The 115,343-nt window shown below is 68.2% G+C and carries 94 protein-coding genes, 5 tRNA genes, 1 other RNA gene and 1 pseudogene (2 of these 101 cut by a window edge); 48 read left to right on the plus strand and 53 right to left on the minus strand.

Going from position 1 to position 115,343, the window contains the following annotated elements; all coding sequences use genetic code 11:
- The 4 genes from NF4_RS01805 to NF4_RS01820 form a co-directional block, all read left to right on the plus strand.
- Nucleotides 1–1,247: the 3' portion of a hydroxysqualene dehydroxylase gene (locus tag NF4_RS01805; protein ID WP_084532777.1), read on the plus strand. It extends 565 nt beyond the left edge of the window; 1,247 of the gene's 1,812 nt are visible here — the last part of the coding sequence; its start codon lies off the left edge, out of view; it ends in the stop codon at nucleotides 1,245–1,247.
- A 105-nt stretch (nucleotides 1,248–1,352) separates the two neighbouring features.
- On the plus strand, nucleotides 1,353–2,591 hold the full coding sequence (locus NF4_RS01810) for a Mur ligase family protein (protein ID WP_232330270.1): 1,239 nt from the start codon (nucleotides 1,353–1,355) through the stop codon (nucleotides 2,589–2,591).
- The gene (locus NF4_RS01815) at nucleotides 2,588–3,298 is read left to right on the plus strand and encodes a type 1 glutamine amidotransferase (protein WP_063125549.1); all 711 of its coding nucleotides are present in this window, start codon (nucleotides 2,588–2,590) and stop codon (nucleotides 3,296–3,298) included. Before NF4_RS01810 ends, NF4_RS01815 begins: the two co-directional genes overlap by 4 nt.
- Before the next feature lie 64 nt (nucleotides 3,299–3,362).
- A complete protein-coding gene (locus NF4_RS01820; RefSeq protein ID WP_063125550.1) occupies nucleotides 3,363–4,007 on the plus strand; it encodes a hypothetical protein in 645 nt (214 codons plus the stop codon).
- 27 nt (nucleotides 4,008–4,034) lie between these two features.
- Here NF4_RS01820 and recR read toward each other — a convergent pair whose 3' ends face one another.
- Nucleotides 4,035–4,643, minus strand: a complete 609-nt coding sequence (gene recR, locus NF4_RS01825) for a recombination mediator RecR (RefSeq protein ID WP_039821641.1) — start codon at nucleotides 4,641–4,643, stop codon at nucleotides 4,035–4,037.
- An 18-nt stretch (nucleotides 4,644–4,661) separates the two neighbouring features.
- On the minus strand, nucleotides 4,662–4,991 hold the full coding sequence (locus NF4_RS01830) for a YbaB/EbfC family nucleoid-associated protein (RefSeq protein WP_063125551.1): 330 nt from the start codon (nucleotides 4,989–4,991) through the stop codon (nucleotides 4,662–4,664).
- Between the two features lie 141 nt (nucleotides 4,992–5,132).
- Here NF4_RS01830 and NF4_RS01835 point away from each other — a divergent pair, with 141 nt between their 5' ends.
- A complete protein-coding gene (locus NF4_RS01835; RefSeq protein ID WP_232330271.1) occupies nucleotides 5,133–5,681 on the plus strand; it encodes a hypothetical protein in 549 nt (182 codons plus the stop codon).
- Between the two features lie 130 nt (nucleotides 5,682–5,811).
- On the opposite strand, the gene NF4_RS01840 is transcribed toward NF4_RS01835, so the two are convergent.
- On the minus strand, nucleotides 5,812–6,246 hold the full coding sequence (locus NF4_RS01840) for an SRPBCC family protein (RefSeq protein ID WP_063125552.1): 435 nt from the start codon (nucleotides 6,244–6,246) through the stop codon (nucleotides 5,812–5,814).
- Between the two features lie 435 nt (nucleotides 6,247–6,681).
- Here NF4_RS01840 and NF4_RS01845 point away from each other — a divergent pair, with 435 nt between their 5' ends.
- Both NF4_RS01845 and NF4_RS01850 read left to right on the plus strand, forming a co-directional pair.
- Nucleotides 6,682–8,118, plus strand: coding sequence for an FAD-binding oxidoreductase (locus tag NF4_RS01845; protein WP_063125553.1), 1,437 nt, complete (start codon nucleotides 6,682–6,684; stop codon nucleotides 8,116–8,118).
- Entirely contained in the window at nucleotides 8,115–9,431 is a 1,317-nt protein-coding gene (locus tag NF4_RS01850) for a class I SAM-dependent methyltransferase (RefSeq protein WP_063125554.1), read from the plus strand. Before NF4_RS01845 ends, NF4_RS01850 begins: the two co-directional genes overlap by 4 nt.
- Nucleotides 9,432–9,439: 8 nt before the next feature.
- Here NF4_RS01850 and NF4_RS01855 read toward each other — a convergent pair whose 3' ends face one another.
- The 4 genes from NF4_RS01855 to NF4_RS01870 form a co-directional block, all read right to left on the minus strand.
- A complete protein-coding gene (locus tag NF4_RS01855; RefSeq protein ID WP_063125728.1) occupies nucleotides 9,440–13,105 on the minus strand; it encodes a serine/threonine-protein kinase in 3,666 nt (1,221 codons plus the stop codon).
- A 652-nt stretch (nucleotides 13,106–13,757) separates the two neighbouring features.
- Nucleotides 13,758–15,908 carry a 3-hydroxyacyl-CoA dehydrogenase NAD-binding domain-containing protein gene (locus tag NF4_RS01860; RefSeq protein WP_063125555.1) on the minus strand — a complete coding sequence of 717 codons (2,151 nt, stop codon included), beginning with the start codon at nucleotides 15,906–15,908 and terminating at the stop codon, nucleotides 13,758–13,760.
- A 45-nt stretch (nucleotides 15,909–15,953) separates the two neighbouring features.
- The gene (locus NF4_RS01865; protein WP_063125556.1) at nucleotides 15,954–17,165 is read right to left on the minus strand and encodes an acetyl-CoA C-acetyltransferase; all 1,212 of its coding nucleotides are present in this window, start codon (nucleotides 17,163–17,165) and stop codon (nucleotides 15,954–15,956) included.
- A 297-nt stretch (nucleotides 17,166–17,462) separates the two neighbouring features.
- Nucleotides 17,463–20,030: a DNA polymerase III subunit gamma and tau gene (locus NF4_RS01870; protein WP_063125557.1), complete on the minus strand. Its 2,568-nt coding sequence runs from the start codon at nucleotides 20,028–20,030 to the stop codon at nucleotides 17,463–17,465.
- A 140-nt stretch (nucleotides 20,031–20,170) separates the two neighbouring features.
- On the opposite strand from NF4_RS01870, the gene NF4_RS01875 reads away from it, so the two are divergent.
- Nucleotides 20,171–22,450 carry an MMPL family transporter gene (locus NF4_RS01875; protein WP_063125558.1) on the plus strand — a complete coding sequence of 760 codons (2,280 nt, stop codon included), beginning with the start codon at nucleotides 20,171–20,173 and terminating at the stop codon, nucleotides 22,448–22,450.
- On the plus strand, nucleotides 22,447–23,139 hold the full coding sequence (locus NF4_RS01880; protein WP_063125559.1) for a TetR/AcrR family transcriptional regulator: 693 nt from the start codon (nucleotides 22,447–22,449) through the stop codon (nucleotides 23,137–23,139). The genes NF4_RS01875 and NF4_RS01880 overlap by 4 nt, the downstream gene beginning before the upstream one ends.
- Before the next feature lies 1 nt (nucleotide 23,140).
- Here the strand turns inward: NF4_RS01880 and NF4_RS01885 are convergent, their stop codons facing one another.
- On the minus strand, nucleotides 23,141–24,040 hold the full coding sequence (locus tag NF4_RS01885; protein WP_232330272.1) for a neutral zinc metallopeptidase: 900 nt from the start codon (nucleotides 24,038–24,040) through the stop codon (nucleotides 23,141–23,143).
- Nucleotides 24,041–24,354: 314 nt separating this feature from the next.
- Between NF4_RS01885 and NF4_RS01890 the strand changes: the two genes are divergently transcribed.
- Nucleotides 24,355–25,962, plus strand: a complete 1,608-nt coding sequence (locus NF4_RS01890) for a DUF2207 family protein (protein ID WP_063125561.1) — start codon at nucleotides 24,355–24,357, stop codon at nucleotides 25,960–25,962.
- Between the two features lie 54 nt (nucleotides 25,963–26,016).
- Here the strand turns inward: NF4_RS01890 and NF4_RS01895 are convergent, their stop codons facing one another.
- Complete coding sequence (locus NF4_RS01895; protein WP_084532780.1) at nucleotides 26,017–27,294, minus strand: ROK family protein; 1,278 nt, start codon at nucleotides 27,292–27,294, stop codon at nucleotides 26,017–26,019.
- A 688-nt stretch (nucleotides 27,295–27,982) separates the two neighbouring features.
- Between NF4_RS01895 and NF4_RS01900 the strand changes: the two genes are divergently transcribed.
- The 3 genes from NF4_RS01900 to NF4_RS01910 all read left to right on the plus strand — a co-directional run bounded on the left by NF4_RS01900 (nucleotide 27,983) and on the right by NF4_RS01910 (nucleotide 30,941).
- The gene (locus tag NF4_RS01900; protein ID WP_063125563.1) at nucleotides 27,983–28,357 is read left to right on the plus strand and encodes a hypothetical protein; all 375 of its coding nucleotides are present in this window, start codon (nucleotides 27,983–27,985) and stop codon (nucleotides 28,355–28,357) included.
- A gap of 104 nt (nucleotides 28,358–28,461) precedes the next feature.
- Nucleotides 28,462–30,237 carry a hypothetical protein gene (locus NF4_RS38410; RefSeq protein ID WP_063814474.1) on the plus strand — a complete coding sequence of 592 codons (1,776 nt, stop codon included), beginning with the start codon at nucleotides 28,462–28,464 and terminating at the stop codon, nucleotides 30,235–30,237.
- Nucleotides 30,237–30,941 carry an ESX secretion-associated protein EspG gene (locus tag NF4_RS01910; RefSeq protein WP_063125564.1) on the plus strand — a complete coding sequence of 235 codons (705 nt, stop codon included), beginning with the start codon at nucleotides 30,237–30,239 and terminating at the stop codon, nucleotides 30,939–30,941. The genes NF4_RS38410 and NF4_RS01910 overlap by 1 nt, the downstream gene beginning before the upstream one ends.
- A 24-nt stretch (nucleotides 30,942–30,965) precedes the next feature.
- Here the strand turns inward: NF4_RS01910 and NF4_RS01915 are convergent, their stop codons facing one another.
- On the minus strand, nucleotides 30,966–31,538 hold the full coding sequence (locus NF4_RS01915) for an HhH-GPD-type base excision DNA repair protein (protein WP_063125729.1): 573 nt from the start codon (nucleotides 31,536–31,538) through the stop codon (nucleotides 30,966–30,968).
- Nucleotides 31,539–31,721: 183 nt separating this feature from the next.
- Here NF4_RS01915 and NF4_RS01920 point away from each other — a divergent pair, with 183 nt between their 5' ends.
- Complete coding sequence (locus NF4_RS01920) at nucleotides 31,722–32,528, plus strand: methyltransferase domain-containing protein (protein WP_063125565.1); 807 nt, start codon at nucleotides 31,722–31,724, stop codon at nucleotides 32,526–32,528.
- A gap of 18 nt (nucleotides 32,529–32,546) precedes the next feature.
- Here NF4_RS01920 and NF4_RS01925 read toward each other — a convergent pair whose 3' ends face one another.
- Both NF4_RS01925 and ffs read right to left on the minus strand, forming a co-directional pair.
- Nucleotides 32,547–33,833, minus strand: coding sequence for an aspartate aminotransferase type Ic (locus NF4_RS01925; RefSeq protein WP_063125566.1), 1,287 nt, complete (start codon nucleotides 33,831–33,833; stop codon nucleotides 32,547–32,549).
- Nucleotides 33,834–34,084: 251 nt separating this feature from the next.
- An RNA gene (ffs, locus tag NF4_RS01930) (signal recognition particle sRNA small type) lies at nucleotides 34,085–34,179 on the minus strand.
- A gap of 144 nt (nucleotides 34,180–34,323) precedes the next feature.
- On the opposite strand from ffs, the gene NF4_RS01935 reads away from it, so the two are divergent.
- Complete coding sequence (locus NF4_RS01935) at nucleotides 34,324–35,439, plus strand: hypothetical protein (RefSeq protein ID WP_157119880.1); 1,116 nt, start codon at nucleotides 34,324–34,326, stop codon at nucleotides 35,437–35,439.
- 42 nt (nucleotides 35,440–35,481) lie between these two features.
- On the opposite strand, the gene NF4_RS01940 is transcribed toward NF4_RS01935, so the two are convergent.
- Nucleotides 35,482–35,570 (minus strand) — tRNA-Ser (locus NF4_RS01940).
- 145 nt (nucleotides 35,571–35,715) lie between these two features.
- Between NF4_RS01940 and NF4_RS01945 the strand changes: the two genes are divergently transcribed.
- A complete protein-coding gene (locus NF4_RS01945; protein WP_157119882.1) occupies nucleotides 35,716–36,453 on the plus strand; it encodes a hypothetical protein in 738 nt (245 codons plus the stop codon).
- A gap of 25 nt (nucleotides 36,454–36,478) precedes the next feature.
- Here NF4_RS01945 and NF4_RS01950 read toward each other — a convergent pair whose 3' ends face one another.
- Nucleotides 36,479–37,822, minus strand: a complete 1,344-nt coding sequence (locus NF4_RS01950; protein ID WP_157119884.1) for a wax ester/triacylglycerol synthase domain-containing protein — start codon at nucleotides 37,820–37,822, stop codon at nucleotides 36,479–36,481.
- Between the two features lie 109 nt (nucleotides 37,823–37,931).
- Complete coding sequence (locus NF4_RS01955; RefSeq protein ID WP_063125730.1) at nucleotides 37,932–38,129, minus strand: DUF397 domain-containing protein; 198 nt, start codon at nucleotides 38,127–38,129, stop codon at nucleotides 37,932–37,934.
- A gap of 450 nt (nucleotides 38,130–38,579) precedes the next feature.
- Between NF4_RS01955 and NF4_RS01960 the strand changes: the two genes are divergently transcribed.
- Genes NF4_RS01960 through NF4_RS01970 form a run of 3 tightly spaced genes read left to right on the plus strand, consistent with a single transcriptional unit; the run spans nucleotide 38,580 to nucleotide 40,853 of the window.
- Complete coding sequence (locus NF4_RS01960; RefSeq protein WP_063125570.1) at nucleotides 38,580–39,131, plus strand: DUF309 domain-containing protein; 552 nt, start codon at nucleotides 38,580–38,582, stop codon at nucleotides 39,129–39,131.
- Complete coding sequence (gene gluQRS, locus NF4_RS01965) at nucleotides 39,128–40,075, plus strand: tRNA glutamyl-Q(34) synthetase GluQRS (RefSeq protein ID WP_439956719.1); 948 nt, start codon at nucleotides 39,128–39,130, stop codon at nucleotides 40,073–40,075. The genes NF4_RS01960 and gluQRS overlap by 4 nt, the downstream gene beginning before the upstream one ends.
- Nucleotides 40,076–40,121: 46 nt before the next feature.
- Entirely contained in the window at nucleotides 40,122–40,853 is a 732-nt protein-coding gene (locus NF4_RS01970) for an RDD family protein (protein WP_063814475.1), read from the plus strand.
- A 12-nt stretch (nucleotides 40,854–40,865) separates the two neighbouring features.
- Here NF4_RS01970 and NF4_RS01975 read toward each other — a convergent pair whose 3' ends face one another.
- Nucleotides 40,866–41,390: a DUF4190 domain-containing protein gene (locus NF4_RS01975; RefSeq protein ID WP_063125572.1), complete on the minus strand. Its 525-nt coding sequence runs from the start codon at nucleotides 41,388–41,390 to the stop codon at nucleotides 40,866–40,868.
- A 37-nt stretch (nucleotides 41,391–41,427) separates the two neighbouring features.
- Here NF4_RS01975 and NF4_RS01980 point away from each other — a divergent pair, with 37 nt between their 5' ends.
- A complete protein-coding gene (locus tag NF4_RS01980) occupies nucleotides 41,428–42,201 on the plus strand; it encodes a queuosine precursor transporter (RefSeq protein ID WP_084532783.1) in 774 nt (257 codons plus the stop codon).
- Nucleotides 42,202–42,606: 405 nt separating this feature from the next.
- On the opposite strand, the gene tgt is transcribed toward NF4_RS01980, so the two are convergent.
- From tgt to NF4_RS02005, 5 genes are all read right to left on the minus strand, one after another.
- Nucleotides 42,607–43,860, minus strand: coding sequence for a tRNA guanosine(34) transglycosylase Tgt (gene tgt / locus NF4_RS01985; RefSeq protein WP_063125574.1), 1,254 nt, complete (start codon nucleotides 43,858–43,860; stop codon nucleotides 42,607–42,609).
- 91 nt (nucleotides 43,861–43,951) lie between these two features.
- Nucleotides 43,952–45,859, minus strand: a complete 1,908-nt coding sequence (locus NF4_RS01990; RefSeq protein WP_063125575.1) for an ABC transporter ATP-binding protein — start codon at nucleotides 45,857–45,859, stop codon at nucleotides 43,952–43,954.
- Nucleotides 45,860–45,926: 67 nt separating this feature from the next.
- Nucleotides 45,927–47,660: an ABC transporter ATP-binding protein gene (locus NF4_RS01995; RefSeq protein WP_063125576.1), complete on the minus strand. Its 1,734-nt coding sequence runs from the start codon at nucleotides 47,658–47,660 to the stop codon at nucleotides 45,927–45,929.
- On the minus strand, nucleotides 47,654–48,187 hold the full coding sequence (locus NF4_RS02000) for an RrF2 family transcriptional regulator (protein WP_063125577.1): 534 nt from the start codon (nucleotides 48,185–48,187) through the stop codon (nucleotides 47,654–47,656). Before NF4_RS02000 ends, NF4_RS01995 begins: the two co-directional genes overlap by 7 nt.
- Nucleotides 48,188–48,234: 47 nt before the next feature.
- Nucleotides 48,235–48,825 carry a TetR/AcrR family transcriptional regulator gene (locus NF4_RS02005; protein ID WP_063125578.1) on the minus strand — a complete coding sequence of 197 codons (591 nt, stop codon included), beginning with the start codon at nucleotides 48,823–48,825 and terminating at the stop codon, nucleotides 48,235–48,237.
- Between the two features lie 256 nt (nucleotides 48,826–49,081).
- On the opposite strand from NF4_RS02005, the gene NF4_RS02010 reads away from it, so the two are divergent.
- On the plus strand, nucleotides 49,082–51,469 hold the full coding sequence (locus tag NF4_RS02010; protein WP_063125579.1) for an MMPL family transporter: 2,388 nt from the start codon (nucleotides 49,082–49,084) through the stop codon (nucleotides 51,467–51,469).
- A gap of 139 nt (nucleotides 51,470–51,608) precedes the next feature.
- Here the strand turns inward: NF4_RS02010 and NF4_RS02015 are convergent, their stop codons facing one another.
- From NF4_RS02015 to NF4_RS02025, 3 genes are read right to left on the minus strand one after another with little or no spacing between them, the layout of a single operon-like run.
- A complete protein-coding gene (locus NF4_RS02015; protein ID WP_063125580.1) occupies nucleotides 51,609–52,328 on the minus strand; it encodes a maleylpyruvate isomerase family mycothiol-dependent enzyme in 720 nt (239 codons plus the stop codon).
- 27 nt (nucleotides 52,329–52,355) lie between these two features.
- On the minus strand, nucleotides 52,356–52,820 hold the full coding sequence (locus NF4_RS02020; protein ID WP_063125581.1) for a very short patch repair endonuclease: 465 nt from the start codon (nucleotides 52,818–52,820) through the stop codon (nucleotides 52,356–52,358).
- Entirely contained in the window at nucleotides 52,817–53,950 is a 1,134-nt protein-coding gene (locus NF4_RS02025) for a DNA cytosine methyltransferase (protein ID WP_198165193.1), read from the minus strand. The genes NF4_RS02020 and NF4_RS02025 overlap by 4 nt, the downstream gene beginning before the upstream one ends.
- A 268-nt stretch (nucleotides 53,951–54,218) precedes the next feature.
- Here NF4_RS02025 and NF4_RS02030 point away from each other — a divergent pair, with 268 nt between their 5' ends.
- The gene (locus NF4_RS02030; protein WP_084532784.1) at nucleotides 54,219–55,283 is read left to right on the plus strand and encodes an alpha/beta hydrolase; all 1,065 of its coding nucleotides are present in this window, start codon (nucleotides 54,219–54,221) and stop codon (nucleotides 55,281–55,283) included.
- Nucleotides 55,284–55,291: 8 nt separating this feature from the next.
- On the opposite strand, the gene hisC is transcribed toward NF4_RS02030, so the two are convergent.
- The gene (gene hisC / locus NF4_RS02035; protein WP_063125583.1) at nucleotides 55,292–56,377 is read right to left on the minus strand and encodes a histidinol-phosphate transaminase; all 1,086 of its coding nucleotides are present in this window, start codon (nucleotides 56,375–56,377) and stop codon (nucleotides 55,292–55,294) included.
- Between the two features lie 94 nt (nucleotides 56,378–56,471).
- On the opposite strand from hisC, the gene NF4_RS02040 reads away from it, so the two are divergent.
- The 7 genes and pseudogenes from NF4_RS02040 to NF4_RS02070 all read left to right on the plus strand — a co-directional run bounded on the left by NF4_RS02040 (nucleotide 56,472) and on the right by NF4_RS02070 (nucleotide 60,946).
- On the plus strand, nucleotides 56,472–57,206 hold the full coding sequence (locus tag NF4_RS02040; RefSeq protein ID WP_063125584.1) for a dienelactone hydrolase family protein: 735 nt from the start codon (nucleotides 56,472–56,474) through the stop codon (nucleotides 57,204–57,206).
- Between the two features lie 92 nt (nucleotides 57,207–57,298).
- Nucleotides 57,299–57,388 (plus strand) — tRNA-Ser (locus NF4_RS02045).
- Nucleotides 57,389–57,424: 36 nt separating this feature from the next.
- A tRNA-Arg gene (locus tag NF4_RS02050) sits at nucleotides 57,425–57,497 on the plus strand.
- A gap of 79 nt (nucleotides 57,498–57,576) precedes the next feature.
- Nucleotides 57,577–57,908, plus strand: a pseudogene (locus NF4_RS37435) (alpha/beta hydrolase); the annotation flags it as partial.
- An 85-nt stretch (nucleotides 57,909–57,993) separates the two neighbouring features.
- The gene (locus NF4_RS02060; RefSeq protein WP_063125585.1) at nucleotides 57,994–59,100 is read left to right on the plus strand and encodes an epoxide hydrolase family protein; all 1,107 of its coding nucleotides are present in this window, start codon (nucleotides 57,994–57,996) and stop codon (nucleotides 59,098–59,100) included.
- 123 nt (nucleotides 59,101–59,223) lie between these two features.
- Complete coding sequence (locus NF4_RS02065; protein ID WP_063125586.1) at nucleotides 59,224–59,529, plus strand: hypothetical protein; 306 nt, start codon at nucleotides 59,224–59,226, stop codon at nucleotides 59,527–59,529.
- 109 nt (nucleotides 59,530–59,638) lie between these two features.
- Complete coding sequence (locus tag NF4_RS02070; RefSeq protein WP_063125587.1) at nucleotides 59,639–60,946, plus strand: APC family permease; 1,308 nt, start codon at nucleotides 59,639–59,641, stop codon at nucleotides 60,944–60,946.
- A gap of 85 nt (nucleotides 60,947–61,031) precedes the next feature.
- Here NF4_RS02070 and NF4_RS02075 read toward each other — a convergent pair whose 3' ends face one another.
- Together NF4_RS02075 and NF4_RS02080 are read right to left on the minus strand one after the other, a co-directional pair.
- Nucleotides 61,032–61,568 carry a VOC family protein gene (locus tag NF4_RS02075; protein WP_063125588.1) on the minus strand — a complete coding sequence of 179 codons (537 nt, stop codon included), beginning with the start codon at nucleotides 61,566–61,568 and terminating at the stop codon, nucleotides 61,032–61,034.
- A 66-nt stretch (nucleotides 61,569–61,634) separates the two neighbouring features.
- Nucleotides 61,635–62,246 (minus strand): TetR/AcrR family transcriptional regulator, encoded by a 612-nt coding sequence (locus tag NF4_RS02080; RefSeq protein WP_063125589.1) that lies wholly within the window; start codon nucleotides 62,244–62,246, stop codon nucleotides 61,635–61,637.
- 174 nt (nucleotides 62,247–62,420) lie between these two features.
- On the opposite strand from NF4_RS02080, the gene NF4_RS02085 reads away from it, so the two are divergent.
- Nucleotides 62,421–63,227: a ferredoxin reductase gene (locus tag NF4_RS02085; RefSeq protein WP_063125590.1), complete on the plus strand. Its 807-nt coding sequence runs from the start codon at nucleotides 62,421–62,423 to the stop codon at nucleotides 63,225–63,227.
- A gap of 31 nt (nucleotides 63,228–63,258) precedes the next feature.
- Here the strand turns inward: NF4_RS02085 and NF4_RS02090 are convergent.
- From NF4_RS02090 to NF4_RS02100, 3 genes are all read right to left on the minus strand, one after another.
- Nucleotides 63,259–63,346 (minus strand) — tRNA-Ser (locus NF4_RS02090).
- Nucleotides 63,347–63,446: 100 nt separating this feature from the next.
- Nucleotides 63,447–63,881: a nucleoside deaminase gene (locus tag NF4_RS02095; RefSeq protein ID WP_063125733.1), complete on the minus strand. Its 435-nt coding sequence runs from the start codon at nucleotides 63,879–63,881 to the stop codon at nucleotides 63,447–63,449.
- Nucleotides 63,882–63,909: 28 nt separating this feature from the next.
- Nucleotides 63,910–64,449: a tRNA adenosine deaminase-associated protein gene (locus NF4_RS02100; RefSeq protein ID WP_063125591.1), complete on the minus strand. Its 540-nt coding sequence runs from the start codon at nucleotides 64,447–64,449 to the stop codon at nucleotides 63,910–63,912.
- 58 nt (nucleotides 64,450–64,507) lie between these two features.
- On the opposite strand from NF4_RS02100, the gene NF4_RS02105 reads away from it, so the two are divergent.
- Complete coding sequence (locus NF4_RS02105) at nucleotides 64,508–65,476, plus strand: prephenate dehydrogenase (protein WP_232330273.1); 969 nt, start codon at nucleotides 64,508–64,510, stop codon at nucleotides 65,474–65,476.
- Nucleotides 65,477–65,483: 7 nt separating this feature from the next.
- Here the strand turns inward: NF4_RS02105 and NF4_RS02110 are convergent, their stop codons facing one another.
- From NF4_RS02110 to NF4_RS02140, 7 genes are all read right to left on the minus strand, one after another.
- Entirely contained in the window at nucleotides 65,484–66,098 is a 615-nt protein-coding gene (locus NF4_RS02110; protein WP_269749571.1) for a putative glycolipid-binding domain-containing protein, read from the minus strand.
- Between the two features lie 348 nt (nucleotides 66,099–66,446).
- Entirely contained in the window at nucleotides 66,447–67,043 is a 597-nt protein-coding gene (locus tag NF4_RS02115) for a hypothetical protein (RefSeq protein WP_063125593.1), read from the minus strand.
- Nucleotides 67,040–67,573: a hypothetical protein gene (locus NF4_RS02120; RefSeq protein WP_063125594.1), complete on the minus strand. Its 534-nt coding sequence runs from the start codon at nucleotides 67,571–67,573 to the stop codon at nucleotides 67,040–67,042. Before NF4_RS02120 ends, NF4_RS02115 begins: the two co-directional genes overlap by 4 nt.
- Nucleotide 67,574: 1 nt before the next feature.
- The gene (locus NF4_RS02125; protein WP_063125595.1) at nucleotides 67,575–68,300 is read right to left on the minus strand and encodes a hypothetical protein; all 726 of its coding nucleotides are present in this window, start codon (nucleotides 68,298–68,300) and stop codon (nucleotides 67,575–67,577) included.
- The gene (locus tag NF4_RS36210; protein WP_084532786.1) at nucleotides 68,300–68,626 is read right to left on the minus strand and encodes a type VII secretion target; all 327 of its coding nucleotides are present in this window, start codon (nucleotides 68,624–68,626) and stop codon (nucleotides 68,300–68,302) included. Before NF4_RS36210 ends, NF4_RS02125 begins: the two co-directional genes overlap by 1 nt.
- 190 nt (nucleotides 68,627–68,816) lie before the next feature.
- Nucleotides 68,817–68,904 (minus strand) — tRNA-Ser (locus NF4_RS02135).
- 76 nt (nucleotides 68,905–68,980) lie between these two features.
- On the minus strand, nucleotides 68,981–70,156 hold the full coding sequence (locus tag NF4_RS02140) for an alpha-hydroxy-acid oxidizing protein (protein WP_063125735.1): 1,176 nt from the start codon (nucleotides 70,154–70,156) through the stop codon (nucleotides 68,981–68,983).
- A 71-nt stretch (nucleotides 70,157–70,227) separates the two neighbouring features.
- On the opposite strand from NF4_RS02140, the gene NF4_RS02145 reads away from it, so the two are divergent.
- Complete coding sequence (locus NF4_RS02145; RefSeq protein ID WP_063125736.1) at nucleotides 70,228–71,250, plus strand: NAD(P)H-quinone oxidoreductase; 1,023 nt, start codon at nucleotides 70,228–70,230, stop codon at nucleotides 71,248–71,250.
- A gap of 67 nt (nucleotides 71,251–71,317) precedes the next feature.
- Here NF4_RS02145 and NF4_RS02150 read toward each other — a convergent pair whose 3' ends face one another.
- Complete coding sequence (locus tag NF4_RS02150) at nucleotides 71,318–72,520, minus strand: cysteine desulfurase-like protein (protein ID WP_063125596.1); 1,203 nt, start codon at nucleotides 72,518–72,520, stop codon at nucleotides 71,318–71,320.
- A gap of 114 nt (nucleotides 72,521–72,634) precedes the next feature.
- Here NF4_RS02150 and NF4_RS02155 point away from each other — a divergent pair, with 114 nt between their 5' ends.
- From NF4_RS02155 to NF4_RS02180, 6 genes are all read left to right on the plus strand, one after another.
- Nucleotides 72,635–73,225 carry a bacterial proteasome activator family protein gene (locus NF4_RS02155; RefSeq protein ID WP_063125737.1) on the plus strand — a complete coding sequence of 197 codons (591 nt, stop codon included), beginning with the start codon at nucleotides 72,635–72,637 and terminating at the stop codon, nucleotides 73,223–73,225.
- 219 nt (nucleotides 73,226–73,444) lie between these two features.
- On the plus strand, nucleotides 73,445–74,299 hold the full coding sequence (gene wzm, locus NF4_RS02160) for a galactan export ABC transporter permease subunit Wzm/RfbD (RefSeq protein WP_439956724.1): 855 nt from the start codon (nucleotides 73,445–73,447) through the stop codon (nucleotides 74,297–74,299).
- A 13-nt stretch (nucleotides 74,300–74,312) separates the two neighbouring features.
- Complete coding sequence (gene wzt / locus NF4_RS02165; RefSeq protein ID WP_063125597.1) at nucleotides 74,313–75,185, plus strand: galactan export ABC transporter ATP-binding subunit Wzt/RfbE; 873 nt, start codon at nucleotides 74,313–74,315, stop codon at nucleotides 75,183–75,185.
- Between the two features lie 335 nt (nucleotides 75,186–75,520).
- Nucleotides 75,521–76,432 carry a galactofuranosyltransferase GlfT1 gene (gene glfT1, locus NF4_RS02170; RefSeq protein ID WP_051715048.1) on the plus strand — a complete coding sequence of 304 codons (912 nt, stop codon included), beginning with the start codon at nucleotides 75,521–75,523 and terminating at the stop codon, nucleotides 76,430–76,432.
- 125 nt (nucleotides 76,433–76,557) lie between these two features.
- The gene (locus NF4_RS38975) at nucleotides 76,558–77,250 is read left to right on the plus strand and encodes a hypothetical protein (RefSeq protein ID WP_063814477.1); all 693 of its coding nucleotides are present in this window, start codon (nucleotides 76,558–76,560) and stop codon (nucleotides 77,248–77,250) included.
- 133 nt (nucleotides 77,251–77,383) lie between these two features.
- The gene (locus NF4_RS02180) at nucleotides 77,384–78,235 is read left to right on the plus strand and encodes an SDR family oxidoreductase (RefSeq protein WP_063125598.1); all 852 of its coding nucleotides are present in this window, start codon (nucleotides 77,384–77,386) and stop codon (nucleotides 78,233–78,235) included.
- Nucleotides 78,236–78,292: 57 nt separating this feature from the next.
- On the opposite strand, the gene NF4_RS02185 is transcribed toward NF4_RS02180, so the two are convergent.
- Both NF4_RS02185 and NF4_RS02190 read right to left on the minus strand, forming a co-directional pair.
- The gene (locus NF4_RS02185) at nucleotides 78,293–80,197 is read right to left on the minus strand and encodes a glycosyltransferase (RefSeq protein WP_063125599.1); all 1,905 of its coding nucleotides are present in this window, start codon (nucleotides 80,195–80,197) and stop codon (nucleotides 78,293–78,295) included.
- A gap of 75 nt (nucleotides 80,198–80,272) precedes the next feature.
- Nucleotides 80,273–80,815 (minus strand): GtrA family protein, encoded by a 543-nt coding sequence (locus NF4_RS02190; RefSeq protein ID WP_232330274.1) that lies wholly within the window; start codon nucleotides 80,813–80,815, stop codon nucleotides 80,273–80,275.
- A 173-nt stretch (nucleotides 80,816–80,988) separates the two neighbouring features.
- Between NF4_RS02190 and NF4_RS02195 the strand changes: the two genes are divergently transcribed.
- Together NF4_RS02195 and NF4_RS02200 are read left to right on the plus strand one after the other, a co-directional pair.
- Entirely contained in the window at nucleotides 80,989–82,056 is a 1,068-nt protein-coding gene (locus NF4_RS02195; protein ID WP_084532787.1) for a glycosyltransferase, read from the plus strand.
- Entirely contained in the window at nucleotides 82,053–83,573 is a 1,521-nt protein-coding gene (locus NF4_RS02200) for a DUF2142 domain-containing protein (RefSeq protein WP_063125601.1), read from the plus strand. The genes NF4_RS02195 and NF4_RS02200 overlap by 4 nt, the downstream gene beginning before the upstream one ends.
- A 58-nt stretch (nucleotides 83,574–83,631) precedes the next feature.
- On the opposite strand, the gene rfbB is transcribed toward NF4_RS02200, so the two are convergent.
- On the minus strand, nucleotides 83,632–84,642 hold the full coding sequence (gene rfbB, locus NF4_RS02205) for a dTDP-glucose 4,6-dehydratase (protein WP_063125602.1): 1,011 nt from the start codon (nucleotides 84,640–84,642) through the stop codon (nucleotides 83,632–83,634).
- A gap of 303 nt (nucleotides 84,643–84,945) precedes the next feature.
- On the opposite strand from rfbB, the gene NF4_RS02210 reads away from it, so the two are divergent.
- Nucleotides 84,946–85,665: a DUF8020 domain-containing protein gene (locus tag NF4_RS02210; protein ID WP_063125740.1), complete on the plus strand. Its 720-nt coding sequence runs from the start codon at nucleotides 84,946–84,948 to the stop codon at nucleotides 85,663–85,665.
- 72 nt (nucleotides 85,666–85,737) lie between these two features.
- Nucleotides 85,738–86,559 carry an LLM class F420-dependent oxidoreductase gene (locus NF4_RS02215; RefSeq protein WP_063125603.1) on the plus strand — a complete coding sequence of 274 codons (822 nt, stop codon included), beginning with the start codon at nucleotides 85,738–85,740 and terminating at the stop codon, nucleotides 86,557–86,559.
- Nucleotides 86,560–86,563: 4 nt separating this feature from the next.
- On the opposite strand, the gene NF4_RS02220 is transcribed toward NF4_RS02215, so the two are convergent.
- Both NF4_RS02220 and NF4_RS02225 read right to left on the minus strand, forming a co-directional pair.
- A complete protein-coding gene (locus NF4_RS02220) occupies nucleotides 86,564–88,516 on the minus strand; it encodes a hypothetical protein (RefSeq protein ID WP_063125604.1) in 1,953 nt (650 codons plus the stop codon).
- Between the two features lie 69 nt (nucleotides 88,517–88,585).
- Nucleotides 88,586–89,626 (minus strand): ATP-grasp domain-containing protein, encoded by a 1,041-nt coding sequence (locus NF4_RS02225; RefSeq protein WP_232330284.1) that lies wholly within the window; start codon nucleotides 89,624–89,626, stop codon nucleotides 88,586–88,588.
- 551 nt (nucleotides 89,627–90,177) lie between these two features.
- Between NF4_RS02225 and rfbA the strand changes: the two genes are divergently transcribed.
- Nucleotides 90,178–91,050 carry a glucose-1-phosphate thymidylyltransferase RfbA gene (gene rfbA / locus NF4_RS02230; RefSeq protein ID WP_063125606.1) on the plus strand — a complete coding sequence of 291 codons (873 nt, stop codon included), beginning with the start codon at nucleotides 90,178–90,180 and terminating at the stop codon, nucleotides 91,048–91,050.
- A gap of 8 nt (nucleotides 91,051–91,058) precedes the next feature.
- Nucleotides 91,059–91,613, plus strand: coding sequence for a dTDP-4-dehydrorhamnose 3,5-epimerase family protein (locus tag NF4_RS02235; RefSeq protein WP_063125607.1), 555 nt, complete (start codon nucleotides 91,059–91,061; stop codon nucleotides 91,611–91,613).
- Nucleotides 91,614–91,729: 116 nt separating this feature from the next.
- Here NF4_RS02235 and NF4_RS02240 read toward each other — a convergent pair whose 3' ends face one another.
- Nucleotides 91,730–92,278: a DUF4282 domain-containing protein gene (locus NF4_RS02240; protein WP_063814478.1), complete on the minus strand. Its 549-nt coding sequence runs from the start codon at nucleotides 92,276–92,278 to the stop codon at nucleotides 91,730–91,732.
- A gap of 285 nt (nucleotides 92,279–92,563) precedes the next feature.
- Here NF4_RS02240 and NF4_RS02245 point away from each other — a divergent pair, with 285 nt between their 5' ends.
- On the plus strand, nucleotides 92,564–93,061 hold the full coding sequence (locus NF4_RS02245) for a hypothetical protein (RefSeq protein WP_030524322.1): 498 nt from the start codon (nucleotides 92,564–92,566) through the stop codon (nucleotides 93,059–93,061).
- A gap of 108 nt (nucleotides 93,062–93,169) precedes the next feature.
- Here the strand turns inward: NF4_RS02245 and NF4_RS36220 are convergent, their stop codons facing one another.
- The gene (locus NF4_RS36220; RefSeq protein WP_157119906.1) at nucleotides 93,170–93,559 is read right to left on the minus strand and encodes a GtrA family protein; all 390 of its coding nucleotides are present in this window, start codon (nucleotides 93,557–93,559) and stop codon (nucleotides 93,170–93,172) included.
- A 434-nt stretch (nucleotides 93,560–93,993) separates the two neighbouring features.
- Here NF4_RS36220 and dprE1 point away from each other — a divergent pair, with 434 nt between their 5' ends.
- Both dprE1 and dprE2 read left to right on the plus strand, forming a co-directional pair.
- Nucleotides 93,994–95,475 (plus strand): decaprenylphosphoryl-beta-D-ribose oxidase, encoded by a 1,482-nt coding sequence (dprE1, locus tag NF4_RS02255; protein WP_198165189.1) that lies wholly within the window; start codon nucleotides 93,994–93,996, stop codon nucleotides 95,473–95,475.
- Complete coding sequence (gene dprE2, locus NF4_RS02260; RefSeq protein ID WP_063125610.1) at nucleotides 95,472–96,251, plus strand: decaprenylphospho-beta-D-erythro-pentofuranosid-2-ulose 2-reductase; 780 nt, start codon at nucleotides 95,472–95,474, stop codon at nucleotides 96,249–96,251. The genes dprE1 and dprE2 overlap by 4 nt, the downstream gene beginning before the upstream one ends.
- A 158-nt stretch (nucleotides 96,252–96,409) precedes the next feature.
- Here the strand turns inward: dprE2 and NF4_RS38415 are convergent, their stop codons facing one another.
- The 5 genes from NF4_RS38415 to NF4_RS02280 all read right to left on the minus strand — a co-directional run bounded on the left by NF4_RS38415 (nucleotide 96,410) and on the right by NF4_RS02280 (nucleotide 105,834).
- Complete coding sequence (locus NF4_RS38415) at nucleotides 96,410–96,571, minus strand: hypothetical protein (protein ID WP_169333235.1); 162 nt, start codon at nucleotides 96,569–96,571, stop codon at nucleotides 96,410–96,412.
- Between the two features lie 122 nt (nucleotides 96,572–96,693).
- Nucleotides 96,694–99,921 carry an arabinosyltransferase domain-containing protein gene (locus NF4_RS02265; protein WP_157119891.1) on the minus strand — a complete coding sequence of 1,076 codons (3,228 nt, stop codon included), beginning with the start codon at nucleotides 99,919–99,921 and terminating at the stop codon, nucleotides 96,694–96,696.
- 142 nt (nucleotides 99,922–100,063) lie between these two features.
- Nucleotides 100,064–102,064 carry a galactan 5-O-arabinofuranosyltransferase gene (locus tag NF4_RS02270; protein WP_063125612.1) on the minus strand — a complete coding sequence of 667 codons (2,001 nt, stop codon included), beginning with the start codon at nucleotides 102,062–102,064 and terminating at the stop codon, nucleotides 100,064–100,066.
- A gap of 131 nt (nucleotides 102,065–102,195) precedes the next feature.
- The gene (locus NF4_RS02275; protein WP_063125613.1) at nucleotides 102,196–102,438 is read right to left on the minus strand and encodes a type II toxin-antitoxin system VapB family antitoxin; all 243 of its coding nucleotides are present in this window, start codon (nucleotides 102,436–102,438) and stop codon (nucleotides 102,196–102,198) included.
- 78 nt (nucleotides 102,439–102,516) lie between these two features.
- On the minus strand, nucleotides 102,517–105,834 hold the full coding sequence (locus tag NF4_RS02280) for an arabinosyltransferase domain-containing protein (RefSeq protein ID WP_084532789.1): 3,318 nt from the start codon (nucleotides 105,832–105,834) through the stop codon (nucleotides 102,517–102,519).
- A 193-nt stretch (nucleotides 105,835–106,027) separates the two neighbouring features.
- On the opposite strand from NF4_RS02280, the gene NF4_RS02285 reads away from it, so the two are divergent.
- On the plus strand, nucleotides 106,028–106,528 hold the full coding sequence (locus tag NF4_RS02285) for a peptidylprolyl isomerase (RefSeq protein WP_063125614.1): 501 nt from the start codon (nucleotides 106,028–106,030) through the stop codon (nucleotides 106,526–106,528).
- A gap of 59 nt (nucleotides 106,529–106,587) precedes the next feature.
- On the opposite strand, the gene NF4_RS02290 is transcribed toward NF4_RS02285, so the two are convergent.
- The 3 genes from NF4_RS02290 to fadD32 form a co-directional block, all read right to left on the minus strand.
- Nucleotides 106,588–108,132: an acyl-CoA carboxylase subunit beta gene (locus tag NF4_RS02290; RefSeq protein ID WP_063125615.1), complete on the minus strand. Its 1,545-nt coding sequence runs from the start codon at nucleotides 108,130–108,132 to the stop codon at nucleotides 106,588–106,590.
- Nucleotides 108,132–113,357: a polyketide synthase Pks13 gene (pks13, locus tag NF4_RS02295; protein ID WP_084532790.1), complete on the minus strand. Its 5,226-nt coding sequence runs from the start codon at nucleotides 113,355–113,357 to the stop codon at nucleotides 108,132–108,134. The genes NF4_RS02290 and pks13 overlap by 1 nt, the downstream gene beginning before the upstream one ends.
- 107 nt (nucleotides 113,358–113,464) lie before the next feature.
- Nucleotides 113,465–115,343 carry the 3' portion of a long-chain-fatty-acid--AMP ligase FadD32 gene (gene fadD32, locus NF4_RS02300; protein WP_063125616.1) on the minus strand. It continues 32 nt past the right edge of the window, so the window shows 1,879 of its 1,911 coding nt (coding positions 33–1,911); its start codon lies beyond the right edge, outside the window; its stop codon occupies nucleotides 113,465–113,467.

A 115,343-nucleotide genomic window follows, 5' to 3' on the forward strand; every position in this document is an offset into this window, starting at 1 on the left:
CCACGCTGAAGATGCCGCCCGCCGAGGGCCTCTTCTTCGCCAACCGGCTGCTGGTCTTCAACACCAGTTGCGACGCACGCCGCTTCGGCCAGTGGGAGCACACATCCTGGTCCGAATTCGTGGGCGCCCACGCACGGTCGCACGAGTTCCGTACGCTCGTCTCGCGCACCCTCACCAGCCTGCTGGTCGCGGCCAAGGACGAACTGGCCAGCGTGCGCACGATCGGGTCGATGGGTGAACAGTTCCTGGGCAACCCGATGCAGATCGGCCACGACGGCGACCTGGACCGGGTGCTCGACGGCCCCACCAATATCGCGTGGATCGACCCCTGGGTGGCGCGGCTGCGCGAACTGGGCGTCCGCTTCGAGATCGGCGCCGAAGTGCGGGGCCTGGAGGTCCGGGACCGGCGCATCACCGGCGCCCGGATCGTCACCGGAACCGGGGCGGCCGAAACCGTGACGGCGGACCACTTCATCGTGGCGCTACCCGCCGAACGCGCCCGGGATCTGTGGAACGCCGACATCTTGTCCGCCTGGCCGCAGCTGGCGTCGATGAGCCGGCTGTTCACCGACTGGATGAGCGGTATCCAGTTCTACCTGCGGCGCCGGCCCGGACTGGGCAGCGGTCACGCCGCCTATATAGACTCGCCCTGGTCGCTCACCTCCATCGCGCAGAACGCGCTGTGGTCGCGCAAACTGGACCAGTACGGCGACGGGACAGTACTCGACTGCCTGTCGGTGGACATCTCCGACTGGAACACCCCCGGCATCCTGTTCGGCAAGACCGCCAAGGAATGCACCCACGAGGAGATCGCCAAGGAGACGTGGGCACAGATTCTCGCGCACCTCAATGACCGCGATCAGGTTCTGGGTGACGCCGACCTGCACTCCTGGTTCCTCGACCCCGGTATCAGCTGGAACGCCGACCGCGGCGAGAACACCAACGCCGACCCGCTCCTGATCAACACCGCGGGATCGTGGGAGCTGCGGCCCGAACCGCACGGGGGCGTCGAAAACCTCTACCTGGCCGGCGATTACGTGCGCACCAATATCGACCTGGCGACCATGGAGGGCGCCAACGAATCCGCCCGGGCGGCAGTGAACGCGTTGCTCGACGTGGCCGGATCGGCTGCGCCCCGCTGCCCGACCTACACCCTGTGGCGCGCTCCGGAACTCGAGCCGCTGCGCCGCGCCGACGCCGACGCGTACGCGGCCGGGCGACCGAACGCCTTCGATATCCAGTTCTGACCCGGCCCGGCCGCCGAGCCGGACATCGGCGTGGACATGTCACTGTGGTGTGAACTCCCCCGCGCCGCGCAAGGCCGAGCGCGACGGGTCATTAGACTGCGCCACGTGGCAGAGATATCGGTGCGGGGGCGGCTGGCCCTCGGGGTGGCCGGCGCGGCGGCATGGGCCTCCCGCAAGGCGGGCCGTGGCAACGGGTCGATGATCGGCGGGCTGCTCGCGCTGAAGATCGACCCGCGGATCATGAAGCAGCTGGGCCGCGGGCGGCGCACCGTGCTGATCACCGGCACCAACGGCAAATCGACCACCACCCGGATGACAACCGCGGCGCTGAGCACGCTGGGCGAGGTCGCCACCCAGGCCGACGGCGCCAATATGGACGCCGGGATCGTCTCGGCGCTCAATGTCCACCGGGACGCGCAGCTGGCCGCGATCGAAGTGGACGAACTGCATCTCCCGCATGTCACCGACGCCCTCGAACCGGAGGCGGTCGTACTGCTGAACCTCAGCCGCGATCAGCTGGACCGGGTCGGCGAGATCAATATGATCGAACGTCGGCTGCGTTCGGGTCTGGCGCGGCATCCGGACACCGTCGTCATCGCCAACTGCGATGACGTACTGGTCACCTCCATCGCCTACGACCATCCGAATGTGGTGTGGGTCGCCGCCGGCAGCGGCTGGGCCATGGATGCCACCAGCTGTCCGCGCAGTGGGGAGCCGATCCTCTGGGAGGGCACCCACTGGTACAGCACCGGCACCGATTTCGCTCGGCCCCAGCCGGATTGGTGGCTCGACGGCGACAAACTCTGCGGCCCCGACGGCGTCCGGCTGCCGCTGCGGCTGGCGCTGCCCGGCCGGGCGAACCGGGGCAACGCGGCCCAGGCGGTGGCCGCGGCGGTGGCGCTGGGCGCCGATACGGAACAGGCCTGCGCCGCCACCGGGACCGTGCGCGAGATCGCGGGCCGCTACCGCACCGTCCAGGTCGGCGAACACGCCGCCCGGCTGCTGCTGGCCAAGAACCCGGCCGGCTGGCAGGAAGCGCTGTCCATGATCGACCACAGCGCCTCCGGGCTGGTGATCGCGGTGAACGGCCAGGTACCCGACGGGGAGGACCTGTCCTGGCTGTGGGATGTGCGATTCGAGCATTTCGAGGACGTACACGTCGTCGCCGCCGGGGAGCGCGCCACCGACCTCGCGGTGCGCCTCACCTACGCCGGGGTCGCGCACACCACCGTTGCCGACCCCGTACGCGCCATCGCGTCCTGCCCGGCGGGCCCGGTCGAAGTTCTCGCCAACTACACCGCGTTCCGCGACCTCAACCGTGACCTCCAGGAGCGGAACCGATGAGTGATTCGACAGTCCGCATCGGCCTGGTGCTGCCCGATGTGATGGGCACCTACGGTGACGGCGGCAACGCGCTGGTCCTGCGGCAGCGGCTGCGGCTGCGCGATATCGACGCCGAGATCGTGGAGATCACCCTGCCCGACCCCGTACCGGACTCACTGGACATCTACACCCTCGGGGGCGCCGAGGACTCCGCTCAGCGGCTGGCCACCCGCCATCTGCTGCGTTACCCCGGCCTGCAGAACGCGGCCGGGCGCGGCGCCCCGGTGCTGGCGATCTGCGCGGCGATCCAGGTCCTCGGCCGGTGGTACGAGACCTCGAGCGGTGAACGGGTGGAAGGCGTCGGCCTGCTGGACGCCACCACCTCCCCGCAACAGACCCGCGCGATCGGCGAGGTGACGACGAACCCGCTGCTCACCGGTCTGTCCGCACCGCTCACCGGGTTCGAGAACCATCGCGGCGGCACCACCCTGGGCCCGGACGCCACCGGACTCGCCCGAGTGACCCGCGGTATCGGCAACGGTGTCGGCGACGGCCTCGAAGGTGTGGTGCAGGGCTCGGTCCTGGGCACCTACATGCACGGCCCCGCCCTGGCCCGTAACCCCGAACTCGCCGACCACCTGCTGTGCCGTGCCCTCGGCGTGGACTCCCTGCCCCCACTGGACCTCCCCGAAGTCGACCAACTCCGGCGCGAACGCTTGCGCGCCTGAGCCGGCCTGAGCCGGCCTGAGCCCGAGGTTTCCACGTCCTCGGGCAGGGCAATAAACTTCCCTGGTGAGTTACGACCATGTGCTGTTGCCGTCCGGTGTCGCCGCTACTCCCGCGGAGGTGGACGCGTACCTCACCTCTCAGCAGGGGATGCCCGCCACAGCGGAGATCGCGGCCATCGCGGCCGAACTCGGCGCGCGCAACGCGGAGTTACCCGAGGAGGACAGTTTCCTGAGCGTCACGCCGTTGGAGGGAACACCGACCGGGGCCATGCTTCCCGTGCCCAGCCCCTACGACGCGATCGGTTTCGTCCGGGACCTGCTGTTCCAGTTGGCGACACCGCGGAACTACGCGATCTACGATCCGCAGCTGACCTGGTTGATCGACCCGGCCGGGCATATCCCGGTGACGGTGACCCACGGCGGGGCGGGGGAGTTCCCGTACCTGACCGAAACTCTGGCCACCATGTGGATGCGCGAGCTCCTCGATCCCAACCCGTACCTCATCGTGGAACGCGCTCCCGAGATCTACATCCAGACGTACCGGGAATCCGCCGACGAGTACACCCTCGAATACCGGGACGGTGGAGCCGATCGGCATTTCACCACCGTTGTCACCGGCTCGGATACGGTGGCCGGTCTCATCTGGGACTGGGCGCGGGAGGACCGCACCCGGCTCGACCGGCTCCCCTGGGAACCGCTGAGGCCGTGACCGCCGCGACACCGGTCGCGGCGGTGCTCACAGTGCGCGGCGGCCGGAGAACGCCCGGCCCAGGGTCAGTTCGTCGGCGAACTCCAGATCGCCGCCCATGGGCAGGCCGGATGCGAGCCGGGTGACGGTGAGTCCGGGAAAGTCGCGCAGCATCCGGACGAGATAGGTCGCGGTCGCCTCGCCCTCGGTGTTCGGATCGGTGGCGATGATCACCTCGGTGACATCCACCCCGTCGTCCTGGCTGCCGATGCGGGTCAGCAGTTCCCGGATCCGCAACTGTTCGGGGCCCACCCCGCTCAACGGGTCGAGCGCGCCACCCAGCACGTGATAGCGGCCCCGGAATTCCCGGGTCCGCTCGATCGCCGGTACATCCTTGGGTTCCTCGACCACGCAGATCATGCTGCGGTCGCGGCGCGGGTCGGCGCAGATCCGGCACAGCTCACCGTCGGCGACCGTGCCGCACTGCGCGCAGAAGCGCACTCCGTCGCGGATCTTCTGCAGTACCGCCTGCAACCGGTCGAGTTCGGGTGGTTCCACCTGCAGCAGATGGAACGCGATCCGCTGCGCGCTCTTGGGGCCGACACCGGGGAGCTTCCCCAGCTCGTCGATGAGATCCTGAACCGGACCCTCGTACACCGCGATTCCCCGGCGCGATCAGAAGCCGGGCAGACCCGGTGCGCCGCCGCCGGCCAGCGGTCCGAGTCGTTCGGCCGCCAACTGCTGGGCATTGGCCATGGCGTCGTTGACGGCGCCGATCACCAGATCCTGCAGGGTTTCCACATCTTCGGGGTCGACCGCCTTGGGGTCGATCGTCAGCGACTGCACCTCGCCGGTCGCCTTGATCGTCACCCGGACCAGACCGTTGCCGGCCTGGCCGTCCACTTCGGCCGCGGCGATCTCGGCCTGCGCGGCCATCACCTGCTCCTGCATCTGCTGGGCCTGCTGGAGCAACTGCTGCATATCGAACTGACCATCGGGCTGCACGGGATTCCTCTCTACGGACGGGTCACAATTCAGCCTAGACCGCCTCGGTCGCCGATTCCGCCGCCACCCGACTCCGCCCTAAGATCGACTTCGCCGGTGCGACAGCACCGCGCCGAAATCCCGATTGTTACTGGAGTAATCGTGTTCAAGGGATATTTGCTGGGTGCGCTCATCATGGTATCCGGCGTGTTCCGCGCGGCGACCGCCGATGCCGATCCCCACGAGGTAACCGACCACGGCAACGGCTGCGTCATCGATCCGGCCGCACCGGCGGTCACCATCGAATCCTTACGTTCGCACTGCACCGCCCGGCAGCACGCCGAGATCTTTCTGGCCGCCCAGGCGGGCGCGGTGCCGTCCGGGGTGAAGAACGGCTGGGTGACCTCCAGCTCGGTCGCCGAACCCATCGCGCCCACGTTCTGGCTCGGCAAAAACTTCGACACCGGACCCGAGGGCGGCCGGTTGACCAACCGGGTCACCGGTGCCGATATCGAGGGCTGGCCGGCCGAGGTCTATCTGGGTCCATCCCGGGCGGACGGCGAACCCGCCTGGGTGCTCGACTACACACCCGCGATCACGCCGCAGGTCTACGACGAGATCCGGGAGGTCGTGCCCGGGGTGTGGCTCGGCTACTCCTGGTGGCGTGGCGAACGCCGGACCCCGGTGATGCTGTCGTTCGTCCTCGCCTGAGGAGGGCCTGCCGGTGGACCGGCCGGCCGATACCGCCGTACCGACCCGTCCGGCCGCGGGCACCGGCCGGACGGTCACCGGCACGGAGCGGATCTCCGCTGCCGGCGACCGCCCGGCCGGACGCGACCCGTCAGTCGAGTTCGCGCTTCAGGTTCGCCAGCACCTCGGCCTGGATCTTGCGCAGGCCGAGGGGGGCGAAGATGCCCTCGAAGATGCCCTTGACACCGCCGGCGCCCTGCCAGGTGGTCTCCAGGGTGACCGTCGAACCGGAACCGGACGGGGCCACCGTCCAGGTGTTGACGAGCGAGGAATTGGCGTCCTTCTCGGTGACGACATTGTCGGCGACCGAGACCTGGGCGCGGATATTGCGCACTCGTTTCTCGGTGGCCTGCAATGTCCATTCGGCGACGGTGCCGTCGCCCTGCCCACCCTCGACCACCTTGTAGTCGCGGTAGTGCGCCGACAGGATCTTCGGGCGCACCTCCGTGTAATCGGTGACCGCCGCCAGCGCGCGCTGCGGGTCTGCGGCGACCTCGATCGAACTGCCGGCTTTGACCTGTCCCACGGTGAACTCCTTATCGGGATGTGTTGTGACAGCTCCATCCTGCTGTGTTTTCGGCGCGCCGGCGCGCGCGGGGGTCGAGGCACCCTTGGTCTCGCCGTTTCGGCCTCGAGACTCGCGGCTTCGGCGCATGCAACCCCACCACTGCCCGGGCAAGCGAGCCCACCACTTTCCCTCCGCCAGCGAGCATGCTTCCTCACCAACGTGGTCGTGTTCAATCCTCATCTTTCACAAGCAACCCCCCTGAACGTCTCCACACCCGACACCCTTTTTCCTCTCCACCCCGTAGTGGCACAAATACCGACAATTCAGGAATAGCGGTCAACCCGGGTGAACAGTTCTTCGAACACGGTGCAACGGATATGTGACATTTCGCCACCGACAATCCCCCCGCTGTGGCCGCCCGAGACCGAGTAGGGCTAGCGTCTAGACGTGGCAATGAGTCTGTTGGGGAAGGCCGGCCACAGTCCGGCCGCATATGAATCCGGGTTCGCTGCATATCGGGCAGGTGTCGATCGCCTGCTCGCGAGCTATCGTGCCATCCCGGACGACGCCGATGTGCGACTGGCCAAGAAGACTTCCAATCTCTTCCGAGCCCGGGCGAAGAACACGGCCCCGGGGCTGGACGTCTCGGGCCTCACCCGGGTGATCGAGGTCGATCCGGATGCGAAAACGGCCGAGGTCGCGGGGATGACGACCTATGAAGAGCTGGTGGCCGCCACACTGCCCTACGGCCTGGCGCCGCTGGTGGTGCCGCAGCTCAAGACCATCACCCTGGGTGGCGCGGTGACCGGGCTCGGGATCGAATCGACCTCCTTCCGCAACGGTCTGCCCCACGAATCGGTGCTGGAGATGGAGGTGCTGACCGGGGCCGGCGAGATCGTCACCATCCGCCCGGACGGGGCCGACGCCGAACTCTTCCGCGGTTTCCCGAACTCCTACGGCACGCTCGGCTACACCACCCGCTTGAAGATCGAGCTGGAATCGGTGCTGCCCTATGTGGAGTTGCGCCATCTGCGGTTCCACGATCTGCGGGAACTCGAGTCGGTTCTCGAGCAGGTCGTATCGGAACGCAGCCACGACGGTGAGCGGGTCGACTACCTGGACGGGGTCGTGTTCGGCGCCGGCGAGAGCTACCTGACACTGGGCCGGCAGACCGATGAAGCGGGCCCGGTCAGCGACTACACCGGAATGGATATCTACTACCGCTCCATCCAGCACGACGGCCCAGCGCCCAAGCGCGACCGGCTGACCGTCCACGACTATCTCTGGCGGTGGGACACCGACTGGTTCTGGTGCTCGCGCGCCTTCGGGGCGCAGAACCCGAAGATCCGCCGCTTCTGGCCGAAACGCTACCGGCGCAGCAGCTTCTACTGGAAGCTGGTCGCGCTGGATCACCGCTACAACATCGGTGACAAGCTGGCCGCGCGGAAGGGCCGGCCGCCGCAGGAGCGCGTAGTGCAGGACATCGAGGTCCCGGTGGAGCGCACCGCCGATTTCGTGGAGTGGTTCCTGCGCGAGATCCCCATCGAACCCATCTGGTTGTGCCCGCTGCGGCTGCGCGATTCCGGCAGCCCGGACAGCGATCGCCCCTGGCCGCTGTACCCGCTGCGACCCGGTCGCACCTATGTGAATATCGGCTTCTGGTCGGCGGTTCCGAAATCGCCCGGGCAGTTGGATGGCGCGGCGAACCGGGCCATCGAGAAAACCGTCACCGAATTCGACGGACACAAATCCCTGTACTCGGACTCCTTTTACGAGCCCGAGGAATTTGCCGCCCTCTACGGCGGTGAAAGTTACAAAGCATTGAAGAAACGCTACGATCCCGGCCAGCGCCTGCTGGATCTGTACTCGAAGGCGGTGCAACGCAGATGACGACATTCAAGGATAGATCCGATGCTTTCGCGGACCTGGGCACCCGGCTCAGCATCGCCGAGGTTGTCGAGACCTTGGTCGACGGCGATGTTCCCATCAAGCTGACCGCCTACGACGGCAGCACCACCGGCCCGGTGGATTCCGAATTCGCACTCGATATCCGCAACCCGCGCGGAATCAACTATCTCGCCAACGCGCCCGGCGACCTCGGGCTGGCCCGCGCCTACATATCCGGCGATATGGACGCGGCCGGGGTGCACCCCGGCGACCCGTACGCCATCCTCGCCGCCATGACGGATCTGAAGTTCAAACGTCCGTCGGCATTGTCGCTGGTGGCGATCGCCCGCTCGCTGGGCTGGGAGCGGCTGCGCCCGGTCCCGCCGCCCCCGCAGGAGACGCTGCCGCGCTGGCGCCGGATCGCCCTGGAGGGGCTTCGTCATTCCAAAGCCCGCGACGCCGAGGTCATCCACCACCACTACGACGTCTCGAACACGTTCTACGAGTACGTCCTCGGCCCGTCGATGACCTACACCTGTGCGTGCTACGGCGAGCGGGACTGGACGCTGGAGCAGGCACAGGAGAACAAGTACCGGCTGGTCTTCGAAAAACTGCGGTTGAAGGAGGGCGATCGCCTGCTCGACATCGGCTGCGGATGGGGCGGCATGGTCCGGTACGCCGCCGCGCGCGGAGTCCGGGTCATCGGTGCCACGCTCTCGGCCGAGCAGGCCTCCTGGGCGCAGCGCAAGATCGCCGAGGAGGGTCTCGGTGAACTGGCCGAAGTACGCCACTCCGATTACCGCGACATCACCGAAACCGAGTTCGACGCGGTGTCCTCGATCGGACTGACCGAGCACATCGGTGTCCAGAACTACCCGTACTATTTCGGGTTCATCCAGAGCAAGCTGCGTGAGGGTGGTCTGTTCCTCAACCACTGCATCACCCGGCCGGACAACACCCGCACCACCAAGGCCGGCGATTTCATCGACCGGTACGTGTTTCCCGACGGGGAGCTCATCGGCTCCGGCCGCATCATCAGCGATATCCAGAATGTCGGCCTGGAAGTACTGCACGAGGAGAACCTGCGCGAGCACTACGCGCTGACCCTCACCGAATGGTGCAAGAACCTGGTCGCCAACTGGGATGCCTGTGTGGCCGAGGCCGGCGAGGGCACCGCCAAGGTGTGGGGCCTGTACATGGCGGGCAGCCGGCTCGGTTTCGAACGCAATGTGGTCCAGCTGCACCAGGTCCTGGGCGTGAAACTCGGCCCCTCCGGGCGGCCCGAGGTGCCACTGCGACCCTGGTGGCAGCCGTAGCCGGCTGCTCAGCTGAGCAGTTCGTCGAGGAAACGGATCGGGACACGGATCTCACCGAGGGTGCGGACCGTGTCCGTTCCGTCCGGCGTGGTGACCGGCAGGTCGTCGCGCACCACACGCAGGATCTCGCGGACCGCGGGCCCGGCATCCAGGAGCGGCCGGGTCCAGCCGAGGTCGGCGCAGGTGGAGACCGCCGGCGCCAGCAGGGCCGCCGACTCGCCGACCCAGCCCGCGGTGGCCAGGCATTCGGCGAGCAGCAGTGACATATCGAGCTGGGCTCGCGGTCGCTGTTGTTCGCCGGTACGCCCGTAGAGTGCACGGGCATGGCGGGCCGCGCGCTCATGCTCCTGCCGGTCGTCGGATTCGAGCAGGGCGCGGATCACGGTGACCTCGCCGGCTTCGATGTTCAGCACGGTCGGCGCACCGTCGGGGCCGGGGCCACGGTCACGCCCGGACAATCTCGCCAGGCCGCGCGCGGTGCTGTCCGCGGCCTCCGGCCGATCGCCCGGACCCGGCTGCACTATGCCCAGCCGGATCTGCTCGGCCCGGATATGGGCGGCCAGCCGGGACAGCTGATGATCGGCGGCGATCCGCGATCCCTCGGCCAGGCGCACCGCCGCCGCTGTGAGATCGCCGTGCAGCGCCTTCACCCGGGCGCCCGTCACAATGGTGGCGATCAGCGATTCGATCGGACCGATCCGCGCGACCAGCTGGTAGCTCTCGTCGAACAGTTCCTCGGCGGCGCTCAGGTCACCGCGCCGGTATACCAGTTCACCGAGGAGCCCGGCGACCGCCCGCACGCCGTGTGAGCGTGGCCCGGACCGGGTCTGCGCGATTTCATAGGCGTGCCGGTAAGCGCTCAGCGCGGCCGGGATATCGAGTTGTTCGTAGGCGAGGAGTCCGCGGCCGCACCAAGCGAAGATCTCACCGAGCGGTTCGCGGGACCGCTCCTGATACGGCCGCGCCCACTCCAGCGTGGCCGCCGCGGCCGGGTAGTCGAATTCACAGAGCCGGACGTAGGCGCTGATATTCGCCGCGGTCGCCACCGTCCACGCCGGAAGCTCGTCGGGATGCTTCAGTGATTCGGCGACCTGCTCGAGCACACCGGCGGTGCGGTCGTGGGAGATCTCGTCGGAGGCGGCGAGCACCGCGGCCTGGCAACGCTGGGTGCGTACCTCGCTGTCGTCCTCCGGACTCCGGGACAGCACATTGGACAGCCGGTTGAGGGCCGAGCGCGCCGCGGTGGATTGCTGCAGATTCACATTCGCGCGGGCCACTGCCATCAGCAGTTTCGACCGCGAAGCGACCTGCTGCACGGGCAGTTTCGAGACCGACCCGAGCAGCGTCGCCACCCGCGAACCGTCGATCAGGTCCATCCCGCCGTTCTCCAGCAGGTCGAGCGCGGTTTTGAAGTCGGTGCCGGCCAGCGAATGATCCACCGCCCGGCGCAGCAGCTGGTGTTCGGCGAACCAGCGCGCGGCCCGCCGGTGCAGCGTCTTCATCCGGCCCGGCCGGGTCCGCTCCAGGCGCGCCCGCAGGTATTCGGCGAACAGCGGCTGCATCCGGTACCACTCGGGATCCTCGTCGGTGCGGCGCACGAACAGTTCCCGTCGCTCGGCCTGCTCGAGCAGGCGCGGGGCCTCGTCGCTATCGGTGACAGCGGTGGCCAGGGATCCGTTCGCATGCTCGATCACCGAGAGATCGGACAGGAAGTCCAGCATCTCCGGTTCCAAGGAGTCCAGCACGTTCTCGGCGAGGTACTCGCGGATACCGTGCCCGCCTTCGGACATACGATTCAGCAGATCCCCGGGGTCCGGGTCGTCGCGCAGCGCGAGGCCGATCAGCTGGATCGCGGCGGGCCAGCCGTCGGTGGCGGCGTACACACGGTCGAGCTGGCCGCTATCGAGCGGGAAACCGTTGCGCCGCACCAGGATCTCGCCGATCTCGGCGCGGGTCAGGCGCAGTTGCTCGGAATCCACCTGCACCAGCTCGTCGTTCATCCGCATCCGGCCCATCGGCAGGTCGGAGGGGTCACGGGTGGTCACCACGAACCGCAGATGATGGCAGCCGCTGTCGAGGAGTGACGACAACACCCGTAAGGCGCCCGGATCGGTGAGCCGGTGCCAGTCGTCGATGATCACGACCACCGGCTTCCCGCTGGTGTGCAGTTCGTCGATCAGGCTCGATATCGCGAACGCGACGGTATCGGCGGGTCGCTCCTCGAGCATCTGGCACAGCCCGGTACCGATCTCGGGCCGGATCCGGTTGACGGCCTCGATCAGATGGGCCAGGAACCAGACCTCGTTGTCGTCACGGCTGTCGATGCCTATCCAGGCGACCGGGATATCGAGTCCGGCGAGTTCGTCGCGCCACTGCGCGGCCAGCACGCTCTTACCGAAACCGGTGGGCGCGTGGATCACGGTGAGCCGGCGGCCGACACCTTCGCGCAGAATGTTCAGCAAACGCGGCCGGCGCACCGGTTCCCGGGGCGGGGTGGCCGGGCGGAACTTGGTGGCCGGACTGGGCGGCAGCGTGGCCGGTGAATGTTCCAGCGCATGGCCGGAGCCGCCGAGACGACCCGATGCGCTGCTGTGCGGGCCCGACCCCGGCCCGGACTTGCGCGTTCCGGGGACACCGAACGCGCCGGGCCCGGCGGCGTCGGCGCTCTTGCGGCCCGCGAGTGTCGGCGGCAGTAGTGGCCAGCTGCGTCGCGCGGTCACCGCCGGCACCCGGTCGTGGGCGGGCGGCGCGGCATCGACCGCCGTGACCTCGGGATCCAGCAGCGCCATCTCGTCGGGGACCTGGTCGTGTGCGACCTGTACCGCGCGCAGCATCTCACCGAACTCGTAGGCCGACGCCGGCCGTTCCTCCGGTTCCTGGGCCATGGCCTGTTCGATCACCGCGGCCACATCGGCGGGAATGTCCTGCTCCCGCAGATCCGGCACCGGTTGGGTGGTGATGCGGAGGAATTGCGCGACCACCCGCTCCCCCGCCTGCCTCTCGAACGCGGCATGGCCGGTGAGCAGGGCGAAAAGGGTCGCGCCGAGCCCGTACACATCGGAGCGGACGGTGGGGTCGGCGCCCTTGAGGACTTCGGGGGCGGTGAAGGCAGGCGAACCGGTGATCTGGCTGCTCGACGTGCGGAAGCCCCCCGGCATCCGGGCGATCCCGAAATCGGTGAGCTGCGGCTCACCGTAGGAGCTGAGCAGCACATTGGCCGGCTTCACATCCCGGTGCAGGATCCGCGTCCGATGCGCGCTCTCGATGGCACCGGCCAGTTTCACCCCGACCCGCAGGGTATCGGCCCAGCTCAGCGGGCCCGTCTCGTGGAGGAGCCGTTCCAGCGACCCGTGCGTGGCGAACGGCATCACGATGAACGGCAGTCCGCCGGCGGTCACATCGACCTGCAGGATGTCGACGATATTCGGATGCCCGGACAGTCGGCCCATGGCGTGTTCCTCACGCAGGAACCGCTCCCGGCTCTCGGGATCGAGATCGGAGGAGAGCACCTTCACCGCGACCACGCGGTCCAGGGCCCGCTGTACACACCGGTACACGATCCCGAAGCCACCGCGCCCGACCTCGTGGGCTTCGGTGAATCCGAGGTCCGCGAGTTCCTCGGCTATTCTTTCCGTCTCATCCGGGTCGGCGTCCGCGAGGTCGGCGACCCCCATGGTGGGTTCGGGCGAAACACTCCGCGCCGCGCCGGGGTCTTCCGATGCCGGATCGGATCGGGCGGCTTCGGCCTCCTGCGGAGCAGCGAGATCCTCGGGGGCACCGGTGTCCGCCGGCCCACCGGCGTCGGGAGCGGCGTAGGAGGTATCCGATTCGCGGCCCCCGGGGCCCGAACGCGTTCGTGGAGTCATCTCACCACCTCGCACTCGTAACGAATCGGCTGCGGTGGCGCATCCCGCCGCGACAACCGTTCCGGTCCTCACTTCCAACGTAGCGCGCCCGATACCCCGATGGGTGGTTCACGCGACTCGCGTGTCCTGTTCCGGGGAGCCGGTGCGCCTCCGCCGGGCCGTCGACCGGGTTCGGCGCCCGGCCGCGAACAGCGCCCTCGCGGGCCGACCCGCCGTGGCCACCTGCGCGGGAGGGGTGCAATTATCCCCAGGCATCCACAGTATTCCGATATTGCGCGCGGGCGCGGACAGCTGGTCCGACCCGATATTCCGGATCTGTTCCGATGCGGTAACGGACGCAGCCCGACGCCGCGGCCGCCCGGCTCCGGGTGGAAACAACACAACCCGCCGCACCTGCGGTGCGACGGGTTGTGCCGAACGGTTCAGCGCGACCGGCCACCCGGGCCGGCCGCCCCGGAGCCTACTTGCGCAGCGAAGCCGGAACCTCGAAGCGCCTGCCGTACTTCTTCGCCAGCTCGTCGGCCCGGGCCACGAAGGCCTCCTGGCCGCCGGGGTAGCCGACGATGTACTGGTGCACACCACCGGTCCAGGCCGGGAACCCGATACCGAAGATGGAGCCGATATTGGCGTCCGCGGTGGACTCGAGAACACCTTCGTCGAAACACTTCTGGGTTTCGATGGCCTCGGCGAACAGCATGCGGTCGATCAGGTCCTGCAGCGGCACGTCGAAACCGGCGGTGGTCTTGAAGTGCTCACGCAGCTGCGGCCAGATGTTGAGCCGCTTGCCGTTCTCGTCGTACTCGTAGAAACCGGCCTTCTCCAGGCGACCCGGACGGCCCTGCTCGACCATGTAGTCCACCACGTCGATGGCCGGGTGCCGTTCGGTGCCCATGGCGGCGTCGCCGGCCTTGGCTGCCGCTTCGGTTTCCCGCGCGATCTTCTGCATGAGCTTCATGTTCAGCTCGTCGGTCAGCTGCAGCGGCGGCGCCGGGTAGCCCGCCTGCGAACCGGCCTGCTCGATGGTCGCGGGCTCGATGCCCTCGCCCAGCATGGCGATCGCCTCGTTGACGAAGGTGCCGATCACGCGGGAGGTGAAGAAGCCGCGGCTGTCGTTGACCACGATCGGGGTCTTCTTGATGGCGAGGGTGTAGTCGAACACCCGGGCCAGGGCCTCGTCGGAGGTCCGCTCACCCTTGATGATCTCCACCAGCGGCATTTTGTCGACCGGCGAGAAGAAGTGGATGCCGATGAAGTCTTCCTGGCGCTTCACGCCCTCGGCCAGGCCGGTGATCGGCAGGGTCGAGGTGTTGGAGCCGAGGAGCGCGTCGGGAGTGACGATGTCCTCGATCTCCTGGAAGACCTTGTGCTTGAGCTCGGTGCTCTCGAAGACGGCTTCGATCACGAAGTCGACCCCGGCGAAGTCGGCCACATCGGCGGTCGGCTTGATCCGGTCGAGCAGCGCCTTGGACTTCTCCTCGGTGGTCTTGCCCCGGGACAGCGCCTTGGCCTCGATCTTCTCCGAGTAGTTCTTGCCGCGCTCGGCCGCCTCGATGGTGACGTCCTTGAGCACGACCTCGTAGCCGGCCTTCGCCGACACGTAGGCGATTCCGGCGCCCATCATGCCCGCGCCGAGCACGCCGACCTTCTTGATCTCCTTCTTCGGCACGTCCTTGGGACGCGAACCACCGTTGTTGATGGTCTGCAGGTCGAAGAAGAACGCCTGGATCATGTTCTTGGCGACCGGCCCGGTGAGCAGGTGCACGAAGTAACGCGATTCGATCAGCGACGCGTTGTCGATATCGACCTGCGAGCCCTCGACCGCCGCGGCCATGATGGCGCGCGGGGCGGGCATATTGGCGCCCTTGAGCTGCTTGCGCAGGTTGGCCGGGAACGCCGGCAGGGTCGCGGCGAACGAGGGGCTGGCGGGCGTGCCGCCGGGGATCTTGAAGCCCTTCTTGTCCCACGGCTGGACGCCGCCCTCGGGATTGGCCTTGATCCACGCCTTGGCGGCGGGTACCAGTTCCTCGATCGAACCGACCAGCTCGTCGACCAGGCCGATCTCCTTGGCCTTGGCCGGCTTGTTGCGCTGGCCCTGCAGCAGCACGCCCATGAGCGCGTTCTGCAGGCCGAGCATGCGCACGGTGCGGATGATGCCGCCACCGGCGGGCAGCAGACCCAGAGTGGCCTCGGGCAGGCCGATCTGGGAGCCGGGGACATCGGCCGCGATCCGGTGGTGGGTCGCAAGCGCGATCTCGAGGCCACCGCCGAGCGCGGCACCGTTGATGGCGGCCACGACCGGCTTGCCGAGGGTCTCCAGGCGGCGCAGCGCCGACTTGATCTCGGTCAGTTCGGCCATCAGTTCGGGCCCGTTGTCCGGTCCGACCTTCATCATGTTCTTCAGGTCGCCGCCCGCGAAGAAGGTCTTCTTCGCGGAGGTCAGCACGACACCGGTGATGTCGTCCTTCTCGGCCTCGAGCCGCTCGACCGTCGCGGTCATCGACTTCTTGTAGAGGTCGTTCATGGTGTTGGCGCCCTGGTTCGGGTCGTCCATCGTCAACACGACGATGCCGTCCGAATCCTTCTCCCAACCGATCATGTTGGCTTCGCTCACGGTTTTTCTGTCTCCTCGGGAAATATCAGACTCGGTTGGGTCGCGTCAGACGCGCTCGATGATGGTGGCCACACCCATGCCGCCGCCGATGCACAGCGTGATCAGGGCGTAGCGGGCGTTGCGACGCTCCAGCTCGTCGACCATGGTGCCGGTGATCATGGCGCCGGTGGCACCGAGCGGGTGGCCCATGGCGATGGCGCCACCGTTGACGTTGAGCTTCTCGTCCGGGATCTGCAGATCCTTCTGGAACTTCAGCACCACCGAGGCGAAGGCTTCGTTGATCTCGAACAGGTCGATGTCGTCGACGGTCAGACCGGCCTTGGCCAGTACCTTCTGCGACGCCGGGGTGGGGCCGGTGAGCATGATGGTGCTGTCCGCACCGCTGGTGGCGGTGGCGACGATACGGGCACGCGGGGTCAGGCCCGAGGCCTTACCGGCCTCTTCGGTGCCGACCAGGACCAGCGCGGCACCGTCGACGATGCCGGAGCTGTTGCCGCCGTGGTGGACGTGGTCGATCTTCTCCACGAAGTGGTACTTCTGCAGCGCCACCGCGTCGAAGCCGCCCATCTCACCGATACCGGCGAAGGACGGGTTCAGCTTGGCCAGGTCCTCCAGGGTGGTGCCGGGCCGCATGTGCTCGTCGTTGTCCAGGACGGTCAGGCCGTTGATGTCCTTGACCGGGACGATCGACTTGGCGAAGTAGCCGCCGGTGGTCGCCTTGGCGGCCAGATCCTGCGAGCGCACGGCGTAGGCGTCGACATCCTCGCGGGAGAAACCCTCGATGGTGGCGATGAGGTCGGCGCTGATGCCCTGCGGTACGACGTAGGTGTCGTAGTTGGTGGCCGGATCGAGCATCCAGGCGCCACCGTCGGAGCCCATGGGCACGCGGGACATGGACTCGACACCGCCGGCCAGGACCAGGTCCTCGAAGCCGGAGCGCACCTTCTGGGCGGCCATGTTCACGGCTTCCAGGCCGGAGGCACAGAAGCGGTTGATCTGCACACCGCCGACGGTCTGCGGCAGTCCGGCGGTCAGCACGGTGGTGCGGGCGATATCGGAACCCTGGTCACCGACCGGGGAGACGACACCGAGGATGAGGTCGGAGATCCGGTCCTCGTCGAGGTTCGGGAAGCGGTTGCGCAGCTCCTGCACCAGCCCGGTGGTCAGATCGATCGGCTTGACCGAGTGCAGCGACCCCTTCTTGTTGCGGCCGCGCGGGGTGCGGATGGCCTCGTAAATGTAGGCCTCTGTGGTCATATCGGAATGTCCCTTCGTAGGAATACGCCCACCCGCACCAGGCGGAGCGGACGCGAGTTACCTCGCCGACCGGCCGTTCGACCGACCGTCCGTATTCAGTTGAGCAGCGCTGACGGGCCGGTCACCCGCCCGGGCATACGCTGTACAAACCACGGCACGGGTCGCCGAGGCGGTACCGAGCAGCCCGTACCTCACGGCCCACCATAGAACCTCGTCTCGCCGAAGTCCGCAGCTACCCGCCCATAGTACCGCCGGATGCGAACTCCGGTTAACTTAACGTGGTCGAGACGGTGCTTGTCAACCGTTCAACGGGGTGGCGCCCAGCTCACTGGCCAGTAGCCGCAGCGCGACCTCGTCCGGGTCGCGCCGATCACCCGGCGCGACCGGCTGTGCCGACTCCGCCAGCATCTCCTGCTCCTCCTCCGGAGTGGACGCGGGCACGCTGCGCGGTGCGTAACCGTGATCACCCGGATCGTCGGGCAGGTCCGGGTAGTCGGGTGGCGGGATGTCGTCGTAGGGACTCGCCGCCGCAGCCCCGGCCTTGGCCTGGCTCGGCCGCGAGAACCGCGGCCGGCGAGCCGGTTCGGCGCCGGCCCGCGCCCCATTCGCCGATCCACTACCGGCGGGAGCGGCTTGCGGCCCCCCGTCGCTGTCGGCCCGGCGGGGTTCATCCGGCGCCTCCGCGCCGGCCCGGCTCGGCGCCGGGCGCTGCGGACCCCCTCGGCGACCACCGTCGGAATCACCCGACTCCGAGTCACCGGTCCGGCGTCCGCCCCGCTCACGGCCACCGGGGCCCCGCGAGACCTGCTGACCGGTGACGACCCAGCGCACCGGATGTTCCCGGCCGAGTACGGCGCTCACCGCCGACCGGACCGCCGACAGCGGCTGCGACTGCGAAAGCCGCTGGACCAGCGCGGCATGGTGGGCCAGCACGATCTCACCGTCCTGGACCCCGGCCACCGACGCCCCCGAGGTGAGCATCGCGCCGATGGTCGGCCCGAACTCCTTGACCTTGAGCTTGATCTCCGGCCAGGCGGCCTCCACAGCGGCCAGCAACTCCGGATCGGCCGGGGTCGCGGCGGTCTCGGGTCCGGCCGGCCCGATCGGATCGGCGCCGGATCCGGCCGCCGGGTCCGGTTCGGCAGCAGGTCCGGCCGCCGCGGGCGCGATATCGGAGCCCGTCCCGCGGTCGGCGGGTTGCCCACCCACCGGCGGACGGGCAGCGGTCTCCGCGCTCGCCGAGCTCTCGGCCTGCGTCGAACGCGTACCGCGCGAAGTGTGCGCGCCGGGAACGGTCGAGGCCGACCCGGGAACCGGGTCCGGTTTCAACGGCGCCGCGGCCGGTGCGGGACCGGACGGCGCCGTCTCGGCCGCACGGACGCCGGATTCGGGACGCCCCGGCTCCACCGAGCCCCCGTCGACCGCATCCACCGGCGCCGCGGGGGCAGGTGATATCTCCTGGTCCGGACCGTCCCGGTCCGGCGCGGGGCGCGTCGCATCCGCCGCTCCGGCCGCCGCTGGCTCGGCGGTAGCCGCGTGTTCCGGCGACCGCCCGGTCCTGGACTCCCGCAGGGCGGCCAGGGCTTCGGCCCCCCGGCGGCGGGACGGGTCGGACGCGGCGGCCGGCCGGGCGGGTGCCGGGGCGGCCTCGGTGGGACCGGGCGCCGGCGCCCCGCCCGCGGGCGGGGCGCCCGGGGCCGCGACCACACCGGCGGCGACCCGCCGTTCCAGCTGTTCCAGCCGCTGCAGGGTCGCGGACTCGGATTGGTCCGCGGCGGGCAGCAGCATCCGTGAGCAGACGACCTCGAGCAGCAGCCGCGGCGCCGTGGCCCCTCGCATCTCGCCCAGCCCGGCGTGCAGGAGTTCGGCGTAGCGCGTGAGGGCCGCGGGCCCGAGCCGGGCAGCCTGCTCGCGCATCCGGTCCAGCAGGTCGGCGGGCGCGGCGACGAGTCCACGTTCGGTGGCGTCGGGTACGGCCTGCAGCAGGATCAGGTCGCGCAGCCGCTCGAGCAGGTCCACCGCGAACCGGCGCGGATCGTGCCCGGCCTCCATCACCCGGTCGACGGTGCCGAACAGGGCGGCGCCGTCCCCGGCTGCCAGCGCGTCGACCGCGTCGTCGATCAGCGCCACATCGGTCACCCCCAGCAGTGCGACGGCGCGCGAATAGGTGACGCCCTCGGACCCGGCGCCGGCGAGCAACTGGTCGAGCACGCTCAAGCTGTCGCGCGGGGAGCCGCCGCCCGCGCGGATCACCAACGGGTACACCGCTTCTTCCACGGCTACCTGTTCCTGCTCGCAGATGCCGCCGAGCAGGCCGCGCATGGTGGCGGGGGGCAGCAGCCGGAAGGGGTAGTGGTGGGTGCGCGAGCGGATGGTCGGTAGCACCTTGTCCGGCTCGGTGGTGGCGAAGACGAAGATCAGATGGGCCGGCGGTTCCTCGACGATCTTCAGCAGCGCGTTGAACCCGGCCGTGGTGACCATATGTGCCTCATCGATGATGAACACCCGGTAGCGGGATTCGGCGGGCGCGTAGAAGGCCCGGTCGCGTAGTTCGCGGGTGTCGTCGACACCACCGTGGCTGGCGGCGTCCAGTTCGATCACGTCGAGATTGCCCCCACCACCCGGGGCCAGCGATACACAGGAGGCGCAGGTGCCGCACGGCGTGGAGGTGGGGCCCTGCACGCAGTTCAGCGAGCGGGCAAGGATCCGGGCCGACGAGGTCTTACCGCAGCCGCGCGGCCCCGAGAAGAGATAGGCATGACTGATCCGGCCGGTGTCGAGCGCGATACACAGCGGGTCGGTGACATGCTCCTGGCCCACCACGTCAGCGAACGTTGCCGGTCGGTACTTCCGGTACAGAGCCACGGCCAGAGGTTACCGGCGGAGACCGACAACGCGCACCCGGCGTGGGTACCCGCCCACCACGCAGTCCGGCTCGCCTGTTCCCTCCTCGAGTTAACAGCGTTACGCTAACGCCACTAACTTACTGATTCGGGGGCCACCACATGTTGATCCGCGTTGCGCAGTTCACCACCCGATTCCCGCGCACGATACTGCTCGGCGCACTCGCCGTCGCACTGCTGTGCGGAATCTTCGGGGCCACCGCGGCCGCCGGGCTGAAATCCGGCGGATTCGTCTCCGCCGACGCCGAATCCGTCCGCGCCGCCCAGCAGCTCACCGACAACTTCGACGGCGCCGCGCCCAACTACATCCTTCTCGTCGAATCGCCGGACGGGGTCGACGCGGAGCCGGTGCGGGCCCGCGCCCTGCAGGTGATCGATATCGTGCGGGCCCACCCGGACACCGACAGTGTCCAGTCGTACTGGACCGCGCCGTCACCGGCGGTCGCGAGTGTGCTGCGCAGCACCGACGGCGAATCCGGGCTCATCGCGGTCAATTTCGCGGGCGACGAGACCCAGATCCAGAAATCCGCCGGTGAACTCGGCGAGCAGATCACCGGAACGGCCGACGGGGTGACCGTCCGGGCCGGCGGTACCGCGGCGACATTCCACGAGGTAAACGACCAGATCACGCACGATCTGGCCGTCGCCGAGACCGCGGCGATCCCGCTCACCCTGGTGGTGCTCGTCCTCGTCTTCGGCAGCCTGATCGCCGCCTCGCTGCCGCTGCTGGTCGGGCTGTTCGCGATCGCCGCCACGCTGGCGATCCTCAAGCTGTTCACCCTGTTCACCGACGTCTCCATCTACGCGATGAACCTCACCACCGCGCTGGGTCTGGCCCTGGCCATCGACTACAGCCTGTTCATCGTCAGCCGGTTCCGGGAGGAACTCGCGGCCGGTCGCGACCCGCGCGCGGCCACCGTCCGGGCCTTGCAGACCGCCGGTCGCACCGTGCTCTTCTCCGCGATCACCGTGGCGTTGTCGCTGTCGGCGATGCTCGTGTTCGACCTGTACTTCCTGCGCTCGTTCGCCTACTCCGGCGTCGCGGTGGTGATCGCGGCCGCCGTCGCGTCGATCGTGGTGCTGCCCGCTGCGCTTGTATTGCTCGGGCACCGGGTCAACGCGCTCGACCTACGGGCGCCCATCCTGCGCCTGTTCGGCCGCGAACCGAAGCCGCTGGGTGCCATGGTGCCGGAGCAGACCGGCTGGTACCGCCTGGTCAAGCGGGTCATGCGGGCCGCGGTCCCGGTCTCCGTGGTGATCGTGGCGCTCATGCTGGCGCTCGGCTCGCCGTTCCTCTCGGTGAAATTCGGCTACCCCGACGAGCGAGTGCTGCCCGCTTCGGCGGCCAGCCGGCAGGTGGGCGACGAGATCCGGGCGGAGTTCCCGCGCGCCGATCCCGGCGGCAACACCACGATCGTGCTGGACGGCTATCGCGACGAACGCGGGGTCGGTGCATACGCCGCCCGGTTGTCCGAGGTCGACAACATCACCGGAGTGCTGTCCAGCGCCGGCGTGTACGTCTCCGGGAACCGGCTCGCCGCCACGCCGCCGGGTATGACGAACGACACCGGCACGTACTTGACCGTCAACAGCACAGTCGACCCGTTCTCCCCGGCCGGCGCGGAACAGTTGGACGCGTTGCGGGCGATCGACCCACCCACCCCGGCCCTGTTCGGCGGCTCCGCCGCGGTGAACGAGGACTCACTCGACGCACTGGCCGATCGGCTGCCGCTGGCCGGTCTGCTCATCGTGCTGTCCACCTTCGTGGTGCTGTTCCTGTTCACCGGCAGCCTGATCCTGCCGCTCAAGGCGCTGCTGCTGAACACCCTCTCGCTGACCGCCGCGTTCGGCGCCATGGTGTGGATCTTCCAGGACGGCCATCTGCAGGGGCTGCTCGGCTTCACCGCCGTCGGCTACCTGGTGCCGACCATGCCGATCCTCATGTTCTGCCTGGCATTCGGGCTGTCCATGGACTACGAGGTGTTCCTGCTCTCGCGGATCCGGGAGGAATGGCTGCGCCGGCGAGCCGGGCACGGCGGCACGGAGTCGGCAGCGGAGGCCAACACCGAAGCCGTCGCGGTCGGAGTGGCCCGCACCGGGCGTATCTTCACCGCCGCGGCCGTGCTGATGGCCATCGTGATCGGCGCCCTCACCACCTCCAAGGTGTCGTTCATCCAGCTGATGGGCCTCGGTCTGACCCTGACCGTGCTCGCCGACGCCACGCTCATCCGGGCCCTGCTCGTTCCGGCGCTGATGAAACTGATGGGCCCGCTCAACTGGTGGGCGCCGAAACCGCTGGCCCGGCTGCACGACCGGATCGGGTTCAGCGAGGAGCCCGTGGACGCGCCGGGAGCCACCGCCGAACCACCGGTGCGCGTATGACCGGACGGCCACGCTCCCCGCGCGGGCACGGAAGCCGGCTACGCGAGGAGATCATCACCGCCACCCGGGAGCTGCTCGAGCGCACCGGCGACGTCGGCGCGGTATCGATCCGCGCGGTCGCGGGTGTGGTGGGGGTGAGCGCGCCCTCCATCTATCGCCACTTCGCCGACAAGGACGCGCTGATCGACGCGGCGGTGGCCGAGGTCTTCGAAGCGCTGAACACCGCGATGCGGGCGGCGGTGGATCCGGCGGACCCGCCGGCGCTGCGCCTGCACCGGCTCGGCCTCGCCTACGTACGGTTCGCCCTGGACCATCCCGAGCAGTACCGGCTGGCGACCATCCCGACCACCCATCAGGGCGCGGTGGACATGGTGCTGACCAGTGGCGCGTTCCGGTACTTCGCCGCAACGGTCGAAGCGGCCATGTCCGACGGCCTCATCGACCGCGCGGATCCCACCCCGCTGGTGCTCGAACTGTGGGCGGCGGCGCACGGCATCGCCTCCCTGCTGCTCGCGAAACCCTATCTACCCTGGGGCGATCCGATGGCCGTCGCCGAAAGAGTGCTCGACGCGGCATGTTTCGGACATGTGCTCACCGAACTGATGGGCCCGGGCAAGTCTCCCGCCGAAATGACCCGGTGGGTGATGGACCTCCGCGCACGGATACGCGAACCGGATTCCTCCGACTGATTCAGCTCACCGCGTCGGCCGGCGCGGTGAAGGTGTTGCACTCGGCGGTCAGATTGTGTTCGACCCCCAGCCCGAACCAGAGCCCGCCGTTCTCCGGAGTACCGTGATCCCGCATATCGCCGTGCTGATCACCACGATGATCGGCGTCTGTCCGCGCGTCGGTCATCTGGTCATCGGTGAGCGACCCGCCGTCGGCCGCGGAGACCAGATACATCCCGTCGAAACAGTTGGCCTGTAGCTCCACCCGCCGCGACAGTTCGAGCCCCTCCGGACTGCGCGCGCCCGCGTCGACCCGGGCACTGTTGGCGGCGAGCAGGATTCCGGACATGTTCTGGATGTGATGCCCGTATTCGTGGGCGAACACCGACAGGTAGACCACCCAGTTGTCGTGGTAGTAGTCGGTCTGCAACTGGCTGACCGGCATATAGATGGTCCGGTTGGCCGGACAGTAGAACGCGGCGAAGTTGTCGGTCGAACCGGTGCACGGTGTGGTGATGCCCTCGGTATCCGCCGACACCAGCACCGTCGGTGGCTCGAACGGCAGGCCCGCGTCCGCCAGTACCGGCTGCCAGGCCGCCTCCAGGCATTTCTCGGCGCTGTCGAAGAACGCCCGGGCCGTGTCCTCATCCGTCGACCACGGCGCGTACTCGCAGTTCGCGGGGAGCAGCGTCGCGTCCGGGTCGGTGAGCAGCGGATTGGTCCCGGTTTCGGCGGGACCGGTTTCGCCGGTGTCGTAGCTGTGCTCGGGCTGCGGGCCCAGCACTTTCAGACCGTCGGAATTCAACGCGCCCCGCACCAGTGCGCCGACCAGCACCAGGATCAGCGCGAGCACCACCAGCAACGTACTGCCACTGCTGCGGCGGCTACGCGGCCGCGGCGCGTTGGGCACCCGATAGGGCACCGGCGGCGGCATGGGCGGGGCGACGATCGGACGATAACCGGAGATCGGGCCTTGCCGGGGATAGCCCGGCGGCGGCCGGTGCGGATATCCCTGCGCGGGAGGGTAACCCGGGCGCGGCCCCGGATAGGGCGGCCGCCGCGGTCCACCGGGCGGGGGACCGTACGGGGGCCGGCCACCGGGTGGTATCGGCGGCCTGCCGGGCGGTACCGGTCCGCGCCCGTAAGGTGGTTGTGTCACTCCCCCGGACCCCCTCGCCTTCTCCGAACACCAACAGCCGCTGACGCAGGATAGCAAGCTGTCTAAGGTAACGAGTCATGCTCACATTTCGGGGGGGCGCGCTCGCGCTGCTGCTCGCACTGACCGGGTTACTCGCCGTTTTCGGGACGAGCGCACCGGCGGCCCGGGCCCAGGAGCCGGTCGGTTCGATCCTGTACCTGGATATGACGCTGAACCGCGAGGGCATCCTCGAAGTGACCGAGCGCGTGACCGTGCCGCCCGGCGAACGGTTCACCATGACGCTACCGCTGCGGGTGCAGATCAGCGAGGACTCCGAACGCCGGTTCGCGGTCACCGACATCGAGACCAGCGGCCCGGGCAGCGCGACGATCGCCGACGATCTGTTCACCGTGGACGCGGGCCCCGGGGAGACCACGGTCCGCTATTCGGTGCGCAATACGGTCAGCGATGCCGAGGGCAGTCAGGTCTTCCGCTGGTTCGGGGTGCTCAATGTCGATCTCGCCGAAATCCATGCCTCGCTCATCAGCCCCAGTTTCGAGATGGGCATCGTGGAATGCCTGCTGGGCCCGATCGGTAACACCCGGCCCTGCGCTCAGGTCCGGATCGAGCCGGACGGCGTCATGTACCTGGACCAGACGAATCTGCGCAGGGGCGAATCGGTCGACCTGACCCTGCAGATTCCGCCGGGAACCGTACCGCCGAACGCCGATATCACCGGCCCCGGCGATTCACCGTTCGCCGTGACCGGGCCCGTGCTCGTGGCGTTCGGCCTGCTGCTGGCCGCACTCGTGGCGCTGGCCGCCTACATCTTCTGGGTGCGCCGGCAGTCCGTCCCCGCCGAGCCGATGGAACCGCTGGTACGCAACGGCGGGCGCACCCACTTCAGTTCCCCGGCCGGCATCCTGCCGGGTGAGGCCGGAGTCCTGCTCGACGGTCACTCCGACCCGACCGATATCGCCGCCACGGTGGTGGATCTCGCGGTCCGCAACTATCTGTGGATCTCGCGCATCGGCGAGACCCAGTGGCGGCTGGTCCGGGTGAATCCGGCCGACGACCAGCTGCGTGCCTACGAGCGGACGGTCTACGACGCGCTGCTGCCGCCCGGCACCGACGCGGTCACGATGGCCGAACTGGCCGCACCCGGGCGACTGCCCACCGAGCCGCTGCGCCGGGCCATGGTCACCGACGCCGTCGACCGCGGCGCCTTCATAGACCCCGTGCGCCGGCGGATCCCGCTGTGGCTGGGCGGCGGCCTGATCGTCCTCGGCGCCGCGGTGACCGTCCTCGCCGCCCTACTGGCCGGGCACGCCCTGGTGGGTGTGGCGATCGCGCTGGCCGGCGGCGCACTGCTCGCCGCCCAGCGGTTCCTGCCGGTGCGCACCGCCTTCGGCCGGACGCTCACCGCACAGGTCCGCGGATTGCAACGAGGTCTGGAACAGGTCACCAGCCGGCAGATCCCGCCCGGCGACCGCGAACTCGTGTTCTCCCGCGGTCTGCCCTACATGGTGGTCTGGAGCCGAGCCGACAACTGGGTCCGCACCTTCCGCGATATCGACCCCTCCGCCGACGACGATCCCGGGCTGTACTGGTTCGGCGGTTTCGAAGGCGACCGCGACCTGCATCGGTTCGCCGTGCACTTCCCGTATTTCATCACCGCGATCGAATCGCTGTTCCCCGCCGAATAACGTGAAAGCCCCGTGCGGCGATCGCCGCACGGGGCACGTCCGGGTGCTAGCGCCTCATGCCGTGACCCGCCGCAGCGCGGCGAGCGGATCGGCGTACAGCGCGCTCAGCGAGGTGACGACGGCCGCGAATTCCTGGACCTTCGAGGCATACCCGGTGACCCGGATATCCGTGGGCGGCAGCATCGTGGATTCGTTGAAGGCGCGTGCCACATGCGCGAGCCCGGGGCGGTAGGTCGTGAACGCCTGCCCGCCGAGCACCACCCGATCGGGGTTGAGCATGTCCCGGACCAGCGCCACTGTCCGGCCGAGCACGGTGGCCCGCTCCGCCAGCAGTTCGCGGGCCGGGTCGGAACCGCGGGCCGCGGCCCGGTAGAGGTCGGCGATGCTGGAACTGGCTTTGCCGTTGTGCGCGGGGATGATTCCCCGTCCGACGGCACGCGCGTGGAGCCCACGGTCACCGACGGTCGCCTCCAAGCAGCCGCGCCGGCCGCACGAGCATTCCACATCGGAGCCGGTGGGCAGATGCGCGATCGAACCCGGACCGTTGCTCGGCGTGTGCACCCGGCCGTCCAGGGTCACCGAGATCCCGGCCGTCTCCCGGACATAGAAGTAGAGGCTGCTGCCGTGCGCGGCCCGGCCGGAGTCCTCCGCCGCGTCCTGGCTCACGCCCGGTAGCAGCAATTCCGAAGCGGCCATGGCCTCGACGTGCGGGGCGATCGTCACCGGGAGACCGAGCACCTCACTGAACACCGCACCCACCGGCGCGGCCTGCCAGCCCAGTTTCGGGTGGTCGACGATACCGGTGCCGGGATCCACCCGGCCGCCGATCGCGACGCCGACCCATAACGGGGTACGCCGATACCAGCGCTGCAAAAAGGATTTCGCGCTGTGCGCGACGGTTTTGACCGCGAACTCCTGGCCGGTCTGCGGGGTGGCGATGGTGAGGCCGCCGAGGATCCGGCCGCGCAGATCCGAGACCACGATCCGGGTGGACGCCGCGCCGATGTGCACACCGAGGGTTCCGAAGGTGTCGTGATCGACCTCGAACGGCACCCGGGGCCGGCCCACCGCGCCGGAGGCGGTCAGATCGGCGCGCTCACGCAGCAGACCGGCGGTGAGCAGCGAGGACACCTGACGATTGACGGTCGCGATGCTCAGTCCGGTGGCCCGTGCGGTCTTGTCCCGGAATACCGGTCCGGTGGTGGCCGCCCGGAGCACGGCCGCGGCGGGATTGTCCGATAACCTCAGGTCAGGTGCGACGACCGGACGAGGAACGCGGGTACGAACAGTGGAAGCCTGCGACGCGGTGCGTTCGGCGGTGCGGACAGCCATATGAATTTCCTCGATGAATATTTCCCGCGAAACGGGATATGCCTACAACTGGACCGAGGCGGCTGGGAGATCCAAATCGCTCAACCGCGGCAACGGCGGCAACACAACTCGCGGGTGAGGGGCAGGCGCAGACCGAGAGCGGCGGTCACATAGGTGACCTTCCGTGAGTCGGCGCTGCTGGTAGACATAACAAATAAATTAACATCTCCCCGGGCGCAACACCAAGGTTTCGGCGATCTTCGTCTCGGTGGCCGGGACGTTCGCCCTGCTCGACCCCATATTTTCACTGCCACATCGCCCGCCTTCCGGCAGTGCACGGTCATTCTCGACGGCCCGGAGTGTGGTATCGGCCTCGTACCCGGACCGTGGTGAATTCGAAACGTAGCCCGATCGAATTCTCCGTTATCGTCCGGGAAATAAGGCCGCAGTCGGAACCCGTTATTTCCCGTCGACATCCGGGGAATATTCTCCGCCGTTCTCCGGAGAATATTCCCCGCACAACGGCGGACAATATTCCCGCAGACCGGCGGATGCTCGGAGCCCGTCGGCGCGGCCGGGTGCGTGATCCGGTCCGCCGCGCTGCCCGCGCTCGCGAAGGCACGCCCGACGAACCGCGAAGACCCTGGTACACGGCATTTTCCGCTGCTATGCTCCGGACGCACGGTGGGGAGTCCGAAGGGGGAAGACGATGCCCGTACCAGATCTGGGTCAATCGGCAGCCGTCCGCCTGTACGAGGCGGCGCGGGCCGGAGAGTTCCATATGACCGAAGCGGCCGCGCGCGGCCTGGCCGAATCGTGCGACCGGCTCGCGGAGCGAATACGGCAGGCACGGGTGGACGCGGTCGGCCTCACCGAGGTGCGGGGATTCCCGGAGCTGCCGTCGGGCCATGCGCTGACGCGGGGTTTCGCCGCGAAGGGCCAGGAGTACCTGGACACCCTCAGCGCCTTCGAACAGACGGCGCTGCGGCACAAGGCCGCGTATCTGGCGGCCGCCGCTCTATTTCTCGAGGCCGACGCGGCCAACAGCGCGGCCTTCGCCCGCACGGTGGCGGATACCGCATGAGATGCGGCAGTATGTCCAATTACGCAGGGGTGCAGAAAAATTGAAACCATGCGGTCCGATGCGCCGGAGCGGTGCGCCGGATCGCGCAACCAAGGGGGCCGACAGTGGCGCAGCAGGGGCAGCCGGGTACCGCGGGGGCGGGCACAGACCCGGCCTATGTACCCGACCGTGAAGTATTCGGCGCGTACACCCATCAGCAGATCTGGGACCTGGTACACGAAAAACTGGCGCCGGCCGAACTGAGCCGTCTCGCCGATACCTGGGGCCACACCGCGACCACGGTGGAAACGGCCTTCGACGAATTCGCCCGCGACCTCACCCGGTTCTCCGGTGACTGGTCGGGTCTCGCGGCCGTGGCCGCCGCACGGGCCGCGGCCGCGTTCGTACTGGCCGGCGACGACGCCGTCGCGGTCTGCCGCGTCGTCGAACAGAAGCTTTCGGCCGATTCCACCGCCGCCGAATCCGTTCGCGCGGCGATCCCGCCACCACCGGGCCCCTATCTGCCGGATCCGGACCCGGCTGTCGAGGCGGCTGCCGGAGCGCAGCGGCGCACGGCCTACAACACCGCCGCGGCGACTCTGACGGCCGAGGCCCAGGACGCCATGACCTTCGGTTACAACCCGACGATCCCGGCCAGCGGCGACGCCGTCCCCCGTTTCACCGCGCCGGTGGCCGGGGCTCCGGACGACGAGCCACCCCCCGCCGGGGCACCGGCACGGCCGAACACACCCGCGGCACCGCCGTCGCCGGAGTCCCAGCGCAGCCGCACCCCGTCCGAGGAGGCGGTCGCCCCTCCGCAGTCGGCGAGCCCGGCGTCCGCGCCGGACGACAACCCGAAAGCCCCGGCCGACGATCCCGACCCGGGCCGCACCGAGCCGGATCCCGACGATCCCATCGCCGTACGCGGCGGAGAAAGCGACGGTTCACCGGCAGCAATACCGCGGCCGGACACCGAGACCGCGGCACCCGAGTCTTCTCCCATGGCACCGGCGCCCTCTGCCGATACATCCGAGTCCTCCCCCGATGCGCCGGCGCCGCTTTCCCGTACACCGGCGCCGCCTCCCGATACACCGGCGCCACTTCTCGATACGGCAATGCCGCCTTCCGATACAGCGGTGCGGCCTACCGGCGCAGCGGGGAATCCGTCCGACTTCCCGCCGGGAAGCAACACCGCCGGTTCGGCGGGCACCGCGACGGCCGCCACCGCCCCGGCCGCGCTGCCCGCTGCGCCCACCGCGGACCGCGGCGCCGCGGACAGCGCCGGCTCCCCGGGTCCGCTCCGGGCGCCGGCCCCGGTACCGCAGGCGGCCGGGTTTCCAGACCGAGGCGATACGAGCCCCGCTCCCGCGGCCCTACCGCCCCGATCCCCCGCGGCGGCCGGATGGGGTCCGGCAGAAACAGCCGGCCGTGCCGATACCGCCCCCGCCGCACCGCACGGCGGTCACCGGCCGGGCCAGGTCGGCTCGACGACACCGGCCGCGCCCCAGCCCGGTCCCGCCGCAACCGGTTCCGACGCAGGCGCCGCGGCCGCCCAGCGACCCGGCCAGAGCGAACAGATAGCCCGCTCGGTCCCCTCCCGTCCGACCACCGAAGCGGCGCGGGAATCACTCGCTCCCCCGGGCGCCGGGACGGACCCGGCGATGAACCAGAGATCCGAACACCCCTGGACCCGGACGGTGCGACCGAGCGGATTCCCGCTGCCGCCCGCCCCCGGACCGGTGCCGTCACGCGCACCCGATGGCGAACGCAGCAGTCCGGACTATCTGCACAGACCGAACGAGCAGTTGACCGCCACCCCGCCCGCCGTCCCGCCGGTCTTCGGTGAGTACACCGGGACCGAGGACCCGGACAGAACCCGACCGGGTGACGGGAACCGCTGATGGATTGGGTGTTCACGCCGGACGAGTTCGGTCATATCTGGCAGACCGAGACCGGGCTCGACCGGCGGCCCCACCCCATAGACCTGGCTCCCCGAGCCACCGTCGGCACCGAGAGCGCGCGGGCCGCGCTGGGGCTGGACTCCCGGTTTCCACCCAACAGCGATGCCGATCTCACCGGTACGCTGCGTTTCCTCGCCCGCACCGATGTCACCCGGGTCACTGTCTTCGGCGACGAGTTCGACGGCGACCGGCGCCGCCCCGATCCGATCCTCGCGCTCGCCGTCGCCTTCGGAAACTGGGGCGCGGTGATCCGCGCGCATTCGGGACAGGTGAGCGTCACGGCCTGCCACGCCCGGAATATCGGTAAGCACCTCGCCACCGTGCTCGGGCCGGCCACAGCCGGCACCCTTCCGGCCATGCGGGAACCACGGGAGGCCGTCCTCTGCCCGGATTCGGGCCGGCAGCAGCCCGGCCGGGCCGAACGGCTGCGCGAGATCCTGCACCGGCCCATCGACGCACGAGGGTTCTTCACGGTCGCCGTGACCCCGGAGGATCCCATGTCACCGCCGCCGATACACCGCACCTGGCTGGATTTCACCGGCGACGGACGCTACCTACTCGCCGCGGGCAGCCACCTGGCACTGACCCCGGTCGGCGAATCCGATCTGGCCGCCGAACTCACCCGGCTGGCGCGGATACACTGACCCGCTCGCAGGCCGGGGGGCGGGTTATTTCTGCTTGGCGGCAGCCTTCATCTGCTTTTTGAAGGCACGCACTTCGAGCAAGGTCTCGCCGTCGACGATATCGGCCGCCGAGCGCCGCGAACCCGGTTCGGCGTAGTCCCCGGCAGCCGCTTCCCACCCGGCCGGCCGCACCCCCAATTGCTTACCGAGCAGTGCCAGGAATATCCGGGCCTTCTGGTCGCCGTAACCGGGCAGCGCCTTCAACCGCTTCAGTACTTCCCGGCCGTCGGGGTCGCCGACGGTCCAGATCGCGGCCACCTCCCCGTCGTAGTGTTCGATCACGTAGCGGGCGAGGTCCTGGATCCGCCGGGCCATGGACCGGCCGTAGCGGTGGATGGCGGGCGGTGTCGCGGCCAGCTCCTCGAATTCGGCCTGGTCCGCGGCGGCGATCGCCTGGATATCGAGTCCGCCCATCCGGTCGGCGAGCTTCTTGGGGCCCCGGAAAGCGTGCTCGAGCGGGTACTGCTGGTCCAGGAGCATCCCGATCAGCAGTGCCAGTGAGCTCTCCGAGAGCAGCTCGTCGGCCTCGGGTTCCTGCGCCAGACACAACTTCGCCATGCCCTGCTCCTCACTCTGGACTACCAGCGATGATCCCACGGACACCGCGCCGCTCCCCGCCGTGCGTACCTCCGCGTCCGCTCCGGCCATGATGGATGGGCTTCCCCAGCTGCACCTATTAGGCTCGCCCCCATGCCAGACACGGCGACAAAGCCACCCACCACACTGGATGGACACGGACCCATGGACAGTTTCGGGTTACGCCCCGACCGTTTCGATGCCGCAGGCCACGACCAGCTGGTCGATATCCGCGATCTACAGGCCACCCTTCCGGGACTCACCCGGCTACGCGACTGGGCACACGAGGCCCTGGCGTTGCAGCCGGGTGAGCACGCGGTCGATATCGGCTCCGGTACCGGATCGGAGGTGATCACCTTTGCCGACGCGGTCGGGCCCACCGGTTCGGCGGCGGGTGTCGAACCCGATCCGAACCTGCTCGCCGCGGCCGTCGCGCGCGCCGCCGAGGCGCGTTCATCGGCCACGTTCCATTCCGGTGACGCCTACGGCATCCCGTTCGGGTCCGCCGCCTTCGACGCAGTGCTGTGCGAACGCGTGTTCCAGCATCTGACCGCACCCGCCCGAGCCGCGCGCGAGATCGCCCGGGTACTGCGCCCCGGTGGCCGGGCCGTGGTGATGGATGCCGACTGGGGATCGGCCATCGTGCACCCCGGAGAGCATCGCGTGGTCCGCGAGGTCGTGGACACTCTCATCTCGGCGACGACCAACCCCTACTCGGGCCGCAGGCTGGCAGGTCTGCTGACCGCGGCCGGGCTGGAGGTGGAGAGCACCGGCTCGCAGGCGCTGATCCAGGACCGTTCGGTCGGGGCCGGAGCGCTGGTCAGCCGGGTCTCCGCCATGGCGGTGGCCCGGCGAGTGATCACCGAGGCCGAACGCGACAAACTACTCGCCGATCTGGCCCGGGGTGCGGCGGCCGGTGATATCCACCTCTCGGTGACCATGTTCGCCGTACACGTCCGCAAACCCGCCTGACCCCGGGCCTTCCGGCTCCTACTTCAGTAGTTTCTCGGTCGCTGCCAGCAGCACGCAGGTCGCCAGGCCGTCCATGGCCTGCTCGAGCTCTGGCAGCGCCGGGAAACTGGGGGCGATCCGGATGTTCTTGTCCTCGACGTCCTTCTTGTACGGGAAGGCCGAACCCGCCGCGGTCAGCGCGATTCCGGCGTTCTTCGCCAGTTCGATCACCCGCGCCGCGGTGCCTTCGAGGACATCGAGGCTGATGAAGTAGCCGCCCTTCGGTTCGGTCCAGGACGCGACCTTCGACGCGCCCAGCCGCTCCTCGAGAATCCGCAGGACAAGCGCGAACTTCGGCTCCAGGATCGCGCGATGCTTCTGCATATGTGCCCGCACCCCGGCGGCGTCGGTGAAGAACCGCAGGTGGCGCAGCTGATTGACCTTGTCCGGGCCGATGCTCTTCTTCCCGGCATGGCTCAGGTACCAGTTCAGGTTCTCGGTCGAGGCGCCGAAGAAGCTGACCCCGGAGCCGGCGAAGGTGATCTTGGAGGTCGAGGCGAAAACCAGTGGCCGATGCGGGTTTCCGGCGGCCGCGGCCAGCGACAGGACATCCAGCACCGGCGCCGCGGTATCGGTGAGCGGGTGCACCGCGTAGGCGTTGTCCCAGAACAGCCGGAAATCGGGGGCCGCGGCGGGCATCGAAACCAGTTCGCGCACCACGTCTTCGGAGAAGACGACACCGGTCGGGTTCGAATAGTTCGGCACCGCCCACAAGCCCTTGATCTGCGGATCGTCGGCCAGCAGCTCGGCGACGACCCGGGTGTCGGGCCCGTTGTGCCGCATCGGCACGGTGATCATCTCGAAGCCCAGCGATTCGGTGATCGCGAAATGCCGGTCGTAACCGGGGCTGGGGCACAGGAATTTCACGGTGGGCTCGTCGGCCCACCGCCGCGGCGAATCGGGTAGCCCGAACAGGGTCGCGAAGACGATGGAGTCGTGCATCAACTCCAGGCTGGCGTTGTTGCCCGCGATCAGATTGTCGACGCCGATACCGAGCAGTTCGCCGAAGATGGCCCGCAGTTCCGGAAGTCCGTGCAGCCCACCGTAGTTGCGGCAGTCGGTACCGGTGCCGTCGCGGAAGTCACCGTCGCCGGGCAGCGACAGCAGCGCCGAGGACAGGGCGAGTTGTTCCGGCGAGGGCTTTCCCCGGGTCAGATCGAGGGTGAGCTGAGCAGCCTGCAGCGTCGCGTAGTTCGCGGACTGGAGTTCGTGCTCGGCGGTGAGTTCCTCGGGACTCATCAAACCGATCTGCGTTTGCCGGGGCATCGTGGACAGCCTTTCCACCTGGTGAGTGCTCGCTTACGGACGACCGCTGGGTCCGGCCGCCCCGAGCCACGTTACCCGGGCACCCGTCACCACCGGGCGGGGTTGGGAGTCTGCGCGCTGTGTTCGATTGCCCCGCCTTCGGCAGGGCGGGTCGCAGCCCTACCGGCCTCGGCCACAGAGATGGACCATCCGGAGCAGGAGAAGGCAGAGGGCAAGCGCTGAGGTAAGTCTCGAGTGAAGGGCCCCGCTGAATAAGGGGACCCCGCGCACCCGGCAGAGCCCGTTGACCCTTGCTGCCTTCCGGCCCTGGGGGAGTTCACAGGATGCGCGCCGCGCGGGATCCGTTGGCCAGTGTAGCGGCTACCCACCCTGCGCGCTGCAGGGGGCCGATACCGCGCCCACCGGGCCGGGTACGAGCAGGCCCCGTGATCGCTACCATTCTTCTGAGTCGGAGGGGGATATTCCCTCACCACACGAGGGGATGGCGAGGATGACCGAGGAGAATCCGCCGGAGCGCGAGCGCGCGGAGCAGACGAAGTGGTGGGAAACACCCGGCGGTGGGGCGGGCGAGCCCGGGCCGGGCAGCACCCCGGGCGCGGATCCGACGATGGTGAACCCGAACGCCGCCCCGCAGTTCCCCGGCGATCAGAACCCGCACGCGGCGGCGCCGCCGTACTCGAGCGATCAGCAGCAGTATCCGAGCGGGCAGCAGCAGTACTCGAGCGGTCAGCAGCAGTACTCGAGTGGACAGCAGCAGTACTCGAGTGGACAGCAGCAGTACTCGAGTGGACAGCAACATCAGTACCCCGGCGAGCAGCAGCCTCCGAGCAGTCAGCAGCAGTTCCCGAGCGGGCAACCGCAGTATGCGAGCGGGCAGCAGTACACCGGCGGGCAGCCGCAGTATCCGGCCCCCGGCCCCGCGTGGCAGTCCGGGCCGTCCGGTTTCGGAAGCCCCACCGGATACGGAGCCGCCGCGGCCGCTCGGTCGCGGTCGAAGAACAAGACGGCCCTGATCGTGGTCGGAGTGGTGCTGTTCGTGATCCTGTTGATCTGCGGGATCGGGGGAATCGCGCTGGTGAACTCCGACTCGGGGTCCGAGGGGGCGGACGGCGACTACGGCATGGAGAACGTCACCAACGCCTGTGACCTCGTCGACGCCTCCGTCCTGGACCAGTGGGCGGCCAACCGCGACGAGACCACCCATCAGGAGGACGCTCCGGCCAGTTATGGGGGCGGATCGCTGAACTGCCGGGTCAGCAATGAGGGCACCGACTCCAACAGTGCCCGCCTCGGCCTCGACGTCACCTTCGACAGCGAATACGGCTCGTACGGCTACGACGACTGGAAGAAATCCGATACCGCCACCACCGGCACGGATTACTCCTCCGGCGCGGTGACCGGACTGGGCGAGGACGCCTACTACTCGTCCCAGATCAACGACTACTCGTCGTTCCAGACCCTGGACTACACGGTCGCGGCCAAGGACAGCAATGTCTCGGTCAAGGTGAACATGTACATCACCTACGACGGTGTGGTGGATCGGTCGACGGTGGACCGGATATGCCGGGACCAAGTCCGCAAAGTGCTCGACGAACTGCGCAAATGAAAACAAATCCGCCGGTAGCAGGACTGCTACCGGCGGATTCGGTGGCGGAGGATGCGGGATTCGAACCCGCGAGGGCTGTTAACCCAACCCGCGTTCCAGGCGAGCGCCATAGGCCACTAGGCGAATCCTCCGCCGAGCAGCATACCTGGCACCCCGGCGCATCGTGAAAACGCCCGCTCATACCCGGTCCGGACCCCGGCACACCGACCGGTCTCATAGCACGAATCCCGTTATCCAGCAAGATATCCAGCAGTTTGCCGCGCTGATCACCTAATTGTGACGGCCGTCGCGCCTGCTCGCGCCGACGGTGCCATGATGGGCGCCGTGGATCCCCAGGTGATCGAAGTCGTTCAGAGTTCCCCGGCTTGGTGGCAGTCGTGGCTGCCACTGCTCGGTTCGCTGGTCCTCGGCGGCGTGGCGGTGATCGCGGTACTGGTCAACAACCGGACGAACCGGGATGCGATCGCCGCCGCCGACGAGCGTGCTCAGCGCACCCTGGCCGCGGCCGCCCAGCAACAGAACGACAGCGCCAAACGCCAGGTCGACACGACCCGGCTGCAACTCGACGCCGCCCATCACCAGGTCGAGTCCGCGCACGCGGTGGCGCTCGGGCAGGCGGGTGAGAACTGGCGCCGCGGCACCGTGGTCGCCGCGATCGCCGATACGCTGAGCATGTCCGGCCGGCTCTGCCAGGCGCTGCGGCGGGACGAGGAGTGGACCGATGAGCTCATCGGCGATCTGATCCACGATCTGGAGGACGGCTCGGAGCGAGCGAATGTGTTGCGCCTGGTCGGCTCGGATCAGCACTACAAACAGTGGCGCCGGCTGGCCGATACCCTCTCCGACGCGCTGCTGGCCGCGCTCACGCTACAGCGCAAGAAACTGCAGGATGCCCCGGCCGAGGAGATCCGCGCCGCACGCGACCACAAGAACCAGTTGCTCGGCGAGGTCCGGGTGGCCGAACGCGAACTCATCGGCGCCACCCGCGAGGAGCTGGACATCGAACCGAACTGAGCGATCGGCGCGCGGTCGCCCCCGCTCAACCGGCGCCACGCACATCCCACAATGCCGCACGCAGGTGTTCGGCATAGTCGTCGAGGTCCGGGACGACCGCCGGGTCGGCGTGCAGGGAGAGGGTGACGGTGTCCCCCATCCCGTGGATACCGTGCGTGAGATGCATCACGGTACCGAGCGCGGGAAAGCCGCCGGTGAACCGGACCGGGGCCGCACCGAAACGGAGATCGGCCGGGCCGCGGTCGACGCTGGAGACGACGGTGTGACCGGTGATCCGCTCCGGCACGAGATCGATCGGGTAATTACGTACGTCGCGCCGCAGTAGCAGCGGCGGGAGAACCGCGGTCACCGCGTCCTGCGCACCGAGCAGCGGATGGACGGCCCGTTCCCGCCGGGCGGCCAGATCCGCGGCGATCGCCGCGGCACGCCGCGCCGGGTCGTCCTCGCCGATCGCCAGATCGACGCCGAGGCTGCGGTAGTTGTTGCGGACCCCGGGCCGGGGCGGTATCGCCATCGGCACCTGAGCGCCCAGGGCAGCAGCGTCCGCACCGCGCTCGCGCAGATACCGCTGGAGCGCGAACGAGATGGCCGTCAGGCCCGCCACTGTGACGCTGCGGCCGGGCATCCGGAAGTCCTCCGCCCGCCAGACCAGCATCCGCACCGAATGACCGGTGACCTCGCCCGGCACATTGAGGGCGCCCGGTGGGTATCCCGGCGCGGCCGGGGGCACCCGCCCGGCCGCGGTGAGTTCCGCGAGTTCGGTCCGGGCCCGGCCGGCGGCGAGTCCGCGCCGGAAGGTCCGCGCGATACCCGGTGGCAGGGCCAGCGCCCCGCGACCCGCGCGCACCGCCATCCGGGCACGCGACAGCGGGCGCGTGCCCGGCGTCGTTGCGGTGCCGGGGTCGGCGGCGAACAGGGCCCGGGCAATTCGGGACGCGCCACGGCCGTCGACCAGTGCGTGCGATATCTGCAGCACCACCACGGTCACCTCCGGATCGGGCGCCGGACTCTCCCGGATACCGCGGAAGATGTGCAGCCGCCATGGATGCCGGGCGGCATCGACTCCGGTGCCCAGCAGCCGTCCCAGAACCGCGAGCAGGTCGGGCCAGTGCGGCCGGTCGAGCCGGTGCGTCACGTACTGGTCCGGTTCGGGGTCGGCGGGAACCCATACCGGGTAGGACAGTCCGGTGGGGTCCGGGCACAACCTGACCCGCAGCTCGGGTATCGCGGCGCACCGCTGGACCACCGCATCGCGCAGTCGGCTGTTCTCCCAGGTGGATTCGGCGAAACAGTAGAGGAGGAACTGGTCGTTGCGAGTGCGCCGGGAAAGCCAGTACATGGTCGCGTCCGGGGGTGCCAGCGGTATCACCGGCCGACCCTAATGGATGCCGCCGGGCGTGACCCGTCCGTGGTGCGCGCACGCAAAGACCCCGGACCCAACGGGTCCGGGGCCGCCTTGCCTGATATCGCGAAAACCGTCAGGCGCCGTGGAAGTCCGCTGCCGATACTCCGGACAGGAATTCGGCCCACTCGCCCGGCGCGAAGGCCAGCACCGGCCCACTGCCGTGATCCTTCGTATCACGGACCGCCACGTTGCCGTCTACGAGAAATGCCACCTCCACGCAGTTCCCGTCCGGGCCGCTGTATGAACTCTTCCGCCACACAGCACCCGTCATATCCACCTTCACGGCACTGCACTCCTTCGCTGCGTCGATAATGATATTCGATCCTGCATAGTTCCTGACTAGCTGGTATCCGGTGGATACCACCGAATACGCGGATGCACGCGCAGATAGCGAGCAAATATCCGGTTTGCCAGTATTGGACTCACACTTCCGCGAACACATCTGACGCGGTGACCAAAACCCCATGTGAGGGGGCCCCGCTCCCCGAACACTAGCAGGTTCACACCGGATTTGCCGCCGTCTTTCCAACTGGGCCAATATATTTGGCAACACCGCTAAGATGCCGTATTGCTGTGTAATTGCAGACTTATAAGGATGACTTTGCTCCAAAAAACCGGGCGGGTGCACTAATAGCCCAGTGATTCTTATGCGATAACCCGATTACCATTTGTCAATACCCCTACCGCATCGGCGATCGTGCCCCGGCGGGATGATGGCGGCATGCCCGAACGCGATCGAGACGAACAGGGGCGCGCCACCAACGCCAGGCCCCGGGACCGACTGGGGCGCCCGCTGCCGCCGGGAAGCCCCGGCGTACCGCGGATACCCGACGACCTGAGCCTCGCGCCCGCCGCAGCCCTCGACTACGCCCAGCAGCTGCTGGATCAGGGGCTGGCCTTCAACGCGCACGAAGTACTGGAGTCGGTCTGGAAAAACGGCCCAGAGGCCGAACGCATGCTGTGGCAGGGTCTCGCGCAGTACGCGGTCGGCCTCACCCATATCCAGCGCGGGAACCCGAAAGGCGCACGTACGCTGCTGGAACGCGCTGTCGGGCGGATCCGGGCCTTCGATCCGGCCGCCGCCGGGTACCCACCGGGAGAACTCCCCTACGACCTCGACGGACCGGGCCTCATCGCCCACGCCGAGGCCCTGCTGACCGACCTGGCGGCCGACCCGGGAAACAACGACGTCGCCGCCGGACACCAACGCCCCGCGCCACCGGATATCGATCCGTCCGGGCTGATGCCCCGGCTGCGCCGAGACATGGCATGACCCCGATGCCGTCCACCACGTCCACCACGTCCGCCGCGCCCGCGGGGCGGTACGCGCCCAGCCCGTCGGGGGATCTGCACCTGGGCAACCTGCGCACCGCCCTCCTGGCCTGGCTCTTCGCCCGCGGCACCGGCCGCCGGTTCGTGCTGCGGGTGGACGATCTGGACCGGGTGCGGCCCGGTGCCGAGGAACGCCAGCTCGCCGACCTGCGGGCCGTCGGCCTCGATTGGGACGGACCGGTGACCCACCAGTCCGACCGCCTCGACCACTACGCCGCGGCCGTGGACCGGCTCACCTCCGCCGGACTGACCTACGAATGCTTCTGCACCCGAAAGGAAATCCAGCAGGCCGTCACCGCGCCACACGGACCGCTGGGCGCCTACCCCGGCACCTGCCGTGACCTCTCCCCTGCCGAACGCGCGCAGCGCCGCGCGGCCGGCCGGCCCGCCGCGTTGCGGCTGCGTTCGGCCCGTACGGAATTCGAGATCATCGATCGCCTGCACGGCCGGTACCGGGGCCCGGTCGACGATCTGGTGCTGCGCCGCGGCGACGGAATACCCGCCTACAACCTGACAGTCGTGGTCGACGATGCCGAACAGGGGGTGGATCAGGTGGTACGCGGCGACGATCTGCTTCCGTCCACACCCCGGCAGGCCTACCTCGCCACCCTGCTCGGACTGCCGGTACCCGAGTACGCGCATGTTCCGCTGGTGCTCAACACCGAGGGCACGCGGCTGGCCAAACGCGACGGTGCGGTCACACTGGCCGATCGGCTCGCGCGCGGGGAAACCGTCGACCGGGTGGTGGGCAGGCTCGCCGCCTCGCTCGGCCTGGCGGGCCACAGCGCGGCCGAACTGCTCCCCGGATTCGACCCGGCCCGGCTCCCCCGCGACCCCTGGGTGCTCGACCCCGACAGCTTGGTGGTCGCGGGCCGCTGTCCGTAACCTGGCCTGCGACCAGATCTTCGGATTTCGAGTTCAGGCAGGCGAGATGACCAGTGGCGGGTACGACCCCAGCAACCACCCCCAGGCCGGGCAGCCGTACGGGCAGCCCCCGCAGTACCCGCCGCCCGGGCAGTACGCTCCTCAGCCGGGCCGATATGCGCCACAGCCGGACCCGTACGCTCCCCAGCCGCCGCACTACAACCCGCCGGCCGGACAGCCACAGCCCTACGGTCAGCAGCCCCCGGCCGCCCCTCCGGCCCAGCCCGCTCCCCGCTACCAGCAGACGGTGTTTCCGGAAGCACAGTACGGCGGACAGCAGTACGGGCACCATCAGCCCGCGTTCGGCGTCCCCGGCAACCTGTGGCCACGATTCGCGGCCCGCCTGATCGACAACCTCATCATCGCGCTCCCGCTGGCCCTGCTGCTGAACTTCGTCCTCATGCCGAACCTGACCGGTCTCACCGGACCGGCGGTCAGCTACGCGATCATCTTCGCGGTCACGCTGGTGTACTACGTGCTCATGGAGTGGAAGACCGGCGCCACTCTGGGCAAGAAGATCCTGGGCCTCAAGGTCGTGGCACCGGACGGGGCACCCACCGTCCCGCCGCTGCTCTCGCTGAAACGCAATATCTTCCTGGCGGTGCTGATCGTGCCCTGTGTCGGCTGGGTGGCCGGAGCCGCGCTCATGCTCTACACGGCCGCCACTCTCGACAAGAACCCGAACCGGCAGGGCTGGAACGACAAACTCGCGGGCGGTACCCAGGTCATCGCGGCCTGAGTACCCGGCGGGTCAGGCCCCCGCGGCGCTCGCGACGATCATCACCACGAACCAGATGAGTCCCAGGGCGATCAGGCCCACCCCGATCCAGATACCGGCGAGCGCCATCCCGCGGCCCTCCTGGCCGCTGTCGCGGATCTGGTTGAGCGAGATGACGCCGAGGATGATCCCGACGATCGAGGTGGCGCCGCAGGTCGCGAAACCGGCCAGCGAGGTGACCAGCGACGCGATGGCCAGGCCGTTCGTACCGCGGTTGGCCGGATAACCGTAGGGCTGGTAGCCCGCCGGATATCCGGCCCCCGGCGCACCGTAGGGCGAGTAGGACGGCGTCCCGGGGTAGGGGGCCGCGGGCGGCGGGGTCGCGTACGACGGTTGTCCGGGCGGCGGTGTGGAGGCCGCGGCCGGGGTGGAAGGGTACTGCGGTGCCGACGGATAACTGGAAGGTTCGGACGGATGCTGCCCGGCAGCGGGGTCCGACGAAACGCCCGACCCCCCGTACTGCTTCCACCACTCGTCGGATTCACCGGGGTTCGTCATGACTACAGCCTATTCGAGAGTTTGATTGGATAGTCGGGTGGAAGATTCGAACAAAACCCCCTTACCCGGCAAGTCTGGACACCCCGCGCCCGCGCATGCGGCCCACGCACAGGTGGCGCGGGGGTACTACACACCGATCGTCGTCCTGTTCACCGCAACACTCATCGTCTCCAATATCTGCGCGACCAAGGGGGTGCAGTTCTTCGCCGACAGTTCGCTGACCCTCGGACCGCTGGAGATCCTGCCGATCACCACCGATGCCGCGTTCTTCCTGTTCCCCCTCGCCTACATCGTCGGTGACGTGCTCAGCGAGGTCTACGGATTCCGCGCCACCCGGCACGCTGTCTTCTATGGTTTCGCCGCACTGCTGCTGACTGTTATCTGCTTCGCCATCGCGATCCGGCTGCCCGCCGCGGTGTTCTACGAGAATCAGGAGGCCTTCCGCAGCGTCATCGGCACCACACCGCAATTGGTGGCGGCCGGTCTGGCCGGTTATATGGTCGGTCAGCTGCTCAACTCCGCGACGCTGGTACTGATCAAAGAACGGACCCGGGAGAAATATCTGTGGGCGCGGCTGATCGGCTCGACGGTGGTCGGCGAACTCGCCGATACGCTGATCTTCTGTTCGATCGCCGCCACGGCCATCGGTATCGACAGCTGGGGACAGTTCGTCAACTATGTGATCATCGGGTTCCTGTGGAAAACGCTCTGCGAGGTGCTGGTCCTGCCGGTGACCTACCAGGTGATCGCGCTGCTGAAGAAACACGAACCGACCTACGCCCCGAGCGACGCCGCCCCGCTGCGCTCCTGACCCGGACCTGTTGTGCCCGGCCACCGCGCCGGGCACAACACACTCCGGTCCACACTCGGCAGCCGCCATTCGGCACGCCCGCACCCACCTCTTGTCTACTCCCGATGGTCGGCATTCATGGTCGGAGCCCGCCCCGACTCTGGACCGACGGAGCGAAGGAGCGCGTGCAGTCGGCCGTCCAGAGATCGGCGACCTTTGAGCACTGACAGAGTCGTGAACCTCCCCAGGCCGGTCCAGGCGCACGACAACATCCACCTTCCGCCTACTCCGGAAAGTCTGCGTTCGTGGTCGGGGCCCGCCCCCGATTCTGGACTGACGGAGCGAGGGAGCGCAGCGACTGAGTGGAGGAGGGAAGAATCGGGGTCACAGGGCCCCGACCCCGCGGCGCCGGAGGCGACGCCAAGATCACGGTGCGGTGATCCGGCCCTGCCAGCGGCCGAGCGCTTCGGCCCGGTACTCGTCGAAGTAACCTCCGTCGATACTGGCCCGGATACGGTCCACGAGGCGGATGGTGAAACGCTCGTTGTGGATCGTGCACAGCGTGGAGGCCAGCATCTCCTTGGCTTTGAACAGGTGGTGGATATAGGCGCGGGTGTAGTTCGCGCAGGTGTAGCAGTCGCAGGTCTCGTCGATGGGCGTGAAATCCCGTTTGAAGCGGAGAGTGTCGATATTGAACCGGCCGGCCTCCACATAGATTCCGCCGTTGCGGCCCACCCGGGACGGATTCACGCAGTCGAAGGTGTCCGCGCCGGCTTCGATCGCGGCGAACATATCCTCGGGTTCGCTGATGCCCAGCATATGGCGGGGCTTGTCCTCGGGTAGTTCGTCGCAGCACCAGCCGACGATGGTCCCGAGATTGTGCTTCTCCAGTGCCCCGCCGATCCCGTATCCGTCGAAACCGCTTCCCGCGGCACCACGGATCTCGGCCAGTTCCCGGGAAGCCTTGCGCCGCAGGTCCTCGTACTGCGCACCCTGCACCACCGCGAAAAGCGCCTGATAGGGCCGGTGTGTTCGCTCGGCGGTGAGCCGCTCGTGCTCGTCGATGCACCGCTGCGCCCAGTCGTGCGTGCGCCGCACCGATTTCTCCTGGTACCCGCGGGTGTTCATCAACGTGGTGAGCTCGTCGAAGGCGAACATGATGTCCGCGCCCAGCTGATGCTGGATCCCCATCGACACCTCGGGGGTGAAGCGATGCTTCGACCCGTTCAGATGCGACCGGAAGGTCACCCCCTCGTCGTCCACGGTCGCCAGGCGTTCCTTGCCCTTGGCGATGACGTCGTCGCTGCGCACATCGACGGTCTCCATGGCCAGGACCTTCTTGAACCCCACCCCCAGCGACATCACCTGGAACCCGCCGCTGTCGGTGAAGGTGGGGCCCGGCCAGTTCATGAAGGCCGCCAGGCCCCCGGCCTCGTCGACGATATCCGGGCCGGGCTGCAGGTACAGGTGGTAGGCGTTGGCCAGCAGCGCCTGCGCCCCGAGTTCCTTCATCGCCTCCGGCAGGACCGCCTTCACGGTCGCCTTGGTGCCCACCGGGACGAAGGCGGGGGTCGCGACGGTTCCGTGCGGGGTCCGCAGCACCCCGGTGCGGCCGTGCCGCCCCTCGAGGCGGGTACCGACACTGAACGAGAATCCGACGCCATCCGACACGGCGGTCATCCTCTCAGGCAGCGCCCATCGGGCATGAGCGAGGGCCCTGTGTGGTCACGCTCCGCTACCTCCTGCGGGCCCGACCCGGCTCATGGCGGGGTCAGGCCTCGACCGCGGCCGCCGCGAACTGGGCGTTGTAGAGCCGGTAGTACGCTCCCTCGCGCGCCAGGAGATCATCGTGCGCCCCGGTCTCCACGATCCGGCCCGCCTCCATCACCACGATCAGGTCCGCGTCGCGGATGGTGGACAGGCGGTGCGCGATCACGAAGCTGGTCCGGTCGCGCCGCAGTTCCGCGGTGGCCTGCTGCACCAGCAGTTCGGTCCGCGTATCGACCGAACTCGTGGCCTCGTCCAGCACCAGGATGGCCGGTTTGGACAGGAAGGCCCGCGCGATGGTGATGAGCTGTTTCTCACCCGCGCTGACCCCGGTACCCTCCTCGTCGATCACCGTGTCGTATCCGTCCGGCAGGGCGTGCACGAAACGGTCGACGTAGGCCGCGCGGGCGGCGGCGAGGATATCGTCGTCGCTCGCGGTGGGATCGCCGTAGGCGATGTTCTCCCGGATGGTGCCCTTGAACAGCCAGGTGTCCTGCAGCACCATCCCGATCCGCGAGCGCAACTGTTCCCGGCTCAACGCGGTGATATCGACCCCGTCGACGGTGATCACACCGGAGTCGAGCTCGTAGAACCGCAGCAGCAGGTTGACCAGCGTGGTCTTTCCCGCACCGGTGGGCCCGACGATCGCCACCACATGTCCCGGTTCGGCGACCAGTGAGAGGTGCTCGATGATCGGCGTCTCCGGTTCGTAGCGGAAGGAGACGTCGTCGAATTCCACCCGGCCGCGTTCGGGCGGACGGGTGACCTTTTCGGCCGGGTCGGGGCTCTGTTCCGGGGCGTCGAGTATCTCGAAGATCCGCTCCGCCGAGGCCACCCCCGATTGCAGCAGGTTGGCCATGGCACCGATCTGGGTGAGCGGCTGGCTGAACTGGCGCGAGTACTGGATGAACGCCTGCACCTCGCCCAGCGACAGCTGACCCGAGGCGACCCGCAGCCCGCCGATCAGCGCGATCAGCACGTAGTTGATGTTCCCGAGGAACATCGAGGACGGCATGATCAGGCCGGAGATGAACTGCGCTCGGAAACTGGACTTGAAGAGACGGTCGTTGCGCTCGTCGAACTCGGCACCGACCTGCTTGCTGCGGCCGAACGCGGTGACCACCTCATGCCCGGTATAGGCCTCTTCCACCTGGGCGTTGACGAGCCCGGTGTATTTCCACTGGTCCACGAAATGCGGTTTCGACCGTTTGGCGATCTGGGCGGTCACCACCACCACCGCGGGCACCGTCAGCAGGGCGACCAATGCCAGTAGCCACGAAATCCAGAACATCATGCCGAGGATGCCGATCACCGAGAGCACCGAGATGAGCAGCTGGCTCATGGTCTGCTGCAGGCTTTGCGAGACATTGTCCACATCGTTGGTGACCCGGCTGAGCACATCGCCGCGGGGCGCGGAGTCGAAGTAGCTCAGCGGCAGCCGGTGGATCTTGTCCTCGACATCGGAGCGCAGCCGTTTGATGACGCGGTTGATCGCATCGTTGAGCAGGAAGGCCTGCAACCAGCCGAACACCGCGGCGCCCAGGTAGAGGGCGAGCACCAGCGTCAGCACCCGTCCGACCGCGTCGAAGTCGATGCCGACACCGGGTACGACATCCATCCCCGACAGCATGTCGGCCATGGTGTCCTGCCCCTGGGCCCGCAGTCCGGCGAGCGCCTCCTCTTTGCTCACCCCCGCGGGCAGCTGCCGGCCGACGACTCCGTCGAAGATCAGGTTGGTGGCCTTGCCCAGCAGGTACGGCCCGGCGATGTTGAGCACCACCGAGACGATGCCCAGCCCGATGATCACACCCACCCGCATCCGCTCCGGCGTGAGCCGCCGTACCAACCGTTTCAGCGAAGGCTTGAAGGATTTCGGTTTGGCGTCCGGAGCCCCCGGCGTTCCCGGCCTCATAGCGCCTCCTCAGAAGCGAGTACATGCGATCCGGCGGAGGCCGCAGCGAAGGCGGAGGTATCGCCCCTCATAGCGCCTCCTCCACACTCAGCTGGGATTCGACGATCTCGCGGTACTCCGCGCACTCACGCAGCAGTTCCTCGTGGGTACCGACCCCCGCCATCTCACCGTCCTCCAGTACGACGATCCGGTCGGCGTCGCGGATGGTGGCGATCCGCTGGGCCACGATGATCACCGCGGCGTCCGCGGTCGCCGGGCGCAGGGCCGCGCGCAGCCGCGCGTCGGTGGCCACATCGAGCGCGGAGAACGAATCGTCGAACAGATACACCCGGGGCCGGCGCACCAGGGCCCGGGCGATGGCCAGCCGCTGCCGCTGCCCGCCCGATACCGTGGTCCCGCCCTGCGCGACCGGGGTCTCCAGGCCCTGGGGCATGGCCCGCACGAAGTCGGCGGCCTGGGCGATCTCCAGGCAGCGCCACAGTTCCTCGTCGGTGGCGTCCGGATCGCCGTAGCGCAGGTTGCTCGCGACCGTGCCCGAGAACAGGTACGCCTTCTGCGGAACCAGTCCGATGCGCGACCGCAACTCGGCCAGGTCGAGGTCGCGCACATCGGTGCCACCGATCTCCACCGTGCCCTCGGTGACGTCGATGAGGCGGGGGATCAGATTCAGCAGGGTGGTCTTACCCGACCCGGTGGAACCGACAATCGCCGCGGTCTCCCCGGGGTGCACCGCGAAATCGATCCCGCACAGCACGGGCTTCTCGGCACCGGGGAAGCTGAACGCGGCATCACGCACCCGTACCTCGGCGGGATCACCCAGGAAGGGCTTCGGCAGGTCCGGTGAGCGCACCGACGACGGGGTATCGAGGACCTCGGAGATACGGTCGGCCGAGACCGCCGCGCGCGGGGCCATCATGGCCAGGAACGATGCCATCATGACGGCCATCAGGATCTGCATGATGTAGGAGAGCAGCGCGGTCAGCGAGCCGATCTGCATCTCGCCCGTATCGATGGCCTTACCACCGAACCAGATCACCGCCACCGACGTGACATTGCTGATCAGCATGACCGTCGGGAACATGAGCGCCATCAACCGGCCCACCCGCACCGAGATATCGGTGAGGTCGGTATTGGCCACCCCGAACCGCCACGTCTCGAGCGGCTCCCGGACGAAGGCGCGGACCACGCGGATACCGGTGATCTGCTCGCGCAGCACCCGGTTGACCTGGTCGAGCCGGGTCTGCATCTGCCGGAACGCCGGCACCATGCGGGCGATGATGAAACCCATGCTCAGCGCCAGGGCGGGCACCGCGATCAACAGCAGCCAGGACAACCCGAAATCTTCGCGCAGCGCCATGACGATGCCGCCGACGCACATGATGGGCGCCATCACCGCCACGGTCGCGGCCATGACGATGAGCAGCTGGACCTGCTGGACATCGTTGGTATTGCGGGTGATCAGCGACGGCGCGCCGTACATCCCGACCTCGCGCGCCGAGAACGCGCCCACCCGGTGCAGCAGGGCGCCGCGCAGGTCGCGGCCCGCGCTCATCGCCGCCTGCGCGGCCAGGAACACCGAGGACGCGGAGGCGATGATCTGCACACCGGAGACCAGCAGCATCCGCAGTCCGGCCGTCCAGATGTAGCCGATATCGCCCTTGGTGACGCCCTCGTCGATGAGGTCGGCGTTCAGACTCGGCAGGTACAGCATCGCGATCACCGAGATCAGCTGCAGTACCACGATCCCGGTCAACTGTTTCCGGTACGGGCCCAGGAAACCACGGAGCAGTCGGATCAACATGATGACCGCACGCTACCGTCTGCCCCGGTGGGGCGGCCTGTGATTTTCGGCGGGTCGGTGCGGTGCGGTTCGCGGCGCACCCAGGCGCCCGGGTCGGCGGTGAGTGTCCCGATGAATTCCGGCAGACCGTTCGCGGCGATATCGGCCAAGCTCACGTTCTCCAGCACCGCGCGCAGATTCACCCGCAGCGCGATCCACACCTGCTGCAACGCTTCGGCCACGCCCGTGTACTGCACTTCTTCGGGCCGCAGACCGCGTACCGAGGCGAGCGGGCCCTCGAGGGCACGGATGACATCGGCGATGGAGATATCGGCGGGCGGGCGGGCCAGCCGGTAACCGCCGTCGGGGCCGCGCCGGCTGGTCACCAGCCCGGCCCGGCGCAGCTCGGCCAGGACACTCTCGAGCACTTTGGGTGGTATGCGCTGAGCTGCCGCGATGGACTCCGCCTTCACCGCGGCAGCCTGATCGGATGCCGTGATCTCGAGCAGGGTCCGCACGGCATGATCCACCTTGGCGGTGATGTGCACGACTGACCTGACCTTTCGCTGTGCCGGGGCACGGTGACGCGACAAACCTAGTCGGCGCCGAGTTGCAGAACCGCGAGCGCCGCGTCCAGCAGCGTCGCCTCCACCACATCATCTCCCGCGTCCTGGGCGATCTCGTTCGAAATGAGCGCAACGGCCAGGATTTCCATGGCGGCGCTTGCCCGCAGCAGCCGGACCGCGGTGGGCTCGGGCCCGGCCAGCCAGTTCCGTAGCGCTTTGTTGGCGTCGACGATCACCGGGTACTGGTCGGCCAGCGCGTTGACGATGGGGACGGCATTACGCAGCATCATCTCGCCTGCGTCGCGGTGCCGGATCATGGTCCGGATATAGGACTGCAGAGCGGTCCGGCGGGCAGCGGCGTCCGGAGGCAGCTGCTCGACTTCCTCGGCGAGTGCGCGCAGATCGTCGAGGAGGGGGTTGACGATCGACACGAGCAGTTCCAGTTTCGAGGCATAGTGATAGTAGAGCGACGGCTTTGTGATTCCGACCGCATCCGCGACTTCGCGCAGGCTCGTCTCTTCGTAACCTTTGGCCACGAACAGCCGCACGGCGGCGTCCAGGATGGCCCGCTTGGTATCTCGACCTGCGGTAACGTGGTCGCCAGTTCTGCGATTCGCCATGCTCGGCCCCTTCTCGTTCTCCCCGTGACAAGTCCGGTCGGCACCGGAAGTCGAGCTTGTTCCTCCGCTTAACCTGCCGGTAGCCTACCTACCGTACGGTAGATACATCTGGCGTCCACCGTGTAGGCGGATCCACCGGCTCCGGGCACGCGAAAGCGTCCGGCCCGCGCAGCCCGGTCCGCGATAGCGACGTCGGCCGTCAGTTCGTCACGCGCATATGACCAAACCGTCCCGGCCTCGCTAGGAGAAATCCCTCGTGTCCGTATTCCTGTACAGATGGGGAAAGTTCGCTTTCCGCCGGAAATGGATAGTGCTGCCCGTCTGGGCGCTGATCCTGGTACTACTCGGTGGGGCGGCGGCCTCCCTGTCCAAACCGTTCCAGGACAGCTTCGAGATGCCGGGACTACCGTCGGAGAAGGCCACCGGCATCCTCGAGGAACATATGCCGCAGATGGCGACGATGTTCAGCATCGATGCGATCAACGGCACCTATGTGATCGCGGCCCAGAACGGCAAACTCACCGACGAGCCGAATATGGCCGCGCTCGACGCACTGGTCCAGCGGCTGAACGAACTCGATATCGTCGACCACACCGAGCAGGCCGTCAACCCGGTCCTCGCCACCTCGATGATGCCCGCCAGCCAGGAAGCCGCCAAGGCCCAGGCTCAGGCCGCGGCCGAACTCGCGCCCGGTGAGGCCCCGCCGCTGCCGGAGCCCAACTGCCTCGACGGCCAGGGCTCACCGGAGTTCAAGGGCATGTGCGGCGGCGCTCCGCTGAACGTGCTCAACGAGAGCAACCCGGATACCGTCGCCGTGCTCGACGTGAAATTCACGATGCCGACCTTCTCCGATATCACCGAGGAGAACCGGCAGGCCGCCGAGGCCATCGCCCAGGAAGGCCGCAACGCCGGCCTGACCGTGGAACTCACCGGCGCCATCGCCCAGACCCAGGCCGAATCCGGCCAGGCCGAGATGATCGGTATCGGGGTCGCGCTGATCGTCATGATCATCGCCTTCGGCGCCATCGTGGCAGCGTTCGTCCCGATCGTCACCGGTATCGTCGGTGTCGCCTGCGCGGGCGCGCTCATCCTGACCGGCACCTCGCTGACCGAAGTCCCGACGTTCACCCCGATCCTGGCCTCGATGATCGGCCTGGCGCTGTCCATCGACTACGCGCTGTTCATCGTCTCCCGGTACAAACACGAGCTGGTGGTCCAGGATTCGCCCGAGGAAGCCGCGGGTGTCGCGGTCGGCACCGCCGGTTCGGCCGTGGTGTTCGCCGGACTCACCGTGGTGATCGCCCTGCTCGGGCTCTCGGTGGTCGGGATCGGCTTCCTCACGATGATGGGTATCGGCGGGGCCATCGCCGCCGGGTTCGCGGTATTCGCCGCCATCACCCTGATGCCCGCGCTGCTCGGCGCACTCGGACGGTTCCTGTTCAAGCCGAAACTGCCACTGGTCGCCCAGCACGATCCCGAGGACGACGATTCGATCACCAACGGGATGCGCTTCGCCCGCCTGATCGCCCGGGTACCGGTGCTGACCCTGGTGGTGAGCGCGGTCGTACTGGGTGTGCTCGCCGCCCCCGCCACCCAGCTGAACCTGGGTCTGCCCGGCGGCGACAGCATGCCCGAGGACTCCTCGGTACGTAAGGCCTACGAATTGCAGACCGAAGGCTTCGGCGAGGGCAAGAACGGCGCGCTCGTGGTGGCAGTCGATCTCTCCGAGACCCCGCAGGATCAGCGCGACGCCGCGCTGACCGCACTGCGGGACGAGCTGGCGAGCTTTGAGGGCGTGGACTACCTGAGCGTCGCGCAGCCCAGCCAGGACGGGCAGGCCGCGCTGTTCCAGGTGGTGCCCGATTCCGGCCCGAACAGTGCCGAGACCCAGGACCTGGTGGCGCACGCTCGCGACGCCGAGGCCGCGCTGCAGGACCGGTATGGCATGGAGTACGGCGTCACCGGCCAGACCGCCATCTACGCCGACGTCAACAGTGTGCTGCTGACCAGCATCATCCCGTACCTGGCCATCGTCGCGGCGGCCGCGTTCGTGCTGCTGCTGCTGGTGTTCCGATCCATCCTGGTACCGCTCACCGCCGCGCTGGGCTTCCTGCTGTCGATGGCGGCGACCTTCGGTGTCACGGTGCTGATCTTCCAGGAGGGGGCCTTCGGCATCGTCAAGGACACCCATCCGATCATCAGCTTCCTGCCCATCGTGCTGATCGGCCTGGTGTTCGGGCTGGCGATGGACTACCAGGTCTTCCTGGTGACCCGGATGCGCGAGGAGTACGTGCACGGCAAGGACCCGAAGGAGGCGATGGTCAGCGGCTACCACCACGGGGCCCGCGTGGTCACCGCGGCCGCGATCATCATGATCTCGGTGTTCGGCGGCTTCATGCTCTCGCCGGACATCACCTCCAAGTCCATGGGCTTCGCCCTGGCGGCGGGTGTGTTCTTCGACGCCTTCCTGGTGCGGATGGTGCTGATCCCGTCGCTGCTGGCACTGCTGGGCAAATGGGCCTGGTGGATGCCGGCCTGGCTGGACCGGATCCTGCCGGATATCGACGTCGAGGGGACGAAGCTGCGCGAGCTCCAGCAGCGCGCCAAGACCCCCGCGGTCGAGTCGGAACCCGCCGGAGTCTGATCCACCGGTATCTCATCGGAACGGCCGGCGTCCGCAGCGGACGCCGGCCGTTCCGTTTCCGGATCACTCGTCGATCGGCTCCAGGCGGGCAACTCCGCTCGGCGCGGGTGCACAGTTCCCGCGCGCCGGGCGACTCGGCTCAGCGCCAGGCGGGCAGCTCCGGCAGTGGCTGCGGCAGCGTACGGTCCGCGCCGCGTCCCAGCAGCCAGGCCAGCAGCGCCGACGCCGGGCCCGCCACCACCTGCTCGGGCTCCCCCGCCCCGACGATCGCGGTGAAACCCGTATCGCTCGCCTCGAGCGTAAAAGGCCGCACCCCCGCACGCCCGCCCAAATCGACGGCGGCCTCGGCGAGCAGTTCGGCCACGAAATCGGCCGGCCAGTGCGCATGGGTGTAGCCGGCGTCCAGATCCAGGTGGTGGATCAGCACCTCCTGCAACCGCATCCACGGGATCCGGGTGGCCTCGATCGGGGTGCCCTGTCTGGTCCGGACCTCCGCCCGCCACTGTTCGGTGGAGAGGACCCCGGCCATCCCGGTCAGCCGATCGGCCGACTCCACCAGATCGGCCCGTTGTTCGGCGAGCGGCCGCGACGCCCCCGCCTCGATATCGGAGTCCCGCAGCGCCGCACTGGCGTACTGCGGCGTCTCCACCCCCGTGTGCGCCCAGAGCAACAGATTGACCAGGCTGTCGGCATTGCGGGACAGATGGGTCAGGACATGGCCGCGGGTCCAGCCCGGGAGCGCGGAGGGGGCGGCGACCGCCGCGTCGTCCAGAGTGTCGACGGTGGCTAGCAGCGCACGGGTGGCGTCGGTGACCGCCTGCGTCCGCGCGGTGAGCAGTTCGATGAAATCGCTGGGCACGGCTTCGACACTACTTCCGGGATACGTCTACGTCCCAGCGGTTTCCGGTCCCGGCGGATCGGCCCCCAAGGCGGCCTGCACCCGGTCGGCGGCCCGCACCGGATCCTCGTGTTCCCAGATCCGGACGACCTGCCAGCCCGCCTCGCGCAATGCCGCGTCGGTGGCGCGATCCCGCGCGACATTGCCGGCCAGTTTCTCCGCCCACCAGGCGGCATTGTTCTTCGGGTCGGTGGCGTGGTCGGGGCAGCGGTGCCAGAAACAGCCGTCCACATAGACCGCGATCCGCCGGCGCGGGAACACCACGTCCGCGCGGCGCCGCTGCCCCCGGATCGGCGCGCGGTCCACGAAATAGCGCAGGCCCCGCCGGTGCAGCTCGCGGCGCAGAGCCAGTTCGGGGGCGGTGTGCGCGCGCCGCTGCCGCGACATCCGCGCGCTGGTCGCCGCGTCGGTCGGCGGCCGCCACGAGCCGGCATCGGAAGGGTCGGCGGTCATGCCGCCCAGCCTCCCATCCGATCCAGATGGGCCTGCACATCGTCGAGGAATCCGGCCGGGAAACGCAGCGACCCCATCCCGGTGCGGCGCAGGAAACCGGCGGTGGCCCGCGCCGACAGCAACTGCGTATCGGTGAGGAAGAAGCGCAGGTCCTCGTAGGGATCGTGCACGGGCCACGGTGAGATCGGCACCTCGAACGCCGCCCCGGCCCGCCCCCACGCCGCGCCCGGCCACGGACTTCCCGGCGGCAGCGGAATATGTCCCGGTATCGGTTCGGCCGGAGTCCGCAACCGGGAGCCGACCCACGCCGCCATCCGCACACTCACCGCATTGCCCACCAGTTTCCAGCGCTGCCCCGGCCGGAATCCCGGCGCGTCCAGCGCCGGTTCGGTCCAGCCGGGAGCGAAGCCCTGCAACCGCTCCCCGTCGGTGATCCCCGGCGTGACGATCTCCCCGGACGGCAGCCGCACCGCCGGCGGGCTGGCGATACCCAGACCCGACCCGCCCTTCAAGGTCGGGACGGCGTTGACCACCCAGCCCAGGCCGCGCACACCCTCGGTCCAGTAGAAACCGCACGGGTCGTGTTCCGGGGAACCGAGCAGCTGCGGGCCCGCGTCGTCGGCGAACAGCACCGTGCGCGGGTCCTCGGTACGCGAGGCGAGCATGATCACCCGGTTGCGCCGCTGCGGCAGACCGAACGCGCGCGCGTCCACCACCCGGTAGGCCCAGGTGTAGCCGAGTTCGTCCAGAGCCGCGGTGATGTGGCGCATGGCCGCACCGCGACCGAGTTGCAGCATGAACGGCACGTTCTCGATGAGCAGCCAGCGCGGCCCGCGTTTACGCCGGACCAGCCGGAACACATGATCCACCAGACTCGATCGGGTTCCGGTGATACCCGCGGTGCGGCCCGCCTGCGACAGGTCCTGGCACGGGAAACCCGCGGCCACCAGTTCGGTATCCGGCGGCAGCGCGCGCAACCGGGTGATATCGGTGTGCAGTTCGGCTCCGGGAAAGCGGCTCGCCAGCACCGCCCGTGCGCCCGGGTCGATTTCACAGAGCAACGTCGAATGCCATCCGTGCGCCGACAGGCCGAGTTCGAGTCCTCCGATCCCGGCGAAAAGCCCCACCATCCGCGCGCCCGTCACGAAGTCCTCTCTCCATCCGGTCCGGCTCCGGAAAGGAGGTTACTCCGCGGATTCCGGCGGTTTCACCGGTCACGGGCGACCGGCCGGGCGACCGTGAGATACGCCACCGTCACATATGCGCCCGCCCCGCGAGTCGATCATGGCCGATCGAGAGTTACTCAGCGACAACACCATATAAATCCCTGGTCAGGGGTTTATCACTGGTGGTTCCAGGTTCGCGGTCCGGGCCCGGAGGTCTGGCAGGATGGGCGCCATGAAATTGCGTGTCGGCCTGGCCACCGTGGTGTCGGGCGCTTTCGCCCTGGCCGGTGCGATCCTGCCCGGCGCCGCGGCAGCCGTCCCCGAACCGCTGCACACCGCGCCCACGCGGCCCGATACCGGTTCCGCCGAGGACCCCGGCCCGGTGGAGAAAGCCGAGCCGGTCGCGGCGCCGCATGCCGCGATCGTGGGCACCGAACCGGTGGACGACCGGCTGATGCGGGTGTTCGTCGATTCACCGGCCATGCACCGCACGGTGCAGGTGCTGGTGCTGCTGCCCACCGACCGGAGCACACCACGTCCCACCGTCTACATGCTCGACGGCCGCAGCACCCAGCCCGACAGCAACAACTGGCTCGACCGCGGCAACGCCGCCCGGTTCTTCGCCGACAAACCGGTCAATGTGGTGTTCACCGTCGGCGGGCCCGCCAGTTTCTACACCGACTGGCAGCGCCCCGACCCGGTGCTCGGCGTGAACAAATGGGAGACCTTCCTCACCGAGGAACTGCCCCCGCTGCTGGACGCCCAATTCTCGGGGAACGGCCGCAACGCCGTGATCGGCACCTCCATGGGCGCCGAGGCCGCGATGATGCTCGCCATCCGTAAGCCCGACCTGTACAAGGCGGTCGGCGCGCACAGCGGATGCTTCTCGACCGGCACCGACCTCGGCCAGGCCCAGGCCCGCGTCGTCGTCTCCACCTACAAGGGCGATCCGGAGAACATGTTCGGCGCCCCCGAGGACCCGGCCTGGCTCGCCCACGACGTGACCCTGCACGCCGCCGCGCTGCGCGGCAAAGCCCTCTACCTGTCGGTGGGCAGCGGACGTCCCGGTGTCCACGACACCCTGGCCAACCCGGAAACCCCCACCAGTGTGGTGATGGGCGGCCCGCTGGAGGCCGCCACCGATTTCTGCACCCGGCGCCTGGCCCAGCGCCTCGACACCCTGGGCATCACCTACACGGCCAATTTCCGCCCGACCGGCACCCACTCGTGGCCGTACTGGGCCGACGAACTGGTCACCTCCTGGCCCACCATCGCCGGCGGGCTCGGACTCGACTGAACCGCCGGTTACGCACCGGCGCGGGCGAAGCGGGCCGCGGTCGCCGGGTCGGTCGCGAAACGCAGGAACAGATCGTTCTCGTGCGGATCACCCGCGGTCACCCGGACACCCTCACCGGCGAAGGGCCGGATCAGCACACCCGCCGCCGCGCTCGCCTCCGCGAATTCGGTGGTCGCGGCGTCCAGCGTGATCCACAGGAAATTGGATTCGCTCACCGGCACCCGGTAACCCGCACCCAGTAGCGCGGTACGCATCCGGTCGCGTTCGGCGATCACCGCCTCGGTGCGGTCCAGCAGTTCGTGGCGGGCCTCCAGCGAGGCGAAGGCCGCGGCCTGCGCGACCCGGCTCACGCTGAACGGGATGTGCACTTTCAGCAGCGCCGCGATGACCTCCGGCGCGCCCACCGCGTACCCGACCCGCAGCCCCGCCAGCCCGTAGGCCTTCGAGAAGGTGCGCAACACAACCACATTCGGCCGGTTCCGGGCCAGCTCGACCCCGTCTGGATGATCACCGGGCGTCATCCGCAGGTACTCGTAGTACGCCTCGTCCAGCGCGATCAGGACATTGCCGGGCACCCGGTCCAGGAACCGCTCCAGTTCCGCCCGGCCGACGGCGGTGCCGGTCGGATTGTTCGGGTTGCACACGAACACCAGCCGGGTCCGCTCGGTGACGGCGGCGGCCAGCGCGTCCAGATCGTGCACATGATCACGCAGCGGCACGGTCACCGCGGTCGCGTTGCCGACCTGGGTGATGATCGGATACGCCTCGAACGAACGCCACGCGTAGAGCACCTCGTCGGCAGGGTCGGCGCAGGTGATCTGGACCAGCTCCTGGCACAGCGCCACACTCCCGCAGCCGACCGCGATATTCGCCGGCTCGACGCCGAGGAACTCCGCCAGCGCCGCTCGCAGTTCGCCGGACTGGTTGTCCGGGTAACGGTTGGCCAGTTCCACCGCCTCGGCGATGGCCTTGCTCGCGGCGGGCAGCGGACCGATGGTGGTCTCGTTGCTCGCCAGTTTGACCGCGCCAGGATGGCTGCGGCCGGGAACGTATGCCGGAATGGAATCGAGGTCCGGCCGGATGTGCGCGGTCACGTAACGAGCTTAGTTCCGGTCTCGATCGAGCCACGTTCGGGCTGCTCAACCGCTAATTCTCCCCGGTCCCGGGATATCGCCCTACGCTGGGAACATGTCGGGCACTTATGACGATATCGCGCTGCTGCGGCGCGGCGAACCGGAAGCGAACGGACACGACCGAGAGCCGACAGGGGCTGCCACCAGCCCGAAACCCGACGAACATGTGCCCATCACAGTCATCGAACCGGACGGTTTCGCCCGCGGCGGAATAGTCCTGTTGCACGAGGCCCGGGAGTTCACCGGATCGTTGCTGGAGTTCATGCACGCCCTCGCGGGCGAAGGGTGGCTGGTCGTCGCACCGAACCTGTTCCACCGCGCCACCGCGCCGTCGTCCGGGGTGTACGGCGACGAACTCTTCGAGGATTTCGATGCCTGCTTCGACTGGCTCACCCATCGCGGTGTCTTCCCGGACTGCATCGGCGTGCTCGGTTTCGACAGCGCCGGCACCGCGACCTTCCTCGTGGCCACCAACCGTCCCGTCGGCGCCGCGGTGAGCGTCGGCGCCACCGGCATCTCCACCCCCATCGCCGAACAAGCCGAAGCACTGGTGGTGGCCGCACCGCGCCTCCAGGCCCCCTGGCTGGGCCTGTTCGGCGCCGAAGCGGATACGTCCGCCGACGACGTGGACGCCCTCCGCGACGCCGCCGCCACCGCCGCCGTCGCCAGCCTCGTGGTCGCCTATCCCGGCCAACTCCACCGCGCCGACCATCCGGGCGGTGAGGACGGGGACGACCTGGTCGACCCCCGAACCCGCATTTTCGACTGGTTCGACAGCCACTTACGCTGATCGACCAGCCGTTTTGCAGTTTTCATACAAGCTCGGGTAGCCTTTCTGCTCGGCGGTTCGAAAGGACCGGTGCCCTCGAAGAGAAGGCTCCAGGAGGCGTGCCAGAGCGGCCGAATGGGACTCACTGCTAATGAGTTGTCCCTTCACGGGGACCGGAGGTTCAAATCCTCTCGCCTCCGCCACGCCCGGGAAACCGGGCGACAACTGAATACGCGTACGCGCCCGTAGCTCAACGGATAGAGCATCTGACTACGGATCAGAAGGTTAGGGGTTCGAATCCCTTCGGGCGCACAGAGATCGGCCCCCGACCCGCGAAGGCGGATCGGGGGCCGACGGCGTTTCGAGTGCATGCACCGGAATCGGACACTGCCCCGGCAGCGGTGACCGGCGCCGCGCCGCCGACGCCGAGCAGGTCCGCGCCGACCTGCGCCGCGCGCTGGAGGCCGGCGAGCCGGTCACCGACGAAATCGTCGACCGGCTCGTCCTCCCGCTGGCCGCAAAAGCGGTACCGGAATTGCGAACCGCGCTGGACGCCCCCTATCGCTGCCCGGGATCGGCGGCCCGGTCGGGTGCTCGGGAGAGGTGATCGCCATCGGCGTCCGACTGGCGGTGGTCGAGCCGCGCATCTCGGCCGCGCTGCTGTTCGCCGGGAGTTTCGTGCCTCGCAGCATGTTCGAAGAGGCCCGGCAGATCACCGTTCCCGGGAACATTCGAGCCCATCTGGAACGGAACGGAATATTCCGCTATCTTTAATCGGAAGAGATCATTCCGTTCCAAAGGAGATGCCATGTCCACCATTCACCCCTTCGTTGTCGACGTTCCGCAGTCGGAAGTGGAAGACCTGCGCGAGCGGTTGACCCGGGCGCGCTGGACGCCCGCCCTGCCGGGCGCGAGCTGGAGCCGCGGCGTACCGGTGGATTATCTCCGCGAGCTGGCCGACTACTGGAGGGACGAATTCGACTGGCGCGAGGCCGAAGCGGAACTGAACCGGTGGCCGCAGTTCACCACCGAGATCGACGGTCAGCGGATCCATTTCAAGCACATCCGCAATGAGCGTCCGGACGCGAAGGCGTTGGTGTTGTTGCACGACAATCCCGGTGGCGCGGTGGGCTTACTCGATGTGATCGAGCCGCTCTCGCGAGACTTCCACCTGGTGATCCCGTTCATGCCCGGTTTCGGGTTCTCGACCCCGCTGGCCGATACCGGCTGGACCGTGCCGCGGACCGCGTCGGCATTCGCCGAGTTGATGACACGACTGGGCTACGAGCGGTTCGGCGCCCACGGCGGTGGCGGCGGCGCGAACCTATCGCTCGAGATGGGCCGCCAAGTGCCGGACCGGCTGATCGGCCTGCACGTCAACGCCTACGTCGCGATGGCGGACGAGAACGTCGACGGGCTCAGCGAGGACGAACAACGGCGGATGGCGGCGATCGACACGTTCATGCGGGACGGCATCGGGTTCAACATCATCATGTCGACCCGGCCGCAGACCATCGCGCACGGCCTCAACGACTCGCCGATCGGGTTGCTGGCCTGGGTGGTGGAGAAGTTCAAAGAATGGAGCGATCCGCAGGCCGAACTGCCCGAACAGGCGATCTGCAGGGACCGGATACTCACTGATGTCAGCGTCCAGTGGTTCACCGCCACATCGGGTTCGATCGCGCAGATCTACAACGACCTGGCCCACGACCCTGCGGCCTGGGCGCCCAAGCCGCAGGTGGCCGTGCCGACCGCCTTCGTCGTCGCGGCGGGCGATGTCACCGTTCGCCGTTTCGCCGACCGCGACACCACGGTCACCCGTTGGACCGAGATCGACGCGGCCGGCGCATACCTGGCCCTCGAGCAGCCCGCTCTGCTGGTCGACGATATCCGCGACTTCTTCGGCGACCGGTAGCGAACCGAAGAGCCGATCGTTCGTCCACCGCATCGAGTGCCCACCAGATAGCGGAGCGAGAAAGTGGTTATACCGGCGGCGAGGACCGAACCCACGACGACCCGGAGCCGGGAGGATGCAGATATGAGCGGCGGCGACAACTATTTGTCCGAACTGGGACCCGAGGAACTGCTCGGCCGGAGCGGCGACCTGACCGCTGTGCGCGACCGGCTGGTCGAGCTGGGCGCGGCCGATGTGGCGACGGAACTCGACGAAGTCCTCTCCGCTATCGCCGGCTACCACGAGCCCGATCTCGAGAACTACCGCGAAAAGGTCGAGCGACGTATGGCCAAGATCGCGGACGTGGTCCGGGCCGTCGAGCGGGAGGGCTCCGAGGATGGCCGGCAGGTCGAGGAAGCGGTCACCCGGTATCGCGCCGGCATCGACTGAGCGCGGCCTGCGGTCCGGTCGGGTAGCGAAGGCGTCGATCAGGGCATAAGTTGCGAATCGGCCTGTCGGTTGTCCGAGCTGCCGGCTCGGTGTTCTGCTAGGAGAAGCTGTGGCCGAGCAATCATCTACGCCGGACCACCCGCCGGAGGGGGTTCCCGGCGGGCTGCGCAGGCGGCTCGGACTGTCCGATGCGGTGGTGATCGGTCTGGGCTCGATGATCGGTGCGGGCATCTTCGCCGCGCTCGGGCCGGCCGCGCGCGCGGCCGGGGCCGGGCTACTGGCCGGGCTGGTGGTGGCGGCGGTGATCGCCTACTGCAACGCCACCTCGTCGGCTCGGCTGGCGGCACGGTATCCGGTTTCCGGCGGCACCTATCTGTACGGCCGGAAGCGGCTCGGGGAGTTCTGGGGGTTTCTCGCGGGCTGGAGTTTCGTGGTCGGCAAAACCGCCTCGTGCGCGGCGATGGCGCTGACCGTGGGCGCCTATGTATGGCCGGAGCGGGCACATGCCGTCGCCGTCGCCGCCGTGGTGACGATGACCGCGGTCAACTACCGCGGCGTGGAGAAATCGGCCGGGCTGACCCGCCTCGTGGTAGCCGTCGTGCTGGGCGTGCTGGCCGCCGTGGTGGTGGCCGCCTTCACCAGCGGGCTCGCCGAAACGGGGCGGCTCGTGTTCGACGACGAGGTGACCGTCGGCGGGATCCTCCAGTCCGCGGGACTGCTGTTCTTCGCGTTCGCGGGGTACGCGCGAATCGCCACTCTGGCAGAGGAAGTACGCGATCCGGCGCGCACGATCTCGCGGGCGATTCCACTCGCGCTGGCCATCACCCTGGCCGTCTACACAGTGGTCGCGGTGGCCGCGCTGGCCGTACTCGGCCCCCGGCAGCTGGCGGAGGCGACCGCTCCCCTCTCACAGACCGTGCATGCCACCGGCGTGACCTGGCTCGAACCCGTGGTCCGCGCCGGGGCCGCCGCGGCGGCACTCGGCTCGCTTCTCGCCTTGGCCCTGGGGGTTTCGCGCACCACGCTGGCCATGGCGCGCGATCGTTATCTGCCACACGCGCTCGCGGCGGTGCATCCCCGGTTCGGGGTGCCGCACCGAGCGGAGATCGGCGTCGGAGTGGTCGTCGCGGTGGTCGCGGCGACCGCCGATGTACGTTCGGCCATCGGGTTCTCCTCCTTCGGTGTGCTCCTGTACTACGCCGTCGCCAACGCCTCGGCCCGGACGCTGACCGCGGCCGAGAACCGGCCACCGCGCGTGATCCCGGTCCTCGGCCTGTTCGGATGCCTGGTACTGGCCGTCACCCTGCCTTGGACGGCAGTGGCTTCCGGTGTGGCGGCTACCGCTGTGGGAGTGGCGATCTACGTGGTTCGCGCCCGGGCGCGACAACGGTCGTCCGGCACCGGCGCTGCCTCCTGACGGCGATCCGGCACGAGGCCCGCCGACTCCGCTCCGGCAACAAGGTGGGGGCCGCCGATCACGGCCCACTACCGTCCATCGGGAACTATGGCGCCGAGCCCGCCGGCGCGGACAATTCCCGCATGGCCCGGCAGATGGTCGCGTGGATCTCGGACTCTTCCGTCGCCGCGTCCGGGTCCCAGGTCGGTTCCGGGGCGTTCTCGATCGCGGGCCCGAACAGCCACCACACATTGCGCCACGGATCGATGAAGCGGGCGAGGGAGGAAGCGCCGTAGAAAGGTGTGGTCTCGGTGATGATCCGCGCGCCCCGCGCCGCCGCCCGCCGCAGTATCTCGTCGCAGTCGGCCACATTGACCTGGAGCAGGGCGGGAGTGAACACCCAGTCCGGTTTGGAGTCCACCACCATCAGGCACGAATCGCCGATCCGCACCTCCGCGTGGATCAGCAGGCCATCGGTGTCGACGGCGTGCGCCTCCGGGGTCTCTACTCCGTCGAACACCGCGCCCAGGAATTCGATGAAGGCCCGGGCGCCACCGGGGCCTTTGACCGCGGCGAATGCGTTGAGGCTGCCGTAACCGTTGCCGAGCTCGGATACTGGACTGATCAGGGGTGGAGTGGTCATGGCGCGAGCATGACATCCGATGCGGTCAGTTGCTGTCCTCTGCACCGCCGCCCGGCGGGTCTGTCCTCATCGACCGGAGGCCACGATGGGAACCACGTAGGCGCGGGCGAATTCGTCGAGCTGCTCGTCGGATTCCAACGGCACCAGGCCCGACGGGCAGAGGATGAACGAGTGCACGAGCCGGCACGCCACTTCCGCGCGGGTCAGCAGATCGGCGGGTTCGGTGAACAGCCCGGCGTCCGCGGCGCGGCACAGGGCGGTATGGGCGGCCGCCACCGACATGGCGAAGACCGGACCGCCCTCCACGGTCAGTTTTTCCAGAATGCGTTCGGGCTCGACGGTCAGCATGCGCTTGACCAGCGGATGATCCCGCCACCGTGTGACGACTGTCACGAATATATCGGCAACCAGGTCGGCCAGGGTGGAGTGCCGGGTGGAGATGGCGTCGACCTCGATGAGGACCGCGGCTACCTCTCGGCTCACGACCGCCTGCACTACATCGTCGCGGGAACCGACGCGGCGATAAATGGTGACGCGGTCGACACCGGCCTGCCTGGCGATGTCTTCGATGGTCGTCTTCTTGACGCCGAACTCGCTGAATCTGATCAACGCCGCGTCCAGAATGCGAGCCTCGATACCGTCCTGCAGTCCGGGTGACGATGTATACGCGGCGGACATGCAGTTAACGCTAGCAAGTACCGCGTGAGCGCAAACACCTATCGGGCACTCGCAATATTGCAACATTGCTATTAATTATGTTGCGATGTAGATTCGCCGAATGGTGCAGACCAGCCGAGCAGCCGCTTGTTCCACCCTGGTGCGTCGTACATCCCGACTATCGGGAGACAACTGATGGGCACCCAGGTACCGGCTCGCGGTTTCCAGATGATCGGCACGGCCGTGGACGTCTGCCGATCGATATTCGTCGCCCACCGGCCCGCCTCGTTGCTACCGCACTCGAAGGTGCTCTGGCACAGCGGATTCAACCGCAGGCTCGTGGTCGCCGCGATCCGGCGCAAGGCCGTCGACGTGGTGACCGTGATCCTGGTGGATCCCGACGGCGATCCGTTACCCGCCTGGTTACCGGGCGCCCACCTGGAACTGTCCCTACCGTCCGGGCGCCGCCGCCAGTACTCGCTGTGCGGCGACCCCCGCGACCGATCCGCCTACCGCATCGCCGTCCGGCTCATGCCACACGGCAACGGCGGCTCGATCGAAATCCACGAAAGCCTCCGCAGCGGTGACGCACTGCGGGTCCACGGCCCCCGGCACACCTTCCCGTTCATCGACGCGGAGGAGTACCTGTTCGTCGCCGGCGGCATGGGAATCACCCCCCTCCTCCCCATGGCCCAGGCGGCCGGCCGGCGCGGCAACCTCGTCTACATCGGGCGCAGCCGGGAGTCGATGCCCTTCCTCGACCGGGTCCCCGGCGCGGTCATCCGGCCGGACGACGAGTTCGGGACGCCGGATATGGAGGAGATCCTCGCCCGCGCGAACCCGCATGCGGCCGTGTATGTCTGCGGGCCCACCCCCATGCAGGAAGCTGCCGCGCGCGCCCTGCCGCGGGTGAACCCCACCTGCACACTGCATCTCGAACGCTACTCGGCGACGCGGGCCACCCCGCCGTCCGAAGCGGTGCCCTCCCGGCCGTTCCATTGAAAAGCCCCTCACCACAGGTAAGGGGCTGAAGCGGTGGCGGAGGGATTTGAACCCTCGGAGGGGGGTTACCCCTCACACGCTTTCGAGGCGTGCTCCTTAGGCCGCTCGGACACGCCACCGCCCGCAACAATACCGGAACAGCCCCGTATCCCTAAATCGGGGTTCCGACCTGCGAACTTTCCCGGCGCCCACACGCGCGGGACCCTCTCCGGAGAAGCCTCAGCGCTGGGTCCGGAAGAACTCGTCGAGAATCGCCGCGCATTCGGTCTCCAGGATCCCGCCGCGCACCTGGGGACGATGGTTGAGACGCCGGTCGCGGACCACATCCCACAGCGAACCGACCGCCCCCGTCTTCGGCTCCCACGCCCCGAACAGCAGCCGCTCCACCCGGGCCGCCACCAGCGCGCCGGCGCACATGGTGCACGGCTCCAGAGTCACCGCGAGAGTGGTGCCGGTGAGCCGCCAGCCGTCGCCGTGCACCGCCGCCGCGCGGCGCAGGGCCAGCACCTCGGCATGCGCGGTGGGGTCACCGGAGGCCTCACGCGCATTGGTGGCGCGGGCCAGCTCCCGACCCTGGTCGTCGAACACCACCGCGCCCACGGGAACATCCCGCGGATCGGCGGTGGCGGCGACGGCGAGGGCCGTACGCACCATCTCGATATCGGCGAGCGGAACGCTCACCTCAGCGGGGCAGTTTGTCGAGCACCGCGGAGAACTCCGACGCGAAGCCCAGCCGCTGGGCGATCATCGCCAACTGTTCGTCGGGATAGAGATCGGTCTCGGCGAGGATCACACTGAGCACCGGTTCGGGCAGGCCCAGATCGGCCAGAACGGCGAGGTCGCCCTCCTCCCACGGTTCGACATCGTCGAGTTCGTCGGGATCGATATCGGGGATCTCGATATGGAGTTCCTCGAGGACATCGGCGGCGATGTCGTAGTCGATCGCCGCGGTCGCGTCCGACACCAGCAGCCGGGTACCGCTGGGAGCGGGCCGGACCACGATGAAGAACTCGTCGTCGACGTCCAGGAGTCCGAAGACCGCGCCGGAGGAACGCAGAGCTTTCAGCTCGTTCTCCGCGGCCGACAGGGTGGTGAGCGCGGCCGAGGTCAACGGAGTGCACCGCCAGGTACCGTCTTCCCGGACAACGGCCACCGCGAACCCTTCCACGTCGTCGTAATCATCCGACGCCGCCCTGTTCGTCCCCGAGCGCTGTGCTGCCATGGGCGCAACGGTAGTCGGCCCGGGGCCGTTAGATGAAGTCGTATGCGAATCTGTTCCGGTGACTGCTGACGACCATACGGCGCTCTGTGTTCTCGGAACGGGTTTGATCGGCGGCTCGCTGCTGCGTGCGGCGACCGCCGCCGGTCGGACGTGCTGGGGATACAACCGCTCGGCGCCGGGCGTGGCGGCGGCCCGTACCTCGGGTTTCGATGTCGGCGACGATCTCGCTGCGGTATTGCGCCGGGCCGCCGAGGCCGATGCTCTGATCGTGGTGGCGGTGCCGATGCCGGCGGTGCACGCGATGCTCGACGCGATCGCCGAATACGCGCCGGGGTGCGCGCTGACCGATGTGGTGAGTGTGAAGGCCCCTGTCGCGGCGGCCGTGCGGCGGTACGGGCTCGAAGCCCGCTACGTCGGTGGGCACCCGATGGCGGGCACCGCCGAATCGGGTTGGCAGGCAACCGATGCGGAGCTGTTCCGCGGCGCGGCATGGGCGGTCGGGGTGGACCCGGGCACCGACGCGGACGTCTGGACACGGGTCACGCGGCTGGCCCTGGACTGCGGTGCGGTGGCCGTCCCCGTGACCGCCTCCGAACACGACCGCGCCGTGGCCCGGATCTCCCATCTACCGCATGTGCTCGCCGAGGCGCTGGCGGTGGCCGGGGCCCGCGGCGGGGACCTCGCGCTCGGATTGGCGGCGGGGTCGTTCCGGGACGGCACGCGGGTCGCGGGCACCGCACCCGATCTGGTGCGGGCGATCTGCGAACCCAACTCCGAGGCACTGCTGGCGGTACTGGACGAGACGCTGACCGCGCTGGGTGAGGCCAGGGAGTCACTGAGCGCGCAGACCTCCCTCGCCGACCTGACCGCGGCCGGTCACGCCGCCCGGCAGCGCTACGAAACGGCCGAACGCTGGGAGATCACCGACGTCTTTCCGGGCGCGCCGGGCTGGCTGGAGAAACTGCAGGAAGCGGGCCGGGCGGGCGGGGTCCTAACCCACCTCCCGGTGGCTCCGGCCGGCGATTGACCCGTACTCAGACCCGCTCGGCCAGGCCCGGATAGTCCAAGACGAAACCGTCGGGATCGACGGTGAGGGTCGCGCTGGACACCGGCGAAAGAACGCTGATCCCGTCTCCGGCGCTGCTGTAGGTGAGATCGGCCTCCTGCACCGTCAGCTCCGGCAACCGGACATAGACCACCGGGACCTGCACATCCTCCATGGCGTGCTGCAGGTCGAACCGGCGGATGGGCAGGGTGTTGAAGAACGGGCTGAGCACCACATCCGCGTCCAGGGCACCACCGAACATGGACCGGATATGGGTGCCGGTGGCGTCGACGAGCCAGTAGTTCTCCTCGTCGCGGGCCAGGGACGCGTGCCGCTCCCCGGCGGCGGTGGTGCTGCTCATCGACAGCCGCCTGGTCGCCCCGTTCTCGTCGGTGACCAGGTCGTAGGAGGCGCTGAACGCGGTGTGCTCGCCGCAGCCGCTGCCGATGATGCGGCCGCTGGCGCGGATCCGGTTGCCGTTGAGCGTTACGCGAACCGATTCCATCCGCGAGCCGTCGTGCGCACGCCAGGTGAGAACCGCGGGCCACCGCCCGGCGGCCGGCGTCGCCGCCGGTCCGGGGGTTACGTCGCTCGATTGCGTCACGTGTCCACCGTACGCAACACCCGCGCCCACAGCGCTCATACGGGCCGTATTCCGCGTCGCACGACGCCGGCTCCGGCCTACCCCACATGACGCCGGTGAGCGAGCGGGTACGACCCGGTTACTCTCCCCGGCGAGTGTATGGACAGCCGCTCCGGCACGTCACCGGGCCAACGGTCGGGTAACACCGTGCGCTGCCCACCGGCGAGAGTCCGACAGCATCGGATTCTGTAGGTTGATGTGGAGTGCTTGCGATCCCCGGTGACGACGGTCGCGGCGCGGGGAGTCCGACGACTCGGCAACGCGATCTACACCGCGAGCGGTGACCGCTCGGACGACGGCACAACTTCCTCAGTCCCGAGACTCTGCTCGAAGCCGATCGACCGCGGTGACGAAGTCCGGGTGCGCCGACACGATCAACTGCTCGGTCGAATCGGTCAACCAGACATCCGCGAAGTAATCGGACCGCATCCAGGCGACCACGCCGACAGCCAGCGCGATGGGGAAGCATCCGGGCACGGCGGCGAACCCCAGGGGCACATAGAGCTGCTCGACCCCGAAAAGGACCGCGGCTACCAGCGCCCCGATCGTCACTACGACGGCCGACAGCATCAGCAGCGCAATCCGCTGGAACCGACGGACCTCGGCCAGGCAGTATTCACAGGCCGGGCATTCGAATCGGAGGCGGGCCTGTACCCCGTAGTTCTCCTGAGGTTTCCAGGGCAGCCTGATCGATCCGAGGAAAACCCGCATAGTCGGAATCTCCGACCCCGGCTGTCCCATGGAATTCACTACGAAAGGCCGACTCTCGATGGATGGCAGGCCGTGTTCACTGCACACATCGGGTAGGGACTCGGCGAGTTTCAGTTCGAGCGGTGCGGTGGAGAGAATCGGGACACGGTCCGGGTCCGATTCCGTATCGAAGAGCACTTTCTTCCGCCCGGTCACCGCATCCAGCCGTTCTGCCAGCGATCACGGAAGTAGAGGTCGTCCTCATCTGGTTCATCGGGGGTGACGACCTCGTCGCGATAGGACCTGCGTCCCCCCGGCCGTGCGCTTCCCACTGGGGACGCGGGCGGTTGCGGCGCTACCTGTGGTGGTTGCGGCGCTACCTGTGGTGGTTGCGGCGCTACCTGTGACGGCTCGGCCGACGGTACCGGGCCGGACCACGTCGACGGCTGATCGCGGAGCTGGTCGAGCTGTCGTTGTCCCTGGGCCGCGAGCCGCTGCCGTTCCTCCTCGGGCATCTCCGCGAACTGCTGCATCGCCGCGGGCATGGTCTGATCGAGAACCACGTTGAATGCGTCGCTGTGCATCAACTCCCGGGCGCTGGCCCGGCCGTCGAGGATGGCACGGATCTGGTCTTTCAGCCGCGGGTCGGTGGTACCCGCCATGATGACCTCGAGCGCCTTCGAGAGTTGACGCGAAACCCCGATATCACCACGCGCGAGGTCGTGCACCGGCTCTGGTGAACTCACTTCAGGCCCCCGGATGGTCGTAGGAGTTCTGCGGCAGTGTGGGCAGATCGCCGGATTGGATCGTGCCCAGGCCCGCGTAGATGAGCCCGGCCGTCCCTTCCAGGCCGATATAGAGGGCGGACAGTTTCGAGACCATCATGTTGAATTCCGCGATCGCCCTGAGAGTGGTCAGGGTAGCGGCCGCGACCAGCGCCGCAGTAGCGACGACCCCGACGCCGGTGGCCGCGGAAACCTTGACCGCAGCCCATTCGATGATCGCGATCGCGCCGATATCCAGGAGCGTCTGTACCGAATCGCCGATCGTCTTCGCGCCGTAGTACGCGGCGTTCGCATAGTTCTTGATCTCGTCGGCAACAGCGTTCAAGGCATCGACCTGAGCCGTGACCGCGGTCGCCAACTCGGCGAAGTACGTCTGCGCGTTCGACGCCGCGTTGCCGTCCCAGGTCGGGTCGACCGCCTCGGCCGCTTTCTCCACCTCGGCGGCGAAGCCGGTGTTGTATGCCGCGAGATTCTCGACAGCCACGCCCGCTCGCTGCAGCGCTTCCCAATCGCCGGCGATCTTCTGCGAGAACCATTCCACCGGGTCCACGCCGACAACGTTCTTGAGCCAGGTACACGCCCAGTACGTCGGTGAGATCTCGTTGGAGGTCACGAGAAACTCGAACTTGTCGTTCATCGGATCTTCGAGCGCGGGCTCGGCCAGTTTCTCGACAGGTGCGCCGGCCATCACTTACCGGCCTCGTAGGTGCGATCCAATGCCGCGGCATTCGCGCGATCCGTGGTGCGGTACATCTGAGCCACCGCGGCCAGTTCGGTCGCGGCGGCCGCGGACAGCCGTCCCAGCGTTTCGTAGTTCGGCTTCAATTTCGCGTGGGCCTCGCTGACGGCGCTCAGTCCGAGACGGATCAGTCCGCCGTCGCCCCATACCGTGTTGTCCACCACCAGCCATTTGTCGATATAGGCCGTGGCGCCGGCGTTCTCGTCCGCCAGTTTCTGCAGGCTCGCCGAGAATTTGTCTACTTCGCCCGGATCGACATCGAGTTCTTCCGGCATCCGGCCCCTCCCTCCAGCGGCGCTCCCACACCGCACTCTGCAATTGGAGAAAACCATTACACAGCCCGGACGGGGGGACAACCGGCTCGCTCGGCGGCCGCACCGCGCAGTCCCGCGCTCCTGTGCTGAGCGGGCCCGTTGCGACGGCAGGCCGAAGCCGAACGCCGGAGACAGATCGATCTGCCGATTCTGGCGGAGACGGAGGGATTTGAACCCCCGGTCGCTCTCACGACTCTCGCTTTCAAGGCGAGTGCATTCGGCCGCTCTGCCACGTCTCCAGGGCCTCGATGGTAACCGATGTGACCCGGAGCGGCCCAAAGCCGACCACCGGTCACCCGGTGGCCGACCGCGCGGTCACCGGGGCACGGCGAGCAGGTCGCGGGTGATACCGGAGAGGTCGGCGCAACCGGAAAGTCCCATGGCGGAATCGAAATCGGCGAGCAGCAGGCGCAGTGCGTGGCGCACCCCCGCGCTGCCGGCGATACCGAGGGCATACGCCCAGGGCCGGCCGTAACCCACCGCTTTGGCGCCGAGAGCGAGGGCGACCAGCACATCCGAGCCGGAGCGGACACCGGAGTCGAACAGCACATCGGCCCGGTCCCCCACCGCGCCGACCACCGCACCGAGTGCGTCGAGCGCGGCGATCGAATTATCGATCTGCCGGCCACCGTGGTTGCTCACCCAGACCGCGTCCGCGCCGGCGTCCACCACCAGCCGGGCATCGTCGGGATGGAGCACACCCTTCACCGCGATCGGCAGATCGGTCCATTCCCGCAGCTTGGCCAGGTCGGCGGGACGTAGCGTGTGGTTGCCGAACAGGCCGACCCAGGTGAGGATCGCCAACCGCAGCGCGTCCTCGCTCTCCTCCGGCGGCGTGGACAGCTTCGCCCGGAAAACCGGGTCGGACAGATAGTTGGCGATACCTTTGCCCAGCAGGAAGGGCAGGTGCCCCAGTTCGAGATCCCGCGGCCGCCAGCCCAGCGAGGGGGTGTCCACGGTGACCACGATCGCCTTCGCACCGGCCCGTTGCGCGCGCTCCACGAACGAGCGCGCCAGCTCGTCGTCGGCGGGCCAGTACAGCTGATACCACCAGTCGCCGGCGACCGCACCCACCTCCTCGATGGTCGCGGAGGACGCGGTGGACAGGACAGTACCGACACCCAGTTCCTTCGCGGCCTGCGCCACCACCACCTCGCCCTTTTCGTGCAGCAGTTCCAGCACCCCGACCGGCGAGGTGAGCACCGGGGCGGCGAGTTTGGTGCCGAGTACCTCGACCGCGGTGTCGCGCGCGCCCGGGCCACTGGTCCCGCAGAGCATGCGCGGCACGATCCGGTACCGATCGAACGCGGAGGTGTTGGCCACGGCCGTACGTTCGGTGGAGGCGCTACCGGCCACATAGGCGTAGGCGCGTGCGTCGAGCAACTCCCGGGCCCGGTCGGCGAATCCGTCCGCGGTCATCGGCAGTTCCGGGACCGTCCCGCCCATTCCCTGGAGGTAGATCTCGTTCTGGAAGTCGATGAAGCTGCTCACGGCGCTCACGGTAGCCGTGTCCGGCCAGTCGCGGGCACCCTCTCGGCAATTTCTGATGCAGTATGGGTCCCGTGCGTGCGATCAACTTGAACGGATTCGGCGGCCCCGAGGTGATGGAGTGGTCCGACGCCCCGGACCCGGTACCCGGGCACGGCGAGGTACTGATCGACGTGGCGGCGGCCGGGGTCAACCGGGCCGATCTGCTGCAGCGGCGCGGCCTTTACGCGCCCCCGCCGGGCACCACCGCCGTGCCCGGACTCGAATGCTCGGGGGTGATCGCGGCCGTCGGCGAGGGGGTCCGGGACTGGTCGGCCGGCGACCGGGTGTGCGCGCTGCTGTCCGGCGGCGGGTACGCCGAGAAAGTGGTGGTCCCGGCCGGCCAGGTGCTACCGGTGCCGGACGGCCTGGATCTGGCGGCGGCCGCGGCACTGCCCGAGGTCGCGGCGACGGTCTGGTCGAATCTGGTGCTGACCGCCGGCCTGCACTCCGGGCAGTTGCTGCTGATCCACGGCGGTGGCAGCGGGATCGGCACCCACGCCATCCAGGTGGCGGACCGGCTGGGCGCCCGAGTCGCGGTGACGGCCGGGTCGGCGGCGAAGCTGGCGCGCTGCGCGGAACTGGGCGCGAGCGTGCTCATCAACTACCGGGAACACGATTTCGTCGATCTGATCCGGGCCGAGCACGGACTGGGCGGACCGGGCGCGGACATCATCCTCGACAACATGGGCGCCGCCTACCTCGGGCGCAATGTGGCGGCGCTGGCCCTGGACGGGCAGGTGCTGGTGATCGGTATGCAGGGCGGGGTGAACGCCGAACTGAATCTGGGCGAACTCATGGCCAAACGCGGGACGGTGCGCGCGACCAAACTGCGCGACCGCCCGGCCACCGGCCGCGGCAGCAAGGCCGACATCATCGCCGAGGTACGGGCCCATGTCTGGCCGCTGCTGGAGACAGGCGCGGTCGTGCCGGTGGTCCACGCCGAGGTCCCGGTGGCCGAGGCGGCCCGGGCGCACGAACTACTCGACGACCACGACACGTTCGGCAAGGTGATCCTGCGGATCGGCAACGACGGATCGAGTCGGCCGGGCCGATAGACGGAAGCGCAGCCCGACCACGGCAGGCCTGCGCTCGTGCCCGAGGGAAGCGAGCGCGACCGGCCGGTCAGCCGAGCGCGGCCAGGGCCCGGCCGAGCTGATCGATCTCCCGGCGAGTCGTGTACGGCGCGAGACCTATGGTCACCGCGCCGCCCTCGTCGTTCACACCCAGTGCGTCCAGTAACCGGCTGCCGCCGTGCGAGCCCGCCAGCACAGTGATGCGCTTGTCCGCCAGTTCGGCGGCGATCTTCTCCGCCTGCATACCGTCGATGGTGAAACTGACCGTCGGGATCCGGGTGGAGGCCCGGCCGATCACGGTGAGCCCGCCGATCTTCTCCAGGGTGCTCATCAAATGGTCGAACAGCTGGTCGTGGTAGTCCTGCAGCGAGGAGATCGACAGTTCCAGCCGTTCCCGGCGGGTGCCGCGGGCCCGTTCGTCCAGGCCGGCCAGATAGTCGATCGAGGTGGTGAGACCGGCCAGCAGCGCGTACTGGTGCCCGCCGACCTCGAGCCGCTCGGGGCCCTTGGCGTAGGGGTTCAACGCCATGGACGGGATCCGGTCCAAAAATGCCGGATCCCGGAAGACGAGCGCACCGACCTGCGGCCCGCCCCAGCTCGGCGCGCTCAACGCGACCACATCGGCGTTCAGGTCCTCGATATCGAGCAGCGCGTACGGTGCGGCGCCGACCGCGTCCGCGACCAGCAGGCCACCCACCTCGTGCACTCGTTCGGCCGCGACCCGCACCGAGGGCGCCGAGCCCACGATCGGTGAGGCGGCCGTGAGCGCGACCAGCCGCGCGGTGGGCCCGATGAGCTCCTCGAACTGCCAGGCCGGCATCTCGCAGGTCTCGATCTCCACCTCGGCCCAGCGCACATGGGCGCCGTAGCGGTTGGCGATCCGCAGCCACGGCGCCACGTTCGCCTCGTCGTCCAGCCGGGACAGCACGATCCCGGTACCCAGGCCCAGCCGGGAACTCAGGGATTCGGCGAGCCAGGCCAGCAGGACGGCGCGGTCCGGTCCCAGCACGACCCCGCTGGGATCCGCGCCGACCAGATCCGCGACGGCCACCCGGGCGCCGTGCAGCATATCGGCGCTGCGTTTGGCGGCACTGTGACGGCCGAGGTGGGAGAACGACGACGAGCGGAAACCGATGGACACCGCGCGCGAGACAGAATCCGGAACAAGCATGCCCGCCTGCGGAGCCAGGTTGATCCAGCCGTCGGCCAGGGAGGGGATCAGTCCCCGGACCCGCGCGACGTCGTAAGTCATGCAGGTCACTTTAAGGCAGGGCACATATTCCGGTAACCCTGGTACAGGGTCCACAACCCGCGTCACCACCACCGGCTTTAGCGCGTTCGGCACGGACACGACATGATGGGGACCATGACGCAATCGGATGACGCATCGGATCCCGTTGTCGTGATCGGTCCCGAGGGCCGTCCGCTGGTGCTGCCCGCGGGCGCCGGGGCGAGCGCGTCCTACCCCGGCCGGGAGGCGCCCGAGCAGGAGGGCGCCGAGCGCGACGCCTCCGAATCGCTGGCCGATATGGTCGAGCAACCGGCCAAGGTCATGCGGATCGGCACCATGATCAAACAGCTGCTCGAGGAGGTGCGGGCGGCTCCGCTCGACGACGCCAGCCGGACCCGGCTGGCCGAGATCCACAAATCCTCCATCCGCGAGCTGGAGCAGGGCCTGGCGCCGGAGCTGCGCGAGGAGCTGGAACGGCTGGCCCTGCCGTTCAGCGCGGACGCCGTCCCCTCCGACGCGGAACTGCGTATCGCCCAGGCGCAGCTGGTGGGCTGGCTGGAAGGTCTGTTCCACGGTATCCAGACGGCTCTGTTCGCCCAGCAGATGGCCGCGCGGGCCCAGCTCGAGCAGATGCGCCAGGGCGCCCTGCCTCCGGGTATCCATACCGCCGAGGGCCGCGGCGCGCAGCCGGGCCAGTCCATCGGAGGCACCGGGCAATACCTCTGAACGCGGTGGTATATAGCCGGCCGGTACCGCGACTCGCCGACCGAGGTAGTGTCGTGCACCGTGCCTGCAGCTTCCGCTCGCTCCGACCTGGTAAACCCTGTCGATCCGGAGAGCACCGACGAGAGCCCGGTGCGCCCCGACCACGACCCCGCCGCAGATGAGAAGCCCGTGAGTTCCGAGCAGACCCCGGTCGTCGGCGCCGATACCGCCGTCTCCGATATCACCGAGGTGACCGCCGCGGATCCGATCGAGTCGGATTCGCAGTCCTGGTCCCGGGCCTGGCGCGATATCCGCGACGGGTTCCGGCAGCGCGAACTGTGGCTCTCGCTGGGCTGGCAGGACATCAAACAGCGCTACCGGCGGTCGGTGCTGGGTCCGTTCTGGATCACCATCGCCACCGGCGTGCAGGCCACCGCCATCGGCATCCTGTACGCCGCGCTGCTCGGTCAGCCGCTGACCGAGTATCTGCCCTATGTGGCGGTCGGCCTGATCGTGTGGAATGTCATCAACGCCTCGATCCTCGAGGGCGCGGAAGTGTTCGTCGCCAACGAGGGCTTGATCAAACAGCTGCCGTCGGCGCTGAGCGTGCACGTGTACCGGCTGGTGTGGCGGCAGATGCTGTTCTTCGCGCACAACCTGCTGATCTACTTCGTGGTGCTGGCTCTGTTCGGTGTCTGGCGCGAGCTGCACTGGACCGTGGTCTTCGCGATACCGGCCCTGGTGCTGCTGTTCCTCAACGCGATGTGGGTCTCGGTGCTGTTCGGTATCTTCAGCACCCGCTACCGCGATATCGCGCCGATCCTGGGCAGCATGACACTGATGCTGTTCGTGCTGACGCCGGTGATGTGGAACACCAAGAGCCTGCACGAGCAGGGCGGCCAGGTCGCGGAACGGGCCCGGCTGGCCGAAGTGGTGCCCACCTACCACTATCTGGAGATCGTGCGCGCACCGCTGCTCGGCGACGACCAGAAGCTCTACCACTGGGCGATCGTCGGCGCCATCACCGTGGTGGGCTGGATCGCGGCTGCTTTGGCAATGCGCCGGTACCGTTCGCGCGTGCCCTACTGGGTTTAGGAGTCAGGCGATCATGAGTGATCACGTGAGTATCGAAACCCGCAACGCGTGGGTGGAGTTCCCGATCTTCGACGCGAAATCCCGGTCGCTGAAAAAAGCGTTCCTGGGTAAGGCGGGCGGTTCGATCGGCCGCAACCAGTCCGATGTCGTGGTGGTCGAGGCACTGCGCGATATCAACTTGTCGCTGAAAGAAGGCGATCGGGTGGGCCTGGTCGGCCACAACGGCGCGGGCAAGTCCACGCTGCTGCGGCTGCTGTCCGGGATTTACGAGCCTTCGCGCGGTAGCGCGCGGATCCGCGGGCGGGTCGCGCCGGTGTTCGATCTGGGCGTCGGGATGGACCCGGAGATCTCCGGCTACGAGAACATCATCATCCGCGGTCTGTTCCTGGGACAGACCCGCAAACAGATGATGGCAAAGATCGACGAGATCGCCGATTTCACCGAGCTCGGCGAATATCTGTCCATGCCGCTGCGCACCTATTCGACCGGTATGCGGGTGCGCCTGGCGATGGGCGTGGTGACCTCGATCGACCCGGAGATTCTGCTGCTCGACGAGGGGATCGGCGCGGTCGACGCGGAGTTCATGAAGAAGGCGCGGATCCGGTTGCAGGAGTTGGTCTCCCGTTCCGGCATCCTGGTGTTCGCCAGCCATTCCAACGAGTTCCTGGCCCAGCTCTGCGATACCGCATTGTGGATCGATCACGGCCAGGTCCGGTTACAGGGCGGGATCGAGGAGGTCGTGCGGGCCTACGAGGGCCCGGACGCGGGTAACCATGTGGCGGCGGTCCTGCGGGAGATCGAGGCCGAGAAGTCCGATCGTGCCGACGACGAACCAGCACCGCAGTCGGCCGACGGCGAACGAGAACTGGAGAACAACACAGCATGAGCGAGTCAGGCCCGGAGGCGGAAGCGGAGCGTGACCACGCAGAGCCCTCGCCGGTGCCCGAAGACAGCGCGAGCGAGCCGGGCTCCGGGGCGGAAGCAAAGCGTGACCCGGCAGCGCCCGCGCCCGGCGGGCCCGGCAGCAGCGAGTCGGCTCCGGAGGCGAAAGACGAGCGCGACGAGGTAGCGCCCGCGCCGGTATCCGGCGAGCCGGTATCGGAAGCGCAGGAAAAGCGCGATCGCGCGGAGGCCGCGCCCGTCGTCGGTGGGCGCGGCGCCGGCGGCCCCCGGCGTTCGGCTCCGAATCCCGCGCGGGAGCACGACGCGGCCGCCGCGGTGCTGCCGGAGGTCGAGTACGGACCGGACGCCAAGATCGTCGCCGTAGTGGTCACGCACAAGCGCCGCGATCTGCTCGCCGAGTCGCTGAAAGCGGTCGCCACGCAATCGCGCGCCGTCGACCACCTGATCGTGATCGACAACGGCAACGAAGCCGAAGTGGCCGAACTGGTGGCGGATCAGCCCATCGAGACCACTTATCTGGGCTCGGCACACAATCTGGGCGGAGCGGGCGGTTTCGCGCTGGGCATGCTGCACGCGTTGAGCCTGGGCGCCGACTGGGTCTGGCTGGCCGACGACGACGGCCGGCCCGAGGGCCCCGAGGTACTGGCGACCCTGTTCGACTGCGCGCGGCGCCACGAACTGGTGGAGGTCTCGCCGGTCGTCTGCGATATCGACGAACCGGACCGGCTGGCGTTCCCGCTGCGCCGCGGCGTGGTGTGGCGACGGTTGCGATCCGAACTGGGTGGCGAGGACTTCCTGCCCGGCATCGCTTCGCTGTTCAACGGCGCCCTGATCTCCGCGCAGGCGGTGGATGTGATCGGCGTACCGGATCTGCGGCTGTTCGTGCGCGGCGACGAGGTCGAGGTGCACCGGCGGCTGGTCCGCTCCGGATTACCCTTCGGAACCTGTTTGCAAACCGCGTATCTGCACCCCAACGGCGCGGCCGAGTTCAAGCCGATTCTCGGTGGCCGGATGCACACCCAGTACCCGGACGATCCGGTGAAGCGGTATTTCACCTACCGCAACCGGGGCTATCTCATGTCTCAGCCGGGTATGCGAAAGCTGCTGCCCCAGGAATGGATTCGGTTCTCCTGGTTCTTCCTGGTGACCCGCCGCGACCCGGCCGGGTTGCGTGAGTGGTTCCATCTGCGCAGCCTCGGCCGCAACGAGCAGTTCCAGAAACCGGACTAGTCCGCCGGCACCCAGGACTCCCGAATCGGCCACCTGCCGGGCAACCAGGATTGACGGCGGATGCGAGAGATTCCTCCCGACCAGGTAAGTTCGGCTGGCAATCTGCATGATTCGGGAGGAGATCGATGAGTTACCCCGGCGGTCAGCCGCCACAGGGCCAGCCCGCACCCGGCCAGTTCCCGCCGCCGCAACAGCAGTTCGCGCCGCCGGCACCGAACCAGGGTGGGCAGCCACAGTATCCAGGGGGGCCACAGGGCGGTCCGCAGCCGTGGGGTGCCCCGCCGCCCGGGCAGCCGCCGCAGGGCTACGGTCAGCCGCCCGCCCAGCCGCAGTACGCCAGCGGCCCGTACGCGCAGCCGGCCGGGCAGCCCCCGGCCCAGTTCGGTCCGGGCGGGCAGCCCGGGCCCTACGGCCAGCCGCCCCAGGCGGCGCCCAACGACCCGCCGGGGATCACGGTGGACTGCTCCTACACCCCGATGGCGTTCATCCTCGCGATCACCAAACCCAAGATCACGGTGAACGGGCAGCGGGTGCCGAACACCCGGTGGGGCGCCAACCACATTCCGGTCGGCCCGGGCCAGTACCACGTGCGGGTCACGACGCCCTGGCTGTTCGATATGGGTCCGGCCGATGTGGCGGTGCCGGTGCAGCCCGGACAGGCGGTCCGGTACTACTACCGGACACCGGCGCTCATCTTCCTCAACGGAGCGATCGGACCGGTTCCGCAAAAGACCCCCGGCATGGTGGTCATGTACGTGATCTGGGCGTTCGTCGCCCTGATCTTCCTGCTGAACATCCTGGTGATCGCCACGATGTGAGCGACGGTCGGCGCGGCAGGGTCTGCGGGCCCTGCCGCGCGGTCCCTGGGCAAGCACGGACCTGTTGCCTACGCTCGAAGCGCAGCGCCGAACGCACGGCGGTCGGCGCCCGCGACCAACAGGAGGGCAGGCAATGACAGCTACCGGAGACAAACCGCTGAGCGGCCGGACGATGATCATGTCCGGCGGCAGCCGCGGGATCGGGCTGGAGATCGCCAAACGGGCGGCCGCCGACGGTGCGAACATCACGCTGATCGCCAAAACCGATCAGCCTCATCCCAAACTGCCGGGCACGATCCACACCGCCGCCGCGGAACTGGAGGCGGCGGGGGCGACCGTACTGCCGTTCGTCGGCGATGTGCGGATCGACGAATCGGTCGCCGAGGCGGTCCGGCTGACCACCGAGCGTTTCGGCGGTATCGATATCGTGGTCAACAATGCCTCCGCCATCGATCTGTCCCCCACCGATTCGCTGGCGATGAAGAAGTACGACCTCATGCAGGACATCAACTGCCGCGGCACTTTCCTGCTGTCCAAGCTGTGCATACCGGCGCTGCGCGACTCCGCCGCCGCCGGCCGCAATCCGCATATCCTCACGCTGTCGCCGCCACTGAACCTGGACCCCAAATGGGCCGGTTCCTCCTTGGGCTACACCATCGCCAAGTACGGGATGTCGCTGACCACGCTGGGGCTGGCCGAGGAACTGAAATCCGACGGTGTCGGCGTCAATTCACTCTGGCCGCGCACCACGATCGCGACCGCGGCGGTACGCAATCTGCTCGGTGGTGAAGAGATGGTCCGTACCTCGCGGACGCCGGATATCTACGCCGACGCCGCCTACCTGGTACTCACCTCACCGGCCACCGAGACGACCGGCAATTTCTTCATCGACGACGAGGTGCTCGCCACCCACGGCATCACCGACCTGGACAAGTACCGGGTGACCCCGGGCGACGAACCCCTCACCACCGACCTGTTCCTCTGACGGCCACGGGCCACGCCGCGGCTACGGCGTGGCCCGTCGGGGCAGAACGCGTCCGGGTCAGTTCCGGTCGGAGTCGATCCCGTACAGCCGCTCCCAGTTCTCCCGGCTGGTGAGTTCGGCGTGCGCGGCGCGGTAGCGCTGCTGCAGGTCCGGCAGTTCTTTGTACAGCCGGCGCAGTACCCGCACCGTGCGCAGCAGCAGGGCGCGCGCGGTCGCCTTGTCGCGCTTGCGGACCCGGACCCCGGACTGGGAGGCATCGGTGACCACAACGTGGTCGAACAGCGATACATGCCACCAGTGCGCGTCTTCGCGGGTGACCCCGACCAGCCCGTACTGGACCTTGCCGGTCCACTGCTGGATCGCGCGTTTGATCAGCACCGCCAGCAGCCGGCTGGGTTCGCCGCCGGCCCGCCGCACCCGGATCTCGGAGGAGTCCACCGGCGGCGTCGCCGCGGGGTGTTTCACGGTCTCGGTGTAGTCGGCGCGACTGGTCCGGGCCCGTTTCAGCGGCTCGATGCCGCCGTCCCGCAGGATCGACGGTCCCGACAGGAAGTCCTCGATGCCCTGCAGGGTGGTGTGCGCGAGCCCGTACTGCATCGCGACCAGGTATTCGGAGATGTTCCGGAAGAGCTGCCGGGTAACCGTGCCCGGGTTCAGGTCCGCGTGCATCGCGCTGACGATCAGCGAGTTGCGGGTGCTGAAGTACCGCGCCCAGTCGTCGAAGTCCTTCCAGTAGAAGTCCGCGTGCCAGACCGCCGCGTTGGGCAGCGTGACCGTGACGAACCCGTGTTCGCGGGCGCGGACCCCGTATTCGACATCGTCCCACTGGAAGAAGATCGGCAGCGGCAGCCCGATCTTCTTCACCACCTCGGCCGGGATGAGACAGGTCCACCAGGCGTTGTATCCGGCGTCGACACGGCGTTCCTGGTTTTTCTTCAGCATGCTGGTGTTGCGCAGCGCCTTGGGCACCTTCTGGCCGTGCATGAGCCGGTGCAGGTGCACGTCCTCGGCCCCGACGTTCAGGTAGTCGGGGTTGAGCAGGAACAGCATCTGCGCGCCGACCAGCGTCGGTTCCACGGTGAGATTGGCGAAGGCCTGCAACCGCAGCACGGTCTCGGGTTCGCAGAGGATATCGTCGTCCATGAGGATGACGTCGGCGTGTTCGTTGGCCGCGGACACCTCGTACAGTCCGCGGGTGAAACCGCCCGCCCCGCCCAGATTGGGCTGGCGGATGTAGCGCAGTTTGTCCCCGAACATGGATCGCGTGGCCTGGTACAGCGGCCGGTTCTCCACCAGATCGGTGCCCTGGTCCACCACGTACACCGCATCGAGCGAACCGAGAACGGTCTGGTCGGAGGCCAGCGCGGCGATGGTCTCGGCGCAGTCCTGGGCGCGGTTGAAGGTGCAGATGGCGATGGCGACCGGGCGTACGGTCTCGGGCGCGGTCGCGGTCCAGGTGAGCTCGGAGATCTCCAGGTCGCCACCGACTGCTTCGAACTCCAGCCACAGGGCCCCGCCGTCGACGAACTGATCCAGCGGCGCGGTCAGGGTCAGCGGGCCGCTGGCGGTGACCTCGGCGGTGCCGACGATCCGGCGGTGCCCGGCGATATCGGAGGCCACGATCCGCACCCTGGCGTGCTTGCCGACCTGCAGGATCATCGTGGCCTGCACCTCGGTGACCACGGTCCAGCGCTGCCAGTAGCTGGCGGCGAAACGGCCGAAGTAGGTGTTGGTGTGCGCGGTCGAGCCCTTGTCCAGGCGCAGGCTCATCCGGTCGCGGGTGGCACGGCCCTTGACCACCGCGTACAGCTCGTCGCTGATCTTCGCCGAGGGCCCGGTGAAGATGCCCCGGGCGAGCACCAGTCTGCGCGGAGCCCGGTGGTGTTCGGCGCGCAGCGACTCCGGCGCGACCGCAGCGTGATCGTTCGTCTCGGTAACGGCCTGCATAGCCGACTGGTCCATGAAGTCCTCGAAATCCTCATTGTGCCGACGGGACAGACATGTCCCTGAATACGGTTCGCGGCGGGCCCGAGGATATCAATCAGCCACGCCGGTCGCCCGGTTGGTCGTTTCCCGATCGGGTTCCCCGGTAAACACGAACTTGTCATAAGCCCAATACCGGAACACCACGGCAACGATCTGACCGACCAATGTTCCAGAGATATTGTCCGCCAGCGGAGTGGCCAGATCCAGGATGTACCTGGAAAAACCCAGGCAACCCAATTGCAGTCCGATCGCGATCACATTGATCACCGCGTACAGCAGGTACTCCCGGGCCGGGCTGCCGGACTGCTTGTGCGAGAAGGTCCACCACTTGTTGCCGAAGTAGGTGACCACCGTGGCCACCGCGATGGCGATGATCTTGGCGGGCAGCGGGACGTCGTGCATGAGACCCTCGCCACCCCCGGCGCCCAGATCGAACACCAGCAGGTTGTAGGTCCCCGCATCGACCAGGAAGCCGACCACACCGACGACCAGGAACGCCGCACTCTGCCGCAGTCCGGTCCGCAGGCGTTCGGCGAGCGAACGGGGGGCCGGCGCGTCGGCGGCGACAGCGGCCGTTGACTCACCAGATGACACGCGCCGACGGTACCGCAGTGACCTGAGCCATCCTCTCCGGCACGGCATGAGCGGGTCAGGCCCGGAGGCGGAAGCGCAGCGTAACCACGCAGGGCCCTCGCTCATGCCCCATGATCACAGACCCGGTACTCTCCCCGTGTTCCCATATCCGTCGATTTCGAGGATTTGACCAGGTGGAATCCACCGAAATGCGTATTGCCGCCGTCGTTCCGTGTCACAACGAAGAAGCATCGGTGGCCAAGGTCGTCACCGATCTGAAGGCCGCGGTCCCCGGAATTGTCGTGTATGTGTACGACAATCTCAGCACCGACGCCACCGCCGAGAAGGCCCGGGCCGCCGGGGCGATCGTGCGCGCGGAGCGGGCCAAGGGCAAGGGCAATGTGGTACGCCGCGCTTTCGCCGATATCGAAGCAGATATCTATCTCATGATCGACGGCGACGACACCTACGAGGCGTCCGCGGCGCCGGCGATGATCGAAACGCTGCTGTCGGGCCCGTACGACCATGTCCTCGGCGTCCGGAAACAGGACGAGAGCGGATCGGCCTACCGGGCGGGCCACGAGACCGGGAACAAAGTCCTCAACGGTGTGGTGGGCAAGGTTTTCGGCGAGAACGTCGAGGATATGCTCAGCGGCTTCCGAGTCTTCTCCCGGCGCTTCGTGAAGAGTTTCCCCGCCGTCTCCCGGGAATTCGAGATCGAAACCGAACTCACCGTGCATTCACTGCACCTGCGGGTTCCGCAGACCGCGGTACCGGTGGGATTCCGGGACCGCCCGGCCGGCAGTGAGAGCAAACTGCGTACCTACCACGACGGTTTCAAGATCCTGGCCCTCATCGTCGGATTGGCCCGGCACGAGCGCCCGGTCGCATTCTACGGCCTGCTCGGTACCGTGAGCTGGCTCATCTCGGTGGTGCTGACCGTCCCGATCATCATCGAGTACTACGACACCCACACCGTGCCCCGCTTCCCGACCCTGTTCCTGGCCTGCACTCTGCTGCTGGTCGGTTTCCTGGCCTGGACCGCCGGTTTGATCCTGGACGGTATCCGCCGGTCCCGGCACGAGGCGGCACGACTGATCTATCTCCGCTACGAGGCCCCCGGCGCGGCCGTCGCGGCCACCACCGGCGCCGACCACGGCAGCAGCGAGTCAGGCCCGGAGGCGGTAGCGAAGCGTGACCACGCAGGGCCCTCGCTCATGCCCGGACAGCGCAGCGACCAGGTGGCCGGGGACATCCGTTGACCGCCGAGACCGCGACCCGCCCTGCCGGAGATCAGCAGGCCGCGGGTCGTTCCGTCCTGGCCGGTTCCCGGCGCGCCGGGGATGCCCTGCTGCGCCGGATGGGCCCGGCGACCGTCGCGTTCATCCTGCTGGCCGGGATCTTCGGGCTCGTGTTCACGGTGATGAGCCCGCCGTTCTGGGGTCACGACGAAGTCACCCAGTTCGGGCGCGCCTACCAGGTGGCCCACGGCGGCCTGGGCCCCACCCGGATCGACGACGACCGCGGCGTCGCCTACGGCGGCGAGGTACCGGCGGCGATCGAAGCGCTGATGGGCTACGCGCTCGACGACTACACCCACAACCCGGGCGAACCGTATCCCGATGTGGCCGATCCCGCCGCCTACCAGCGGCTCGGCGATGCCCCGGTCACCGACGAACGCAAGATCATCTGGTTCACCAACACCGCCGCCTACTCCGCGGTCCCCTACGTGCCCAATGCGATCGGTATCGGATTCGCCGAACTGATCGACGCCGACGCCGGCACCATGGTGCGCCTCACCCGGTTGTCGGGGCTGGCCGCCTACCTGCTCGTGGTCGGCTTCGCCCTGTGGGCGCTGCGGGCGCACCGCATCCAGTGGCTGGCCTTCACCGTGGCCGTACTGCCCATCGCGGTGTTCCAGGCCGGGACGGTCACCGCCGACACCCTCACCAACGCGCTGGCCGTCCTGGTGTCGGCGCTCCTGGTGAAAGGCCTGTTCCTCGGGGACCGGCTGGGCCGGGTGGAGACAGTCGCGGCGCTGGGTACCGCGATCGCGCTGCCGCTGTGCAAACCCACCTATGTGCTGCTCGCCATGCTGGTGGTGCTGATTCCGGCCGAGCGGATGGGCCTGACCGGTTGGCGCCGGTGGCTCACCTGGGCGTGCGCGGCGATCGGCGCGATCGGGTTCGCGGTGTGGATGAAGATCGCCGCGCCCACCGGCGAGGGCACCAGCCTCATGCGGCCCCCGCACCAGTGGTACACGGTGGACACCGGCGAACAGCTGATCGGCATCATCACCGACCCGTTCGGATTCCTGCGGACCTTCTGGGAGAGCATTCTGCGGCGCGACCAGGAGTGGTTCACCGAATTCTTCGGGGAACTCGGTTTCGCCTATATCGAGGTGCCGGCCACCGCGATCGTGGCCTGCCTACTGGCCTTCGCGGTGAGCGTGGGGATGGCGGAACGCTTCGACCGCCCGGATTTCCGGCGCACGCTGGTGGTGGCGCTGACCATGGCGGCCGGTGTGGCGATGATCTACGTCACCCTCTACATGTCCTTCACCCCGGTGGGCTACTACATCATCGACGGTGTCCAGGGCCGATACTTCGTTCCGCTGGCCATCGTGTCGTTCGCGGTACTGCTGCGCTGGATGCCCTTCCGCCTCCGTGGACCCGGCGACCGCGAACCCGGCCGCTACGCCGCGGTGACCGTCGTCGTCGCCGCGCTGATCGCCCTGATCGCCTCGGTGGCGAAGTACCACATCTACGTCTGGGCCTGACAGCGACCGGAATCGCACCGGATACGCCCGGTCCGCACTACGGCCGGGCCGGGCGTTGTCACGGCACGGTGATGGTCCGCTCTCCCGCGTCGGCGTAGGCACGCTCGGTAGCGGCTTTGACCGGGCGCCACCAGGATTCGTTCGCGCGGTACCAGGCGACCGTGGCCGACAGCCCCGCCCGGAAGTCCGCGTAGCGCGGCTGCCAGCCGAGTTCTGTACGGAGTGGGCCCGCGTCTATCGCATAGCGCTGGTCGTGTCCGGCGCGATCGGTGACATGGTCGAAATCGCCCGGGTCCCGACCGAATTCGGCCAGGAGCAGTTCGACCACCGTCCGGTTGTCCAGTTCACCGTCGGCCCCGATCAGGTAGGTGCGGCCGATCCGGCCCCGATCGAGGACATCCCAGACCGCGCGATTGTGGTCCTCCACGTGGATCCAGTCACGGACCTGATGTCCGGCGCCGTAGAGGCGGGGGCGCACCCCGTCGATCAGATTCGTGATCTGGCGCGGGATGAACTTCTCCACATGCTGGTAGGGCCCATAGTTATTGGAGCAGTTCGAGAGCGTGGCGCGGAGGCCGAAGGAACGCACCCAGGCGCGCACCAACATATCGCTGGCGGCCTTGGTCGCCGAGTACGGGCTCGACGGGTTGTAGGCGGTGTGTTCGGAGAACGGAGGGTCGTCGGGACCCAGGTCCCCGTACACCTCGTCGGTGGAGACATGGTGGTACCGCACATCGTGGCGGCGCACCGCCTGCAGCAGCGAATAGGTGCCGACGATATTGGTCTGCACGAACGGCCAGGGTTCGGCCAGCGAGTTGTCGTTGTGTGATTCGGCGGCGAAATGGACCACCGCGTCCACTCCGCTCACCAGTTCGTCGACCAGGTCCAGGTCGGCGATATCGCCGTGGACGAAGTCGATCCGATCGGCCACCGGGTCGAGCGAGGCCCGGTTGCCCGCGTAGGTGAGCGCGTCCAGCACGGTCACCGTCGTATCCGGCCGTTCGGCGACCGTGTGCTGGACGAAGTTGGCTCCGATGAACCCGGCTCCACCGGTCACGAGTAGACGCACCCGTTCACTCTACGTCCTGGTCATCGGGGCGGGCAGCGCTCGGCGGTCCGGCCGCGGCCGGGCGGGACGCCGGAATCCGATTTCCGCGCCGGACGGCGCCGCGACCGGCGAGGCGAGCCGATCCGGAACACGACATTTTCCGAAAAGGCAAGCCGAGGAGCAGTTCTCGCGACCCCGTCGACGGGAGGCCGCGGCCCGGCCGATAACCTTTTTGTCTGGATTCGGCCGAGCCCCACCGGGCGGCCGCTTCCGTTCGATTGACACGTATCTGTGCCCGCACTCCCATATGAGGTGAATACATACATGCTCGTCAGGAGTTTGACCACGATGTCGACGCTGCTCATCGCCGCACTCGGCATCGCATCCGGCAGTGCCCACGCCGCGCCCACCGACCTGCCGGCGCCGGTCGGCTTCACCGCAGAGGTTGTGGACGGGCGTTCCGTCGTCACCACCGATTCGGGGTCCATGGTGGTCGAGGACGGTACTTTCAAGATCAAAGCCGCCGATGGCACGGTGGTGGCCGGCACGCCGCTGACATTCCGGCTCGACGATTTCGAGTTCCCCATCGCGGCGGAGATCTCCGGCCACACCGCGACGCTCACCCCGCAACTCGACCCGGACCGGGCGGTGTACCGACCGGCCGCGCTGCCCCATCAGGAAACAGCGCCCTGGAAGACCCCTTATGACCGTGAGGTCGCCGCCTTCACCCGGCTCAAGGACACCATCGCCACCGGGGCGGCGATCGGTACCGCGGTCGGCGGGCTGGGCGGCGCCGCAGTCGGCTGTGTGCTCGGCGGCATCGCCGGCGCGACCGTGGCCGCGGCGACCATCGTCGGGCTCTTCGGTCCGTTCGTGCCGGCCGCGGTGGTCGGCTGCCTCGGCGGCATCGTCGCGATCGGCGCCCTGGGCACGGTGGCCGGCCAACTCTTCGTCACCGCCCCGGTGATCATCGGAGCGGTGATCCAGTACGTCACCACCATCAACGAACCGTTCCCGCCCCACGGATCGGGCCCGGCCCAGTAGGCCACGGCGGATCTCCGGCCGTCTTGCCCACCGGCGAAATATTCGCGGGTGGGCACGACGTTCGGTCCTGTCATGAAGATCGGCGTCAATACCTTCCTGACCGATGAGGGCATCAGCGGGACCGTGCTCGGGCCGGCACTCGAGGAACGCGGTTTCGAATCGCTGTTCCTCGCCGAGCACTCGCATATCCCGGCGAGCCGGGAGTCCCCCTATCCCGGCGGCGGCGACCTCCCGCGGGTCTACTACCGCACCTTCGATCCCTTCGTCGTACTCGGCGCGATCGCGGCGGTCACCGACCGGCTCGTCCTGGGTACCGGGGTCACGCTGCTGATCCAGCGCGATGTCATCCACACCGCCAAGGAGGTCGCCACCCTCGACCACATCTCCGGCGGCCGTGCGGTCTTCGGCGTGGGTGTCGGCTGGAACCGCGAGGAGATGGCCGACCACGGCACCGATCCGCGCACCCGCGGCGCCCTGCTGGACGAACAACTCGAGGCGATCATCCGGATCTGGACCGAGGACCTCGCCGAGTACCACGGGAAATTCGTCGATTTCGATCCGATCTACGCCTGGCCGAAACCCCACCGGCAACCCCATCCACCCGTTTTCATCGGGGGCGGCGAGGCGGCGGCGCGGCGCGCGCTCCGGCACGGCGTGGGCTGGATACCCAACGGCGTCTCCGATGCCGGCGCGGTACCGGCCCAGCTCGCGGAGTTCACGGCAAGCGGTCTGCCGGTGACGGTGACCCCGGCCCCGGCGGACCCGGCGGTTCTGGACGCCTATGCCGAAGCCGGAGTGGAACGGGTGACCTTGAAGCTGGAAACGCAACCGGAAGCGGACTCCCTGCGCGATCTGGACGAACTCGCGAAAATGGTGGAGCGGTACCGGGACTGAACGATCAGGCGGGCAACCGGTCGGCGCCCCAGCTGCGGTGGACGTAACCCACCACCCGGTCCAGCTCCTCCCGGTCCACCGAGGCCAGTTCGCCGGGCTCCAGCGGATCGAAATGGAAGATGTAGAGGCGCGAGGCGAACTGTTCGAACGGCAGCGATGCCTCGCCGAACCGTTCGCCGTGCCCGGCGGTGCCGACCACCACGCCGTCTCCCCAGTCCTGCCCGCTGTCGTTGTTCGGATTGTAGAAATAGACCCGCATCCGTTCCTGTGGGTCCAGTGCCACCCGCAGCACCGTGATCGCGTGCCAGCCGACGAATCGGGCAGCGCTGTCGGTCACCGCGACCCCGGCCGGCTGCGGGTGGATCAGCGGCTGGTTGCCGTTGTGGAACGGGTGGTAGCTCGCATAGAAATGCCGTAGGAACTCGTCGAGATCGGTCAGGTTACCGGTCGCCACGTCGACATTGATCCGGAAACCGCGCCCGGACCACCAGCCGTGGAATTCCGGGTTGATCCAGCGGTGCGGGTCGCCCTCCCGATCCACACAGCGCCGCCCCATCTCCGCGTAGATCCGGTCCAGATGGGGCACAACCAGCAGCGATACGGGGTCCAGGTCCACCGGCAGCTCGGTGGCGAGCCCGGCGGCACTATCGCGCGAGGAGATCGGCTCACCCTCGAAATGCATGACGATCTCGTCGTCGCGCGCGGCCCAGGCCAGTGTCTGCAGCAGGTAGTCGGGGTCGTTGTAGGCCCACATGGACAACGCCCGCGCGGACTGACAGGTCGGATTGTCGCCCTGGCCGATACCGAGCGGCAGCCCGAGCACCGACAACATGCCCGCCAGCAACCGGACGCGGGGGGCCGGGTCGGGTCCGAAGGCCTGGGTCAGCCGCTGCCGCGAATGCGCCGACAGTTGCAGCGCCAGCTGCCGCCACAGGGCGGGGGCGACCGGGGGCTGGTACAGGATGCCGCGTTCCAGCATCAGTGCCAGCCCGTAGATACACTGCGCCGTCTCGACGTGCACGGCCTCGTCGATCAGTTGTCGCACCAGTTCGTGGTAGCAGAGCAGGCATTCGCGCCCGGTACTGGACAAACCCAGCGCCTCGCCCAGCAGGTACTCGCCCTTGCTCAGCAGGAAGCGCAGCAGCACGGCGTGGTACGGCGACACCAGGCCCGTATCGTGCATCGAGCGCGCGAAACCCGCTGTCTCGTACTGCAACGCGCTGTCGTCCATGGTCTCCAGCCGGGTGCGGTACACCTCGACACCGGGGTCCTCACGGCAGGAGTCGGTGGTGCCGTACAGGCTGCTGATCAGCCGGTCCGCGCCCAGCCCGCCGGCGCCCAGATCGATATCCGGATTACTGCGTGCCACCGCGATCTGGGTGATCATCCGTTTCACCGAGTCGACCTGGATCGGGCGCTGCCGCAGGATCCGCCAGATCTCGTCGACCAGATTCTCCAGAACCTTCTCGTAGCCCACCTCCTCCACCAGGTGGCGCAGCAACTCCCGCGGCACCTGGGCCATCCGGCCCTGCTGGGTCCGCTCGGCTTCGGACGGAGGTGTGAACAGCAGCGACAGGTTGATGGCGAGCACCTGCGACACGTGGTGGTGGGCCTGCTCCGCGGAGATCTGCGGATGCACGTACGCGCCCTTGGCGACCTCCAGCAACCGTAGATCGCTCACCGTCTCGAGGACGACGGTGTCCGGGTTGGTGCTGCGCAGCGAGCCGCTGCTCAGCGACGGGATGAGGATCTGCGGGCGCGCCCAGTCGGTGCCGAGGAACAGTCCGGCGGTATCCAGCCGCGCCGCACGCGACCGCACCGCGGCGCAGCCTCCGGGCAGCAGCAGTACTCGGCGCAGCGCGCCGAATACTCGCGACAGCTTGACCTGCTTACCGAAATCACCGGCATCCGCAAGTGCCTGGGTGGCGTCGTCCAATCGGGCCAGATGCCTGTCCATGGACTCCCCACCGCTGCTGAGTGGACTCAATCGCCGAACCTCCCCGACGAACCCGTTGCCGACAACGGATCAAATATAGAAATCGAGCTCTTCCTGCCTTTTCAACAGGTCCCGGAGAGTGTACGGGTCCTCCCCGAAGAAGTACAGAAGACCCCAATGGTTTCCGAAAGCCGTACGTTTCATCACTTTTTCGGTCAGCGGAGCGGTGAGCTCGTGGGAATCGAAATATTCGTGATCTTCGGTCTCCTCCGGGACCGACAATCGGCTGACCACCCGGCGGCGCGGATATACCCCGAATGTGCCCGCATGACCTTTGGCGTCGACCACCTCCTCCGGGAAGAATGACGTTATCTCCTCTTCCGTCGTCTTGGGGTCGAATGCGAGCACCAGCCCGTGGTATGCGTTGAATCCGTACGCCCGCTCCAGCAACTCGAACACCTTGAATCCCGGCGGCCGGTAGGCGACCTCACCGAAATACATCTCGCCGTCACTGGTCACGAAATACTCGGGATGGACGAATCCGAATTCGATATCGAACGTCTTGATGAGCCGTTCCACCTGGCGAGTTATCTCCGGCCGGTACTTCTCCAATTCCGGGGTCGCCGGGACGAAAACAGAGTAGCCGAGTGTCACATATTCCGAAATATTGAGAAAGCGGATCCTACCGTCGTGGATCCATGCCTCGACCGCGAATTCCCAGCCGTCGAGATGGGACTCCATCAGTACCGGGAATTCGTCGTCGGGGATGGTCTCGATCTCGTCAGGTGTACGGATGACCCGGTGACCGAGGCAGCCGGCCTTGTCGAACGCCTTGATATGGATGGGGTCGTTGGGGTCGCCGTCGAGTTTCATCAATGTCTGGTTGACCCGTTTCAGGAAACGGATCACGTCGTCGCGCTCGTGGGCTTCCTCGAATATTCCGACCCTGATACCGCCGAGCTGTGCGCGCCGTTTCATCAGAGCTTTGTCCCGCAACAGCATGGCCTGGCCGAAGAGCCGCGGGTTGTCCATCAGTACCGAATTTATGGCCCCCGCCCATTCGACGGTTTCCTCGAAGATCGGGATGGCGACGTCGACACCCATGTCACGCAACGTCTCGGCGATTTCCACCGAACGTTCGTTCAGTCTTTCGAAATTCCAGGGGATATATGGTATCCCGTGCTCGGCACAGTATCCCTCCGCCCATTCCGGGGCCACCACCACGTAACGCCTGTCGAAACGATCTATTGCCTCGACCGCATTGAGACTCCACCCCAAAAGCGCTACATACCCCTTGTCCGGGTTTCGTTTTCTCGCGTCCACAGCCGGAACCGACAAAGCCTCTCCCCTCTCAATCCTATTTCGCACCTATCAGATCTCGAGGGCGCAATATCACGGCCGTACACGGAAAACCGCACCGGCACGGAATTCGGGCGGATACTCGACCGAATCCTCAACAAAAATATCGAGACGGATCTGGATCGGACCCCTGTATCGCCCTCATTCTCGGTGAGTACCCAGGAAAGCGCGCCACCAAACGGCGCCGGGGCGCAGCGGGCCGGCCCACCGCGCGGTGGCGGCGCGCTCGCCCCCGGGACCGGCCCCGGCCCGCCGCACTCGACGGCGCGGCGAAGTACCGCCGCACGCAGCCGCACTCACCCGGGCTGGCACACTGACCGAACATGCGCGGAATCATTCTGGCGGGCGGCACCGGGTCGCGTTTGCATCCGATCACGCGCGGGGTGAGCAAACAGCTGGTCCCGGTCTACGACAAACCGATGGTCTACTACCCGCTGTCCACTCTCATGCTGGCCGGGATCCGGGACATACTGGTGATCACCACGCCCGAGGACGCCGAATCCTTCCAGCGCCTACTGGGTGACGGCTCCCAGTTCGGGATCGCGATCGACTACGTCGTGCAGCCGGTGCCCGACGGCCTGGCCCGGGCGTTCGTACTGGGCGCCGACCATATCGGCGGCGATCCGGCCGCACTGGTACTGGGCGACAACATCTTCCACGGACCCGGCCTCGGCACCAGCCTGAACCGGTTCGCCGAGCTCGACGGCGGCGCCATCTTCGCCTACCGGGTATCCGACCCGACCGCTTACGGCGTGGTCGAATTCGCCGACGGCAAGGCGATTTCCATCGAGGAGAAACCCAAGCTGCCGCGGTCCAACTATGCCGTGCCGGGACTGTATTTCTACGACAACGACGTGGTGGAGATCGCGCGCGGGCTGCGCCCCTCCGGCCGCGGCGAATACGAGATCAGCGATATCAACCGGGCTTATCTGGAGGCGGGCAAGCTCCGTGTCGACGTGCTGGCCCGCGGTACCGCCTGGCTGGACACCGGCACCTTCGACTCACTGCTGGACGCGGCCAACTATGTCCGCACCATCGAGGAGCGGCAGGGCCTGAAGATCGGAGTACCCGAGGAGGTCGCCTGGCGAATGGGTTATATCGACGACGAGCAACTGTGCCTGCTCGCCGACCCGCTCACCCGTTCCGGTTACGGTAAGTACCTGCTCGATCTGCTCGAGCACGGACGAAGTTGGTGAGTGGGTAGATGCGGATCAGTGAGATGTCGGTCCCCGGCGCCTGGGTTTTCACACCGAGAATCCACGGTGACGACCGGGGCGCCTTCGCCGAGACCTTCCGGGCCTCGGAGTTCGAGAAGGCCACCGGCCGGGCCTTCGATCTGCTGCAGGTCAACACCTCGGTTTCGGCCGCCGGCGTCCTGCGTGGCATCCACTACACCGACGATCCCCCCGGTCAGGCCAAATACGTGACCTGCGGACGCGGCGCCTTCCTCGACGTCGTCGTCGATCTGCGGCCCGGCTCCCCCACCTTCGGCCGCTGGGACAGTGTGGTGCTCGACGATGTGAAGCGCCGGTCGGTGTTCCTGTCCGAAGGGCTCGGGCACGCGGTGCTGTCATTACAGGACGAGTCGGTCCTCACCTATCTGTGCTCACTCGAGTACAGCCCCGAGCACGACCACGATCTGGACGCCTTCGATCCGGACCTGGCCATCGACTGGCCGGAGACCGGCCGGGACGGGCGGCGGCTCACCTTTCTGCGCTCCCCGAAGGATGCCGCGGCGCCCCGGTTGCGGGACCGCTGAAATACACGGGTCGCGCCACAGCCGATCGGCCCCGCCCGCAGTCGGGTCATGCGGCCGTCCGATATCAGTGATGTGCCCTACTGCCGGCCTCCGGCGCTATCACGGGGGGTGCGGAGTTATTTGCGCGACCCGCGACGGAAACGCCAGAACTGCACCGCCCGCACATCTTCGGACAGCTGGTTCACCGGTTCGGCCACCTCGGACAGCACCTGGAACAGGTCGTCGGCGAGGTCGCTGATGTGCTCCACCCGGGTTGCCAGCCGGGAGGCGTTCACCAGGAACTCCAGGAAGAGACGGACCGCGGCGGCGATCGTCAGCGCGAAAGGCAGCGCCAGCAGGGCCGCAAGTACTCCGAGCAACGCCGAGATCCGCCAGGCCAGCACGGTGCACACCACCGGCACGGTCACCGCGAAGACCAGTCCGAGCAGGTAGACCAGCGGTAGCAACGTCCTGGTGGCGGGCCGGCGGAACTGCACGTCCAGGAGCCCGCGGACCGCGTCGGCGCCCCAGTGCCGGACCGCCCGAGCACCGGCTTCGGGACGGGCTTCGTCCTCGGCGGCGGCAGCGTCGGCGAAGCGTCGCGCGGCTTCAGCGCGCCAACTGAGCTTCCGCCGGATTCGCCGACCAGGCGAATCCGCAGTATCGTCCTCCTCCGGCGGTCTCACTCCTGCGCCGGCTGTGGGAGGAACCGCCGGCTCAGGTGCTCCGGCCGCCGCCGGACCGGTTCTCGGGGATTCGTCCGCTGCCTCGCTGGCCATAACGGAATCCTTCCCGGATTGCGTGCGCGAAGCCAACCAGGATCCCGATGATCGTCCTGTACCAGTTGATATCGACTGCTGCCACAAATGAGAGGAAGCCGACAGTCGAAAAAAATCGCTGGAACGGCGTAACGCCCCGGGCACCCGGCACCGATACGACCCATGAAAGCCGGAGCTTATCTATACCGGGGAATGGAGATGACAGTGCGTACGACGTTTCCGACTTCCGTCTCGGCGGCCGCCAAGTCCGCTGCCGCGCGGGATTACGCCCAGCGTGGCTGGACTGTCGCCGAAACGACCAACGGCCTGTGCCTGATCACCGACGCAGACCTTTCCGCCGTCGAGGTCACCGGGGAGTTGGCCGCGTCGGTCCGGCGGTATCTGCGAGCGAACAATCTGACCGGTCCGGTGATCGAGATTCCGGGCGCCGAGCGCCGGGAGATCCATCTGGTCACCGGGATGCGCAAGGCCGAACGTGCTGTCGAGGCGCTGCGGGCCGCCGGTGCGGTCGTGCACACCGACGGCGACGGCATCCCGCTGCCGCCCACCCACCTCTCGGCCGGTTCGGCCAGCTGGGGCGTGGACCCGGAGGAAGCCCGCTGGATCCCGCCGGTGGTCGCGATCGGCGCCGCCGTCCGTTCCGTGCGTGCCCGCCGGCCGCAGCGGCTGGCCAGCGTCGCCTGCGCCTGAGGCGCCGGCCGCGCCGCGGCCTCGGTAGCACCCGACGACAAGAGAAACCGAAAGCAGTGAGCCCCGGAAGTCTCCGACGACCGGGGCTCATCGCTGTGTGCGGAGGAACTAGCGGATACGGAAGATGACCAGGCGCTGGACCACGAAGTTGATCACCGTGGCCGTGCCCTGCGCGATCACGTAGGCCAGCGGGACGCGCCACCACAGTCCCTCGTCGAAGGCGTGGTAGCAGACCCAGTTGATACCCACCTGGACGCAGAAGGTCAGCGCGTACAGGATCACCACCGCGATGAAACGGGCCCGGCTCGGGGCCGCGTTGAAGGTCCACCGGCGGTTGATCAGATAAGCGGTCGTGGTGCCGGCGATGAAACCGATCGCCTTGGCCGGGTTGACCGGCAGCCCCACCACCTCGAGCAGCAGCACGTACAGCCCGAAGTCGACCACGGCCGACAGCGCCCCGGTGATGGCGAACCGCACCAGCTGGGTCACCAGACCGATCTGTGCGCTCCCGGATCCGGCATCGTCCGGCTCGCTGACGGCGACGGCCGGCTCCTCGGCCGCGACGGAAACATCCCCGGTGCCGCCCGGCGTCACCCGGGGGCTCCGGCTCACTGCGTTGCTTTCAGGGCCCACCGACGGAAATGTACTTGTCCAGCGGCGCCCGCGGGCCCGCGGGTGCAGTCGACCGTTCATAGACCGGCGACCATCGAGCACTTACAGTGCCGTCAACCTACCCAAGCTGCTCGACGTGCAGGCCCCACACACCTTCCGCCTACTCCGGATGGTCCACCTTTATGGTGGGGCCCGCCCCCGGTTCTGGAGCGACAGAGCGAAGGAGCGCAGCGACTGAGCGGCGGAGTGAAGAACCGGGGTCACAGGGCCCCGACCCGCGGCGCCGAAGGCGCCGCAATCGAACACAGCCTGTAGCCTCTATGCCGATGTCCACGAAAGTTCCGACCTCGACTCAGGCGTCCGGTACCGAGACCCCGCCGGCCGGCGATCCAGTTAGCGCCGGTACGGGGTTCACGCTACCCACGCGAACCCGGACGCTCACCGGGTGGGCCCGTACGGCGGCCACCACCGCCGAAGTGCTCTCGACGAGCGATCCCGAACTCATCGCCCGCGCGGTCGCCGTGGTCGCCGAGGACAACGACGGCAAACCAGAGCATCTGCGGCGCGGTGTGATCGCCCGCGGGCTCGGCCGCTCCTACGGCGACAACGCGCAGAACGCGGGCGGGCTGGTCATCGATATGACCGCCCTGAACAAGATCCACCGCATCGACCAGGACACCCGGCTGGTGGATGTGGACGGCGGTGTCACGCTCGACCAGCTCATGAAGGCCGCGCTCCCGTTCGGTCTGTGGGTTCCGGTCCTACCGGGCACCCGGCAGGTCACCGTCGGCGGCGCCATCGGCTCCGATATCCACGGTAAGAACCATCACAGCGCGGGCAGCTTCGGCAACCATGTACGGTCCATCCAGCTGCTCACCGCGGACGGCGAAGTGCAGACCATCGGCCCCAAGAAGAACGCCAAACTGTTCTGGGCCACCATCGGCGGCTGCGGTCTCACCGGCATCATCCTGCGTGCCACCATCGAGATGACACCGACCGAGACCGCGTACTTCATCGCCGACGGCGATGTGACCTCCGGCCTCGACGAAACCATCGCGTTCCACAGCGACGGCTCCGAGGACAACTACGAGTACAGTTCGGCCTGGTTCGACGCGCTCAGCCCGATGCCCAAACTGGGCCGGGCCGTGATCTCGCGGGGCTCGCTGGCCAAGCTGGACCAGCTGCCGAAGAAACTGCGCAAGAACCCGCTGGGCTTCACCGGGAAGACGTTCCTGACCTTCCCCGATGTGTTCCCCAACGGCCTGCTCAACAACAAGACGTTCACCCTCGCCACCGAGATCTGGTACCGCAAGGGCGCCACCTACCGGCAGAAGCCGCAGAATCTGACGGCCTTCTACCACCCCCTCGATATGCTCGGCGAATGGAACCGGGCCTACGGCTCGCGGGGCTTCCTGCAGTACCAGTTCGTGGTGCCGCCGGAGGCGGTCGAGGAGTTCAAGCAGATCCTCATCGATATCCAGGCGAGCGGGCACTATTCGTTCCTGAACGTGTTCAAGTACTTCGGCGAGGGCAACCAGGCGCCGCTGAGTTTCCCCATGCCGGGCTGGAACGTCTGCCTGGACTTCCCGATCGCGCCCGGTCTCAACGACTTCGTCACCGAACTGGACCGGCGGGTACTGGAATTCGGCGGACGGCTCTACACCGGTAAGGACTCGCGCACGACCGCCGAGAACTTCCATCAGATGTATCCCCGGATCGACGAGTGGATCAAGGTCCGCCGCAGCGTCGACCCCACAGGCGTTTTCATGTCCGATATGGCGAGAAGGCTGGAGCTTCAGTGATCAACGCGGTAGGCAATCCGCAGTCCATTCTGCTGTTCGGCGGGACCTCGGAAATCGGCCTCGCGATCGTTGCGGAATACCTGAAGAAGGGGCCGGCCCGGGTGATCCTGGCCACCCTGCCGAGTGATCCGCTGCGTGATACCGCGGTGGCGCAGACCAAGGCCGCGGGTGCGAGCCAGGTCGATGTGATCGATTTCGACGCGCTCGACACCGACAGCCATCCGAAGGTTGTCGACCAGGCCTTCGCCGAGGGGGATGTCGATGTCGCGATCGTCGCGTTCGGGCTGCTCGGCAATGCCGAGGAATTGTGGCAGGACCAGCGCAAAGCGGTGCAGATCGCGCAGATCAACTACACCGCCGCGGTCTCGGTCGGCGTGCTGACCGGCGAGAAGATGAAGGCGCAGGGCTTCGGCCGGATCATCGCCATGTCCTCGGCGGCCGGCGAGCGGGTGCGCCGCTCCAACTTCGTCTACGGCTCCACCAAGGCCGGGCTGGACGGGTTCTATCTGGGCCTCGGTGAGGCGCTGCGCCCGCACGGCCCCCGGGTGCTGGTGATCCGGCCCGGTCAGGTGCGCACCACCACCACGATCGAGCACTGGAAGGCCACGGGCGCCAAAGAGGCGCCGTTCACGGTCGACAAGGAAGAGGTCGCCGCGCTGGCGGTGGACGCCTCGGAGAAGGGCAAGGAGCTCATCTGGGCGCCGGGCGCATTCCGGTACGTGATGATGATCCTGCGTCATATCCCGCGGTCGATCTTCCGCAGGCTCCCGGTCTAGCTCCGCTCGAGCCGGCCTGCCCGTATCAGCGGGCAGCGCCGGTGGCAGGCTCACTCGCACAATGTTCGAGGGCCGTCACGCACCGATCCGGTGTGTGACGGCCCTCGTCGTATTCGGTACTTCCGGCGGGCCACCGCGTGTGGTGGCCGCTACCGCTGTCATACGCGTGTCATTCGCTGGCCCAGCTCGCGGCGCAGCACCTCCTGGGACGGCAGGCGTCCGAGGACGCGCAGTACCGACGGTCGTAGTTCCTTTTGCTCCTCATCGGTGAGCAAGCCGACGAGATCGCGCAGTTCCATATCGTCGAAGGCCGAAGTCATGCGAACAAGCCTACGGGCCGTGCTGCCGTTCGTCATCCGTTCGGCAATTCCCTCACATGGAAATAAACCGATATGTGAGCCATAGCACTTGATAGACGAGTTTCGATGTAGCGCAACCTCGTTCAACTCACTTTGATCGGATCGTCGGTGCTCATACCGCCTCGATCCGCCTCGGTGACGGTCGTTTCGGCCGGTACGGCGTCGGGCCGGTACGGGGTGAAACGCTCCAGCGAACCCCAGTCCCGCGCCCAGTCGTCGGACAGATAGGTCGCCACCGAATCGGCTTCCAGCAGTAGCTCGGTCCAGCCGAGGGGGCCGCCACCGATATGGTCCTGCCACGCGTTGGACGCGTCGGAACCGACGCGGTCGGGCAGGATCCGCCAGCGCGGCACCTCCGCGATACCGTGGCTGTGGTCGAACGGCCGCTGGCAGCCGAAGGCCAGCCCGACATGCCAGTCCAGCAGCACCGGGTCGGTGTGCCCCACAACGGAATCCAGCGTGGCCAGCCGCGGCAGCCGCGGCGGCGTGATCGCCAGCCACTGCCGCGCGGTGATGTCGTTGTCGGCGGCCACCAGACGGACCGCGTTCGTCTCCCGGGGCAACCGGTCCAGGGGTACGCGCAGATTACGCCAGGACGGATTGGGGCCGATATCCAGCGGTGCCACCGACCCGAGCACCGTCATGGTGCCGTCGGCACTGCGCGTCCCGTACTCCACCGTGAGATCTTGGCCGTAGGTGAGCACACCGTCGGCGTCCACCGATCGGATCCGGCCCGCGGCGGTCAGGGCGAGCACCCGGTAGGCCGGATCGGCCCGCATCTCGTCGGTGAGATCCAGGCGGTACCAGCCGGTGGTGAGCTTCGCCTGCTGCTGGTCGCCGGTCCGGTAGCTGCCGAGCACCGGGGTCCGGGCCGGGTCGAGACCGAAGGGCAGCGCCACCGTGGAACCGTTGATACCGGCCTGCACGGACGTACCGCCGCCCGTCCCGGCGCCGGTGGTGTCGGTGGTCTTGTTCTCGGTATCGGATTCGACGGAATTCGCACCGCCGGATGTGGTTTCCTCGGCGTCCGCGGTCAGATCCTCGGCCACCCCGTCCGGGGTGAATCCGACGGTCTGCGCCTCGGGGTCGGTGGAGATCAGGCCGTCGGCGGGGTTGCCCTCGTACGGGAGCAGCAGCGAATCGGCGGTATTCGTCTCCACCAGCACATCGTCGGCCAGCCCGCACGGTTCACCGGCCAGCGCACGGACATTCGATTTGGCGACGGAGTAGGCCGGGTACTGCCCGACGGCCGCCTTGGTCAGCGACGCGATCTCGAAGAGCACCAGCAATGCCGCGGCCACCGTGAGCGGCGCCGACGCGTACCGGGCCGACCGTGACGGCAGCCCGCCGCGGTAGGGCGCGCGATAGTGCAGCCACAACGCCACCAGCAACGCGAGCACGGCAAGGCCGAGGAACAGGGTGGACAAACCCTTACCGGCGATCAGCGGCGCCTTGTCCCACCACGGCACACCGTAACTGGACACGTACCACCAGCCGTTGGAGCCGGTGAACGTGATCGCCAGCAGGAACAGCACGGCGGCGGCGAACAGCGCGCGATTGCGCGGCGCCCGGATACCGTTGGTGCCCACCGCGACAGCGGCCAGCGCGGCCAGCGAACCCGCCAGGCCCGCGTAGACGCCGAAGTGATGGGTCCATTTGGTGGGTGTGAACATCATCAGCAGCAGCGACGCGAACACGATGCCCAGGATCCGCACCGACGGGCCGCGCGAGGTCCCGGGGATCCGGCCCTTGCGCAGCACCTGCAGTACGCAGACCAGCAGGCAGAGCAGCATGAGCAGGACCCCGAACCGCCGCGCCAGCGAACCGTCCGGGGAGAGCATGAGCAGCGAATCCCAGCGGGTGCGTTCGTCGAACCAGGCCACATTCGGGCCGACCGCGGTACGGACGCGGGTGGCCTCCAGCACCGTGGACAGGGTCTGATCGGCGAAGATCACCACCAGCACCAGGGTTCCGGCGGCCAGGCCCGGCGCGATGAGGCTCGCGTACCGCCACAGCGCCTGCGCCCGGGAGGCGCCGCCCCGGGCACGCGCGATGATGATCTGGAGTACCGGCCGGGAACCGGCGATCAGCGCGGCGATGCAGATGAGCCCGGTGGGTCCGGCGGCCAGCGAGAAGGCCGCGATGAGTACCGCGATCGCGGCGGGGAGCAGCCGCGCGGTGGCGATCGCGCGTTCGATCGAACACCAGGTGAGCAGCGCACCGGCGGCGATCAACGGTTCCGGGCGCAGACCGTTGTCGTAGGGCAGCCAGAATGCCAGGAACACCAGGCCCGCGGTCCACAGAGCGATCTGATCGCCCCGTACCCGCGCGCCCAGCCGGGGCAGCACCTCCCGGCTGATCACCAGCCAGCACACGATCCCGGCCAGCAGCGTGGGCAGCCGCATCCACGGGCTCGACTCCGAGACCCGCGTCATCCAGGCCAGCACCTCGTAGGACCAGCCGAACGGCGCTTCCGGCACCCCGAACCAGCGGTAGTAGTTCGCCAGATAGCCGGCTTTGTCCGAGACGCGGGCCATGTTCAGGATGTAGCCGTCGTCGGAGGTGTTGGCCCCGATGATGTGCCAGCCGACGAGTACACCGAGCACCGCGCCGTCGGCGAGCCGGAAGCGCCACCAGTGCGCAGGGAGGAAACGGCGGGCGCGCCGGCCGTCGGTGATGTCGAGCAGATGCAACGCGATCAGGGCGAGCACCGTGAACACCACCGCGCCGACGATCGCGGCCAGCTTGAGCGGCGTCGGAGACGAGGTGAAACGCGAGTCGATATCGGCGTGCAACCGGATACCGTCGAGCTGCCCCTGCGACAGGTCGGTGAACACTCCGACCAGCTGCGGACGGATATCCCGGTCCACCTGAGCGCGGAACGGTGTTCCGTCGGCCCGGACGGTTCCGGTCAGTTCCGCGGTGGTCACGGCGGCCGACGAGGTGACGGTGAGGGCCTGGCAGCCGCCCAGTTCGGCGCGCTCGGCGGACAGCAGCGGTACATCGCGCAGCACCACCGACAGGGTGTCGCCGGTCACCGTGACCCGTAGCCCGCGCGCCGACGACTGGCCCGAAGCGTCGGGCACCGTCTCCACCACCGTGCCCTCGGCGGTGTTCAGCACCGGACACGGCACGGTGAGGTCCAGCCGCAGCGGCTGGTAACTCACCAGCGGCGCCTCGACGCTCGCGGCGCCGGCCTGCGGCCAGTCCAGGGCGGTGCGGTCCTGACGCAAGGGCAGCAGCGGCGCCGCGACGGCCAGTACGAACCCGAGTAGCCCGGATACCAGAGCCAGCAGGCGGATACGGTTCAACGCTCGAGGAGATCGGTCCGGTCGCACGGGGCTCGACTCTAATAGGCGCTGCTGAGCGAAGCTCACCCGCAGACCGCGCGGCCGGTCCGGCGGCGGAAGTGTGCCCGGCCGGACGCAGCCGCCATCGGGTGGCCGGCGGCGCTCAGCGGTTCACGACGACCAGGGTGAACGGGCCGATATCGGTCACGGTGAAACGCGGGTCGGCGAACAATTTCGCGGGGAACGCGACGGTGTAGCGACGGACGTTCGGGTCGTTAGGGTACACATCGGCGGCCAGTCGCAGGGTGTACTCGTCGCCACTGCGGCGGAACAGGAACGCGTCGGGCGCGCGCCACGGCGCCCCGGCCAGCGCGTCGAGAAGTTCGTCCGGTGTGTCCTTTTCGCTCCACTGCTCGATCGCCGCGGACCGATCCGCGTAATCGGCCAGTGGATTGGCGTAGTGCGAGGTCATGCCCTGGAAACCGAAGTACGGGTAGTAGGCGAGGAAGGTGGTGTCGCCGGTGAGCACCACCGTTTCCGAGGGTTCGCGGCCGGTCTGAGCTCGCAGTGCGTCGTCGATGTTGTGGTAGTGCCGGACCGCCGACGGGTGGCGCTGGTCGGCCCGCCGGCCGTCCCCGTCGGTATCGGTGTAGGCGGTGGTGATCTCGGGGGCCAGGACATGGGGAATGTCCTGGCAGTAGGCGAGCGCGCCCACCGTCGCCACCACGATGGCCACCCAGCGGAACCGCGCCGGTTCGTTGAGCGCCTGGTATACCGCCCGCGCCCCCTCCACGAAACCGAACCCGCCCGCGGCCGCCAGCAGGACCAGCAGCACCGGTTCCAGCCGGAACGACAGCAGCGTCGACCCGGCCGCGGTGGCCAGCATCGACAGCAGCGACCACAGGTACACCGCGAGTACGCCGAGACCGAGCGACTGGGCGCGGCGCGAGGAGCTCGCGCGCATCACCAGCCAGATGGTTCCGATCAGGCACAGCGCGCCGAGCAGCGAGAAATGCGCCATGGGCAACGGCAGTTCGGCCCCGGCCTCGGGCAGGTAGTGGAACGCGCCACCGGACTGCAATTTCGGCCGATCCAGCATCCGGACCAGGAACGGCAAGAACACCGGAAGCGCGATCAGCGCGGCGATCACACCCATCACGATCAGCCGCAGCAGCGGGGCGCCGACAGCCCGTCCGGCGCTACCGACCGGCGCATGCGACTCCCCGGTGTGGGCCGCCACCCGGCGCGGCGTCCGGGCCACGTAGCGCAACCGCAGGCCGAGTCCCGCCGCGACCACCGCCATGAGCACGACGGTGAACACCGCGAAGGCGAAGTACAGGGTGTAGCAGGCGGCCGCGAGCCCCAGGAACAGCCCGGTGCCCAGCACCGCGCCCCAGCCGCCCGCGGTGCGCTCCTCCCCCGCGTCCGCGGTCCGGCCGGTGATCTCGGCGGGGCGGTACAGCGCGCCCCAGGCCATCACCAGCACCGGCGCCAGCAGGATCGCGATCACCGCGCCGTAGGCCTCCGGCGCGGCATAGGTGACGGCCACGGCCGTCACCGCGCTGGTGACCCCCACCGCCCAATCCGCGCGGATCAGCTGGGTCCACAGCACCAGCGACACCACCGCGGCCACCGCGATCGACCCGATCGCGTACGGCTTGAACACCTCCCAGCCGTCCATACCCAGCACATTCGCCACCCGGCCGCCGACCCAGAACCAGCCGGCCGGATAGAACGGCGGCAGATCGGCGTAGGTCATATCGCGCAACGCGGCGCTGTCGGTGAGCCGGGTCAGGTACTCGGTCCGGAACTCCTGGTCCACCGAGATACCGAACAGATACAGCTTGGTGGCCGCCAGCGGCATCCCCAGCGTGACGGTGACGAACGCCGAGATACCGGCCCAGGACAGCAGTTTCGCCAGCCGCCGCGAACGCCGCAGCCGCAGCAGGGCGATCGAACCCGCGATGAGCGCCGCGGCGCCCACCTGACCGACAGTGGTCAGCGCCCGCACCACATTGGAGGAGTTGAAGGCGGGCCACTGCACCAGGGAGAACGCGACCAGCCCGGCGGCGACCACCACCACCGCGACCACCGTCGCGAGCACCGCTTCGCCGACTCCGGCCCCGACCTGACGCACCAACCGCGCGCCGCGACTCGTCGTCATCGGCGTACTTACCTCCGGCTCCCGATCCACCTACTGGGCGTCGGTCAGCCTAGTGCAGGGGTACCGAGAACCGGCGCCCCGAGCATCTCGACGGACAGTGTCCCGGAAACCACAACACTGCCGACCCACAGTCACCGCTCGTAAGCATGCTTTGCCGCGGCGTGCGCAGCCTCGGCTCCCTCGATATCCCAATCCTTTGCCAATTCGAAGTAGTACCTGAGCGCGGCGGCGCGGTTGAGTCGCTGCTCGTCGCGAGCCAGGCGCTGGTTGTACTGACGCAGTGCTTCGGCGACCACCTCCGTTGCGGTCGAATGCCCACCGAGCGTCTTCGCCGATTCCAGTTCCGCTTCGTCGATCTCGATGTGGACGAACACCCTTACGACCTCCTTGACAAGATGCGGCGACCGACACCGGAATTGTGCTTCCGATGCCGGTCGCCGTGGTCGTTCAGGTCAGAAAACCCGCAGCTTGCCCGGATCCCACAACCCGTTGCGGGTCTCGGTCCCCGTCGCCAGCTGCGCCGGTACCGCGTCGTAGTACTGGTCGTAGCGTTCCAGCGTGCCCCAGTCCCGGCCCCAGTCGTTCTTCAGATAGGTGGGGATCGTGGTCGACTTCGCCAGCATCTGGGAGAACCCGAGCGGACCACCGAACTCCTGGGCCTGCCAGGTGTTGGTGGAGCTCACCGCGAGCGGGCGGTCCGGCAGGATGCGGAACTTCGGCACCTCGGCGACTCCGTTCACGTGCCGGAACGGGCGCTGGCACGGGAACTGCAGGCCGACCGCCCAGTCGAGCAGGACCGGCTGCTGCGAACCGAGGTAGTCGTTGGCGGATTCCAGTTTCGGCACCCGCGGCGGGGTGAATGCCAGCCATTGGTCGCCGATGAGGATCGGATCGTTGGCGACGACCCGGACCGCGTCGGCCTCGGGAGCGATCTCGTCCAGCGGCACCCGCAGGTTGCGCCAGGACGGGAAGGGGCCGATATCGCGGGGCAGGTAGGTGCCGAGGTGGCTGACCGAACCGTCCGGCTGCCGTTTGCCGTAATCGACGGTCAGCGACTGGCCGTACTGCATGGCACCGGTGTCGTCGTAGGACAGGATGCGCCCGGCCGCGGTGATGACCACCAGCGGATGGTCGGGCGAACGTTCCGGCAGTTCGTACCAGCTCGACGAGACGAACGCGGGCTGCTGCACACCCTCCTGGTAGCTGCCCAGGATGGGGGTGGTGGCCGGGTCCAGGCCGAAGGGCAGGGCCACGGTGCTGCCGTTCACACCCTGCGCGCCCTGACCGCCGCCGGTGCCGGCGTTCTGGCCCTCGGCGAACGCGGCGCCCACCGATTGACTGGAGGTGTTGCCGGTACCAGGTTTCACCTCGACCGCGTCGGCGGACAGATCATCGGGGACACCGTTGGGAGAGAAACCGACCGGGTCGACACCGGCGAGCGGGTCGTTCGGGTTCGTGGGCGGGTGCGCGGGATCGATGATCGGGTTCAGCCGCCCCGCGTTCGCGTTCGATTCGACCAGCACATCGTTGGCCAGACCACAGCTCTGCCCGGTCAGCGCGTCGATATTGCCGCGGGCCAGCGAATAACCCGGGTACTGCGAGTACGCGCCCTTGGCCAGGGACAGCACCTCGAACAGCACCATGGCCGCGGCCACGAGTGTGAGCGGGATCGCCGCGAACTTGCGGACCCGGCGGCCCCGGGCGGTGCGCGTGGAATTCGGTGGTTTGGCGTAACCCTCACGCAGGGTGTGCCAGCCGACGAGCAACAGGGCCGCGGCGAACAGCACCAGCATCACGGTGTTGGAGGAGAGACCGGCCAGCACCACCCGCTTGTCGAACCAGGGCACCCCGTAACTGGAGACGTACCAGTAGCCGTTGATCCCGGAGAAGGCCAGCGCCAGGGTGAACAGCAACCCGGCCAGGAAGATCGCCCGGTTCTTGCGCGCCCGCAGCGCCGAGGCCGAGACCGCGACGGCCGTCACCGCGGCCAGCGAACCCGCGATACCGGCGTAGGCGCCGAAGTGGTGGGTCCACTTGGTCGGGTTGAACATCATGAAGAAGATCGTCCCGAACACCACACCCATCAATCGCCAGGTCGGCGCGGCGGCGACACCGGGCACCCGGCGCCGGCGCAGCAGCACCAGCATGGTGGTGAACAGGCACAGCAGCATGACGAGGAAGGCGAAGCGGCGCGACAGCGACCCGTCGACGGTCTCGACGAACAGGTAGTAGTACCGCAGGTAGTCCTCGTACCAGGCCAGGTTGGGTCCGGCCAGCTGCCGGACCCGGTTCGCCTCCTGGATACCGGCGAAGGTCTGGTCGCCGTAGACCACGGTGAGCACCAGGAATCCGGCGGCGGCCAGCGGCGCCAGCAGCGCGACCGTGCCGTGTTCCCGATGCCGGCGCACGATGATGCGGGTGACAGGCCGGATACCGGCCAGCAACGCGGCCACACACATCAGGCCGGTCGGCGCGGCGGCGAGCGTGAACGCCGCGACCACCACCGCCACCGCGGCCGGCAGCAACCGGGCGGTCGCGATCGCGCGCTCGATGGAAACCCAGGTGAGCAGTGCGCCGAGGGCGACGATGGGCTCCGACCGCAGACCGTTGTCGTAGGGCAGCCAGAACGCCAGGAAGACCAGGCCGCCGGTCCACAGCGGGACACTGCCGAACCAGGCGCGTCCCCGCGCGCCGCGCAGGCCGTTGCCCAGCCGCGGCACCACCTCGCGGCTGATCACCATCCAGCACAGGATTCCGCACGCCAACGCGGGCAGGCGGACCCACGGGCTGGCCGTGGAGACCTCTGCGAACAGCTGGATCACGTAGTAGTACCAGCCGAACGGCGCCTCGGGTACGCCGTACCAGCGGAAGTAGTTGGCCATATAGCCCGCGTCCGGCGCCACTCGGACCATGCTCAGGATGTAGCCGTCGTCGGAGGTGTTGGCGCCCAGGAAATGCCAGATCAGCAGCGTGCCGACGACGCCGCCGTCGGCGAGGGTCGGCTTGAGCCAGTGCGCCGGCAGGAACCGCCGGTGGCCGCGCCCATCACTGGTGTCCAGTCGCGCCAAGGCCACCAGCGACAGCACCGTGCACAGCACCGCGGCCACGATCGCGGCGAGTTTGATCCAGGTGGGGCTGGAGCCGAACCGGGTGTCGATCGTGGACTCCAGGCTCAGCCCGGCCGGTATACCGCCGGTCATATCGGTGAACACACCGACCATCTGCGGACGCAGATCACCGACCAGCCGGCCCTCGTTGGGCTCGCCGGTCTCGGTGGTGAGCCCGACGAAGGCCGCGCTGGTGGCTTCGATGTCGGAACGGATGGTGATGGCCGAGCAGTTGGCCATATCCGCCCGGTCGGCACTCGCCACGACCGCGTTACGGTCCACCACGTCCACCGAGGTCTCCGAGACCCGGACGAACAGTGCCTCCAGCGCCGCGCGGTCACCCTGCGGGGGTGCGGTGGCCAGCAGCATGCCGCCCTGCGGGGGCAGCTGGTTCACCGCCGCGCACGGGATGGTCGCGGTGAGGTCGATCGGCACCTGCGACATGAGCGGCGCCTGCACATTGGCCAGACTGTCGTGCTGCGGCCAGCTCAGCGTCGCCGTGGTCTGGGTGACGGGCAGAAAGGGCGTGGCGATCGCGAACAGCGCCCCCAGCACACCGGTGATGATCGCGACGAGACGCGCGATCCGGAAATCCTTCGGCGCGACCTTCGGCTCCGGCTCCGGTGGCGTCTTCGTCAGTACTGCGGTGGCGACTTCTGGCACGCTGGCATGCTACTTGGGCGCGGCGCGCGGGGCCCGGTGGTGCCCCGGCGCGTATCCGATCCGAACGGAAACACACCCGGTATCCGGGGTATATAAACCACCCGAATGGGGTAAAGACGGGCGGCTGGCACAATCTGCCGGGAAACACCCCCTTAAGCGCGGGGTCTAGCGGCGGTAATGGAAAGGTAGGGGCATGACCAAGGTGAATCTCGAGACGAACTACGGAACCATCGGCCTCCAGCTGGACGAGGCGAAGGCGCCGGACACCGTCCGTAACTTCGTCGAATACGTCAAGTCGGGACATTACGACGGCACGATCTTCCATCGCGTTATCCCGGGCTTCATGATCCAGGGCGGTGGTTTCGACGGCCAGATGCAGCAGAAGCCCACGCAGGCGCCCATCCAGAACGAGGCGGCCAACGGCCTGAAGAACAACAAGTACACGGTCGCCATGGCGCGCACCAACGATCCGCACTCGGCGACCGCGCAGTTCTTCATCAACGTCGCCGACAACGACTTCCTCAACCACACCCAGCCGGCGGGCCAGGGCTGGGGCTACGCCGTCTTCGGCGAGGTCACCGACGGCACCGACGTGGTCGACAAGATCGCCGGCGTGTCCACCTCGTCGCAGGGCATGCACCAGGACGTCCCGGTGGAGAACGTGGTCATCGAATCCGCGGCGATCACCGGCTGATCAGGATCGGTACGTGACGGGTCGGGTTGTTCCACCGGGACAACCCGAACCGCGAGCGGCTACAGCGGCAGCAGGTGATGTTTACGCGGGTTACGGATCACGGTTTTGTCCCGCAGCAGATGTAGCGCCCGCCGTAGTTCCAGCCGGGTCTGCGCCGGTTCGATCACCGCGTCGATGAATCCGCGTTCGGCCGCCACCCACGGCGTGGCCATGGTGGCGTTGTAGAAGTCGATCATCTGCTGGCGTACGGCCGCCTTCTGCTCCTCGGGCGCGGCCGCGATCTGCGCCGCTCCGATGAGGCTGACCGCACTCTCCGCACCCATCACCGCGATCCGGGCGGTGGGCCAGGCCAGGTTGATATCGGCGCCCAGCTGCTTGGAGCCCATCACCGCGTAGCCGCCGCCGTAGGACTTGCGGACCACCACGGTCACCTTCGGTACGGTCGCCTCCACGAAGGCGAACAGGAACCGGCCGCCGCGTTTGATCACGCCGACCTTCTCCTGTTCCACGCCGGGCAGGAAGCCCGGGGTGTCGACCACGAAGATCAGCGGGATCTCATAGGCGTCGCAGAGCCGGACGAAATGGGAGGCCTTGTCCGAGGCCCGGGCGTCGAGGGCGCCCGCGTAGACCATCGGCTGATTGGCCACCACACCGACGCTGCGGCCGTCCACCCGGGCGAATCCGGTGATGATGTTGCGACCGGCTTCGGCACCGTATTCGTGGAAGTGGCCGTCGTCGAAGATACGCAGCAGCACCTCGTGCATGTCGTAACCGGAATTATCCGAATCCGGCACGAGCGAGTTCAGTTCCCGGTCCGAATCGGTGATCTCCGGTTCGAGGCCGGGGTTGACGATCGGCGGCTTCTCCTGGCAGCTGGTCGGCATGTACGACAGGTATTCCCGGACCCATTCGAAAGCCGCCCGCTCGTCCTTGGCGACATGATGGATATTGCCGTACTGGGCCTGGCTGTGCGCCCCGCCCAGCTCTTCCAGGCTCACGTCCTCACCGGTGACCTCACGGATCACCTTGGGACCGGTGACGAACATATAGGCCGCCTCGGTGGCGACCACGACATCGGTGTTGATCGGCGAGTACACCGCGCCACCGGCACATTTGCCGAGGATCAGCGAAATGGTCGGCACCATTCCCGACAGCAGCTCCTGCCGGGTCGCCAGCTCGGCGTACCAGGCCAGCGAGGACACCGCCTCCTGCACCCGGGCACCGCCGGAGTCGTTGATACCGACCAGCGGGCAACCCACCTTGGCCGCGTACTCCATCACCGCGGCCACCTTGCGGCCGAACATCTCGCCGACCGAACCGCCGTACACGGTCTGGTCGTGGGAGAACACCGCGACCGGGCGGCCGTCGACCAGTCCGTGGCCGGTGACCACACCGTCGCCGTAGAGCGCGTCCGGATCACCCGGGCGCCGGACCAGAGCACCGATCTCCACGAACGAACCCGGATCGAGCAGCATCTTGATCCGGTCACGAGCGCTGGGGATCCCCTTGCGCGCCCGTTTCGCGACAGCGGCCTCCCCCGCCGGTTCCTGCGCCAGCTCCAGCCGCTTACGCAGATCGGCGAGTTTCTCGGCAGTCGTGCTCACTAGCTCCCTTTCCCGGCCCCGCTCGAGGTGATCCGGTCGAGTTTAGCGGTCAGGTCCGTACCGATTCGGCCGATCCTCGGTTCATCGATGATCTGGAGGTGGTCACCGGGGATGTGCACGATCTCCAGGTTGGGCAGGTATTCGTCCCAGCCGCCATTGGGCCGGCGCTCGGCGTAGCGGGGTTCGAGCTCGATAGCGCCGTCGTGGTAGCGGTCGGCCAGATAGAGCACCACATCGCCCTCGTAGTGCGTCGGCTGGACCCGCTGCAGTGCGCGGTTCTCGATCCACGAGGTCTTCTGGTGTTCGAGCACTCCGCCCGGGATCTTGGCCCCGGTCATCTTGATCAGGTCGGTGATCATCTTGAACTGCTCCTGCTCGGAGGAGTCGGCCAGTTCCCGGAGCTGGTCGTCGTCGAGCTCACCGGTGATATTGAAGGTCTTCTTGGCGAACGCCTGGTAGCGCCGCATGCGCTCCAACCGCTCCTGCGGGCTGTTGTCCTCCGGCTCGGCGGGGATGGCGAGGTCGATGAGGCCCACCAGACGCACATCGGCGCCCTCGGCACGCAGGATCTGCGCGACCGCCATCGCCAGGACCGCGCCCAGCGACCAGCCGTAGAGAACATAGGGTCCCTCGCCCTGCAGCTTGCGGAGTTCGGGTACGTACTCCCGGGCCCGTTCCTCGATCGCACCGTCGACCCGCTCGAACCCGTACATCGGCGTCCCTTCGGGCAGCCGCTTCAGCAAGGGCTCATAGACCAGGGTGTTCCCGCCGGCGGGATGGAAGACGAACACCGGTACCGCATCGGAGTTCTCGCCCCGCGCCCGGATGGGGCGGACGAAGCCGTCGACATCGGCACCGCTGTCCTGCAGGGTGCGCACCACATCGGCGAGCTGTTCGATGGTCTCCGAATCCAGCACATCGTCGACGGTGACCTCCGCGCCGACCCGCTCGGTGAGCCGGGCAGCGAGCTTCTCGGCGGTGTCCTCGTCCAGGATCGGCAGGGTGTTGAAGATCCCCCCGGCCGATTCGCCGGTGATGGTGGCCCAGGCCGCGTAGGTGAGGCGCTCGGCAGCGTCACGTGGCGGAACGTTGTCCTGGTCCGACCCTGCGGCTCCGCCCCCGAACAGCGCGGCGCCCGCGGCCGGTTCGGCTTTCGGCGCGGCGGGGGTCGCCGGGGCAGCCGGTTCCGGTTCGCTCGCTGCCGGCGTGTCCGTAGCGGTGCCCGCCCCCTGGTTCAGCGCGGCGACCGGGTCCTGTCCGGCCTCCATCGCGGCCTTGGCGGCGTTCACGAAATCGTCGTCCACGCTCAGTGCGCCCGATTCCCCGCTGGCCTGCTGGTCGGCCATCGCCTGAACCTCGTCGCGGTGCTCGATCGCGTAGCGGAGCACCTTGCCGACCTCGTGCAGGCTGGCGTCACGAACCGCGGAGACCTGCAGCTGCGGGATATCGAATTCGTATTCGACGCGATTCTTGATCCGCATGGCCATCAGCGAGTCCAGCCCGAGTTCCATGAGCGGGATCTCCATCGGCAGATCCTCGACCGCGTAACCCATGGATTCGGCGACGATCAGCGCCAGCCGCTCCTCGACCGTCTGGCCGCTGTCCGGGTTCCAGCGATCGCCGAAACCGGCGGTGTCGACAACCTCTACCTCGGATTCGACGACCGCGGCCGGGCTCGTGGCCGGTTCGGCGGGCACCGGCAGCGCGGCACCGGAGGTGACGACCGCGTCGAACAGCAGCCGGAACTGCGCACCGTCGCGGGCGTGCACCTGGATGGACGCGCCACCCGGATGCGGGGTCAGCGTCGTGACGAGCGTGCCGCTGGCGGGGAGCGGCGCGTGCGCGATACTGGCGCCCGGGTTCACGTCCGCGAGTACCTGCGCCGCGGCCGAACGCACCAGCGTGGGCAGATCGTCGACCGATGCGGCCTGGACCTCCCAGACGTGCCGGCCGTCCGGCAGAGCGACCGACGCGCCCGGTACCCGGGCGTTCCCACCGGCCGAGAAACCGCTCATCTTGGGCCAGTACGGTTTCCGCATGAACGCGGTGCGCGGGATATCGGCGTACGGTCCGGCCGGTACCAGTGAGCCCAGGTCCACGGCATGGCCGTGCACGTACAACTGCGCCAGCGCGGCGATGACACCGGCCGATTCGTCTTCCTTGCGCTTGAGCGTCGGAATCAGCTGCGCGTCGGGGAGCCCGGCGGCGAAGGTGGTGCCCAGCACCTGCATCAGCGCCACCGAGTTCGGTGCCAGCTCCAGGAACGTGGTGATCCCGGAATCGACCGCGAGTCGCACCGCGTTGGTGAAGTACACACTGTGCCGCATGTTCTTCACCCAGTAGTCCTCGGTGTGCACCGGGTCATGGCCGGGCGCGTAGTACTGCTCCTTGTCGACCGTGGAGTACAGGCCGACCTTCGGCTTCGTGGGCTCGATCCCGGCCAGTTCGGCGGCCAGTTCGCCCAGCAGCGGGTCCATCTGGGAGGTATGCCCGGCGCCCTTGGTCTGTAGGACGCGGGCGAACTTACCGGCTTCCTCCACCCGGCCGACGATCGCCGAGACCTGGTCGACCGGGCCACCGATCACCGTATTGGTCGGTGCGGCGTACACCGCGACCTCGACATCGGGGAATTCCGGCAGCAGCGCGGCGACCTCGTCGGCACTCATCTCGACCAGGGCCATATTGCGCACATCGGCGTCGGAGAGCATCTGCTCGCCCTCGCCCATCAAACGCGACCGTGCGCAGATGACGCGCACCGCGTCCTCCAGCGCCAACCCGCCGGAGATGTAGGCGCCGGCCACCTCGCCCATGGAGTGCCCGACCACGGCGGCGGGTTCCGCGCCGTGCGCACGCAGCAGCGCGGCCAGACCGAGCTGGATGGTGAAGATGCCGACCTGGGAGGTGCCCACGTCATAGTCCTGGCCGTCGTCGAGGATCATCTCGCGCACCGAGTACCCGGCCTCGTCCTGCACGAGTTCGTCGACCTCATCGACGGTGCGCCGGAAGATCGCGTTCTCCTGGTAGAGCTGTTTGCCCATCTTGCGGTGCTGGGCGCCGAACCCGGCCATCACCCACATGGGTCCCTGCGCGGCGGGGGCATCGGCGGTGAAAACGCCCGGGCCCGGTTTACCGGCGGCGATCGCCCGCAGTCCGGCCACGGCCTCGGCGTGATCGGAGGCCAGTACCACGCCGCGCGAACGCCAGTGACTGCGCCGGGCCAGCGACCGGGCCACATCCACGAGCGGAGTCCGCTGTCCCACTTCGGTTTCCAGCCAGTCGGCCAGGTCCGCGGCGGCGCGACGGCGGCGCGACGGCAGATAGGCGGAGACGGCCAGGATCACCGGCAACGGCTCGGTGCGGTCGGCCGACCATTCGGGCTCGGGAGCCGCGTCGGCGGCGACCGCCTCGGCCTCGGCGACCACATCGGTGCTCGCCACATCCAGCGTGTCACTGTCCGCGTCCGGTACGAAGGGCTCGGAGACCTCGACCGGCGCGGCGGGCACGTACTCCTGCACCACCACGTGCGCGTTGGTTCCGCCGAAACCGAAGCCGGAGATACCGACCGTGGCGGTACCGCTGTAGCGCGGGAACGGGGTCGGCTCGTCGACGACCTTCAGCCGGGCCTGCTCGAACGGGATGTAGGGGTTCGGGCCCGCGTAGTTGATGGTGGCGGGCAGCACATCGTGCTGGAACGCCATGATGACCTTGGCCAGGCTCGCCGCGCCCGCGCCGGATTCCAGATGGCCGAAATTGGTTTTCGCCGAACCCAGCAGCACGGGTGCGTCGGCGGCGCGACCGGCACCGACCACCTGGCCCAGTGCCTGGGCCTCGAGCGGGTCGCCGACCAGGGTGCCGGTGCCGTGGGCCTCGATGTAGTCGACGGTGGAGGGCACGATACCGGCATCACGGTAGGCGCGGCGCAGTACATCGGCCTGGGCGTCGGGATTCGGCGCGAGAAGCCCGTTGGACCGGCCGTCGCTGTTCACCGCGGAACCCTTGACCACCGCGAGGATGTTGTCGTTGTCGCGTTCGGCGTCGGCGAGCCGTTTGAGCACTACCAGCCCGGCGCCCTCGGAGCGGACCATCCCGTCCGCGTCGGAAGAGAACGCCTTGATCCGACCGTCCTTCGCCACCGCGCCGATCTTGTCGAAACCGAGCGTGGTCATCGGCATGAGCAGCATGTTCACCCCGCCGGCCAGCGCGACATCGGCGTCACCGGCGCGCAGCGCCTGCACGGCCTGGTGCACCGCGACCAAGGTCGAGGAGCAGGCGGTATCCACCGCGAGCGAAGGACCGCGGAAATCGTAGAAGTAGGAAACGCGGTTGGCGATGATGCTGCTGGCACTGCCGGTGATCTTGTAGCCCTCCGCCGAAGCGGGGACATTCGGATCGGTCTCCCCCAGACTCATCGCGGCGACCAACTGGAAGTCGGTGGTGGATGTACCGATATACACACCGACCGACTCACCGCGCAGGTCACTGGCCGGGATCCGGGCGTGCTCGAGTGCCTCCCAGGTGAGTTCCATGATGAGCCGCTGCTGCGGGTCGATCCGCTCGACCTCGACCGGCGACATGGCGAAGAACTCGGCGTCGAATCCGGTGACGACGTCCTGGTCCAGATAGCCGCCGCGGGTATTGCCCTCGGCCACGGCCTGCGCCAACTGCGGTTCGCTCAGGAACTCCGCCCACCTTCCCTCGGGCAGATCGCGAATGGCGTCACCGCCGTTGATCAGGAACTCCCAGGTCGACTCCGGGGTGTCGCCCGCGCCGGGCAGCCGGGTCGACAGTCCCACGATGGCGATATCGTGCGCGTCTCCCGGTGCGTACCCGGCGGTGTAGAACTGGTCGTCGGTGGCCTCGGCGGTGGTCTCCGGCGGACCGTTGACGATGACATCGGCCAGCGAGGCAATGGTCGGATGCTGGTAGACCACGGTCGGGTTCAACACCACACCGGTGAGTTCCTCGATCTCGCCACCCAACGCGAGCGCGTCCCGGGAAGCCAGCCCGAACTCCTCCATCGGGCGGTCCACCGTGATCTTGTCGATCGACTGCCCGGTGGCCTCGGCGACCCAGCGCCGCAGCCATTCCTGCAGTTCGGCGACCGAGAGTTCGGTGCCCGGCGTGGTAACGCCTGCCGAGGGCGTATCGCCGGTCCCGGCGGCGCGGCCCTCCTCGGTGGAAAGGTTCTCGGTCGTCTCCGGCGACATGCCCTCGTTCTCAGCCATCAGTCCTCAAGCTACCTGTCTTTACGCGGTGCCCGGCAGGAGCCTTGCACCGCTGTGGTGGATGGGCGCTTCGCTCACTCGAGGCCGCGACCCGACTCGTTGTCGGCCTAATCCTCGGGCGCGTCCGGGAACGCCTGCTGGGTGTAACCGCCGCGCAGGGTGCCCTCGACATAGGCGGCCTTGCAGGCCCGCCGGGCGATCTTGCCGCTGGATGTACGCGGGATGGAACCCGCCGGTACCAGAAGCAGGTCCCGCACCGTCACGCCGTGTCGCTGGGAAACCGCGGCACGTACCGCGTCTGCGATCGGCAGCGGATCCGCCTTACCGGCGCCCGGACCGCGCTCGGCCACGATCACCAGCTGCTCGGAGGCGTCGTCGGCGTCGAACTTCAGACCCGAATGGCTGCCCTGTGCGAACACCTCGGCCGGCAGTTGGTTGGCCGGTACCGAGAACGCCGCGACGAACCCGGGCCGCAGCGCACCGTTGGCCTCCTGCGCGGAGAACTCCAGGTCCTGCGGGTAGTGGTTACGTCCATCGACGATCACCAGGTCCTTGACCCGGCCGGTGATGTAGAGCTCGCCGTCGAAGTACACGCCGTAATCGCCGGTCCGCATCCAGTGCGCGTCGGGCGTGGTGCCCGCGGCGTGGCTGCCCTCGGCCAGCGGGGTGACGATCTTGTTCTGGAAGGTCGCCGCGGTCTCGGCCGCCCGGCCCCAGTACCCGATACCCATATTGTTGCCGTGCAGCCAGATCTCGCCCACGTGGCCATCCGGCTGCTCCCGGGCGTCACCCTCCACCGACTCCGGATCGACGATCACCGCCCACTGGGATCTCGCCACATAGCCGCAGCTCACCTGCGCGATCGCGTTCTCGGTGCCCGGCTCGACGCGCACCATGCGCCCGGCATTGAGCTCGGCACGGTCCACATAGGTGACCTTGGCCTCGTCCTCGGCTTTGGTCGCCGAGACGAACAGGGTGGCCTCGGCCATGCCGTAGCACGGTTTGATGGCCGTCTTCGGCAGCCCGTAGGGCGCGAACGCGTCGTTGAACTTCTTCATCGACGAGGTGGTCACCGGTTCGCTGCCGTTGATCAGGCCGATCACATTGGACAGGTCCAGCGATTCACCGTTCTTGGGCAGACCGCGCACGGCCGCGTGCTCGAAGGCGAAGTTCGGGGCGGCGGCGAAGGTGCCCGCACCGTCGGAGGCGGCGGCCAGTTCCTTGATCCACCGGTACGGCCGCCGCACGAACGACGCCGGCGACATGATCGTGATGAACTTGCCGCCCACGGCCGGCAGGATTACCGTCAGCAGACCCATATCGTGGAACAGCGGCAGCCAGGTGACGCCACGGGAGTTCCAGTCGAGGTTGATGGCGTCCACCATCTGCAGCAGGTTGGTGCCCACGGCGCGGTGGGTGATCTCCACGCCGGCGGGGGTCCGGGTGGAACCCGAGGTGTACTGCAGGTAGGCGATATCGTCCACCGCGATATCCGGGCGCGCCCAGCTGTCACCGACACTGTCGGGAATCGCGTCCACGGCGATGATGCGCGGCCGCTGCGCTGCGGGCAGCCCCCGGAAGAACTGGCGCACGCCGGCCGCCGCCGAACTGGCGGTGAGAATGGCCGACGGTTTGCAGTCACCCAGTACCGCGTGTAGCCGGTCGGTATGACCCGGTTCGTCCGGATCGAACAGCGGCACCGCGATCGTGCCCGCATAGATGGCGGCAAAGAATGAGATCACATAGTCGAGTCCCTGCGGCGCGAGGACCGCCACTCGGTCACCGGGAGTGGTGACCTGCTGCAGGCGACCGGCCACCGCGCGCAGCCGGACCCCGAACTGTTGCCACGTCAGCTCGTGTACCTCGCCATCGCGCTCGCGCGAGTAGTCGATGTAGCGGTACGCCAAGGTGTTCGCGTCGTTACGGGTGTGCTTCTCGACGTGGTCGACCAGGGTGCGATCATCGGGAATGGTGATGTTCCCGTTC

The organism is Nocardia fusca NBRC 14340 (genome assembly GCF_001618425.1).
GTDB classification, from domain to species: Bacteria; Actinomycetota; Actinomycetes; order Mycobacteriales; family Mycobacteriaceae; genus Nocardia; species Nocardia fusca.

What these genes read in the sequence shown, in the direction of transcription:
- NF4_RS01955 (WP_063125730.1), bottom strand. Translation starts at nt 38,129, where the DNA reads ATGACGGGTGCTGTGTGGCGGAAGAGTTCATACAGCGGCCCGGACGGG.
- NF4_RS02270 (WP_063125612.1), bottom strand. Translation starts at nt 102,064, where the DNA reads ATGACGACGAGTCGCGGCGCGCGGTTGGTGCGTCAGGTCGGGGCCGGA.
- NF4_RS02155 (WP_063125737.1), top strand. Translation starts at nt 72,635, where the DNA reads ATGACGCAATCGGATGACGCATCGGATCCCGTTGTCGTGATCGGTCCC.
- NF4_RS02215 (WP_063125603.1), top strand. Translation starts at nt 85,738, where the DNA reads ATGAAGATCGGCGTCAATACCTTCCTGACCGATGAGGGCATCAGCGGG.
- NF4_RS01855 (WP_063125728.1), bottom strand. Translation starts at nt 13,105, where the DNA reads ATGGGGGTCGCCGACCTCGCGGACGCCGACCCGGATGAGACGGAAAGA.
- NF4_RS02060 (WP_063125585.1), top strand. Translation starts at nt 57,994, where the DNA reads ATGTCCACCATTCACCCCTTCGTTGTCGACGTTCCGCAGTCGGAAGTG.
- NF4_RS01915 (WP_063125729.1), bottom strand. Translation starts at nt 31,538, where the DNA reads ATGGCGAAGTTGTGTCTGGCGCAGGAACCCGAGGCCGACGAGCTGCTC.
- NF4_RS01895 (WP_084532780.1), bottom strand. Translation starts at nt 27,294, where the DNA reads ATGGCTGTCCGCACCGCCGAACGCACCGCGTCGCAGGCTTCCACTGTT.
- NF4_RS01990 (WP_063125575.1), bottom strand. Translation starts at nt 45,859, where the DNA reads ATGAGGCCGGGAACGCCGGGGGCTCCGGACGCCAAACCGAAATCCTTC.
- NF4_RS01850 (WP_063125554.1), top strand. Translation starts at nt 8,115, where the DNA reads ATGACGACATTCAAGGATAGATCCGATGCTTTCGCGGACCTGGGCACC.
- rfbA (WP_063125606.1), top strand. Translation starts at nt 90,178, where the DNA reads ATGCGCGGAATCATTCTGGCGGGCGGCACCGGGTCGCGTTTGCATCCG.
- NF4_RS02075 (WP_063125588.1), bottom strand. Translation starts at nt 61,568, where the DNA reads ATGACCACTCCACCCCTGATCAGTCCAGTATCCGAGCTCGGCAACGGT.
- NF4_RS02005 (WP_063125578.1), bottom strand. Translation starts at nt 48,825, where the DNA reads ATGGCGAATCGCAGAACTGGCGACCACGTTACCGCAGGTCGAGATACC.
- NF4_RS01910 (WP_063125564.1), top strand. Translation starts at nt 30,237, where the DNA reads ATGGATTGGGTGTTCACGCCGGACGAGTTCGGTCATATCTGGCAGACC.
- NF4_RS01970 (WP_063814475.1), top strand. Translation starts at nt 40,122, where the DNA reads ATGACCAGTGGCGGGTACGACCCCAGCAACCACCCCCAGGCCGGGCAG.
- NF4_RS02025 (WP_198165193.1), bottom strand. Translation starts at nt 53,950, where the DNA reads ATGGTGGGGCTTTTCGCCGGGATCGGAGGACTCGAACTCGGCCTGTCG.
- NF4_RS02285 (WP_063125614.1), top strand. Translation starts at nt 106,028, where the DNA reads ATGACCAAGGTGAATCTCGAGACGAACTACGGAACCATCGGCCTCCAG.
- NF4_RS02245 (WP_030524322.1), top strand. Translation starts at nt 92,564, where the DNA reads ATGGAGATGACAGTGCGTACGACGTTTCCGACTTCCGTCTCGGCGGCC.
- gluQRS (WP_439956719.1), top strand. Translation starts at nt 39,128, where the DNA reads ATGACCCCGATGCCGTCCACCACGTCCACCACGTCCGCCGCGCCCGCG.
- NF4_RS01925 (WP_063125566.1), bottom strand. Translation starts at nt 33,833, where the DNA reads ATGCCCCGGCAAACGCAGATCGGTTTGATGAGTCCCGAGGAACTCACC.
- NF4_RS02095 (WP_063125733.1), bottom strand. Translation starts at nt 63,881, where the DNA reads ATGGTGCGTACGGCCCTCGCCGTCGCCGCCACCGCCGATCCGCGGGAT.
- NF4_RS02235 (WP_063125607.1), top strand. Translation starts at nt 91,059, where the DNA reads ATGCGGATCAGTGAGATGTCGGTCCCCGGCGCCTGGGTTTTCACACCG.
- NF4_RS01815 (WP_063125549.1), top strand. Translation starts at nt 2,588, where the DNA reads ATGAGTGATTCGACAGTCCGCATCGGCCTGGTGCTGCCCGATGTGATG.
- NF4_RS02100 (WP_063125591.1), bottom strand. Translation starts at nt 64,449, where the DNA reads ATGGCAGCACAGCGCTCGGGGACGAACAGGGCGGCGTCGGATGATTAC.
- NF4_RS01875 (WP_063125558.1), top strand. Translation starts at nt 20,171, where the DNA reads ATGTTGATCCGCGTTGCGCAGTTCACCACCCGATTCCCGCGCACGATA.
- NF4_RS02210 (WP_063125740.1), top strand. Translation starts at nt 84,946, where the DNA reads ATGCTCGTCAGGAGTTTGACCACGATGTCGACGCTGCTCATCGCCGCA.
- NF4_RS01975 (WP_063125572.1), bottom strand. Translation starts at nt 41,390, where the DNA reads ATGACGAACCCCGGTGAATCCGACGAGTGGTGGAAGCAGTACGGGGGG.
- NF4_RS02125 (WP_063125595.1), bottom strand. Translation starts at nt 68,300, where the DNA reads ATGGCCGGCGCACCTGTCGAGAAACTGGCCGAGCCCGCGCTCGAAGAT.
- NF4_RS02220 (WP_063125604.1), bottom strand. Translation starts at nt 88,516, where the DNA reads ATGGACAGGCATCTGGCCCGATTGGACGACGCCACCCAGGCACTTGCG.
- NF4_RS02180 (WP_063125598.1), top strand. Translation starts at nt 77,384, where the DNA reads ATGACAGCTACCGGAGACAAACCGCTGAGCGGCCGGACGATGATCATG.
- NF4_RS36210 (WP_084532786.1), bottom strand. Translation starts at nt 68,626, where the DNA reads ATGCCGGAAGAACTCGATGTCGATCCGGGCGAAGTAGACAAATTCTCG.
- NF4_RS02020 (WP_063125581.1), bottom strand. Translation starts at nt 52,820, where the DNA reads ATGACCGCCGACCCTTCCGATGCCGGCTCGTGGCGGCCGCCGACCGAC.
- NF4_RS01935 (WP_157119880.1), top strand. Translation starts at nt 34,324, where the DNA reads ATGACCGAGGAGAATCCGCCGGAGCGCGAGCGCGCGGAGCAGACGAAG.
- NF4_RS01995 (WP_063125576.1), bottom strand. Translation starts at nt 47,660, where the DNA reads ATGTTGATCCGACTGCTCCGTGGTTTCCTGGGCCCGTACCGGAAACAG.
- NF4_RS02065 (WP_063125586.1), top strand. Translation starts at nt 59,224, where the DNA reads ATGAGCGGCGGCGACAACTATTTGTCCGAACTGGGACCCGAGGAACTG.
- dprE1 (WP_198165189.1), top strand. Translation starts at nt 93,994, where the DNA reads ATGCCGATGTCCACGAAAGTTCCGACCTCGACTCAGGCGTCCGGTACC.
- tgt (WP_063125574.1), bottom strand. Translation starts at nt 43,860, where the DNA reads ATGACCGCCGTGTCGGATGGCGTCGGATTCTCGTTCAGTGTCGGTACC.
- NF4_RS02085 (WP_063125590.1), top strand. Translation starts at nt 62,421, where the DNA reads ATGGGCACCCAGGTACCGGCTCGCGGTTTCCAGATGATCGGCACGGCC.
- NF4_RS01900 (WP_063125563.1), top strand. Translation starts at nt 27,983, where the DNA reads ATGCCCGTACCAGATCTGGGTCAATCGGCAGCCGTCCGCCTGTACGAG.
- NF4_RS01880 (WP_063125559.1), top strand. Translation starts at nt 22,447, where the DNA reads ATGACCGGACGGCCACGCTCCCCGCGCGGGCACGGAAGCCGGCTACGC.
- NF4_RS01920 (WP_063125565.1), top strand. Translation starts at nt 31,722, where the DNA reads ATGGACAGTTTCGGGTTACGCCCCGACCGTTTCGATGCCGCAGGCCAC.
- NF4_RS38415 (WP_169333235.1), bottom strand. Translation starts at nt 96,571, where the DNA reads ATGACTTCGGCCTTCGACGATATGGAACTGCGCGATCTCGTCGGCTTG.
- NF4_RS02030 (WP_084532784.1), top strand. Translation starts at nt 54,219, where the DNA reads ATGAAATTGCGTGTCGGCCTGGCCACCGTGGTGTCGGGCGCTTTCGCC.
- NF4_RS02150 (WP_063125596.1), bottom strand. Translation starts at nt 72,520, where the DNA reads ATGACTTACGACGTCGCGCGGGTCCGGGGACTGATCCCCTCCCTGGCC.
- NF4_RS01960 (WP_063125570.1), top strand. Translation starts at nt 38,580, where the DNA reads ATGCCCGAACGCGATCGAGACGAACAGGGGCGCGCCACCAACGCCAGG.
- NF4_RS38975 (WP_063814477.1), top strand. Translation starts at nt 76,558, where the DNA reads ATGAGTTACCCCGGCGGTCAGCCGCCACAGGGCCAGCCCGCACCCGGC.
- NF4_RS01865 (WP_063125556.1), bottom strand. Translation starts at nt 17,165, where the DNA reads ATGACCACAGAGGCCTACATTTACGAGGCCATCCGCACCCCGCGCGGC.
- pks13 (WP_084532790.1), bottom strand. Translation starts at nt 113,357, where the DNA reads ATGGCTGAGAACGAGGGCATGTCGCCGGAGACGACCGAGAACCTTTCC.
- NF4_RS01890 (WP_063125561.1), top strand. Translation starts at nt 24,355, where the DNA reads ATGCTCACATTTCGGGGGGGCGCGCTCGCGCTGCTGCTCGCACTGACC.
- wzt (WP_063125597.1), top strand. Translation starts at nt 74,313, where the DNA reads ATGAGTGATCACGTGAGTATCGAAACCCGCAACGCGTGGGTGGAGTTC.
- NF4_RS02185 (WP_063125599.1), bottom strand. Translation starts at nt 80,197, where the DNA reads ATGGACCAGTCGGCTATGCAGGCCGTTACCGAGACGAACGATCACGCT.
- NF4_RS01845 (WP_063125553.1), top strand. Translation starts at nt 6,682, where the DNA reads ATGAGTCTGTTGGGGAAGGCCGGCCACAGTCCGGCCGCATATGAATCC.
- NF4_RS02040 (WP_063125584.1), top strand. Translation starts at nt 56,472, where the DNA reads ATGTCGGGCACTTATGACGATATCGCGCTGCTGCGGCGCGGCGAACCG.
- NF4_RS02080 (WP_063125589.1), bottom strand. Translation starts at nt 62,246, where the DNA reads ATGTCCGCCGCGTATACATCGTCACCCGGACTGCAGGACGGTATCGAG.